108 protein-coding genes and 1 tRNA gene (1 of these 109 running past the window's edge) are annotated in these 113,828 nt (G+C 65.8%); 62 read left to right on the top strand and 47 right to left on the bottom strand.

The genetic code is table 11. The annotated features are described in order from the left end of the window. Both D8Z78_RS11055 and D8Z78_RS11050 read left to right on the top strand, forming a co-directional pair. A protein-coding gene (locus D8Z78_RS11055; protein WP_121630193.1) for an L-threonylcarbamoyladenylate synthase crosses the window boundary here: on the top strand, positions 1-903 show its 3' portion. Its footprint begins 45 nt before the window's first position; only the last 903 of its 948 coding nucleotides appear in the window; its start codon lies beyond the left edge, outside the window; its stop codon occupies positions 901-903. A gap of 146 nt (positions 904-1,049) precedes the next feature. Further along, positions 1,050-1,391 (top strand): hypothetical protein, encoded by a 342-nt coding sequence (locus tag D8Z78_RS11050; RefSeq protein WP_121630192.1) that lies wholly within the window; start codon positions 1,050-1,052, stop codon positions 1,389-1,391. A 48-nt stretch (positions 1,392-1,439) separates the two neighbouring features. On the opposite strand, the gene D8Z78_RS11045 is transcribed toward D8Z78_RS11050, so the two are convergent. Next, positions 1,440-2,045, bottom strand: coding sequence for a YqgE/AlgH family protein (locus tag D8Z78_RS11045; RefSeq protein WP_240672090.1), 606 nt, complete (start codon positions 2,043-2,045; stop codon positions 1,440-1,442). Positions 2,046-2,192: 147 nt separating this feature from the next. On the opposite strand from D8Z78_RS11045, the gene D8Z78_RS11040 reads away from it, so the two are divergent. Beyond that, the gene (locus D8Z78_RS11040; RefSeq protein ID WP_121630190.1) at positions 2,193-2,990 is read left to right on the top strand and encodes a protein-disulfide reductase DsbD domain-containing protein; all 798 of its coding nucleotides are present in this window, start codon (positions 2,193-2,195) and stop codon (positions 2,988-2,990) included. Positions 2,991-3,013: 23 nt separating this feature from the next. On the opposite strand, the gene D8Z78_RS11035 is transcribed toward D8Z78_RS11040, so the two are convergent. From D8Z78_RS11035 to D8Z78_RS11015, 5 genes are all read right to left on the bottom strand, one after another. Next, entirely contained in the window at positions 3,014-6,418 is a 3,405-nt protein-coding gene (locus D8Z78_RS11035) for an efflux RND transporter permease subunit (protein ID WP_121630189.1), read from the bottom strand. Between the two features lie 236 nt (positions 6,419-6,654). Next, entirely contained in the window at positions 6,655-8,112 is a 1,458-nt protein-coding gene (locus D8Z78_RS11030; protein WP_121630188.1) for an efflux RND transporter periplasmic adaptor subunit, read from the bottom strand. A 172-nt stretch (positions 8,113-8,284) separates the two neighbouring features. Beyond that, complete coding sequence (gene moaB, locus D8Z78_RS11025; protein ID WP_121630187.1) at positions 8,285-8,827, bottom strand: molybdenum cofactor biosynthesis protein B; 543 nt, start codon at positions 8,825-8,827, stop codon at positions 8,285-8,287. A gap of 9 nt (positions 8,828-8,836) precedes the next feature. Beyond that, positions 8,837-9,445: a LysE family translocator gene (locus tag D8Z78_RS11020; protein WP_121630186.1), complete on the bottom strand. Its 609-nt coding sequence runs from the start codon at positions 9,443-9,445 to the stop codon at positions 8,837-8,839. After that, the gene (locus tag D8Z78_RS11015; RefSeq protein ID WP_121630185.1) at positions 9,442-10,224 is read right to left on the bottom strand and encodes a uracil-DNA glycosylase; all 783 of its coding nucleotides are present in this window, start codon (positions 10,222-10,224) and stop codon (positions 9,442-9,444) included. Before D8Z78_RS11015 ends, D8Z78_RS11020 begins: the two co-directional genes overlap by 4 nt. 134 nt (positions 10,225-10,358) lie before the next feature. On the opposite strand from D8Z78_RS11015, the gene D8Z78_RS11010 reads away from it, so the two are divergent. From D8Z78_RS11010 to plsY, 5 genes are all read left to right on the top strand, one after another. After that, entirely contained in the window at positions 10,359-11,309 is a 951-nt protein-coding gene (locus tag D8Z78_RS11010; protein WP_121630184.1) for an aspartate carbamoyltransferase catalytic subunit, read from the top strand. Continuing rightward, positions 11,306-11,845: an aspartate carbamoyltransferase catalytic subunit gene (locus D8Z78_RS11005; protein WP_121630183.1), complete on the top strand. Its 540-nt coding sequence runs from the start codon at positions 11,306-11,308 to the stop codon at positions 11,843-11,845. Before D8Z78_RS11010 ends, D8Z78_RS11005 begins: the two co-directional genes overlap by 4 nt. Positions 11,846-11,969: 124 nt before the next feature. Continuing rightward, positions 11,970-12,365, top strand: a complete 396-nt coding sequence (locus D8Z78_RS11000; RefSeq protein ID WP_121630182.1) for a hypothetical protein — start codon at positions 11,970-11,972, stop codon at positions 12,363-12,365. Between the two features lie 155 nt (positions 12,366-12,520). Continuing rightward, positions 12,521-13,828, top strand: a complete 1,308-nt coding sequence (pyrC, locus tag D8Z78_RS10995) for a dihydroorotase (RefSeq protein ID WP_121630181.1) — start codon at positions 12,521-12,523, stop codon at positions 13,826-13,828. A gap of 115 nt (positions 13,829-13,943) precedes the next feature. Next, on the top strand, positions 13,944-14,549 hold the full coding sequence (gene plsY / locus D8Z78_RS10990; RefSeq protein WP_121630180.1) for a glycerol-3-phosphate 1-O-acyltransferase PlsY: 606 nt from the start codon (positions 13,944-13,946) through the stop codon (positions 14,547-14,549). 145 nt (positions 14,550-14,694) lie between these two features. Here plsY and D8Z78_RS10985 read toward each other — a convergent pair whose 3' ends face one another. Together D8Z78_RS10985 and D8Z78_RS10980 are read right to left on the bottom strand one after the other, a co-directional pair. Continuing rightward, positions 14,695-15,474, bottom strand: coding sequence for an alpha/beta fold hydrolase (locus D8Z78_RS10985; protein ID WP_121630179.1), 780 nt, complete (start codon positions 15,472-15,474; stop codon positions 14,695-14,697). A gap of 14 nt (positions 15,475-15,488) precedes the next feature. Then, on the bottom strand, positions 15,489-16,085 hold the full coding sequence (locus tag D8Z78_RS10980; RefSeq protein ID WP_121630178.1) for a 2-hydroxychromene-2-carboxylate isomerase: 597 nt from the start codon (positions 16,083-16,085) through the stop codon (positions 15,489-15,491). A gap of 126 nt (positions 16,086-16,211) precedes the next feature. Here D8Z78_RS10980 and D8Z78_RS10975 point away from each other — a divergent pair, with 126 nt between their 5' ends. Next, entirely contained in the window at positions 16,212-17,219 is a 1,008-nt protein-coding gene (locus D8Z78_RS10975) for a ribose-phosphate pyrophosphokinase (protein WP_121630177.1), read from the top strand. A gap of 94 nt (positions 17,220-17,313) precedes the next feature. Here D8Z78_RS10975 and D8Z78_RS10970 read toward each other — a convergent pair whose 3' ends face one another. The 9 genes from D8Z78_RS10970 to D8Z78_RS10930 all read right to left on the bottom strand — a co-directional run bounded on the left by D8Z78_RS10970 (position 17,314) and on the right by D8Z78_RS10930 (position 25,082). Next, on the bottom strand, positions 17,314-17,775 hold the full coding sequence (locus D8Z78_RS10970) for an SMI1/KNR4 family protein (RefSeq protein ID WP_121630176.1): 462 nt from the start codon (positions 17,773-17,775) through the stop codon (positions 17,314-17,316). Continuing rightward, positions 17,775-18,125, bottom strand: a complete 351-nt coding sequence (locus D8Z78_RS10965) for an H-type lectin domain-containing protein (protein WP_121630175.1) — start codon at positions 18,123-18,125, stop codon at positions 17,775-17,777. The genes D8Z78_RS10970 and D8Z78_RS10965 overlap by 1 nt, the downstream gene beginning before the upstream one ends. Positions 18,126-18,217: 92 nt before the next feature. Continuing rightward, a complete protein-coding gene (locus D8Z78_RS10960) occupies positions 18,218-18,871 on the bottom strand; it encodes a MarC family protein (RefSeq protein WP_164932946.1) in 654 nt (217 codons plus the stop codon). Between the two features lie 124 nt (positions 18,872-18,995). Beyond that, positions 18,996-19,430, bottom strand: a complete 435-nt coding sequence (locus tag D8Z78_RS10955) for a F0F1 ATP synthase subunit epsilon (RefSeq protein WP_121630174.1) — start codon at positions 19,428-19,430, stop codon at positions 18,996-18,998. 78 nt (positions 19,431-19,508) lie between these two features. Then, entirely contained in the window at positions 19,509-20,933 is a 1,425-nt protein-coding gene (atpD, locus tag D8Z78_RS10950) for a F0F1 ATP synthase subunit beta (protein ID WP_121630173.1), read from the bottom strand. 18 nt (positions 20,934-20,951) lie between these two features. Then, positions 20,952-21,827, bottom strand: coding sequence for a F0F1 ATP synthase subunit gamma (locus D8Z78_RS10945; RefSeq protein WP_121630172.1), 876 nt, complete (start codon positions 21,825-21,827; stop codon positions 20,952-20,954). A gap of 13 nt (positions 21,828-21,840) precedes the next feature. Beyond that, positions 21,841-23,376, bottom strand: a complete 1,536-nt coding sequence (gene atpA, locus D8Z78_RS10940; protein ID WP_121630171.1) for a F0F1 ATP synthase subunit alpha — start codon at positions 23,374-23,376, stop codon at positions 21,841-21,843. After that, positions 23,377-23,943 (bottom strand): F0F1 ATP synthase subunit delta, encoded by a 567-nt coding sequence (locus tag D8Z78_RS10935; protein ID WP_121630170.1) that lies wholly within the window; start codon positions 23,941-23,943, stop codon positions 23,377-23,379. It lies immediately after the preceding gene. Between the two features lie 368 nt (positions 23,944-24,311). Next, on the bottom strand, positions 24,312-25,082 hold the full coding sequence (locus D8Z78_RS10930; protein WP_121630169.1) for a class I SAM-dependent methyltransferase: 771 nt from the start codon (positions 25,080-25,082) through the stop codon (positions 24,312-24,314). A gap of 62 nt (positions 25,083-25,144) precedes the next feature. On the opposite strand from D8Z78_RS10930, the gene gloB reads away from it, so the two are divergent. The 3 genes from gloB to D8Z78_RS10915 all read left to right on the top strand — a co-directional run bounded on the left by gloB (position 25,145) and on the right by D8Z78_RS10915 (position 29,340). Then, positions 25,145-25,906 (top strand): hydroxyacylglutathione hydrolase, encoded by a 762-nt coding sequence (gene gloB / locus D8Z78_RS10925; protein WP_121630168.1) that lies wholly within the window; start codon positions 25,145-25,147, stop codon positions 25,904-25,906. A 147-nt stretch (positions 25,907-26,053) separates the two neighbouring features. Then, positions 26,054-28,387, top strand: a complete 2,334-nt coding sequence (gene clpA, locus D8Z78_RS10920) for an ATP-dependent Clp protease ATP-binding subunit ClpA (RefSeq protein WP_121630167.1) — start codon at positions 26,054-26,056, stop codon at positions 28,385-28,387. 62 nt (positions 28,388-28,449) lie between these two features. Beyond that, complete coding sequence (locus D8Z78_RS10915; RefSeq protein ID WP_240672089.1) at positions 28,450-29,340, top strand: M23 family metallopeptidase; 891 nt, start codon at positions 28,450-28,452, stop codon at positions 29,338-29,340. Between the two features lie 50 nt (positions 29,341-29,390). Here the strand turns inward: D8Z78_RS10915 and D8Z78_RS10910 are convergent, their stop codons facing one another. The 3 genes from D8Z78_RS10910 to D8Z78_RS10900 form a co-directional block, all read right to left on the bottom strand. Next, a complete protein-coding gene (locus tag D8Z78_RS10910) occupies positions 29,391-32,144 on the bottom strand; it encodes a peptidoglycan -binding protein (protein WP_121630165.1) in 2,754 nt (917 codons plus the stop codon). A gap of 3 nt (positions 32,145-32,147) precedes the next feature. After that, positions 32,148-33,305, bottom strand: coding sequence for a biopolymer transporter ExbB (locus D8Z78_RS10905; protein ID WP_121630164.1), 1,158 nt, complete (start codon positions 33,303-33,305; stop codon positions 32,148-32,150). 112 nt (positions 33,306-33,417) lie between these two features. Next, positions 33,418-33,948 carry a gamma-glutamylcyclotransferase gene (locus D8Z78_RS10900; protein ID WP_121630163.1) on the bottom strand — a complete coding sequence of 177 codons (531 nt, stop codon included), beginning with the start codon at positions 33,946-33,948 and terminating at the stop codon, positions 33,418-33,420. A 66-nt stretch (positions 33,949-34,014) separates the two neighbouring features. Between D8Z78_RS10900 and D8Z78_RS10895 the strand changes: the two genes are divergently transcribed. Both D8Z78_RS10895 and D8Z78_RS10890 read left to right on the top strand, forming a co-directional pair. Further along, positions 34,015-34,956, top strand: coding sequence for a DUF2125 domain-containing protein (locus tag D8Z78_RS10895; protein ID WP_121630162.1), 942 nt, complete (start codon positions 34,015-34,017; stop codon positions 34,954-34,956). Between the two features lie 113 nt (positions 34,957-35,069). After that, positions 35,070-36,347 (top strand): acetylornithine deacetylase/succinyl-diaminopimelate desuccinylase family protein, encoded by a 1,278-nt coding sequence (locus D8Z78_RS10890; RefSeq protein WP_121630161.1) that lies wholly within the window; start codon positions 35,070-35,072, stop codon positions 36,345-36,347. Between the two features lie 136 nt (positions 36,348-36,483). On the opposite strand, the gene panC is transcribed toward D8Z78_RS10890, so the two are convergent. Together panC and panB are read right to left on the bottom strand one after the other, a co-directional pair. Continuing rightward, positions 36,484-37,326, bottom strand: coding sequence for a pantoate--beta-alanine ligase (gene panC / locus D8Z78_RS10885; protein ID WP_121630160.1), 843 nt, complete (start codon positions 37,324-37,326; stop codon positions 36,484-36,486). Then, on the bottom strand, positions 37,323-38,147 hold the full coding sequence (panB, locus tag D8Z78_RS10880; RefSeq protein ID WP_121630327.1) for a 3-methyl-2-oxobutanoate hydroxymethyltransferase: 825 nt from the start codon (positions 38,145-38,147) through the stop codon (positions 37,323-37,325). Before panB ends, panC begins: the two co-directional genes overlap by 4 nt. 176 nt (positions 38,148-38,323) lie before the next feature. Between panB and D8Z78_RS10875 the strand changes: the two genes are divergently transcribed. Next, positions 38,324-39,790, top strand: a complete 1,467-nt coding sequence (locus D8Z78_RS10875; RefSeq protein WP_121630159.1) for an ABC transporter substrate-binding protein — start codon at positions 38,324-38,326, stop codon at positions 39,788-39,790. Positions 39,791-40,042: 252 nt separating this feature from the next. On the opposite strand, the gene D8Z78_RS10870 is transcribed toward D8Z78_RS10875, so the two are convergent. Next, a complete protein-coding gene (locus tag D8Z78_RS10870; RefSeq protein ID WP_121630326.1) occupies positions 40,043-41,050 on the bottom strand; it encodes a methyltransferase in 1,008 nt (335 codons plus the stop codon). A 147-nt stretch (positions 41,051-41,197) separates the two neighbouring features. On the opposite strand from D8Z78_RS10870, the gene D8Z78_RS10865 reads away from it, so the two are divergent. The 9 genes from D8Z78_RS10865 to D8Z78_RS10825 all read left to right on the top strand — a co-directional run bounded on the left by D8Z78_RS10865 (position 41,198) and on the right by D8Z78_RS10825 (position 50,764). Beyond that, positions 41,198-42,538, top strand: a complete 1,341-nt coding sequence (locus D8Z78_RS10865; protein WP_121630158.1) for a hypothetical protein — start codon at positions 41,198-41,200, stop codon at positions 42,536-42,538. Then, a complete protein-coding gene (locus D8Z78_RS10860; protein ID WP_121630157.1) occupies positions 42,535-43,416 on the top strand; it encodes an alpha/beta fold hydrolase in 882 nt (293 codons plus the stop codon). The genes D8Z78_RS10865 and D8Z78_RS10860 overlap by 4 nt, the downstream gene beginning before the upstream one ends. 59 nt (positions 43,417-43,475) lie before the next feature. Next, positions 43,476-44,414: an ABC transporter permease gene (locus D8Z78_RS10855; RefSeq protein WP_121630156.1), complete on the top strand. Its 939-nt coding sequence runs from the start codon at positions 43,476-43,478 to the stop codon at positions 44,412-44,414. After that, positions 44,411-45,226 carry an ABC transporter permease gene (locus D8Z78_RS10850; protein WP_121630155.1) on the top strand — a complete coding sequence of 272 codons (816 nt, stop codon included), beginning with the start codon at positions 44,411-44,413 and terminating at the stop codon, positions 45,224-45,226. The genes D8Z78_RS10855 and D8Z78_RS10850 overlap by 4 nt, the downstream gene beginning before the upstream one ends. Continuing rightward, a complete protein-coding gene (locus D8Z78_RS10845) occupies positions 45,223-46,875 on the top strand; it encodes an ABC transporter ATP-binding protein (RefSeq protein WP_121630154.1) in 1,653 nt (550 codons plus the stop codon). Before D8Z78_RS10850 ends, D8Z78_RS10845 begins: the two co-directional genes overlap by 4 nt. Next, positions 46,865-48,301: an aldehyde dehydrogenase family protein gene (locus D8Z78_RS10840; RefSeq protein WP_121630153.1), complete on the top strand. Its 1,437-nt coding sequence runs from the start codon at positions 46,865-46,867 to the stop codon at positions 48,299-48,301. The genes D8Z78_RS10845 and D8Z78_RS10840 overlap by 11 nt, the downstream gene beginning before the upstream one ends. Before the next feature lie 18 nt (positions 48,302-48,319). After that, positions 48,320-49,063, top strand: coding sequence for an SDR family oxidoreductase (locus D8Z78_RS10835; RefSeq protein WP_121630152.1), 744 nt, complete (start codon positions 48,320-48,322; stop codon positions 49,061-49,063). Between the two features lie 69 nt (positions 49,064-49,132). Next, a complete protein-coding gene (locus D8Z78_RS10830) occupies positions 49,133-50,134 on the top strand; it encodes a P1 family peptidase (protein ID WP_121630151.1) in 1,002 nt (333 codons plus the stop codon). Between the two features lie 51 nt (positions 50,135-50,185). Then, complete coding sequence (locus D8Z78_RS10825; RefSeq protein ID WP_121630150.1) at positions 50,186-50,764, top strand: Isoquinoline 1-oxidoreductase subunit; 579 nt, start codon at positions 50,186-50,188, stop codon at positions 50,762-50,764. Here the strand turns inward: D8Z78_RS10825 and D8Z78_RS10820 are convergent. Continuing rightward, positions 50,761-51,546: an SseB family protein gene (locus D8Z78_RS10820; RefSeq protein ID WP_121630149.1), complete on the bottom strand. Its 786-nt coding sequence runs from the start codon at positions 51,544-51,546 to the stop codon at positions 50,761-50,763. The two genes, D8Z78_RS10825 and D8Z78_RS10820, sit on opposite strands and share 4 nt — an antisense overlap. Then, positions 51,543-52,118, bottom strand: a complete 576-nt coding sequence (locus D8Z78_RS10815) for a uracil-DNA glycosylase family protein (protein ID WP_121630148.1) — start codon at positions 52,116-52,118, stop codon at positions 51,543-51,545. The genes D8Z78_RS10820 and D8Z78_RS10815 overlap by 4 nt, the downstream gene beginning before the upstream one ends. A gap of 245 nt (positions 52,119-52,363) precedes the next feature. Here D8Z78_RS10815 and D8Z78_RS10810 point away from each other — a divergent pair, with 245 nt between their 5' ends. The 9 genes from D8Z78_RS10810 (at position 52,364) to D8Z78_RS10775 (ending at position 61,284) form a co-directional block, all read left to right on the top strand. After that, complete coding sequence (locus D8Z78_RS10810) at positions 52,364-53,023, top strand: ABC transporter ATP-binding protein (protein WP_121630147.1); 660 nt, start codon at positions 52,364-52,366, stop codon at positions 53,021-53,023. Then, positions 53,001-54,761 (top strand): KpsE/RkpR family capsule polysaccharide export protein, encoded by a 1,761-nt coding sequence (locus D8Z78_RS10805; protein ID WP_121630146.1) that lies wholly within the window; start codon positions 53,001-53,003, stop codon positions 54,759-54,761. The genes D8Z78_RS10810 and D8Z78_RS10805 overlap by 23 nt, the downstream gene beginning before the upstream one ends. Positions 54,762-54,823: 62 nt before the next feature. After that, a complete protein-coding gene (locus tag D8Z78_RS10800; protein WP_121630145.1) occupies positions 54,824-55,240 on the top strand; it encodes a hypothetical protein in 417 nt (138 codons plus the stop codon). Positions 55,241-55,326: 86 nt separating this feature from the next. Continuing rightward, positions 55,327-55,416: transfer RNA gene (locus tag D8Z78_RS10795), tRNA-Ser, on the top strand. A gap of 611 nt (positions 55,417-56,027) precedes the next feature. Further along, entirely contained in the window at positions 56,028-56,432 is a 405-nt protein-coding gene (locus D8Z78_RS10790) for a hypothetical protein (protein ID WP_128910767.1), read from the top strand. Between the two features lie 319 nt (positions 56,433-56,751). Next, positions 56,752-58,584, top strand: coding sequence for a hypothetical protein (locus D8Z78_RS24595; RefSeq protein ID WP_164932945.1), 1,833 nt, complete (start codon positions 56,752-56,754; stop codon positions 58,582-58,584). Between the two features lie 2 nt (positions 58,585-58,586). After that, the gene (locus tag D8Z78_RS10785) at positions 58,587-59,150 is read left to right on the top strand and encodes an RNA polymerase sigma factor (RefSeq protein ID WP_206169673.1); all 564 of its coding nucleotides are present in this window, start codon (positions 58,587-58,589) and stop codon (positions 59,148-59,150) included. Beyond that, complete coding sequence (locus D8Z78_RS10780) at positions 59,147-59,731, top strand: anti-sigma factor (RefSeq protein ID WP_121630142.1); 585 nt, start codon at positions 59,147-59,149, stop codon at positions 59,729-59,731. Before D8Z78_RS10785 ends, D8Z78_RS10780 begins: the two co-directional genes overlap by 4 nt. After that, positions 59,728-61,284, top strand: a complete 1,557-nt coding sequence (locus tag D8Z78_RS10775; RefSeq protein ID WP_121630141.1) for a S8 family serine peptidase — start codon at positions 59,728-59,730, stop codon at positions 61,282-61,284. Before D8Z78_RS10780 ends, D8Z78_RS10775 begins: the two co-directional genes overlap by 4 nt. 13 nt (positions 61,285-61,297) lie before the next feature. Here the strand turns inward: D8Z78_RS10775 and D8Z78_RS10770 are convergent, their stop codons facing one another. Then, complete coding sequence (locus D8Z78_RS10770) at positions 61,298-62,233, bottom strand: LysR family transcriptional regulator (protein WP_240672088.1); 936 nt, start codon at positions 62,231-62,233, stop codon at positions 61,298-61,300. Between the two features lie 105 nt (positions 62,234-62,338). On the opposite strand from D8Z78_RS10770, the gene D8Z78_RS10765 reads away from it, so the two are divergent. The 8 genes from D8Z78_RS10765 to D8Z78_RS10730 all read left to right on the top strand — a co-directional run bounded on the left by D8Z78_RS10765 (position 62,339) and on the right by D8Z78_RS10730 (position 68,874). After that, entirely contained in the window at positions 62,339-62,809 is a 471-nt protein-coding gene (locus D8Z78_RS10765; protein WP_121630139.1) for a TRAP transporter small permease, read from the top strand. Next, complete coding sequence (locus D8Z78_RS10760; RefSeq protein WP_121630138.1) at positions 62,806-64,116, top strand: TRAP transporter large permease; 1,311 nt, start codon at positions 62,806-62,808, stop codon at positions 64,114-64,116. Before D8Z78_RS10765 ends, D8Z78_RS10760 begins: the two co-directional genes overlap by 4 nt. A gap of 45 nt (positions 64,117-64,161) precedes the next feature. Continuing rightward, positions 64,162-65,160: a TRAP transporter substrate-binding protein DctP gene (gene dctP / locus D8Z78_RS10755; protein WP_121630137.1), complete on the top strand. Its 999-nt coding sequence runs from the start codon at positions 64,162-64,164 to the stop codon at positions 65,158-65,160. Between the two features lie 59 nt (positions 65,161-65,219). Beyond that, positions 65,220-66,320: an NAD(P)/FAD-dependent oxidoreductase gene (locus D8Z78_RS10750; RefSeq protein ID WP_121630136.1), complete on the top strand. Its 1,101-nt coding sequence runs from the start codon at positions 65,220-65,222 to the stop codon at positions 66,318-66,320. Next, complete coding sequence (locus tag D8Z78_RS10745) at positions 66,295-66,597, top strand: 2Fe-2S iron-sulfur cluster-binding protein (protein ID WP_206169672.1); 303 nt, start codon at positions 66,295-66,297, stop codon at positions 66,595-66,597. The genes D8Z78_RS10750 and D8Z78_RS10745 overlap by 26 nt, the downstream gene beginning before the upstream one ends. Further along, a complete protein-coding gene (locus D8Z78_RS10740) occupies positions 66,584-67,978 on the top strand; it encodes an FAD/NAD(P)-dependent oxidoreductase (RefSeq protein ID WP_121630134.1) in 1,395 nt (464 codons plus the stop codon). The genes D8Z78_RS10745 and D8Z78_RS10740 overlap by 14 nt, the downstream gene beginning before the upstream one ends. A 10-nt stretch (positions 67,979-67,988) precedes the next feature. After that, a complete protein-coding gene (locus D8Z78_RS10735) occupies positions 67,989-68,327 on the top strand; it encodes a RidA family protein (protein WP_121630133.1) in 339 nt (112 codons plus the stop codon). A gap of 190 nt (positions 68,328-68,517) precedes the next feature. Beyond that, a complete protein-coding gene (locus D8Z78_RS10730) occupies positions 68,518-68,874 on the top strand; it encodes a hypothetical protein (protein WP_121630132.1) in 357 nt (118 codons plus the stop codon). Positions 68,875-68,890: 16 nt separating this feature from the next. Here D8Z78_RS10730 and D8Z78_RS10725 read toward each other — a convergent pair whose 3' ends face one another. From D8Z78_RS10725 to D8Z78_RS10705, 5 genes are all read right to left on the bottom strand, one after another. After that, a complete protein-coding gene (locus D8Z78_RS10725; RefSeq protein ID WP_121630131.1) occupies positions 68,891-70,075 on the bottom strand; it encodes a geranylgeranyl diphosphate reductase in 1,185 nt (394 codons plus the stop codon). Positions 70,076-70,078: 3 nt separating this feature from the next. Next, the gene (locus D8Z78_RS10720) at positions 70,079-71,371 is read right to left on the bottom strand and encodes a BCD family MFS transporter (RefSeq protein ID WP_121630130.1); all 1,293 of its coding nucleotides are present in this window, start codon (positions 71,369-71,371) and stop codon (positions 70,079-70,081) included. After that, positions 71,368-72,279: a chlorophyll synthase ChlG gene (gene chlG, locus D8Z78_RS10715; RefSeq protein WP_121630129.1), complete on the bottom strand. Its 912-nt coding sequence runs from the start codon at positions 72,277-72,279 to the stop codon at positions 71,368-71,370. The genes D8Z78_RS10720 and chlG overlap by 4 nt, the downstream gene beginning before the upstream one ends. Positions 72,280-72,337: 58 nt before the next feature. Continuing rightward, the gene (ppsR, locus tag D8Z78_RS10710) at positions 72,338-73,687 is read right to left on the bottom strand and encodes a transcriptional regulator PpsR (protein WP_240672087.1); all 1,350 of its coding nucleotides are present in this window, start codon (positions 73,685-73,687) and stop codon (positions 72,338-72,340) included. 109 nt (positions 73,688-73,796) lie between these two features. After that, positions 73,797-74,594, bottom strand: a complete 798-nt coding sequence (locus tag D8Z78_RS10705) for a cobalamin B12-binding domain-containing protein (RefSeq protein WP_121630325.1) — start codon at positions 74,592-74,594, stop codon at positions 73,797-73,799. Positions 74,595-74,938: 344 nt separating this feature from the next. On the opposite strand from D8Z78_RS10705, the gene bchF reads away from it, so the two are divergent. The 15 genes from bchF (at position 74,939) to D8Z78_RS10630 (ending at position 90,833) form a co-directional block, all read left to right on the top strand. Further along, entirely contained in the window at positions 74,939-75,427 is a 489-nt protein-coding gene (gene bchF, locus D8Z78_RS10700) for a 2-vinyl bacteriochlorophyllide hydratase (RefSeq protein WP_121630127.1), read from the top strand. Then, complete coding sequence (locus tag D8Z78_RS10695) at positions 75,424-76,701, top strand: ferredoxin:protochlorophyllide reductase (ATP-dependent) subunit N (protein ID WP_121630126.1); 1,278 nt, start codon at positions 75,424-75,426, stop codon at positions 76,699-76,701. The genes bchF and D8Z78_RS10695 overlap by 4 nt, the downstream gene beginning before the upstream one ends. Next, positions 76,698-78,218 (top strand): ferredoxin:protochlorophyllide reductase (ATP-dependent) subunit B, encoded by a 1,521-nt coding sequence (bchB, locus tag D8Z78_RS10690; RefSeq protein WP_121630125.1) that lies wholly within the window; start codon positions 76,698-76,700, stop codon positions 78,216-78,218. The genes D8Z78_RS10695 and bchB overlap by 4 nt, the downstream gene beginning before the upstream one ends. Beyond that, a complete protein-coding gene (locus tag D8Z78_RS10685; RefSeq protein WP_121630124.1) occupies positions 78,208-81,762 on the top strand; it encodes a magnesium chelatase subunit H in 3,555 nt (1,184 codons plus the stop codon). Before bchB ends, D8Z78_RS10685 begins: the two co-directional genes overlap by 11 nt. Before the next feature lie 28 nt (positions 81,763-81,790). Then, entirely contained in the window at positions 81,791-82,687 is an 897-nt protein-coding gene (gene bchL / locus D8Z78_RS10680) for a ferredoxin:protochlorophyllide reductase (ATP-dependent) iron-sulfur ATP-binding protein (protein ID WP_121630123.1), read from the top strand. Positions 82,688-82,793: 106 nt separating this feature from the next. Further along, positions 82,794-83,474 (top strand): magnesium protoporphyrin IX methyltransferase, encoded by a 681-nt coding sequence (gene bchM / locus D8Z78_RS10675; RefSeq protein ID WP_121634000.1) that lies wholly within the window; start codon positions 82,794-82,796, stop codon positions 83,472-83,474. Then, the gene (locus D8Z78_RS10670; protein WP_121633942.1) at positions 83,471-84,892 is read left to right on the top strand and encodes a PucC family protein; all 1,422 of its coding nucleotides are present in this window, start codon (positions 83,471-83,473) and stop codon (positions 84,890-84,892) included. Before bchM ends, D8Z78_RS10670 begins: the two co-directional genes overlap by 4 nt. Before the next feature lie 19 nt (positions 84,893-84,911). Further along, positions 84,912-85,685 carry a photosynthetic reaction center subunit H gene (gene puhA / locus D8Z78_RS10665; RefSeq protein ID WP_121633950.1) on the top strand — a complete coding sequence of 258 codons (774 nt, stop codon included), beginning with the start codon at positions 84,912-84,914 and terminating at the stop codon, positions 85,683-85,685. 10 nt (positions 85,686-85,695) lie between these two features. Then, positions 85,696-86,322 carry a photosynthetic complex putative assembly protein PuhB gene (gene puhB / locus D8Z78_RS10660; RefSeq protein WP_121633951.1) on the top strand — a complete coding sequence of 209 codons (627 nt, stop codon included), beginning with the start codon at positions 85,696-85,698 and terminating at the stop codon, positions 86,320-86,322. A gap of 12 nt (positions 86,323-86,334) precedes the next feature. Further along, on the top strand, positions 86,335-86,787 hold the full coding sequence (puhC, locus tag D8Z78_RS10655) for a photosynthetic complex assembly protein PuhC (RefSeq protein ID WP_121633953.1): 453 nt from the start codon (positions 86,335-86,337) through the stop codon (positions 86,785-86,787). A 12-nt stretch (positions 86,788-86,799) separates the two neighbouring features. Next, positions 86,800-87,096 carry a hypothetical protein gene (locus D8Z78_RS10650; protein WP_121633955.1) on the top strand — a complete coding sequence of 99 codons (297 nt, stop codon included), beginning with the start codon at positions 86,800-86,802 and terminating at the stop codon, positions 87,094-87,096. Next, positions 87,093-88,217, top strand: coding sequence for a magnesium-protoporphyrin IX monomethyl ester (oxidative) cyclase (gene acsF / locus D8Z78_RS10645; RefSeq protein WP_121633957.1), 1,125 nt, complete (start codon positions 87,093-87,095; stop codon positions 88,215-88,217). Before D8Z78_RS10650 ends, acsF begins: the two co-directional genes overlap by 4 nt. A 106-nt stretch (positions 88,218-88,323) precedes the next feature. Further along, complete coding sequence (puhE, locus tag D8Z78_RS10640; protein ID WP_121633959.1) at positions 88,324-89,121, top strand: putative photosynthetic complex assembly protein PuhE; 798 nt, start codon at positions 88,324-88,326, stop codon at positions 89,119-89,121. Continuing rightward, the gene (gene hemA / locus D8Z78_RS10635) at positions 89,111-90,325 is read left to right on the top strand and encodes a 5-aminolevulinate synthase (protein ID WP_121633962.1); all 1,215 of its coding nucleotides are present in this window, start codon (positions 89,111-89,113) and stop codon (positions 90,323-90,325) included. Before puhE ends, hemA begins: the two co-directional genes overlap by 11 nt. A gap of 40 nt (positions 90,326-90,365) precedes the next feature. Further along, on the top strand, positions 90,366-90,833 hold the full coding sequence (locus D8Z78_RS10630) for a c-type cytochrome (protein WP_121633964.1): 468 nt from the start codon (positions 90,366-90,368) through the stop codon (positions 90,831-90,833). Between the two features lie 68 nt (positions 90,834-90,901). Here D8Z78_RS10630 and dxs read toward each other — a convergent pair whose 3' ends face one another. From dxs to D8Z78_RS10565, 13 genes are all read right to left on the bottom strand, one after another. Continuing rightward, positions 90,902-92,818, bottom strand: a complete 1,917-nt coding sequence (gene dxs / locus D8Z78_RS10625) for a 1-deoxy-D-xylulose-5-phosphate synthase (RefSeq protein ID WP_121633965.1) — start codon at positions 92,816-92,818, stop codon at positions 90,902-90,904. A 93-nt stretch (positions 92,819-92,911) separates the two neighbouring features. Beyond that, on the bottom strand, positions 92,912-93,994 hold the full coding sequence (gene pufC, locus D8Z78_RS10620; protein ID WP_121633967.1) for a photosynthetic reaction center cytochrome PufC: 1,083 nt from the start codon (positions 93,992-93,994) through the stop codon (positions 92,912-92,914). Positions 93,995-93,997: 3 nt separating this feature from the next. Further along, a complete protein-coding gene (gene pufM / locus D8Z78_RS10615) occupies positions 93,998-94,966 on the bottom strand; it encodes a photosynthetic reaction center subunit M (protein WP_206169671.1) in 969 nt (322 codons plus the stop codon). 2 nt (positions 94,967-94,968) lie between these two features. Then, on the bottom strand, positions 94,969-95,823 hold the full coding sequence (pufL, locus tag D8Z78_RS10610) for a photosynthetic reaction center subunit L (protein WP_121633971.1): 855 nt from the start codon (positions 95,821-95,823) through the stop codon (positions 94,969-94,971). A 122-nt stretch (positions 95,824-95,945) separates the two neighbouring features. Then, the gene (pufA, locus tag D8Z78_RS10605; protein ID WP_121633972.1) at positions 95,946-96,110 is read right to left on the bottom strand and encodes a light-harvesting antenna LH1, alpha subunit; all 165 of its coding nucleotides are present in this window, start codon (positions 96,108-96,110) and stop codon (positions 95,946-95,948) included. Positions 96,111-96,123: 13 nt separating this feature from the next. Next, a complete protein-coding gene (gene pufB, locus D8Z78_RS10600) occupies positions 96,124-96,273 on the bottom strand; it encodes a light-harvesting antenna LH1, beta subunit (RefSeq protein WP_020042494.1) in 150 nt (49 codons plus the stop codon). Positions 96,274-96,382: 109 nt separating this feature from the next. Further along, the gene (gene pufQ, locus D8Z78_RS10595) at positions 96,383-96,607 is read right to left on the bottom strand and encodes a cytochrome PufQ (protein WP_121633974.1); all 225 of its coding nucleotides are present in this window, start codon (positions 96,605-96,607) and stop codon (positions 96,383-96,385) included. A 23-nt stretch (positions 96,608-96,630) separates the two neighbouring features. Next, positions 96,631-98,076 (bottom strand): chlorophyllide a reductase subunit Z, encoded by a 1,446-nt coding sequence (gene bchZ / locus D8Z78_RS10590; RefSeq protein WP_121633976.1) that lies wholly within the window; start codon positions 98,074-98,076, stop codon positions 96,631-96,633. Then, the gene (gene bchY / locus D8Z78_RS10585; RefSeq protein ID WP_121633978.1) at positions 98,076-99,644 is read right to left on the bottom strand and encodes a chlorophyllide a reductase subunit Y; all 1,569 of its coding nucleotides are present in this window, start codon (positions 99,642-99,644) and stop codon (positions 98,076-98,078) included. Before bchY ends, bchZ begins: the two co-directional genes overlap by 1 nt. A 6-nt stretch (positions 99,645-99,650) precedes the next feature. Continuing rightward, positions 99,651-100,670, bottom strand: coding sequence for a chlorophyllide a reductase iron protein subunit X (locus D8Z78_RS10580; RefSeq protein ID WP_121633979.1), 1,020 nt, complete (start codon positions 100,668-100,670; stop codon positions 99,651-99,653). Further along, positions 100,667-101,605, bottom strand: a complete 939-nt coding sequence (gene bchC / locus D8Z78_RS10575) for a chlorophyll synthesis pathway protein BchC (protein ID WP_121633981.1) — start codon at positions 101,603-101,605, stop codon at positions 100,667-100,669. Before bchC ends, D8Z78_RS10580 begins: the two co-directional genes overlap by 4 nt. Before the next feature lie 122 nt (positions 101,606-101,727). After that, the gene (locus D8Z78_RS10570; protein ID WP_121633983.1) at positions 101,728-102,840 is read right to left on the bottom strand and encodes a methyltransferase; all 1,113 of its coding nucleotides are present in this window, start codon (positions 102,838-102,840) and stop codon (positions 101,728-101,730) included. A 14-nt stretch (positions 102,841-102,854) separates the two neighbouring features. Beyond that, positions 102,855-103,724 carry a polyprenyl synthetase family protein gene (locus tag D8Z78_RS10565; RefSeq protein WP_121633985.1) on the bottom strand — a complete coding sequence of 290 codons (870 nt, stop codon included), beginning with the start codon at positions 103,722-103,724 and terminating at the stop codon, positions 102,855-102,857. A gap of 96 nt (positions 103,725-103,820) precedes the next feature. Here D8Z78_RS10565 and crtD point away from each other — a divergent pair, with 96 nt between their 5' ends. Both crtD and crtC read left to right on the top strand, forming a co-directional pair. Continuing rightward, the gene (gene crtD / locus D8Z78_RS10560) at positions 103,821-105,359 is read left to right on the top strand and encodes a 1-hydroxycarotenoid 3,4-desaturase CrtD (RefSeq protein WP_121633987.1); all 1,539 of its coding nucleotides are present in this window, start codon (positions 103,821-103,823) and stop codon (positions 105,357-105,359) included. Next, positions 105,356-106,219 (top strand): carotenoid 1,2-hydratase, encoded by an 864-nt coding sequence (crtC, locus tag D8Z78_RS10555; protein ID WP_121634002.1) that lies wholly within the window; start codon positions 105,356-105,358, stop codon positions 106,217-106,219. The genes crtD and crtC overlap by 4 nt, the downstream gene beginning before the upstream one ends. On the opposite strand, the gene tspO is transcribed toward crtC, so the two are convergent. Genes tspO through D8Z78_RS10540 form a run of 3 tightly spaced genes read right to left on the bottom strand, consistent with a single transcriptional unit; the run spans position 106,216 to position 109,277 of the window. Then, a complete protein-coding gene (gene tspO / locus D8Z78_RS10550) occupies positions 106,216-106,680 on the bottom strand; it encodes a tryptophan-rich sensory protein TspO (protein WP_121633989.1) in 465 nt (154 codons plus the stop codon). The genes crtC and tspO overlap by 4 nt on opposite strands. 6 nt (positions 106,681-106,686) lie before the next feature. Further along, positions 106,687-107,727, bottom strand: coding sequence for a 15-cis-phytoene synthase (gene crtB / locus D8Z78_RS10545; protein WP_121633991.1), 1,041 nt, complete (start codon positions 107,725-107,727; stop codon positions 106,687-106,689). Continuing rightward, positions 107,724-109,277, bottom strand: a complete 1,554-nt coding sequence (locus D8Z78_RS10540; protein WP_121633993.1) for a phytoene desaturase — start codon at positions 109,275-109,277, stop codon at positions 107,724-107,726. Before D8Z78_RS10540 ends, crtB begins: the two co-directional genes overlap by 4 nt. Positions 109,278-109,382: 105 nt before the next feature. Here D8Z78_RS10540 and crtA point away from each other — a divergent pair, with 105 nt between their 5' ends. From crtA to bchO, 4 genes are read left to right on the top strand one after another with little or no spacing between them, the layout of a single operon-like run. Further along, a complete protein-coding gene (gene crtA, locus D8Z78_RS10535; RefSeq protein WP_121634004.1) occupies positions 109,383-110,090 on the top strand; it encodes a spheroidene monooxygenase in 708 nt (235 codons plus the stop codon). Then, positions 110,087-111,091, top strand: coding sequence for a magnesium chelatase ATPase subunit I (gene bchI / locus D8Z78_RS10530; protein WP_121633995.1), 1,005 nt, complete (start codon positions 110,087-110,089; stop codon positions 111,089-111,091). Before crtA ends, bchI begins: the two co-directional genes overlap by 4 nt. Next, positions 111,088-112,752, top strand: coding sequence for a magnesium chelatase subunit D (locus D8Z78_RS10525; RefSeq protein WP_121633997.1), 1,665 nt, complete (start codon positions 111,088-111,090; stop codon positions 112,750-112,752). Before bchI ends, D8Z78_RS10525 begins: the two co-directional genes overlap by 4 nt. Before the next feature lie 3 nt (positions 112,753-112,755). Then, entirely contained in the window at positions 112,756-113,658 is a 903-nt protein-coding gene (bchO, locus tag D8Z78_RS10520; RefSeq protein WP_121633999.1) for an alpha/beta fold hydrolase BchO, read from the top strand. Positions 113,659-113,828 lie beyond the last annotated feature (170 nt).

The raw sequence follows: 113,828 nt of genomic DNA, 5'->3' as shown, positions 1-113,828 counted from the left end.
CTTGCCCGCGCCGCCCGGATTCTGAACGAGGGCGGCCTCGTCGCGTTTCCGACAGAGACGGTCTACGGGCTTGGGGCCGATGCCACCAACGACAACGCCGTGGCCCGTATCTACGCGGCCAAGGGGCGACCCACCTTCAACCCGTTGATCGTGCATTGCGCCGATCTGGACGCGGTGCGCGAGCTTGTGCAGTGGAATCACCTTGCGCAACTGGCCGCCGATGCGTTCTGGCCCGGTCCGCTGACACTGGTCCTGCCCATGCGCATCGACACGATGATCTCGCGGCTGGTGACGGCGGGGCTGGACACGATCGCCGTGCGCATGCCCGCAGGCGAGACGGCGCGCGCCCTGCTGCGCGAAACGGGGCGCCCGATTGCCGCGCCCTCGGCCAACAGTTCGGGCCGGATCAGCCCGACCCGGGCGGGCCACGTTCTGGACGACCTGTCGGGCCGGATCGATGCCGTTCTGGATGGTGGCCCCTGCCCCGTCGGCCTCGAAAGCACCATTCTGGGGCTTTCGGGCACACCAACCCTGCTGCGCCCCGGTGGCGTCACCCGGGACGCGCTGCAAGAGGCGCTTGGCACCCGCGTGGCGGAGCGCCACGCCACCGACAGGATCAGTGCGCCGGGCCAGACCCGCTTGCACTACGCGCCGCGCGCGCGGGTCCGGCTGAACGCGACCGAGTTCCACGACGGCGAGGCGCGTCTGGGCTTTGGCGACACCGAATGCGATCTCAACCTGTCGCCGTCCGAGGATTTGGTCGAGGCCGCCGCGAACCTGTTCGAGTACCTGCACCGTCTGGATGCGACCGGGGTCGAGGTGATCGCGATCTCGCCGATCCCGCATATCGATCTGGGCATCGCCATCAATGATCGCCTCAGCCGCGCCGCAGCGGATCGGTAGGGCGCTCTCACGCGGCCCGGCAAGGCGCTGAATTGGGTCGGGTTCTCCTGACTTTGGCGGGCTGACACAGGCCCCAAGCTTGACGCACGGGTATTGACGCCGCATCCTGACGCTTGATTGTTCGACACTTTCAGCAGGATCTACACATGAAGACCCTTTCCAGACCGCTTCTCGCCCTTGCTACCACACTGGGCCTTGCCGCCGGGGGCGCGAGCGCCGACCAGGCGTCTTTCACCGTGGACGGACCATATTACGGCAGCAATTGGGATTGCCTTCAAGCGGGCCACCGCGCGATCCGCAGCTATACCAGCGATCTCGACTTTACCTGGGACGATGGTGAAAGCGCGCTTTGGTACCAGATCGACAACCAGTTCTACGTGACGATCAAGTGCTATAACAGCCAGATGGCGTTCATCCACGTCCACCGCGTGGGCAGCGGCACCGATGCGGGCGCCGTGCGCGAGGCGATCTACAACCGCATGCGGTGATCCGCGACACAAGGCCGGGCGGGGATGCACCCGCCCCCCCTTGCGGGGTCAGGCGCGTCCGCCCTCGGCGGACAGCATCAGTGCCGAGATGCCCAGCCGATCCAGCGCCGCTTCCCACTTGTCGATATCCGCCACATCAAAGACCAGCGCCGCATCCGCGTCGCAGACCAGCCAGCCGTTCTGGCTGATCTCGGCTTCCAGTTGGCCCGGCCCCCAGCCAGCATAGCCCAAGGCCATCAGCCATTTGCCGGGCCCCGCCCCGCGCCCAAGATCCTCTAGCACGTCCAGCGTCGCCGTCATGTGGATGTCGTCGCGCACCTCCAGCGTCGTCACCGCGCTGGCGTAATCGGGCGAGTGCAGAACGAAGCCGCGCCCCACCTCGACCGGACCGCCGAAATGTGCGCGGTGGCCCGAAAGGTCCGCCTCCATCTCGATCGAGAGCTGCGACAGCAGGGTCGGCATGTCGATCTCGTCGGACAGCTTGTTGATGATCAAGCCCATGGCGCCATCGTCGGAATGGTCACACATGAAGACCACCGCCCGGTCAAAGCGAGGATCCCCCATGCCCGGCATCGCGATCAGCAAATGCCCGGTCAGGTTCGTGGTCTTCATCTGCTCGCCCATGCCGATCCCCATGCCGTGTCTGTCCAACATGGCCCTCGCCCCGCCCGGTGACAAGTGCGCTGCGTGCAGAACTGCCGCGACCGTTCGTGACAATGCCCGTGCCAATGCATCACAGGTGACATTCCATCGCCGGAACGTGACTTTTCATTTCAGTCAAATCACGGCACATCCGACACCATGAAACGCCTCATCGCCCTGCTTTCGCTTCTGCTTCTTCCGCTCTCCGCCACGGCGGAGTCCTATGACAATGTCGTCCGTGCCGAACTGCGCCCCGGCTGGCGCATGGCCAATGGCGACCACATGGCCGCCCTGCACCTGACCCTTGCGGATGGTTGGAAGACCTACTGGCGCAGCCCCGGCGATGCTGGCATCCCGCCGCTCTTCGACTGGCGCGGGGCGCGCAACGTGCAAAGCATTCAGGTCGAATGGCCCGCTCCGCAGGTGTTTCACCAGTCCGGCATGCGCTCGGTCGGCTACAAGCACGAGGTCGTGCTGCCGCTGCGCATCAAGCTCAAGAATGACAGCCGCGACAGCCGCCTGAAGGGTGTGATCGATATCGGCATCTGCAAGGATGTCTGCCTGCCGCACCGGGTGCGCGTGGAAACCATGCTCTCGCCCGAAATGCGCAAGCCCGATCCGGTGATCGCGGCGGCCTTGGCCACGCTGCCCTTCGGCCCGGCAGATGCGGGCGTGCGCTCGGTCACCTGCCACCTGACCCCTGCCGCCTCTGGCATGGGGCTGCGGGTCGAGATCACCATGCCCAAGGGCACCGGCCGCGAGGAAACCGTCATCGAGTCGCGCGACCCCGACCTGTATATCGGCGAGCCGGACACCTCTTGGCAGGGGAATACGTTGATTGCCGAAACCCGCGTCAATCACGTCTCGTCACAGGTATTCGCGCTGGATCGCTCCGGCTTGCGGATCACGGTGCTTGGTGGCGAGTTGCCTTTGGACATTCACGGCTGCACAGGCTAGGCGCCACACATGCGCGCGCGGGCTTAGGCCCTGCGCCGCCGTGCCGGCCTTAGCAGGCGCGCAACCCCCAAAGACAGCCCCGCCAAGACATAGGCCCCCAGCGACACCGCCGCCGCGCCCAGCACGAACAGCGCGAATCCGGCGCTCAGCGGTGCCCAGCCTTCCCATACCGGGCGTTGCAGCACGTCGGGCAGCACACCGCGCCACGCCACATGCCCCATGGTGGCAGCCAACCAGCCCAACACCGCCAGCACCGCAAGGCCCATACCAAGGCGCATCGACAGCACCCGGTGGCGCAGTCCCCGCTTGAGCGCGCGCACCTGCACCGCCACGTCCTGCTGCACCGCCACCAATGCCGGCACCACCAGCAGCACCAGACCCATGCCGAAGCCCAGACCATAGACCAGCGTGATCACCGTCGGCTTGAGGAACTGCGCATCGGCAGAGCGTTCATAGAGCAGCGGCGCCAAGCCCAGCACCGTCGTGGCGGTCGTCAGGAAGACGGCTCGAAGGCGGTCCGCCGCGCCGTCGATGATCGACGGGATCAGCCCCCTCTCCGCTGCATATTCATCGATCTGCGTCACCAACACGATGGAATCGTTGATGATGATCCCCGTCATCCCCAACAGGCCAACCACGGTGAACATGCTCATCGGCACGTCCCAATGCGCATGGCCATAGATAGTGCCGACCAGTCCAAAGGGAATGATCGCCATCACCACCATTGGCCGGGTCCAACTGGCAAAGACCCATGCAAGCACAAGGTAGATGCCCAGCAGCACCATGATCAGCCCGTTGCGGGCGTCGTTGAGGAAGTCATCTTCCTGTTCGCTCAGCCCGCTCAGCCGGTAGTCCACCTGCTGCGTCTCTGCGATGCCCGGCAGGATGTCCTGCTCCAGCGCCTGCATGATCTCGGTCGCGCGCGCGGGGTCGTCTTCGGAGATGTCGCCCGTCACCGAAATCACCCGGATGCCGTTTTCGCGCCGCACCGTGCTGAAGCCCGTGCGCCGCTCGACGCTGACGATATCGGCCAGCTGAACGTAGGCCCCCGCGGGCGTGCGCATCTGCGTGCGTTCAAGGAAATCCGCCGTCAATTCGCCCTCGGGCAGGTCCACCCGGATCGCCGCCGAGCGCGGTCCCACCGGATAGGTCGCCGCCTCGATCCCGCCCAGACGGTTGCGCAGCACCGATCCCAGCCCGTCGATGTCAAACCCCAGCGCCTGCCCCTGCGGTGTCAGTTCAAGGATCAACTCTTCCTTGTCGTAGGCGAGGTTGTCCTCGACCGCCGAAACCTCCGGAAAGCGCGCCACGGCGGTCTTCAGCGCCTCTGACGCCTGTTTCAGCACCTCGGCGCTGGCGCCGTAGAACTGCACGTCCAGCGCGTCGCCACCGGGGCCGGAGCGCCAAGAGCGGAAGGAGATCGTCTCGACCATCGGGTGGTTGGGCACCCGGTCCTGCAACTCCCCGACGAAGGCATAAGACGAATAGGGCCGCAGGTCGGCCTCGATCAGTTCGATCGAGATGCCGCCCAGCTGGTCGGCATCCTTGGTATCCGTACCAGCCAGCCCCCGGCCCGCATTGCCGCCGATCTCGGCCATGACATAGGCCAGCGGGTTCAGGCCGTGGCGTTCCTCGTATTCGCGGCCCAGATCCTCGACCGCCTGCTGGAACATGCGCATCTGCGCCAGCGTATCGGCGCGCGTGGCGCCCGGTGCCATGGCGAAGTTACCCGTCACGGACGATTGTTCCGGCGAGTTGAAGAAGCGCCATTGCACGTCGCCCTTGATCAGCAGCGCCACTTGGGAGGCCAGCAGCACGACCGCCCCGGCCAGCACCGCGTAGCGCATCGCGATGACCAGACGTATCAGCGGACGGAACAGCGTGTCGCGGATCCAGCGAAAGCCCCGGTTCACCATGCGCGAGGGCATGTCATACCAATGCCGCTCGCCCGAATGTTTCAGCGCCTGTGCCATGTGATGCGGCAGGATCAGGAAGCATTCCACCAGTGAGGCCAGCAGGACCACGATCACGGTAAAGGGAATGTCGGCGATCAGATCGCCGAACCGCCCGGAGATCGCCGTCAGGCCAAAGAAGGCGATGACCGTGGTCAGCGTCGCGGAAAACACCGGCAGCGCCATCCGCTGCGCGGCGCTTTCGGCCGCCTCGTACGGGCCAAGCCCAGACCGTGCGCGGTGGTCCGAATGCTCGCCCACGACGATGGCATCGTCGACGACGATGCCCAACGTGATGATCAGCGCGAACAGCGAGATCATGTTCAGCGTCAGCCCGGCCACGTACATCAGGGCAATCGCCGACAGCATCGCCGTCGGGATGCCCGCCGCCACCCAGAAGGCCGTCCGGGTGTTGAGGAACAAGAACAGCAGGATGATGACCAGCCCCAGCCCGCTCAGCGCGTTGTCGAGCAGGATGTTGAGGCGCCCGGTGATCGCCTCGGCCCGGGTGCGGATCAGGTCGACGCTGACCCCGTCGGGCAACGAGGCCTGAAACTCAGCCGCGATGCGCTCGACATCCTGCTGGATGCCGATGGCGTCCCCCCGGTCGGACCGGTCGACCCGAATCGAGATCGCTGGATTGGGACCGACGAAATAGCTGCGCTCGCGGTCGATGCCCTCGACCCGGATGGTCGCGACATCGCCAATGGTCAGGTTGGAGCCATCGGGATTCGAGCGCAGGACGATGCCCGAGATATCCTCGGCGCTGCGTTTCTCGACCCCCGTGCGCACGCGCGCGCCAGCACCGCCCACATCTCCGGCCGGGTCGGCATCGACCTCCGCCGCGATGGCACTGGCGATTTCGCGCATGGTGATGTCATGGGCGATGAGATTCGCGGACGGCACTTCGACGATCGTCTCCGGCGCCGCGAGGCCCTGAATGGTGGTGCGCGTGACGCCTTCGGCAAAGAGCCGAACGACGAATTCATCGGCAAAGCGTCCCAGCTGGTCGACTCCCACCGGCCCGGTGACGACCACGTCCGTGACGCGGTCGCGCCAAGCGCCGCGCGTCACCTCCGGGTCCTCGGCCTCTTCGGGGAGGTTGCCGACCGCGTCGACCGCGGTCTGCACATCGTCGGCGGCGCGGGACATGTCCCAGCCCGGCTCGAATTCGAGCCGGATCGAGGCGCGCCCCTCGCGCGAGGTCGCCTCGGAGCTTTCGACGCCTTCCACGGACAGCAGGGCCGGTTCGAGCACTTGGACGATGGCGGCGTCCACGTCCTCGGACCCGGCACCGTCCCAACGGACAGAGACGCTGACATTGTCGATGATTACATCGGGAAAGAACTGCGCGCGCATGTTCGGCGCCGCCAGCAGGCCAGAGGCCAGCAAGATGACGAGCAGAAGGTTGGCGATGGTCGGGTGACGCGTGAAATAGGACAAGATGCCCCCGGCGCTGCGCGGCATGTTACGCATGGGAGGACCTCCCGGCGCGAGGGGGGAAGCCCGTTCGAACGGGCTTGCAAATTCCTTCGAAGGAATTTGTGGGGCGCTGCGCGGCGATCGTCAGGCTCTGTTGGCGAGGCCGCGCGCCCCTTTGAGACTGGGGGCCAAATCCATTCGAATGGATTTGCAACTGCCTTCGAAGGCAGTTGTCCCGCGATCCGGTCCAAAGGATGCGCCGGGATGTGCGTCCGTTGTCTTCTGCCATCTCAGCCCCCCATCCGCGACTCGATCCGTTCGACGGTCTGAGCGGGGACCTTGGGCTGCGCGAGTTGCGCCAAGATCCGGGTCTTGGCCTCGGCAGGCATCCGCGTGTTGCCCTCGATGAAGGCGACCAGCCGCGCCCGCCGTTCCTCGGTCAGTTCCAGCATCTCCGGTTCCGCAGGGGCCTCGTCCCCACCGGCGCGCAAGGGCTTGACCTTGATTCCGGCCCCCAGCAGGGGCGTGCGTTCGGCCACCACCTCGCGTCCCGCAAGGTCACGCGCACGGATCAGCACGTCATCCCCCTGACGGCGCATGACGCGCACGTCGACGACTTCCAGCCGGTCTTCCTCCCCTACCATCAGGACCTGATCGCCCGCATCCACCGCCGTAGCCGGCAGGCGCGCGACGAAGTCGAGCGCCGGCTCCGCCAGCGTCACCGTCACGAAATCGCCCGGCTTGAAGCCCCGCGCCGCGTCCAGAGACGCGAACAGCAACCGCCCGGTCTGTCCCTCGCCCACCGCCGCGCCATCGCGCGACAGGGTGCCTTGGGCGGTGATGTTCGTGCCGAACACATCCAGCGTCACCGTCACCCCCGCCGGGCGCAAGCGCCCGTCATCGTCCAAAAGGCGCGCGTATTGCTGGGTCGAGACGCGGAAGGCCACTTCGAGCGCGCCGAGGTCGATCAGCGATCCCAACCGTTCATTCGCGGATACCAGCCGTCCGGCCACAACGTTCACATCGGTCAATGTCCCGGCGAACTGGGCGCGTATCTCGGTATCGTCGAGGCGCCTTTGCGCCTCTTCACGGGCAAGCTGCGCGCGTTTCCCGGCGCTGGCGGCCTGATCGATCCGCGCCTCGGCGCTGGCCAGCGCCTGCCTGCGGGTCAGGACCGCCTGCCGGGCCGAGGACACGGCCAGTTCGGCGGTCTCGACCGCCGCGGCCGTGCCGACATTGCGCTCCAGCAGGTCGCGTTGCCGTTGCAGCGCCTGCTCGCGCAGCGCCACCTGATCCTCGGCGGCGGCCAGTTCGTCGCGCGCCAGTTCAAGGGCGCGCGCGGCCTCGCGGGTTTCCAGTTCGGCATCCAGAACGTCGCTCTCGGCGCGCGACAGCGCCGCCTCTGCATCCGCCGGATTGACCCGCGCCAGCAATTGCCCCGCCTCGACGCGACCGCCCTCGACGAAGTCCTCGGCGAGGTCCATCAAGGTTCCCCCCGTGGCGGCGCGCAATTCCAGCGTGCGGCGGCTTTGCACCTCGCCAAAAGCGGCCAGTTCGGGGACCACCGTGCCGAACTCCACCGGCACCACGTTGACCGCGAACACCCGCTCGCGGGCACGCGGCACGCGCGGTTCCTCGTTCAGCCGCACCTGTACGGCGTCACGGACCAAGACCCCCGCATAGGCCAGCAGCCCGAGGGTCAAGGACAGGAGAAAGAGCCCCAGAAGGCTCTTGCGGAGAAAGCGCATGGGCGGTGCTCGCGTGGTGATCGTTGTCAACGTTTGCATATAAGCCGAGAATTTCGACCTACCACGACATTATACGGTCACACGGCGCTTTCCCGTCGCACAATTGCGCGAATTTTCCGGCTTTTGATCCAAGCGCGGCGAATGACCGCCCCCGGTCGCACGCTGCCGAGGGTCACTTGCGGCGCTGATGTTCGTCCAGCCGGGGGAAGATCTCGACGAAGTTGCAGGGGCGGTGGCGGTAATCCAACTGCCAGCGCAAGATTTCGTCCCACGCATCCTTGCACGCGCCGGTCGAGCCGGGCAGCGCGAACAGATAGGTGCCGCCCGCAACGCCGCCCGTCGCGCGGCTTTGCACCGCGCTGGTGCCGATCTTCTGGAACGACACCATGGTAAAGACCGTGCCGAAGGCGTCGATCTCCTTCTCGTAGACTTCGCGATGCGCCTCGACGGTGACATCCCGCCCCGTCAGGCCCGTGCCGCCGGTTGAAATCACCACGTCGACCTCCGGATCGGCGATCCATGCGCGCAACTGGTCGGCGATCTCGGCCCGTTCATCGCGGATGATCTTGCGGTCGGCCAGCACATGCCCCGCCTCTGTCAGACGCGCGACCAGCGTATCGCCCGACCGATCCTCGGCCAGACCGCGCGTGTCGCTGACGGTCAGGATGGCGATGCGCACGGGGATGAAGTCCTTGGACTGGTCGATTCGGCTCATGGTCTTTCCTTATATCGCCAGCCGCAGGGCGAGGCCGCCAAACAGCGTGGCACAGAGATAGCGCAAGGTGCGTTCGGTCCGCGTGCCGCCCTGCAGCCGCTTGCGCAGCAGGCCCGCGAACTGCCCCACCAGCCCGTTCACCACCAGCCCGCCAAGGATCATCAGCGATCCGAAGACAAGGAATTGCGGCAGCACGGCGCGGGCCGGGTCCACGAATTGCGGCACGAAGGCCAGCACGAAGAGGATGTATTTCGGGTTGGTCAGGTTGACGACAAAGCCCTGCCGCAGCGCCTTGGCCGGGGTCATCGCGGGGGCATCGCCCCCGGCGAGCGGCGTCCTGAGGGTCTTCCATGCGATCCACGCCAGATAGGCCGCGCCGACCCAACGGATCACGTCGAAGGCACCGGGCAGCGCCGCAACCAACGCGCCAAGCCCCAGACCCGCCAGCGTCACATGCACCACACCGCCCAATCCGACCCCGGTCGAGGCCGCCCAACCGGCGCGCGGGCCGCCTTTCAACCCTTGGGCAAGGCAGAACAGCATGTCCGGGCCGGGCGTGATGTTCAGCGCCAGCCCCGCCGGAATGAAAGCCAGCAGCATCACCGGATCGACGATCATTGTCCTGACTCCAATTTGGCGCGCAGCGCCAGCATATCCGCCCACGCCTCGCGCTTGGCGGCCGGGTTGCGCAGAAGGTAGGCCGGGTGAAAGATCGGCAAGGCCGGTTTACCGGCGGCGCTGGTCCAGATGCCGCGCAGCCGCGTGATACCACGTTTCCCCAGCAGCGCCTGACAGGAGATGTTGCCGACGATGACAAGCAGGTCGGGCTTGGCCAGCGCGATATGGCGCAGCAGGAAAGGCAGCATCATCGCGATTTCCTCGGGCTTGGGATCGCGGTTTTGCGGCGGACGCCACGGCAGCACATTGGTGATGTAGACCGACTCGGCGCGCGACAGGCCGATCGGCGCGAGCATCCGGTCGAGCAGTTGACCCGCCTTGCCGACGAAGGGTTTGCCTTGCAGGTCTTCGTCGCGCCCCGGTGCCTCGCCCACGAGCATCACCTTGGCACCGGGCACGCCGTCCGAGAAGACGAGATTGCGCGCGCCGCGTTTGAGGTGGCAATGCTCGAACCCGTCCATGGCAGCCCGCAGCGCATCGAGCGACGTGGCGGCCCTTGCGGCGGCCTCGGCTTCGCCCACCGGGTCGATTTCGACCCGCTGGACGCGGGTGGGACCGGCGGCGGGCAGGGTCGACTTCCGCGCTTCGGCGGCTTCCCGCGCAGCCTGTTCCACGGCGAAGCGGTCCATGGGCTGGTCGAGGATCGCCTCGTCCACCCCCATCTCGAATTGCCATTCGAGCAGCGCGCGCGCCGTATGCCAGTCCAATGCCGATTCCATGCGGGCCACCTTATCCCTGCCTTACGGAAAGGAAAACGCAGTAGGATGGGTTTAGACCCATCCTACCCAAGCCCCGCCCTTGCCCGAGCCCGGCGCAGACCATACAAGACCGGCAGGCTTGCCAAGAGGACCCGATGCGCTTCGACCAACGTCACCTTCTGGGAATAGACCCCCTGCGCCCCGACGAGATCACCACCTTGCTGGACCTCGCCGACGATTACGTCGCCTTGGGCCGTCGCCGCGACAAGCACGCACAGGCGCTGTCGGGTCTGACTCAGATCAACATGTTCTTTGAAAATTCCACCCGCACGCAGGCCAGTTTCGAACTGGCGGGCAAGCGTCTGGGCGCGGATGTGATGAACATGTCGATGCAGGCCTCGTCGATCAAGAAAGGCGAGACCCTGATCGACACCGCTATGACTCTGAACGCCATGCATCCCGACCTGCTGGTCGTGCGTCACCCGCATTCCGGCGCGGTCGATCTGCTGGCGCAAAAGGTCAACTGTGCGGTGCTGAACGCGGGTGACGGGCGGCACGAGCACCCCACGCAGGCCCTGCTGGACGCGCTGACCATCCGCCGCGCCAAGGGCCGTCTGCACCGCCTGAACATCGCCATTTGCGGCGACATCGCCCATTCCCGCGTGGCGCGGTCCAACATCCTGCTGCTGCACAAGATGGAAAACCGCATCCGCCTTGTCGGGCCATCGACGCTGGTGCCCTCGGGGATCGAGCATTTCGGCGTCGAGGTTTATGACGATATGCGCGAAGGGCTGCGCGACGTGGATGTCGTGATGATGCTGCGCCTGCAAAAGGAACGCATGGACGGCGGCTTCATCCCCTCGACCCGCGAATATTACCACCGCTACGGGCTGGACGCGGAAAAGCTGTCTTACGCCAAGGAAGACGCCATCGTCATGCATCCCGGCCCCATGAACCGGGGTGTCGAGATCGACGGCACCATCGCCGATGACATCAACCGTTCGGTCATTCAGGATCAGGTGGAAATGGGTGTCGCCGTGCGCATGGCCGCGATGGACCTGCTGGCGCGCAACCTGCGCGCAAACCCCAAGGAGGTCATGGCATGACCACCCTTCAGATCAACGGATCGGAAACCGATACGCTGCGCCTGTTCCTGCTGGACCTGCCCCCCGAGGCGGTCGAGCGCTACACCACCATGGCGGGCACCGGCGAATACCCTTTGAAATACGGGCTGGGTGCCACGAAGCTGCGCCCCGGCTTTGTCGATGTGATCGACATTCGCGACCTCGAAGGGATGCCGCTGTCGACCTACCTTCAACAGGCGCATGGCGTTTCGAGCGCGGCGCTGGCCGGGGATCGCGCGCGGTTGGATGCACTCAAGGGCACGGTGATCGCCCTGCCCGCGCAGGCCTTCGAGAACACGACCCAGACCCTGACCGTGCAAACGCCGCTGCGCCACCTCGGCACATATGCCGAAACGAAACCCGCCGGACGCAGCGCCCCGATCAAGACGACATCCGCGCGGGGCCTGTCGTCGGCCAACCCCGCCGGACCGGGCAAAGGCAGTTCGACCACGCTGAAACTCATCGTTGCCATCCTCGCGGTGATCGTGGTCGCCGTCATGGTCATGGTCCTGCGATGAGCGGCACCCGCGACGGTTCAGGCATCCACGCGGCGCGGCGCGTGGCCGGCTCGGCGATCAGGGGCACCTCGAGGCCGGGCTGGCTTGTCCCGCGCTGCCCGTCCAAGGCCAGCAGGCGCGCGACATGACGTCTTTCCGCGCCGATCGCGCCACGTATCTGCGCACACACGCCACCATGGCCGCGCTCGCCATGGGAGCGGGCATGCTGATCCTGTGGATCATCGACAGCCCCCATGTCTGGACCGGTGCGATTGGCGGACTGGCCGCCGTCGCGGTGCGCGGCTGGTACTTGATGGACGAGGAACTGGCACATGAATGGGACATTGTCGGCGACGCGTTGCACGGCCCCGCCGGTCGCGTCGTGCCGCTGGACCAGATCGCGAAACTGCGCGCCATCGGCTCGGCGGTGCAGATCATCACCAAGGCCGGGGACAAGTACCTGATCAAGTTCCAGCCCGACCCGCAAGCCACGATCGCCACGATCGAAGCTGCGCGGGCAAGGCGCTTCGAAGCGCCTTGAGGGACGCGTCTTCGAAGACGCGTGACAAGCGCTTTGCAAAGCGCTTGATCCAAGGCCCTTCGAAGGGCCTTGCCCCCAGACCTCACCGAACAGCGGTTCCCCCGTTCCTTGAATTGCCCTAAGAGGGGAAAAACCCCGTACCTGACCGGACCACCATGACCGATACCCTGCTTTCCAACGCCCGCCTGATCGATCCCGAAACCGGCTCTGACGACCTTGGGGCCGTGCTGATCTCGGGCGGCGTGATCAAGGAAATCTTTACCCAAGGCACTGATCCGAAGGGCGAAAAGTTGGCAAAGGTCAACGCCGGGCAGGTCGAGGTGGTCGATTGCAAAGGCAAATGCCTTGCGCCCGGCATCGTCGATATCGGTGTCAAGGTCGGCGAACCCGGCGAACGGCACAAGGAATCCTATGCCACCGCCGGGCGTGCGGCGGCTGCGGGGGGGGTGACCACCATCGTCACCCGGCCCGACACCACCACCGCCATCGACACCCCCGAGGGGCTCGACTTCATCCGCCGCCGCGCCGCAGAGGATGCGACCGTGAACGTCCTGCACATGGCCGCCCTGACCAAGGGCCGCGAGGGGCGCGAGATGACCGAGATCGGCTTTCTGCTGGATGCGGGGGCCGTCGCCTTCACCGATTGCGACCACGTGGTCCGCGATACCAAGGTGCTGTCCCGCGCCATGACCTATGCCCGCAGCCTTGGCGCGCTGGTCATCGGCCACCCGCAAGACCCCGGCCTGTCGCGCGGCGCGGCGGCGACCAGCGGCAAATTCGCAAGCCTGCGTGGCCTGCCCGCCGTCTCGGCGATGGCCGAGCGCATGGGGCTGGACCGCGACATCGCGCTCGTCGAGATGACCGGCGTCCGCTACCACGCCGACCAGATCACCACCGCCCGCGCCCTGCCCGCGCTGGTGCGCGCCAAGAAGAACGGGTTCGACGTCACCGCGGGCACCTCGATGCATCACCTGACGCTGAACGAGATGGACGTGGCCGACTACCGCACCTTCTTCAAGGTCAAACCGCCCCTGCGCGCCGAGGAGGACCGTCTTGAAATCGTCGAGGCCGTGCGCAGTGGGCTGATCGACATCATTGGCAGCTTCCACACGCCGCAGGATGAGGAAAGCAAACGCCTGCCCTTCGAGGAGGCGGCGTCCGGCGCTGTCGGGCTGGAGACGATGCTGCCGGTGCTGCTGCGCCTGTATCATTCGGGCGAGTTGGATCTGCCGACCCTGTTCCGCGCGCTGTCCCTGAACCCTGCAAAGCGTCTGGGCCTGCCCTGCGGTCGTCTGGCGGCGGGCGCGCCTGCCGATCTGGTGCTGTTCGACGCGGACAAGCCGATCATCCTCGACCGCTTCAAGCTGCGCTCGAAATCCAAGAACACGCCCTTCGACAATGCCCGTTTGCAGGGCAAGGTGCTGGGCACATGGGTCGCGGGCACCCGCGTCTACGCCGCGTGACACCGTCCCGGGCTTGACCCGGGACCTCTCCCTCGGGCACCTCTGACACGAGGCCTCGGGGCTCAAGCCCGGGGCGGGTGTGCACCTCAGCCCAAACAGATGAAAAGGACCCCAGATGCTGGACACCGCACCGACCGTCGCGATCCTGTGGGCCGTGATCGGCTACCTGTTGGGATCGATCCCCTTTGGCATCCTCATCACCCGTGCGCTGAAGCTGGGCGATCTGCGGCAGATCGGGTCGGGCAATATCGGGGCGACCAACGTGCTGCGCACCGGCAACAAGGGCGCGGCGGCGGCGACGCTGCTGCTGGACGGGGTCAAGGGCGCGGCGGCGGTGCTGCTGGCGCGCTATGTGACCCAAGACGCGGGCGCGGTGCAGATTGCGGGGCTGGCGGCCTTTGTCGGCCATTGCTATCCGGTCTGGTTGAAGTTCCGGGGCGGCAAGGGGGTTGCGACCTTCCTTGGCGTGGTTCTGGCCTGGGCCTGGCCCGTGGGTCTGCTGTGCTGTGCAACCTGGCTGTTCGCCGCCGTGGTCTCGCGCATCTCATCCGTGGGGGCGCTGATGGCCGCGATGTCCAGCACGGTCTGGTTCTTCTTCATGGGATACAGCGCCTTTCTCATTCCGGCCACGATCCTGACGGCGCTGATCTATTGGCGCCACCGGGCGAACCTGGCCCGGTTGAAGGCCGGGACGGAGCCGAAGATCGGTCAGAAATCCTGAGGCTCGGCGCAGCGGTTTTCACAGGGGTTTTCGCCGCCTGACCGCGTCGACCCGCGCGGGCTGCGCCCGCGTGGCGGGCCTGCGGCCCGTTGGGGCGCTGCCCCAAACCCCGCGGTATTTCAGGCCAGAAGAAGCAGGGGATGGTTCAGGCGGGTTGGGCCGCGACAGTGGTCGTGAGGGCCTCGGCGAGGGCGCTGGCATGGGTCAGCGTGACCATGTGGCCCGCACACGGCACCACGACCTCGCGCGCCTGTGGCAGGCGGGCCATCAGGCCCTTATGCACATCCGTGATGATCGGCACCGTGTCTTCGCCGCGCAGGAAGGTGATCGGGCAGGTCAGCGCCTCCAGCTTGCCGGGGGCGAGCAGCCCGTGGCAATCGCCCCAAAGGCTGGCCTCTGTCCCCGCGATGAAGCCCATGCCCTGCGCCATGCCCTGTTGCACCTCGGGCGGGAAGCTGTCCCACGGCACGCCGCCGCCCCACAACCCATTGAACGCCCGCGCGGCAGCCAGCATGTCGCCGGTCTGATAGGCTGCGAACACGCGCTCTTCGGCGGCGCGATGCCGCGCCTTGGGCTCTGCGTTGGCCGCGGCGGCAAAGAACACCGGCTCGACCAGCGTCAGCGAGGCGACCTGTTCCGGGACCTCCAGCGCCAGCCGCAACGCCACCGTCGCGCCAAAGCTGTGCCCGGCCAGATGCACCCAGTCGCGCATCAGAGGGCGCACCGCCTCGGTCGTCGCGTCATGCACGTCGACACCGTCGGGAAAGGCCGGGCTGCGGCCATGCCCCGGCAGATCGGGGGCGGTGATCGTCAGGTCGGGCGCGTGTTTCGACACGCCCTTCCACATGGAGCCGCGCCCAAGGCCGCAATGCAGGGCAAGGACCGGGATCGGGCCGCTGCCCAGCGTCGTGATGTGCAAATCCATGGGGCTCCTCCTGTTCAGAGGGTCCCTGCCAGATGCGCGTCCAGATCGTCAAGCCGATCCTGCCCCCAGAACAGCTGATCGCCCACCGCATAGGTCGGCACGCCGAATGCGCCGCGGTCGATGGCTTCTTCGAGGTTGCGGGGATAGATTTCGGCCCCGGTGAGCATCCCGGTGAAGGACAGGCCGCGGTCAAAGCCCGCTTCCTCCAGACAATCGCCGATCACGGCATCATCGGCCACGTCCTTGTCATCAGCCCAGCAGGACCGCAGGATCGCGTGCACCAGCTTGCCCAGATCACCGCCGCCAGCCTCTTGGGCGGCGATTACCGCGTAGGATGACGGGGCCATGTTGGTGGGCCAATGCGTCGGGCGCAGGTTGAAGGGCATGCCGGTCTTTTTCGCGTTCCGCGTCAATTCCTGCGCGCGATAGGCAATGCGGTTGGGGTGACGGTCGCCCGGCGGCGTGCCCCCGGTGCGGGCAAACAGCGCAAGGATATCGAGCGGTTTGTAGGCGATGGTCGCGTCGTGCTTGGCCGCGATCTCCTCCAGCCGTGTTCCGGCGAAATAGGTGAACGGCGAGAGCGTGGCGAAGTAGTAGTCGATATGGGCCATGGTGCGTCCTATAGGGGCAGACCGGTCACGGATTGTCGCGTCCGGATTGTGATGCTGGCCCGGAGGTTAGCCGCGTGCTAAGCGAGCCGCAACGTCACGAATCCGTCATCCTCCCGGAGCTGCCCCATGCCCACTCTCGTCGAACCCAAATTGATCGCCGGCAATGCCAACCGCCCGCTGGCCGAGGCCATCGGCCGCCGCATGTCGCTGTATCGTGGCAAGTCCGTGGGGCTGGTGGATGCCCGCGTCGAACGGTTCAACGATCAGGAGATCTTTGTCGAGGTTTACGAAAACGTGCGCGGCGAGGATATGTTCATCATCCAGCCGACCTCGAACCCGGCGAATGACAACCTGATGGAGCTGCTCATCATGGCCGACGCTTTGCGCCGGTCGTCGGCGGCGCGCATCACTGCCGTGATCCCCTATTTCGGCTATGCCCGGCAGGATCGCCGCACCAAGGCGCGCACCCCGATTTCCGCCAAGCTGGTGGCCAATATGATGGTCACCGCTGGCATCGAGCGGGTGCTGACGCTGGACCTGCACGCCGCGCAGATCCAGGGCTTCTTCGATATCCCGGTGGACAACCTCTATGCCTCGCCGATCTTCGCGCTGGACATCCAGAACCAGTTCGAGGACCTCAGCGATGTGCTGGTGATCTCGCCCGACGTGGGCGGCGTGGCGCGGGCGCGTGAATTGGCCAAGCGCATCGGTGCTCCGCTCGCCATCGTCGACAAGCGCCGGGAAAAGGCGGGCGAAGTGGCCGAGATGACGGTGATCGGGGACGTGACCGGCAAGCGCTGCATCATCGTCGACGACATGTGTGACACCGCCGGGACGCTGTGCAAGGCCGCCGAGGTCATCATGGAACACGGCGCGACCGAAGTGCACGCCTATATCTCGCACGGGGTCATGTCCGGTCCGGCCGTCGAGCGGATCACCAAATCGGTGCTCAAGACCTTGGTGCTGACGGATTCGATCCAGCCGACCGGGCCTGTTTCGGCGGCGCCGAACATCCGGGTCCTGCCGACCGCGCCGATGTTCGCGCAGTCGATCCTGAACATCTGGAACGGCACCTCCGTGTCGTCGCTGTTTGAGACCGATACTTTGGGGCCGATCTACGAAGGCATTCTCTGAAGGGAGGCCGGGTGCCTGCCGACAGTCCGCAGGCACCCGGTCAGTCCGGGCAGAACAGATCCTAGGGCGGGGTTATGCCCCGCCTTTCCTTTGGCTAGAGGATGAGATAGCGCTCGAGCCACGCAGAAAAGCTATTGGCGACGAAGCTCGTGTCATCGAATTCGTGGTCCCAGAAATAGATCGGGGCGGTCGGCTGTGCGTGCTGCATGTCCCCCGTTGAGAAGCAGAACAGGTTCCCCATCGAGTCAGATGCAATCGCAACCAAGGTGTCAGGCAGGCCGATGTTGCGCCAGTCCTCGGTCGTCTCGATGATTTCGTCAGGCTTGAGGAACTGGCTCAGATCTGGCGGCGCGAACATGCCCGCATCACTGACAGCCTCCAGCAATTCCAGCCCCATGGACGGCAGGCCGACCTCGATCACCTGCTGGCGGTAGTCCAGCGGCAGCCGGATTGACAATTCCGCCTCGACCATGTCGAGGGACTCCGGTCGGATGCGTTCGATGTCATGATACCCGCCATGCCACCGTTCGGAAAAGCGCAGCAGCGCGTCGGACATCAATACAGTTCCCAATCGTCCTCGGACGCGACCTCGCCAATGGCCATCCAGTTCATGCGCACACGGGCAACCCGGGTGTCAGACCATGTGCGAAAGACCAATTCAAAGCCGGTTTCGGTGATCTTGTCTGCGGTGATGTCGGCGCGGACATTGGCGCCCTGATCCATGTCCCACAGGGATAGGGCCACTTGCACCGTGGGGATCGAGCGGAACGGTTCGGAGAATTTCACCTTCTTGCGACGCTCGCGCGAGCCGTGGCCTGTCCACATCTCACCGCCCGATGCGAAATCGGAGAACACCTCGTCATTGCCCTGATCGATGCCGATCAGCGAACCCACATACTTTTTCATGCACGGCCTCTATGGTCTGCTCTCCCGCATAATCCCGCATTACGGCACGAATTTGAACGGGAAAGGTAGATTTCCGGGCAATTTGCCTGCGATCACCCGTCCGGCTGGACGGACAGGTTCAAGGCACCCACCGCGTCAAGGCCTCCCAGCACGGCATCGACCGCAACCGTGGCGAGGATGATCCCCATCACCCGACTGATCACACCCGCACCGGTGTTGCCCAGCACGCGCTTCAGCTTGCCCGCCAGCAACAGCAGCACCAAGGTCAGCAACAGGACGACGGTCAGAAGCCCGGCCGTCATGACCTGCTCGGGAATGGAATGGCGGTGGTTGTCGGTCAAGACAACGATAGCCAGCATCGCGCCCGGCGAGGCGATCGACGGCATGGCCAGCGGAAACACCGCCCCGGCCAGATGGTCGCGCCCGGCGCTTTCGATTTCCTGTTCGGCCTTGCTGTCGCCAAAGATCATGCTGAGCGCGAACAGGAACAGGATCACGCCGCCCGCGATCTGGAACGAGCCAAAGCGCAGGCCCAGCCCTTCGAGCAGAAGCTGCCCCGCCACGAGAAAGAACATCAGGACGACCCAGGCGACAAGCACGGCACGCAATGCGAATTTCCAGTGAAGCGCGGCGGGCACCGTGGCTGTCGCGAAATAGAACACCGGCAACGATCCGATGGGATCGATCACCACGATCAGCGTGATCAGTTCGCGCAGCATACCCGCCCAGTTCAAAGTCAATTCCATTCGCGTCTCCAGTCATCCCCCCCTGATGTAGCATGGCGGCGGACCAATGCAGATTGCGCCAACCGCCAAAAACGCAAAAACCCCACCGAAGCGGCGGGGTTTTCGGCATTTTTGGACGCAAACCTCAGAGAGAGGGCTGCATCGGATCCAGACCGATATGGCTGCCGACGGCGACCATGTCCTGAAGCAGCTTGGCCGCGTCGTCGACGGGGCCCGGCTCGTTCTGGAAGGCTTCCTTGGTCTGGTGGTAGAAGTCCTGAGCCTCCTTCACCAGCGCCTCGTAGGTCGCCTGTGTCATGTCCGCGCGCGGCAGGGCCTTTTCGGCCAGAACCGAAACGCTTTCACCGATCTCGGCAAAGCCACCGGTGACCACGAATTGCTCGGTGCCCTTATCGGTTTCCACCGTCAGGATGCCGGGGCGCAGCGTGGTGATGGTCGGCGCGTGGCTCGGCATGGCGGTCATGTCGCCATCCGCACCGGGGATCTGCACCGAAGAAACCTGCGCCGAGAGCAGCTTGCGCTCGGGCGAGACCAGGTCGAATTGCATCATGTCTGCCATGTGAAACTCCTTTCAGGCGCTTGGTCCAAGTAGGATGGGTGATCACCCATCCTACCTGAAATCGGCGCCCGGTTACGATCAGGCAGCGTCAGCGGCCAGCTTTTCGGCCTTCGCGATCACCTCGTCGATGCCGCCCACCATGTAGAAGGCGCCCTCGGGCAGGTGGTCGTATTCGCCCGCCACAACGGCCTTGAACGACTTGATGGTGTCTTCCAGCGGAACCTGAACGCCGTCAGAGCCGGTGAAGACCTTCGCCACGTCGAACGGCTGCGACAGGAAGCGCTGGATCTTACGGGCGCGCGCCACGGTCAGCTTGTCCTCTTCGGACAGTTCGTCCATCCCGAGGATGGCGATGATGTCCTGAAGCGACTTGTAGCGCTGCAGGATACCCTGCACGTCGCGGGCCACCTTGTAGTGCTCTTCGCCGACGATCTGCGGGTCCATCAGACGCGAGTTGGAGTCGAGCGGGTCCACAGCGGGGTAGATGCCCAATTCCGAGATCGCACGGTTGAGAACCGTGGTCGCGTCAAGGTGCGCAAAGGTCGTTGCCGGTGCGGGGTCGGTCAAGTCGTCCGCAGGCACGTACACGGCCTGAATCGAGGTGATCGAGCCGTTCTTGGTCGAGGTGATGCGTTCCTGCATCGCGCCCATGTCGGTGGCCAGCGTCGGCTGGTAGCCCACAGCGGAGGGGATACGACCCAGAAGTGCGGACACCTCGGAACCGGCCTGCGTGAAGCGGAAGATGTTGTCGACGAAGAACAGAACGTCGGTGCCGGACTGGTCGCGGAACTGCTCGGCCAGGGTCAGGCCGGTCAGCGCAACACGGGCACGCGCACCCGGAGGCTCGTTCATCTGGCCGTACACAAGCGCCACCTGCGATTCTTCGAGGTTGTCGGGCTTGATGACGTTGGATTCGATCATCTCGTGATACAGGTCGTTGCCTTCACGGGTCCGCTCGCCAACACCGGCGAACACGGAGTAGCCCGAGTGCACCTTTGCGATGTTGTTGATCAGTTCCATGATGAGAACGGTCTTGCCCACGCCGGCGCCGCCGAACAGGCCGATCTTGCCGCCTTTGGCGTAGGGGGCCAGCAGGTCGATGACCTTGATGCCTGTCACGAGGATTTCCGATTCCGTCGACTGCTCCTGGAAGGCCGGGGCTTCGGCGTGGATCGGACGATACTCGGACGCGTTGATCGGCGCGCCTTCGTCCACCGGCTCGCCGATGACGTTCAGGATGCGGCCCAGCGTTGCGTTGCCAACCGGCACCGAGATCGGTGCGCCGGTGTCCTCGACGCGCTGACCGCGCACCAGACCTTCGGTCGCGTCCATCGCGATGCAGCGAACGGTGTTTTCGCCGAGGTGCTGCGACACTTCCAACACCAGCTTCTTGCCGTTGTTGTCGGTGTTCAGCGCGTTCAGAATTTCAGGCAGGTGGTCGTCGAACTGCACGTCGACCACGGCGCCAATCACCTGGGTGATCTTGCCTTGTGCGTTTGCCATGTTTCGTCTCCGGGTTCTTTAGAGCGCCTCGGCGCCCGAGATGATTTCGATCAGTTCGTTCGTGATGACGGCCTGACGCGAGCGGTTGTATTCGATGGTGAGCTTGTCGATCATCTCACCGGCGTTGCGCGTCGCGTTGTCCATTGCCGACATCCGGGCGCCCTGTTCCGAGGCACCGTTTTCCAGCAGAGCCGCAAAGATCTGCGTGGCCACCCCACGGGGCAGCAGGTCGGCGAGGATGGCTTCTTCATCCGGCTCGTAGTCGTACAGCGTCGACGCCTCGGCCCCCTCTTCCGCCTCGTAAGAGGCCGGAATGATCTGGGTGGCGGTCGGGTCCTGGCTGATGACCGAGTTGAACTTGGCGTAGAAAATCGTCGCCACGTCGAACTCGCCATTGTCGAACCGCGCCAGCACATCGCGCGCGATGTCCTGAGCGTTGCCGTAACCGATGCGCTTGACCTCGGACAGATCGACGTGACCGACGGACAGCGAAGCATAGTCGCGCTTCAGCTGTTCGCGGCCCTTCTTGCCGACGGTCAGGACCTTGACGGTCTTGCCCTTGGCTTGAAGTTCGGCGATCCGCGCCTTGGCCAGCTTGACGATGTTGGTGTTGAAGCCACCGCAGAGGCCGCGCTCTGCGGTCATCACGACCAGCAGATGCACGTCATCCTTGCCCGTCCCGGCCAGAAGCCGGGGCGCGCTGTCACTGTCTCCGACCGACGCGGCCAACGACGCCATCACCGCATTGAAGCGTTCCGTGTAAGGACGGGACGCCTCGGCCGCTTCCTGGGCGCGACGCAGTTTTGCGGCCGCGACCATCTGCATGGCCTTGGTGATCTTGCGGGTCGATTTGACGCTCGCGATCCGGTTTTTAAGATCCTTCAGGTTGGGCATCTATCCGATCCCCTTAGCTGAAGTCTGCGGAAAATTCGTTCAGAACCGCCTTGATCTTGTCTTCTGCATCACCCTTGATCTTGGGATCTTCGTTGGTGATCCAGTCCAGCAGGTCCTGATGCTTGCCACGGACGTGGGACAGCAGGCCAGCCTCGAAGCGACCGATATCGGACACGGCGACCTTGTCGAGGTAGCCCATGGTGCCCGCGCAGATCACGATGACGATCTCGGCGTTGGTCAGCGGCGAATACTGCGGCTGCTTCATCAGCTCGGTCAGACGCGCACCGCGGTTCAGCAGCTGCTGGGTCGCGGCGTCGAGGTCGGAACCGAACTGGGCGAAGGCCGCCATTTCGCGGTACTGGGCCAGCGACAGTTTGATCGGGCCTGCAACCGACTTCATCGCGTTGGTTTGGGCCGAGGAGCCCACGCGCGAAACCGACAGACCGGTGTTCACGGCGGGGCGGATGCCCTGATAGAACAGTTCGGTCTCAAGGAAGATCTGGCCGTCGGTGATCGAGATCACGTTGGTCGGGATAAATGCCGACACGTCGCCGCCTTGGGTTTCGATGATCGGCAGTGCGGTCAGCGAACCGGAGCCGTTGTCCTCGTTCAGCTTTGCCGAGCGCTCCAGCAGGCGCGAGTGAAGGTAGAAAACGTCGCCAGGGTAAGCTTCGCGGCCCGGCGGGCGGCGCAGCAGCAGGGACATCTGGCGATAGGACACGGCCTGCTTGGACAGGTCATCGTAGATGATCAGCGCGTGCTTGCCGTTGTCGCGGAAGTATTCCGCCATCGCGGTGGCCGAGTACGGGGCCAAGAACTGCATCGGCGCCGGGTCGGACGCGGTCGCAGCGACGACGATGGTGTATTCGATGGCGCCGGTCTCTTCGAGCTTCTTCACCAGCTGTGCCACGGTCGAGCGCTTCTGGCCGACGGCGACGTAGATGCAATACAGCTTCTCGTTGTCCGACTTGGCCGCGTCGTTGTAGGTCTTCTGGTTGAGGATCGCGTCGAGCGCCACGGCGGTCTTGCCGGTCTGACGGTCGCCAATGATCAGCTCGCGCTGGCCACGGCCGATCGGGATCATGGCGTCCACGGCTTTCAGGCCGGTTGCCATCGGCTCGTGCACGGATTTACGGGGGATGATGCCCGGTGCCTTGACGTCGGCCACGCGGCGCTCGGTGGCCTCGATGGGGCCCTTGCCGTCCAGCGGGTTGCCCAGACCGTCGACAACGCGGCCCAGCATGGCTTCACCGGCGGGCACGTCCACGATGGAGTTGGTGCGCTTGACGGTGTCGCCTTCCTTGATGTCCCGGTCGGAACCAAAGATCACGATACCGACGTTGTCGGTTTCCAGGTTCAGGGCCATGCCCATGATGCCACCCGGGAACTCGACCATTTCACCGGCCTGAATGTTGTCGAGGCCATAGACACGGGCGATACCGTCACCGACGGAAAGCACGCGACCGACCTCGGCAACTTCGGCTTCCTGCCCGAAGTTCTTGATCTGGTCCTTCAGGATCGCAGAAATCTCTGCTGCTTGGATACCCATTTATCCGACCTCTTTCATTGCATTCTGGAGGGAGTTGAGCTTGGAGCGGATCGACGTGTCGATCATCTTCGAGCCCACCTTGACGACGAGACCGCCGATGAGTTTTTCATCGACGGTGGCATTGATCTTGACGTCCTTGCCGACCTGCTTCTTCAGCGTCTCGGCGAGGGATTTGGTCTGAGCGTCGGTCAGCGCGGTGGCAGACGTCACCTCGGCGGTCACTTCGCCCTTCTCGGTGGCGATCATCTCGCGCAGGCGCGTGACCATGTGCGGCACCACGAACAGGCGGCGTTTCGACGCCATCAGCGCCAGCGCGTTCTGCAGGGCGGGGATCAGGCCCATCTTCTTGGCAATGGCCGAGATCGCTGCACCCTGTGCTTCGCGGGTGTAGACCGGGCTGGCCAACAGGTCGCGAAGATCGGCGCTGTCTTTGAGGGCTGCGGACAGATCGTCCAGATTGGCTTCGAGCTTGGGAAGGTTTTTGTTTTCCTTCACGATCTCGAAGACGGCGGTGGCATAGCGCTCGGCGATGCCGGAGGAAACTGAGGCTGATTCAGACACGTCCACCCTTCCGATATTATACCCCCGCACCGCGCGGCCCGACGGGCCGGCGATCGGAGGCGTTTGCACCTTGATTTGCCTCAAGGCATGTAAATCGCGGCGGATGTAGCAGAGCCTCACCGTTGGGGCAACATGTTAGGGAGTTTTTAACGGTTGCGCTAAACCCATGTTTTACAGGGGTTTGAGCCACCTGCGACCATAAGTGCCTAAACAAGTTGCGGGAAAAGGGCGATTTTTCACCTCAAAGCGACGATTCCCGCCCCCGATCGGCGCGCCTGACGGGTGCCCGACCGTGCCGTCTGGGGGTCTGGGGGGCACCCCCCAGGGCCTGCGTGGCCCGAACGCAAACCCACCTGTGCGGCGCAGCCGCACCGTCAGGTCATGCCCTGCCGGGTCTGCCCCGCGACCTTGCCCGGTTTCGGCGCCAGCACATCGAGCGGGTTCAGCACCCGCGCCGTCTCTCCGACCCCGCGCCGCGACGGCGGATGCCGCTTCGTCGCCACCACCATCATCACGCCCCCGGCCATCACCGCCGGGATCGCCCGCCCCATCCGTTCCCAGAACGGGCCGGTCTTCATCCAGAACCGCCGCGACGAGGGCGGCTGATACAGCACCGAGACATGCGCCTCCGGCACGAAGTCGTGCCGCTTCAACTGCGCCTCCAGCTGCCCCATCGAATAGGGCCGCCCATAGCCGAACGGTGTCCATTCCGCCCGCGCCCACAACCCCGTCCGGTTGGGCACGATGAACAGCGCCTGCCCGCCCGGCCCCAGCACCCGGTAGGCCTCGTCCAGTACCTCGGAGGGCCGTTCCGACACTTCCAGCCCGTGCATCATGATCAGCCGGTCCACATGCCCGGTCTCCAACGGCCAGAGCGTCTCGTCACACAGCACGCTCACATTCGGCATTCCCGGCGGCCAGGGCATCACCCCCTGCGGGCCGGGCATGAGCCCGATCACCCGCCGCGCATCCGCGAGGTACGGCCGCAGCAGAGGCTGGGCAAAGCCGAACCCCGCCATGCTTTGCCGCGCCACGTCCGCGACCGGCCAGAACCGCGTGACCTGCGTCCGCACGATCTTCTGGGCCGCCCGCCCCAATGCGCTGCGATAATAGAAATCGCGCAGGTCCTTGACGTCCAGATGCATTGCGGCCCCGTCTGTGATGCGTCACTCTGACCCGAACATGTCAAAGCGCGCAAGGAAAGACCATGGCCCTGGAAATCGTCACCATCCCCTGCCTCTCGGACAACTACGCCTACCTAGTGAACGGCCCCGACGGTGTCGCCCTGATCGACGCCCCCGAGGCCGCGCCCATCATCGACGCGTTGGAAGCCCGCGGCTGGGGGCTGGATGTCATCATGATCACGCATCACCATCACGATCACGTGGGCGGTGTGGCCGAGTTGAAGGCGAAATATGGCTGCATGGTCATGGGTCCGGAGGCGGAAAAGGACAAGTTGCCACCGCTCGACGCCGCCCTGCCTGACGGCATGTCCGGCGGCACCGGCGACGGCTTCATGCAGATCATCAGCGTCCCCGGCCACACGCTGGGCCATGTCGCCTACCACTACCCGAACGCCAAGGCGGTCTTTACCGCCGACAGCCTGATGAGCCTGGGATGTGGCCGCCTGTTCGAGGGCAGCCCCGAAATGATGTGGGACAGCCTGTCGAAACTGGCCGCCCTGCCGCCCGACACCATGGTCTATTCGGGCCATGAATACACCGCGTCGAATGCCCGTTTCGCCTTGACTATTGAACCGGAGAATTCCACGCTTAAATCTCGTGCACAGGACATCGCAACCGCCAACGATCGGGGGGAGCCAACGGCACAGGTGCCGCTCTCGCTCGAACTGGCCACAAACCCCTTCCTTCGTGCTTCCGACCCCGGCGTGAAACAGGCGCTCGGGATGTCTGGTGCACCGGACGTCGAGGTCTTCACCGAGATCCGCGCCCGAAAGGATCGGTTCTGAGCAAGTTTGCGTCAAATTACAGGTCTGCCGTGGAATGTGATGATGTCCGCCACAGAAAAAACTTGAAGAGCGGACCTAATCGACCAAACTTTAACTCTAAGAGGCCATGCTGGGGGCAACCCGGCGCAAACAAGAGGAGCACCCCAAGTGCCTTCATTCTCGAACACCCTAGAGCAGGCAATCCACGCAGCGCTGGCGCTCGCCAATTCGCGCAGCCATGAATTCGCAACGCTGGAACATCTGCTTCTGGCGCTGATCGACGAGCCGGACGCCGTCCGCGTGATGAAGGCGTGCTCGGTCGACACCGAGGACCTTCGCACCACGCTGGTCGAGTTCATCGACGAGGACCTGTCCAACCTCGTGACCGATATCGAAGGGTCCGAAGCCGTCCCTACGGCGGCCTTCCAGCGCGTGATCCAGCGCGCCGCGATCCATGTGCAATCGTCGGGCCGCACCGAAGTCACCGGCGCCAACGTTCTCGTCGCGATCTTCGCCGAACGTGAATCGAATGCCGCCTATTTCCTGCAAGAGCAGGACATGACGCGCTATGACGCGGTGAATTTCATCGCCCATGGCGTGGCCAAGAACCCCGCCTATGGCGAGGCCCGCCCCGTGCAGGGCGCCACCGAGGCCGAGGAAGAGACCAGTCAGGCGGAAACCACGCAAGCGGCCGGATCCGACAAGGAATCCGCGCTTGGCAAGTATTGCGTCGACCTGAACGCCAAGGCGCAGGAGGGCGATATCGACCCGCTGATCGGCCGCGACCACGAGGTCGAGCGCTGCATTCAGGTGCTGTGCCGCCGCCGCAAGAACAACCCGCTGCTGGTGGGCGATCCGGGCGTCGGCAAGACCGCGATTGCCGAGGGTCTCGCGCGCAAGATCGTCTCGGGCGAGGTGCCCGAGGTGCTGTCCAAGGCGACGATCTATTCGCTCGACATGGGCGCGCTGCTGGCCGGCACCCGCTATCGCGGCGACTTCGAGGAACGCCTGAAGGCGGTGGTCAACGAGCTTGAGGACCACCCCGACGCGGTGCTCTTCATCGACGAAATCCACACCGTGATCGGTGCCGGTGCCACCTCGGGTGGCGCGATGGATGCGTCGAACCTGCTGAAGCCCGCGCTTCAGGGGGGTAAGCTGCGCACCATGGGCTCGACCACCTACAAGGAGTTCCGCCAGCACTTCGAAAAGGACCGCGCCCTGTCCCGTCGCTTCCAGAAGATCGACGTGAACGAGCCGTCCGTCGAGGACACCGTGAAGATCCTCAAGGGTCTCAAGCCCTATTTCGAGGAGCATCACAGCGTCAAATACACTGGCGATGCGATCAAATCGGCGGTGGAACTGTCGGCGCGCTACATCAACGACCGCAAACTGCCGGACAAGGCCATCGACGTCATCGACGAGGCGGGCGCGGCGCAGCATCTGGTGGCTGCCTCCAAGCGGCGCAAATCCATCGGCCAAAAGGAAATCGAGGCCGTCGTGGCCAAGATTGCCCGCATCCCGCCGAAGAGCGTCAGCAAGGACGATGCAGAGGTGCTGAAGGATCTGGAGGCAACGCTCAAGCGTGTGGTCTTTGGTCAGGACGCGGCGATCACGGCGCTGTCGAGCGCGATCAAGCTGGCCCGTGCCGGCCTGCGCGAGCCGGAAAAGCCCATCGGCAACTACCTGTTCGCGGGTCCGACCGGCGTCGGCAAGACCGAGGTGGCCAAGCAATTGGCCAGCACGCTGGGCGTGGAACTGCTGCGCTTCGACATGTCCGAATACATGGAGAAGCACGCGGTGAGCCGCCTGATCGGCGCACCTCCGGGCTATGTGGGCTTCGACCAAGGTGGCCAGTTGACCGATGGCGTGGACCAGCATCCGCACTGTGTGCTGCTGCTCGACGAGATCGAAAAGGCGCATCCGGATGTGTTCAACATCCTGCTGCAGGTCATGGATCACGGCACGCTGACCGACCATAACGGGCGCTCGGTGGACTTCCGCAACGTGATCCTGATCATGACCTCCAACGCGGGCGCTGCGGAACAGGCAAAGGCCGCGATCGGCTTTGGCCGCGACCGCCGCGAGGGCGAGGATACCGCCGCGATCGAACGCACGTTCACTCCGGAATTCCGCAACCGTCTGGACGCGGTGATTTCCTTCGCGCCGCTGCCCAAGGACACGATCCTTGCCGTGGTCGAGAAGTTCGTGCTGCAACTCGAGGCGCAGCTGATGGATCGCAACGTGACCATCGAGCTGACCAAGCCCGCCGCCGAATGGCTGGCCGACAAGGGCTATGACGACAAGATGGGCGCGCGCCCCTTGGGCCGCGTGATCCAGGAATACATCAAGAAGCCGCTGGCCGAGGAGTTGCTCTTTGGCAAGCTGGCGAAGGGTGGCGTCGTCAAGGTCTCGGTCAAGGATGGCGAACTGGTGCTGAAACTCGACGGGCCCGAAACCGCGCGCCTGTCCTCGAAGAAGCCGCCGCTGCTGACCGCCGAGTGATGCGCCTTTCGGCCTTACTGATATTGTCCTCCGCCCTGCCTGCCGGGGCGGAGGATTTTCGTTTGTCCCTGCCGCTGGATTGCGAGATCGGGCAGACCTGCTTCATCGAGGATTACGTCGATCAGGACCCGGCGCAGGGTGCGCAACGCGACTTTGCCTGCGGGATCAACAGCCGCGACGGCCACCGCGGCACCGATTTCGCGCTGCTCTCCTTCGACGCGATGGCGCGTGGCGTAGACGTTCTGGCCGCGGCGCCCGGCACCGTTCTGCGGACCCGCGACGGCATGCCGGATGACCGGTTGATGCGCGGTGTGACCTCGGAAAACGCCTGCGGCAACGCCGCCCTGATCGACCATGGTGATGGCTGGCAGGTGATGTATTGCCACATGAAACGGGACTCGGTGGTGGTCGAGCCCGGCGATCCGGTTGCGCGTGGCGACGTACTTGGCCAAGTCGGCCTGTCGGGCCAGACCAACCACCCGCATGTGCATATCACCGTCTACAAGGACGGCGCGCTGGTCGATCCGTTTCGGCCAGAGGCGCAGGACAGCTGTGGCGAACCGGGCGAAACCCTGTTCACCGACCCGCCCCCGTATACGAAAACCGGCCTGATCACCGCCGGTTTCGCCGACCATGTCCCCAGCTTCGACGATGTGCGCAGCGGGGCTGCGCGGCTGGACGAGGCCCGCAAGGATGCGCCGCTCGTGGTCTACGCCTATGCCGGACATGCCGAGCATGGCGACCTATTGACCCTTTCGGCGCAGGGGCCGCAAGGCGCGGTCTTCGAACACAAGATCGTCCTGAAGGCGCCGCAAGTGGCGACCATGCGGGCCTTCGGCAAGAAGGCCCCGCCCGAGGGCTGGCCGACCGGCACCTATCTGGGTGAGGCGCTGTTGACGCGGCAGGGCAAGGTCATTGCCCATCGCTTTGCCCATGTCACCGTATCACGATGACGGGGCGTCGGGGCTGCCCTGAAGCCTAACGACACAGGCCGCGCCCAAGATCACCGCTCGGTCAGTTTCAACTCGATCCGGCGATTCTGCGCGCGCGCTTCGGCCGAATTGCCCTCGGCCAGCGGTTGCCATTCGCCAAAGCCATTGGCCGAAAGACGGGTCGGCGGAATGCCGTAGCGGTCGATCATTTCCCGAACAACCGACAAAGCCCGCGCCTGACTCAGCTCCCAGTTGTCGGCAAACTGGGCCCCGGGACGGACCGGCACGTTATCCGTATGACCGTCGACACGGATGATCCAGTCGACACCCTCCGGGATCTGTTGCGAGATGTCCCGCAGGATGTTCGCAACCTTCGAGATTTCACGCTGCCCCAACGGCGACAATTCGGCCTCGCCCGCATCGAACAGCACCTCAGACGAGAAGACGAAGCGGTCGCCCTCGATGCGAATCCCCTCGCGGGCACCAACCACGTCACGCAACCGGCCAAAGAAATCGGACCTGTATTTTTCGAGGTCCAGCTTCTCCGCCTCCAGCCGCTTCTTCTCTTCTTCGAGACGCGCCGCGCGCTCTTCTTCCAGCTGGCGGCGGCGGCGTTCCTCTTGCGCAACCCGCGCAATCGCCTGATTCAACTCGGCGCCAAGGTTCTGCAACTGCACCTGCGCCGCCGCATCCCGCGCCTTTGCGTCGTCCAGAAGCGCCTGTAGGACCCCCAGTTGGTTGCGCAATTGCGCCACCTGCTGGTTCAGCAACTCGGCCTGTTTTTCCGCCGTGCTGGTGCGCTCTTGCGATTGCGCCAGCCGGTCCCGGGCCTCGGCCAGCAGGGCCTGCCGTTCCTCGGCCTCGGACAGACGGCTGTCCAGTTGCTGCTCTGCCGCCTTTTGCGCCGCCAGCGCGGCCGTCAGGCGTTCACGCGTTTCCTCGACCGTGGCCTCGACCGACATGCGCGCCGCGAGCGCCGCCGCCAGCCGTTCCTCAAGCGATTGCGTGCTTTCGACCTGCGCCGCCGCGCGTGCCTCGGCTTCGGCCAAGGCCTGCCGCAGGTCGGCGATGATGCGTTCGCTGCTGTCCAAGCGGGACCGGGCGATTTCCAGTTCGGACGACATGCGCACCGCGCGGCTGCGCAGCGCCTCCAACTCGGAGCGCGCCTCGGTATCCTCGGCCAGCCGCGCCAGTTCGGACGACAGCGCAGCGTTCTCGGTGACCAGCGCCTGAATGCGCGCGATGCGTTCTTCGGACCGGGCCTCGGCAGCGTCGATCTGCGATTGCAACTGCGCCGCCTGCCCTTCAAGCTCCTCGACGCGACCCTGCTGCGTGTCGCCTCGATTGCGGGCCGCATCCAGCCGCGCGGACAGGCCAGAGGCCTCGGCCCGCGCCTCGTCAAGGGCGGCTTGCGCGGTGCGGACCTCTTCGCGCGCGGTGGCGAGATCGGAATCGAGCCGGTCGCGTTCGGATCGCAGCGCGCTCAGCGCCGCGGCCCCGTCCTGTGCCGCGCCCCGCGCAGCCGACAGGTCCGAGACCAGCGCCGCGTTGCGTTCCTGCAAGACTTCGAGTTCGGTGCGCAGCGCCTCCGCCTCGGTGAGGCGGGCCAGTGCGTTGGCGAGTTTAGCCGACAAATCAGAGAGTTGCGTCGCTTGGGCATCGGCCCCGGCACGTGCCTCTGCCAAGGCCCGGACGCTTTCGTCGCGGGCGGTCTGCGCCGCGTCGCGCTCGGCTTCGGCGGCTTGGCGGGCCTGCCGTTCGGCGGCCAGATCGTCGCGCAGCGCCGAGAGCCGCTCATCGGTCTGCGCGCCCTCGGTCCGGGCATCGGCCAAGGTGGCCTCAAGCCGCGCCACATCCGCCTGAAGCCCATCGATGCGCGCCTGAAGGTCCTGCGCCTCGGCCTCTCCGGCAGCCATCGCCGACGCCGCGCGTTCATTGGCCTCGGCTTGGGCCAGAAGCGCCGCGGCCAGCTGCGCGTTCAGGTCATCCTCGGCGGTGCGCGCGGCGGCGAGCAGGGTCAGCGTTTCCTCGGCCTTTTTGCGCTCGGCCTCCAACGCCATAGTCATGGCGGTCAGTTCCGCGTCGGCATCCTCCAGCCGCGCGCGCAAGGCCTGCGCTGCGGCAGCCTCGGTCAGGCGCTGCTGTTCCTCTTCGCTCAACGCCTGTTGCAGGTCGGCGACCTGCCCCTGCAACGCACCCAACTGCGCCTCGCGATCCTCGGCGGAGGAGCGCAGGTCGGCCACCATCGCCTCCAGCGCCTCGCGGCGGGCGGCGGCGAGGCGGGCTTCCTCGGCGGCGGCGTCCATCTCGGTGCGGGCCTGCGCGAGGGCGGTGTTCAGCGCGTCGCGTTCGCTGGTCAACTCGTCCCGGATGCCTTCCAGCGTGGCGACATCGCCCAGCGCCGCGTCCCGTTCCGCCAGAAGCCCGGCCACCTGCTCCTCGAACGAAGCGATGCGCCCGGCGGCCTGTTCCAATTCGGCAGCCTGCCGATCCCGCTGCGTGGTCAGCGAGTCGATCAAGGATTGCTGTTCGGCCAATTGCGAGTCGCGGTCGTTCAGCGTGCTTTCCAGCGCCCCCAACTGGCCCGACAATTCGGTGTTGCGGCGTTCCTGCACGCCCAGCGCCTGCGCCAGCGCGGCGATCTCGCCCGACAGTTGGTCGAGTTCGGTTTCCTGCCCGGTGATCGTTTCGTTCAGCACGAACTGGATCACCATGAAGATCGACAGGACAAAGGTCAGCACCAGCAAAAGGCCGGTCATCGCATCGACGAAACCCGGCCAGATATTGGCCTGAAAGCGCGCGCCTGTGCGTCTGGACAGGGACATGGCCTAGCCCTGCCCGCGCTTGGCGCCCAAAGCGCGCCCCAGCGCGTGAAGATCGGTGCGCAACTCGGCCATGCTTTCCTGCCGCCCGGCGCTGAGTTCTTCGAGTATCCGCAGCATCTGCACGTCGATGGAGCGCAGGCGCATCCGGCTTTCGGCATCGAGGCCCTCCTGCGATTCCTTTTCGCGAATGGCCTGTGCCAGCTGTTCCTGACCTTCGGCGATGCGCGCCAGCGAGGTGGCCGAGGGCGAGGTCGCCTCGATCCGTTCGGTCAGCCGTTCGATGCTGTCGGCCAGTTGGCCGAGGCGGTTGTCGACCTCGGATCGGCCCTGCTCGCCCTCGGCGAACATAAATTGCAGGCGCTCCATCTGCTCGGCCATGCGGTCCAGCACCACGCCCGCCGCGCCCAGATCGGGCCCCTCGCCATCGGACGAAAAGCCGATCTTGGTGATCGAGGACAGCCATTCCTCAAGCTCGCGATAGAACCGGTTCTGCCCGTGGCCTGCGAAAAGTTCCAGCAGCCCCACGACCAACGAGCAGGCCAGCCCCAGCAGCGAGGAGGCAAAGGCCACGCCCATGCCACCCAGTTGCGCTTCCAGCCCGGTCATCAGGCGGCCAAAGACCTGAACGCCGCTTTCGCCATCCTGCGGGGCAAGGCTGCGGATCGTGTCGACCAGCGCGGGCACGGTTGTGGCCAGCCCGTAGAACGTGCCCAGCAGGCCAAGGAAAATCAGCAGCGAAACGATATAGCGCGTGATCTCGCGCGCCTCGTCGATGCGGGTCGCGACCGAGTCCAGAATCGACCGGGTCGAGGTGGTGTTGATCTGCATCCGCCGGTCATGGCGTTTCAGCAGCGCCGCCAAGGGCGCCAGCAATTGCGGTGCGGTGGCCCGCACCCCCTGATCGCCGCGCGCGGTGAACCGCTCGATCCAGCGGACCGAGGTGATCAGCTGCGCCACCTGCCAGAAACAGGCCAGCACGCCGATGACGAACACGACCCCGATGAAGCCGTTCAGATAGGGGTTACTTTCAAAGACCGGCAACACGCTGGGGGCCGCAAGGATCGCCCCCATGACCGACAAGGCGATGACCGCCAGCATCAGTATCACCTGACGGACGGGTTGGCTGAAATGCGGCTCTGCCTCGAAGTCGGCCTGTCTCATGGACACCTGACGTTTATGCATTCTTGCCCCATAGGTAAGGGTTTACGCCGGAAAACACCAAGGATTTATCCACAATCCCGCCAGAACGCACGGAAATGTTGCCCTCGCGCGCTCAATCGGCGGTCAGGGCGCGCACCTGTCGGCACAGCCAGTCCAAATCCGGGTCGGGAATGCCGATTTCGGCCAGATGTTCGGCGGTATTGTAAAGGTATTCCGTGTTCGGCCCCCGCCCGCCGTGCGCGCGCGCGATCAGGCGGGCCTGCTCTTCGAGCGGCAGGTGGCAATACTGCACGTGATGGGGGTCGATGATATAGGCCACGGCCTCGACCTTGCGGTTGTCGTCCAGATGCAATTCGACCATCGCCTCGTAATAGGCGCTGGAGATCAGCTCGCGCTCGCGCAGATAGGCCAGCGTCGCCTCCTCGGTCCCCGGCTCGGCGCGCAGCGCGACGCCCTCGCAACACGCGCCCTCCTGCGCGTCCAGCGCCAGCACGAGGCCCGGCTGCTCTTCGGTGCCACGATGGTGGATGGAATACATGCAGAAGGACCGCGCATAGCCTTCCAGCCGCGCATGCGCGCGCTCGACCACCGGAAAACCGGGGTTCCACAGCAGCGAGGCATATCCGAATACCCAAAGCGTCATCGTTCTGGTCCTTGTTCCCTGCCGCCTGTAAACACCAGTCTCGAGCCGGGTTAAAGGGGGCCGCATATGAAACGCCTGATCGCCATCATCCTCGCCGCCGCCCTCGGGTGGAGCGGCCTTTGGGCCTACGAGGCCTACAGCCTGCGCGGCGCCGTCGCCGACTGGCTCGATGCCCGCCGCGCCGAGGGCTGGGAGGCCAGCGCCCGGATCAAGGTGCGCGGCTTCCCCTCGCGGCTGGACCTGACGCTGAGCGACCTCTCCCTGACCGATCCCGAAGGGCGCAGCCTGTCAGCGCCGATCCTGCAAAGCCTCGGCCTGACCTACAAGCCCGGCCACCATATCCTTGCGCTGCCACGTGGCGCGGTGCTGACGGATGGCGCAGGCAGGCTCGAAATCAGCGGCGACGGCATCCGCGCCAGCCTGACCGAGACAGCCGACGGCCAGTGGTTGCGCCTGATCGCCGAGGCAGAGACACTGACCCTGTCGGGCCGTGAGGATATCTCGTTCGCCCGCCCGATCTTCGACCTGCGCCTGACCGAGGGCCTGACCTACCGCACCACCCTGACGGCGCAGGCTCTGGCCGCGACGGCCTCGCCCCTGCGTCCCGATCAGGCCCGCGCGGTCGAAATCCTTTCGGACATCACCTTCGACACCGACTGGCGGCTCGACAATCTGACCGACCAACGCCCGCAACCCACCCGGATCGACCTCGATCATGCCAGCTATACCGTGGACGAAATCGACATCTCGCTTGCGGGCCTGCTCGACATCAGCGCCAGCGGCACCCCCTCCGGCGCCCTCACCCTGCGCGCCGAGAACTGGCAGGCGGCGCTCGACCGGGCCGGTCTCCCCGACAGCCTGACCGACATGCTGTCCAGCACGCTCGGCATGGCCGCCAGCCTCTCGGGCCGCGCTGACACGCTCGACCTTCCCCTGACCTTCCGAAATGGCAAAACCCTGCTCGGCCCGCTCCCGCTGGGCCCCGCGCCGACCATCAAACTGCCATAAGGGCTTCTTCTGGCCCAAAATACCGCGGGGGAGTCGACCGCAGGGAGACGGGGGCAGAGCCCCCTCCCCGATCGCCGCTTGCACAAGCGGCGAAACGGATCGAAACTCCGGCCATGACCGACGCGCTCTTCTCCCGCATTGCCGACAAACGTGATGACCTGATCGCTCTGACCCAAGGGCTGATCCGCATCCCGACGCTCAACCCGCCGGGCCAGCATTATCGCGACATCTGCGAGTGGCTCGAACAGCGCCTCGGCCCGCGCGGCTTCGACTGCCAGCTGATCCGCGCGACCGGTGCACCCGGCGACAGCGACCGTTACCCGCGCTGGAACCTCGTCGCCCGCCGCGACGGCCAGCGCCCCGGCGAGTGCGTGCATTTCAACTCGCACCACGATATCGTCGAGATCGGCCACGGCTGGACCCGCGATCCCTTTGCCGCCGATCTCGACGGCGACCGCATCTATGGCCGTGGCGCCTGCGACATGAAAGGCGGGCTGGCCGCCAGCATCATCGCCGCCGAAGCCTTCCTCGAAGAGCACCCCGACTACGCTGGCGCGATCGAGATCTCGGCCACCGCGGACGAGGAATCCGGCGGCTATGGCGGCGTCGCCTACCTCGCCGAGCGCGGCTTCTTTGCGCCGGACCGCGTGCAGCATGTCATCATCCCCGAACCCTTGGGCAAGGACCGGATCTGCGTCGGTCACAGGGGCGGCTGGTGGGCGGAAATCGAAACGAAGGGCGAGATCGCCCATGGCTCCATGCCCTTTCTCGGGGATTGTGCCATTCGCCACATGGGCGCGGTGATCGACACGTTCGAACAGCGCCTGTTCCCGGCGCTCGCCGCGCGGGTCACCGACATGCCCGTGACCCCCGAAGGCGCGCGGCACGCCACGCTGAACATCAACTCGGTCCATGGCGGCGAAAGCGAAGAGACCGGCTATACCGGCCTGCCCGCGCCTTGCGTTCCCGACAGCTGCCGCATGGTGATCGACCGGCGCATCCTGATCGAGGAGCGTTATGACGATGTGCGCGCCGAGGTGATCGGCCTTCTGGACGAGTTGAAGCAGAGCCGCCCGAATTTCGATTATGAGATCCGCGACCTGAACCGGATCGACCCCAGCCAGACCCCGATGGATTCGCCGGTCGTGACCAATGTCCACGCCGCCATCGCCGAGGTCATGGGCACGGATGCCGCCTATATCGCGTCACCGGGCAGCTACGACCAGAAACATATCGACCGCATCGGCAAGCTGAAGAACTGCATCGCCTATGGTCCCGGTGTGCTGGAACTGGCGCATAAACCGGATGAATGGATCGGCGTCACCGACATGATCGACTCCGCTTGCGTGATGGGACGGGTTCTGGAACGCGTGTTGCTGCCGTCAGGGTGACCTCCGGCCCTTTCGCAGGTTGCAAGGACAGGAGCCTCCGGCGGGGGTATTTGGAAAGAGAAGAAACACGCGCGCCTCAAGGGACGGTGGGCGGGGCGCCTTCGAGCGCAGCGAGAACAGCGTCCGCCCCCGTCCCTCAGACCGCGATATTGTCGATCAGACGCACGCCCGCCAGCCACGCCGCCGCCAGAAGCCGCGCCGGAACGCCGTCCTCCAGACGCTCAAGCGCACGCAAGCCATCCGTCGCGCGCAGGTCGAGGTAGTCCACCTCGGTGAACCCGTTCGCCAACAGGCGGCGTTCGGCCTCGGCGCGCAGATCGGATGCGTCTCCTCCGGCCCGCAGCCCCTCGGCCATCGCCTCCATCGCAGTAAACAGGGCGGGTGCCTTCACCCGGGCCCTGTCCGAAAGCAGCAGGTTGCGCGAGGACATGGCCAACCCGTCCTCTTCGCGGATCGTCGGGCATCCCACCACCTCGACCCCCAGATCCAGATCAGCCGCCAGACGGCGCACCACCTGCAACTGCTGATAGTCCTTCTCGCCGAAGAACGCCCGATCAGCGCCGGTCTGGGTGAAGAGCTTGGTCACCACCGTCGCGACGCCGTCGAAATGGCCGGGCCTGTGCGCCCCGCACAACATGTCGGTCAGCCCCGAGACAGACACAGAGGTTGCAAACCCGTCGGGATAAATCTCTTCTGGCCCCGGCACGTACAGCACGTCCACGCGAAAGCGCGCCAGCTTGCGGGCGTCGTCTTCCTCTGTGCGGGGGTAATTCGCCAGATCGGACGGGTTGTTGAACTGCTTGGGATTGACAAAGATCGTCACGATCACGCGGTCACAGCCCTGCGCGGCTTCGACCAAGGACAGGTGCCCCTCGTGCAGGGCGCCCATGGTCGGCACGACGCCCACCACCTCGCCCGCGCGCTTCCACGCCAGAACCTTGTCCCGCAGGACAGCCTTCGACCGGACGATCTCGGTCATTTCGGGGCCTCATCGCTGAACACATGCTCCGGGCCGGGGAAGTCGCGCGCCCTGACCGCGCGGGCATACTCCGCAATCGCCACAGCCCCCTGTTCACCCAGATTGGCAAAGCGTTTGATGAATTTCGCCTTGAACGCCGTGAACAGGCCCAGCATGTCGTCGACCACCAATATCTGCCCATCGCAGCCCGCCGACGCGCCGATGCCGATGGTCGGGATCGGCACCTCGGACGTGATCCGGTTCGACAGGCCTTCGGGCACCTTTTCCAGCACCACGGCAAATGCCCCGGCCTCGGCCACCGCCTGCGCGTCGCGCATCAGCGCGTCCCCCGCAGCCCCGCGCCCCTGCACCTTGTAGCCGCCCAGCGTGTTGATCGATTGCGGCGTCAGGCCGATATGCGCCATCACCGGGATGCCGCGCTGCACCAGAAAGGCAATCGTCTCGGCCATGCCGACCCCGCCTTCCAGCTTGATCGCGCCCGCGCCGGTCTCCCGCATGATCCGGGCGGCATTGGCAAAGGCCTCCTGTGGGGCGGCCTCATACGACCCGAACGGCATGTCGACGACCATCATCGCTCGCGACAGCCCGCGCGCCACCGCCTGCCCGTGCAGGATCATCATCTCCATCGTCACGCTCAGCGTCGAGGGCAGCCCGTGCAGCACCATCCCGACCGAGTCGCCCACCAGCACGAAATCGCAATGATCGTCCATCATCTGCGCCATCGGCGTCGTGTAGGCGGTCAGGCTGACCAGCGGCACACCGCCCTTGCGGGCGCGGATATCGTCGGGCAGCGGCGCCCTCTTGCTGGCGGTTGCACTCATCGCGTGGCCTCCTCGCGCAATAAAGTTGCGCAGCGATAGCAGATGCTGCACCGCAGCACCAGCCCCGACCTTTTCCCCATGATCCGGCTTGTGCATCCGGGCTTGATCCTTGGCCCGCTTGTGCAAGACTACGCCCAAGCGGGCAGAACAGCCCGCACCTGACTGGGAGACCTTGCATGACCCGCCTCACCCTTGCCGCGCTGCTGCTGTCCTCGACCGCCGCCTTTGCGCAACAGACCGACCTGACCATCGCGCTGCAACTGGAACCGCCGCATCTGGACCCGACCAGCGCCGCCGCCGGGGCCATCGACAGCGTGCTGTATACCAACGTTTTCGAGGGCCTGACCAAGTTCACGGAAACCGGCGCGGTCGTGCCCGGTCTGGCCCGCGAATGGGAGATTTCCGAGGACGGGCTGACCTATACCTTCCATTTGGCCGAGGGTGTGACCTTCCATGACGGCACGACGATGGATGCCGAGGATGTGGTGTTTTCGCTGAACCGTGCCCGTGCCGAGGACAGCCAGAACGCGCAAAAGGCGCTGTTTGCCTCGATTGCCAGCGTCGAGGCCACCGACCCCCAGACCGTCACCGTTACGCTCAGCCAACCCGACGGGGCCTTCCTGTTCAACATGGCCTGGGGCGATGCGGTGATCGTCGCGCCCGAGAGCATCGAGAATATCAAGCAACAGCCCATCGGCACCGGCCCGTTCAAGTTCGATCAATGGACGCAGGGCGACAGCATCCATCTGGTCGCCAACGACGCCTATTGGGGTGACAAGCCCGCCCTGACCGAGGCGACGTTCAAGTTCATTTCCGACCCGACCGCCGCCTTTGCCGCGATGATGGCGCAGGATATCGACGCCTTCGCAGGCTTCCCCGCGCCGGAAAACCTGCCGCAATTCGAGGCCGATCCGCGCTTCACGGTGCTGGTGGGCTCGACCGAGGGCGAGACCATTCTGGCGATGAACAATCAGCAGCCGCCCTTTGACAACGTCAAGGTGCGCGAGGCGGTGGCCCATGCGATCAACCGTCAGGACATCATCGACGGGGCGATGTTCGGCCTTGGCACGCCCATCGGCACCCATTTCGCGCCGCACAACCCGGATTATGTCGACCTGACCGATATGTCCGATTTCGACCCCGAGAAGTCCAAGGCGCTGCTGGCCGAGGCGGGCTTTGCCGATGGCTTCACCACCACGCTGAAACTGCCACCGCCCTCCTATGCGCGCCGCGGGGGCGAGATCATCGCCGCGCAACTGCGCGCCGTGGGCATCCAGACCGAGATCACCAATCTGGAATGGGCGCAATGGCTGGAGGAAGTGTTTCGTGGCAAGGATTTCGGCCTGACCATCGTCAGCCATACCGAACCCGCCGACATCAACATCTATGCCCGGCCGGATTACTATTTCCAGTATGACAATGCCGAATTCCAGTCGCTGATCGACACGCTGGGCGCAACGGCAGAGCCTGCGGAACGGTCGAGCCTGCTGAAACAGGCACAAGAGATCATCGCCAAGGATTACGTCAACGGCTACCTGTTCCAGCTGGCCTTCCCGACGGTGGCCGATGCCCGGCTCGAAGGCCTGTGGGTCAACGCGCCGACACAGGCGACCGACCTGACTGGCGTGCGCTGGACAGACTGATCCACGGAATGGTCCTCTGACGCGCGCCCGTTGAGCGATAGACGGGCGCGCAAAGCCAATAGGCTGATCAGGACACGGCGCGACAAAGTCGCTCGGTCCCCCTGCTTCTTTGGTCTACAAATACCTTGGGGGTCTGGGGGCAAAGCCCCCAGCCGGTCGCCTGAGCGTTAGCGAGGGCGAAACCCGGACATGTCCGCAGAACCACCCGTCCGTCATTCGAAATCCCGGGTCTGGCACCGCGCCTTTGACGCACTACCGCACGCCCAACGCCAGCTTTGTCATGCCCGGGATCAGCGGCGTCACCTCGACATCCCCAAAGCCCGCGCCCCCCATCGCCCCCGCCAGCCACGCATCGTCCAAAGACCGCGCCTCGGGCGTGAAGGCCGTATGCTGCAATTGCCAAAGCGCCGTGTTCTTCGGCCCGGTCAGGTCCGCATCGACGATGAAATCGTGGATCAGCACCCGCCCGCCCGGGGTCAGCCGGTTATACGCCTTGGTCAGCAGGCCCTCATGCGTGTGATCCGGCACTCCGCTGAACAGGTAGCTCATCAGGATCGCATCCATGCCTTCGGGCCACTCGGCCTCCAACGCGTTGCCGTGTTGATAGGTGATCCGCCCCGACAGGCCCGCATCGGCGACATAGGCTTCGCCCAGACGCGCCACGTTGGGGAAGTCGATCACTGTGACATGCAGGTCAGGAAAGGCCTTGCACAGCGTGATCGCAAAGGCCCCCGTGCCGCCGCCCACATCCAGCAGGCTGCGCGCGCCGGACAAGTCGATCCGCTTGGCCAGCCCCCGCGCGGGCCCCAAGGACCCGGCATGCTGGCTTTCGGAATAAAGCCGCGCTTCGTCCGGATCGGAAAACCAGTCCGCGTAGGACGCGGTCTCGTCCTCGGTCAGCTCGCCCGGCAGCGCCTTTTCGATCTGGTCCATCAAGGGATACATCTGCCGCCCGACCTGCAAACGCAGATAGTCGCCGAAATCGTACTTGGCCCCCTTGACCAGAAACGCCTCGGCCGCCGGAGAATTGGCAAAGCCCTCCTCCACGGCCTCGGTCAGTCCCAAGGCGGTCAAGGCGCTCATCAAGGTGCGCAGACGTTCACGCGGGAGGCCTGTCCGCGCGGCCAGCGTGCCCAGCCGCAATGGCCCCTCGCCCAGCGCCGAGAACACGCCGAATTCCAACGCGGCGAACAGCGCCTTCGACCCCATATAGCCAAAAGCGATGTCCGAGATTTCTTCTGCTTCGGTCAAAACCGTCATCAGATCCTCCAAATGCGACATCCTTAAGCTAGCACCCGCCACCCCGTCTGCAATCCAGTAGCGGGGTTCGGGGCGAATCCCGCCCAATTGGCACAAGACCTTGTTCGAAATTCATGCATACTGCCCGCGAAACGAACCGGAGGTCCCATGCGCCTGCTTGCCGCTTTGCTTTGCCTTCTGGCGTCCCCGATGCAGGCCGCCAGCCTGTCGCCCGGCGGGGACGAGACGATGGGCTGCACCGTCACCCTGAGCGGGCAGATCGACCGGGGAGACAGCGACCGGCTGTACGATTACCTCACGGATAACGGTCTTGGCCAAGGCGAAACCCAAGCGAGGCTGTGCCTCGACAGTCCCGGCGGGTCCTATATCGACGGGGTGCGGATGGGCAGTCTGCTGACTCAATACGGCATCGGAACCGCCATCCCGGCTGGCGCGCGCTGCGAAAGCGCCTGTGCGATCGCCTTCATGGGCGGGGCTTGGACCGGCGAAGAGGGGGCCTTTGTCCCGGATCGCACCATGCATCCCCGCGCAAGGCTGGGGTTTCACGCGCCCAGCCTGACCGTGGCCGATCGCAGCTATACCAAGGCCGAGATCGACACCGCCTATGGCATCGCCCTGATCGCCGTCTCCGAACTGATGCAGTTGCGCATCGACACGCAATTCGACTTTGCCGACGCGCTGATGCTGGAGATGCTGGCCACCCCGCCGCAATCGCTGCGCCATATCGAAACGGCGGTGGATGCGGCACAATGGAACATCGCCGTCTGGCCTTTGGCCTTGCCGGACGCCGCGGCCAAGACGCTGACCGAGATCGCCTGCCACAATGGCGCGGCGCAGATCTGGGACAACGGCCAAGGTGCGCTTCAGACCTTGCCGCAGGATTTCGTCAACGAGATGCGCAGCGAATACGGGACGCTGTCGCTGACCACCGTCTACGCCTATGCCGACAATGCCGCGCGCTGCCGCGTGCGGCTGTCGCCGGGCTGGGCCGGGCTGCACCGGATCGGCGACGTGTCCTTTCCCGATTTCGAGGACGGGCAGCGCGCCGACCTGCACACGATCATGTTGTACCCGCCAGAAACGCTGATCGCCGATCTGGCCCCCGCCGAGGTGCCGTTCGAGGCGATCCCCGTCCTGTTCACCACCGAGGTCATGTCCGCGCTGTCCTGTACCTTTCCCGATGACCGCGCCTTTATCGGCAACGTCAATGAATTCGTGAACATGCGCGCGGCCCCTAGCTTTGGCGCCGAAGTCATCCGCGAGGTCGGCAAGGGTGAGGTGGTCGACATCCTCGCCCCCTCGACGCCCCGTATCGAGCCCCCGGATGCCAGCGCCCGCGCGCGCTGCGAACAGGCCTGTGCCGAGCCCACATCGCCCGAGGCGCAACTGGTGCTTCAGCAATGCATCGACGACAACGCACTCTGGCACGAGGTCCGCACCACCGGCGGCACCGGCTGGATCTCGCGCCGCTTCCTGACGCGCCCATGATTGCCGGTTTCACATCGGGCCGCGCCGCGCCGAACGGAGTTGGGATCGCCTATGAGACGGGCGGCAGCGGCCCGCCCGTGCTGCTGTTGCACGGCTTTCCGCAGACCCGCGCCATGTGGGCGGCGATTGCGCCCGCGCTGGCGCAGGACTTCACCATGGTGGCCGCCGACCTGCGTGGCTATGGCGACAGCGGAAAACCTTCGGGCGTGGAGAATTACAGCTTTCGGGAGATGGCCGCCGACATGGTCGCTTTGATGCGCGATCTGGGGCATGACCGGTTCCACCTTGTCGGGCATGACCGCGGCGGGCGCACCGCGCACCGGCTGGCTCTGGACCATCCTCAGGCAGTCCAAAGCCTGACCGTGATGGACATCGTCCCCACCCACCTCTTGCTGACTGAGCTGACCCACGAGGTCGCCAAGGCCTATTACCACTGGTTCTTCCTCGCCCAGCCCGCCCCCTTTCCCGAACGGCTGATCGGCTCCGACCCCGACATGTTCTACGAAAGCTGCCTGCTCGGCTGGGGCGCGGCCAAGCTGTCGGATTTCGACCCCGACCAGCTGGCCGCCTACAGGCGGGCTTGGCACGACAAGGACACGATTCGCGCCATGTGCGACGATTACCGCGCCGCGATCCTGATCGACATCCAACACGACGCGGCCTCTCTCGGGCAACAGGTCCAGTGCCCCGCTCTGGTGATGTACGGGGCAGACGGCGCCATGGCGCGAGCCTATGACGTGCCCGCCACATGGGCCGAGCGCCTCTCGGACATGACCCATGCGGCGATCCCGGGCGGGCATTTCTTCCCCGACCAGTCACCGCAGGACACCACCGCAGCACTACGGGGCTTCCTCGGCGCGCAAGCCCCCATCGGATAGACCGGGGCCGGGCCCCGGCCCCTCTGGACCCCGTCGAAAATCCCCCCTAGCGTCACCCCATGCTGGGCTATCTGACCAAACGCCTGATCTCCCTGACCCTCAGCTTGGCCGTCGCCTCGCTGGTGATCTTCGCCGTGGTCGAAATCGCCCCCGGCGATCCCGCCGCCTACATGCTGGGCATCAACGCGCAACCCGACACACTCGCCGCGCTGCGCAGCGAACTGGGCCTCGACCAGCCCAAGGCCCAACGCTACCTGTCGTGGGTCACTGGCATGCTGACCGGCGATTTTGGCACCTCCTACACCTATCGCGCGCCCGTCGCCCAAATGATCGCCGAGCGCCTGTGGATATCGCTGCCCCTCGCGCTCTACGCGCTCGCGCTGGCGGCGCTGATCGCCTTTCCCGCCGGGATACTCGCCGCAGCCCGGCGCGGGCGCCCGGCCGATCTCGCGGTCATGGCCGGCACCCAACTGGGCGTCGCGATCCCGAATTTCTGGTTCGCCATGCTGCTTGTCCTGCTCTTCGCCATCAAGCTGCGCGTCATGCCCTCGGGGGGCTTCCCCGGCTGGGACGAGCCGCTTGATGCCTTGAAATCCCTCACCCTTCCGGCGGTGGCCCTTGCCCTGCCCCAAGCCGCCATCCTCGCCCGCATCCTGCGCTCGTCGCTGATCGACGCGCTGGGTGAGGATTACATCCGCACCGCCCGCGCCAAGGGCCTGACCCGCTGGCAAGCCCTGCGCCGCCACGGGTTGCGCAACGCGCTGATCCCGGTGCTGACGATCCTCGGGCTGCAATTCTCCTTCCTGCTGGCGGGGGCGATCATCATCGAGCAGGTGTTTTACCTGCCCGGTCTCGGGCGGCTAATCTTTCAGGCCATCTCGCAACGCGACCTGATCGTCGTGGAATCGGTCGTCATGCTCTTGGTCTTCGCCGTGATCGTGGTGAACTTCCTTACCGATCTCGCCTATGCCGCCGTCGACCCGAGGCTGCGCCGATGAAGCCCACCCTGCTCCTCGGCGCGGCCCTGACCGCGCTGTTCCTCGCCGCCGCCGCGCTGTCCTTCCTCTGGACCCCGGGCGATGTGCAGGCGATGAACATCGCCGGACGGCTGCAACCGCCGGGCCTGGACACCCTGCTGGGCACCGACCATTTCGGGCGCGATATCCTCAGCATGCTCATGGTCGGCGCGCGCACCTCGATCGCCGTGGCGCTGGTCGCCGTTGGGATCGGCGCAGGGCTTGGCGTGCCCTTGGGCCTGACCGCTGCCGCAACGCGCGGCTCGCTGCTGGACGAGACGATTTCGCGCGCGAATGACCTCGTCTTCGCCTTCCCCAGCCTTGTCATCGCGATCCTGATCACCGCCATTTTCGGCCCCTCCGCGCTGAACGCGATCCTCGCCATCGGCATCTTCAACATTCCCGTCTTCGCCCGCCTGTCGCGCGGCGCAGCCCTAAGCCTCTGGAAACGCGACTTCATCCTCGCCGCCCGGGTCGCGGGCAAGTCCCGCACCCGCATCAGCGCCGAACACATATTGCCCAACATCCTCAACCTGTTGATCGTCCAAGGCACCATCCAGTTCTCGCTCGGGATCCTCGCCGAAGCAGGCCTGTCCTATGTCGGCCTCGGCGCCCAGCCGCCCACCCCTAGCTGGGGCCGCATGCTGGCGGATGCGCAAACCATGGTCGCCATCGCGCCGCATGTCGCCCTGATCCCGGGCGCGACCATCGTGCTCATGGTGCTCGGGCTCAACCTGCTTGGCGACGGCCTGCGCGACCATCTCGATCCCCGCCTGAAGGTGCTCAGAACATGACCCCTGCTTCTTCTGGCCTGAAATACCGCGGGGGGTCAGGGGGGCAGCGCCCCCCGGCGGGTCGTCCCGGCGCAGCCGGGGCGAAACCCATCCTCACCATCGAAGACCTCACGCTCCACATTTACGACACCGAGATTCTCAAACCGATCTCTCTGCACATCAACGCCGGCGAAATCCTTGCGCTGGTCGGCGAAAGCGGCTCGGGCAAGTCCATGACGGCGCTGGCCACGATGGGCCTGCTGCCTTCGGGCAGTCAGACCACAGGTCGTATACATCTTGTCGACAAGGACCTTCTGGCGCTGAACGAAGCACAACTCTGCCAAATCCGGGGCGGCCGGATCGGCATGATCTTTCAGGAACCGATGACGGCGCTAAACCCTTTGCATACAATTGGTGCACAGATTGCCGAGGTCATTCGCATTCACGATCCCCAAGCCGATGCGCAGGCGCAGACCGTCCAAGCGCTGCACAAGGTCGGGCTGGATGTGCCGCCCCACCGCTATCCGCATGAACTCTCGGGCGGCCAGCGCCAGCGCGTCGTGATCGCCATGGCCATCGCTTGCGGCCCAGAATTGCTGATCGCCGACGAACCGACGACCGCGCTGGACGTCACCACGCAGGCGCAGATTCTCGACCTGCTCAAGGACCTCGTGCGAGAAGAGGGCATGGCGCTGTTGATGATCACCCACGACCTCGCCGTGGTCAGCCAGATGGCCGACCGGATCGCGGTCATGAAACAGGGCGGAATCGTCGAAAGCGCGGACACCGAAACCTTGTTTGCGACGATGAAGCACCCCTATACCCGCGCCCTCTTCGACGCCACGCGGCATCGCGCCGACCTGCCCGAAACACCCGCCAGCCAACCCTTGCTGCGCGTCGAGGGTGTCACCCGCAGCTATCCTCTGCCCCGCCCTCATCCCTTCGCCAAACGTCCGCACTTCACCGCCGTGAACGATGTCTCGTTCACCCTGAACGAAGGCGAACGCCTTGGTTTGGTTGGAGAATCCGGCTGCGGCAAAAGCACCCTGACCCGCGCGATCCTTGGCCTCGACCCGATCCAGTCGGGCGAGATCACGCTGGACGGCGTGCCGGTCACCCACCCGGACTCGCGCCGCCACATGCAGGTCGTCTTTCAGGACCCTTACGGCAGCTTCAATCCGCGTCACCGCGTCAGCCGCCTGATCACCGAGCCGTTCCACCTGCTGCCCGACCCGCCCAAGGGGGCCGAGTGCGACCGCGCCATAGATCAGGCCCTGATCGATGTCGGCCTGAAGCCCGAAGACAAGCACCGCCACATCCACGCCTTTTCCGGTGGCCAGCGCCAGCGCCTTGCCATCGCGCGCGCCTTGATCATCCGCCCACGCTTGATCCTGTTCGACGAGGCGGTGAGCGCGCTGGATGTTCGGGTTCGGGCGCAAATCCTTGATCTCATGGCAGAATTGGCGCGTGAATACCGCCTGACCTGGCTGTTCATCAGCCACGACCTGTCCGTCGTGCGCGGCATCACCGACCGCGTCCTTGTCATGCAGAATGGCCGGATCGTCGAGGATGGCCCCACGGAACAGGTCTTTGACCACCCTCGACACCCCTACACGGCGCAGTTGATCGCAGCCGCGCCACACCTGCCGGAGACCACAGATGTTGCCTGACCTGCCTTTTGACCCCGCCCATATCCTGATCGGCGGCGCGTGGCGCGCGACCGCCGACACCCTGCCGCTGGGCAATCCCTCCACCGGAGAGACGCTGACCCGGATCGCGCGCGGCACCGCCGCCGATATCGATGCAGGTATACAAGCTGCACACAAAGCATTGAACGGCGACTGGGGGCGCATGACGGCGGTCGAGCGCGGGCGCATCCTGTCCCGCCTGTCCACGTTGGTCCTGCAGCATGTCGACACATTGTCGACACTTGAGGCGCTCGACGTTGGCAAGCCCCTGTCTCAAGCCCGTGCCGATGCCGTCGCGCTGGCACGCTACTGCGAATTCTATGGCGGCGCGGCGGACAAAATCCATGGCGAGACCATCCCCTATCTCGATGGATACACGGTGTATACCTTACGCGAGGCGCATGGCGTCACCGGCCATATCGTGCCGTGGAACTACCCGATGCAGATCATCGGGAGGTCTGTCGGGGCGGCGCTGACCATGGGCAATGCCTGTGTCCTCAAACCCGCCGAAGAGGCCTGTCTGACCGCGCTCTACTTTGCCCATCTCGCCCAAGAAGCCGGTCTACCCGATGGTGCCCTGAACGTCATACCCGGTCTGGGGGCCGAGGCGGGCGCGGCGCTGTCCGGGCATCCCGGCCTCCAGCATCTCAGCTTTACCGGCTCGGTCGCGACCGGTGCTGCCGTGCAGATCGCCGCCGGGGCGAATGTGGTGCCAGTCACGCTGGAACTGGGGGGGAAGTCGCCGCAACTGGTCTTTGACGATGCCGATCTGGACGCCGCCTTGCCGTTTCTGGTCAATGCGGGGCTTCAGAACGCGGGCCAGACCTGCTCTGCCTCCTCGCGTATCCTCGTGCAGCGCGGCGTCTATGACGAGGTCGCCCGCCGGATGGGCGCCGCCTATCGCGCCAAGCGCATGGGGGCGGCGCTAGGCGACCCGGATATCGGCCCGCTGATCAGCGCGACTCAGAAAGCGCGCGTCGTCGATTTCCTGAACCAAGGCAAGGACTTGGAGATCATCGCGCAGACCGACACCCCGCAAAGCCCCGGCCATTTCGTGCCCGCCACCCTGTTCGGCAATGTCCCGCCCGACCACCCTTTGGCGCAGCAGGAAATCTTTGGCCCGGTGCAATGCCTGATCCCCTTCGACACCGAGGACGAGGCGTTGCAAATCGCCAACGGCACCGAATACGGTCTTGTCGCCAGCGTCTGGACCCGCGACGGCGCGCGGCAGATGCGGCTGGCGCGCAAGCTGCGTTCGGGTCAGGTGTTCGTGAACAATTACGGCGCGGGCGGCGGGGTTGAGCTGCCCTTTGGCGGCACCGGCAAGTCCGGGCATGGGCGCGAAAAGGGCTTCGAGGCGCTGTACGGCTTTTCCACGCTGAAAACCGTCGCCGCCTATCACGGCTGACTGACAGGGAGGAAGACCATGAGATTGCAGGGAAAACGCGCGATTGTCACCGGCGCGGGCTCGGGCTTTGGCGCAGGCATCGCGCGGCGCTTCATGGCGGAGGGGGCGCAGGTCCTGCTGGCCGATCTGAACCATGACGCCGCGCTCAGCATCGTCGAGGCGACCGGCAACGGCGTGGCCTTTCGCGCCGATGTTTCGAAGGCAAGCGATATCGACATGATGATCGCCGAGGCGCAGGAGCAGTTCGGCGGCATCGACATTCTGGTGAACAATGCCGGCTGCACCCACCTGCCCGCCTATATGGAGGACGTGACCGAGGAGGATTTCGACCGGGTCTTTGCCGTCAATTGCAAGTCGATCTACCTTGCCGCGCGAACCTTGGTGCCGATCCTCAAGGATCAGGGCGCGGGCGCGATCCTGAACGTGTCGTCCACGGCGGGCCTGTCGCCGCGCCCCAAGCTGAACTGGTACAATTCCTCCAAGGGCTGGGTGAACACGGCGACCAAGGCGATGGCGGTCGAACTGGCCCCGTTTGGCATCCGCGTCAACGCGATCAACCCGGTGGCCGGGGAAACACCGCTGCTGAAAAGCTTTATGGGTGAAGACACACCCGAGATGCGGGCCAAATTCCTGTCGACCATCCCGCTGGGTCGCTTTTCCACGCCCGAGGACATGGCCAACGCGGCGCTTTATCTATGCTCGGACGAGGCCAGCATGGTGACCGGCGTCTGCATGGAAGTTGATGGCGGTCGCTGTATCTAGCGACGACGCCTGTAGCCATGCTTGAGCACTTGATGTGCACCGATTGTATCCGATACGAAAGGCCCCCCGATGCGCCCCGGACCGCTGAACCTCATCACCGATATTCCCGGCCTTTACGTGGGCCAGTCGCAGGACGACCAGATCAAGACCGGGGTGACGGTGCTGACCGCCGATCAACCCTTTGTCGCGTCGGTCGCGGTGCATGGCGGCGCGCCGGGCACGCGGGAAACCGACCTGCTGGCGCCGGACAAGTCCGCGCCGGGCGTCGATGCGCTTGTGCTGTCGGGCGGCAGCGCGTTTGGACTGGCGGCGGCGCAGGGGGTTATGGATGCGCTGCATGCGCAGGGCCGGGGCTTTCCGGTGTTCTCGGCACGGGTGCCGATCGTGCCTGCGGCAATCCTGTTCGACTTGTTGAACGGCGGGAACAAGGATTGGAAATCCAATCCCTACCCGGTGCTGGGCGCACGGGCGCTAGCGGCGGCAGGGCAAGCGTTTGCGCTTGGTTCGGCGGGCGCAGGCACCGGCGCGCAGACGGCGCAGCACAAGGGCGGGCTGGGCTCGGCCTCACTGGTCTTGCCCGATGGCAGCACGGTGGGCGCCTTGGTGGCGGCGAACCCGATGGGCTCCGTGACCACCGCCTCGGGGCGGCATTTCCACGCCGCGCCCTATGAGGTGGGGGGCGAGTTCGGCGCGTTGGGCGTCGATCCCGTCCCGTCGATCCAGATGCGCCCCAGCCGACGGGTGACCGCGATGGCGCAGCAGGGCAACACGACGATTGCCATCGTCGCCACCGATGCGGCGCTGGACAAGGCGCAGTGTCACCGGCTGGCGGTCGCCGCCCATGACGGCATCGCCCGCGCTATCCTGCCCGCGCACAGCCCGATGGATGGCGATCTGGTCTTTGCCGCGTCGACCGGCGCGCGTATGGTCGAGGACCCGAGCCAATTGGCGCTGCTGGGCCATGCGGCCAGCCTGTGCCTTTCGCGCGCTATCGCCCGCGCGATCTGGGAGGCGACCCCGGCGCAGGGCGACACGCTGCCGACCCTGCGGCAGGATCTTGGCGTGGCGTGAACCAATCCCGCTCCGGCGCGTTGACCCCGTGTCAACCGACCGGAGCCCGAAATGCGCATAGCCCTGATCCTTGCCCTGACTGCCGGGCCCCTCGCCGCCGAAACGCTGCGCGGCCCCGACGCCTTTGCCGATATCGCGGACGAGACGGAACGCTCTGCCGCGATATTCGAGGAGATGGCCAAGGTCCTGACCCATCCGCGCTGCCTGAATTGCCACCCCGTGGGGGACCGACCCACGCAGGGCGACGAGATGACCCCGCACATGCCGCCCATCACCCGCGGCCCCGAGAACGAAGGTCCGGCGGGCCTGCACTGCACCGCCTGCCACGGCGAGGCGAACCGCGATTTCGTAGGCTATCCGGGCAGTTTGCCCGGACATGACCCATGGCACCTCGCGCCGGTGTCGATGGGGTGGCAGGGGCTTGCGGTTGGCGAAATCTGCGCGCAGTTGAAGGATCCCGCCCGCAACGGGAACCGCGATCTGGAGGCCCTGCACGAGCACAACGCCACCGACGGGCTGGTCGGTTGGGGGTGGGAGCCGGGCACCGGGCGCACGCCCGCGCCTGGCAGCCAAGAGATCTTCGGCGCCCTGACCCGCGCCTGGATCGACAGCGGCGCGGCCTGCCCCTAGCGCAGTTTCGGCGGCGCGTCCGGGTCCATGCCGGGCGCGAGAGGCCGGTATTCGCGCGGCGCCTCCGGTTCCGGCAGGTCAAAGCGCAACGCCACGCGCGCCAGTTCCGCCGCCAGCGGGTCGTCGTCGCGGATGAACGTCACGTCGAGCGCCCCCGCCTCGAGACCGGAAAACACCAGCGCCTCGTTGATCGCCCCGGCCAGCGCCGCCTCGGCGCCGGGCAAGGCCCCGGTCACGCCCAGCAGATGCCCGCGCCCGCCGCCTTCGTAGACGACCTGCGCCAGATAGGCCTTGCGCGCCAGTCCGGCTGCGGTAGCCAGCTTTGCGTCCAACGCGGTCACCAATGCTTCGGGGATGCGGGGGGGCAAGACCTGCTCGGGGCGCGCCTCGGCCTGCTGGGGCGCATGTCCGAGGGTTTCGGCCAGCCATGCCATGGCCTCGGCCGGCAGCAATTGCGCCGACGGCGCGACCTCGATATTCAGCGCCAGCCCGATCCGCTGCCCGGCCAGCATCCCCGCCAGCGCGCGCCCCGACAGGGCGACATAGGGAACAGGACGACCGGCAAAGGCCGACAGCCGTTCCTCCAGATCGAAGGCAAGGACAAAGGACTGGTCCTCGACCTCGAACACCTCCGGGTCGATGCGGTCCTCTTCCGCCTCGCGGGTCAGCATGAGAAACAGCTCGGCCCCCGCCAATCGGTCATAGAACCGCAGCCGCGCCGCGTCGTCGCCAGGGGCGGCGTCCATCGCGGCAAAAGCCTTGTCCAAAGCGGTCTGGGTCATCTCATCACCTCGGCGACACGGGCGCGGAGCGCAGGCACCAGCTCGGCCTCGAACCACGGATTGCGTTTGAGCCAAGCCGTATTGCGCCAGGACGGATGCGGCAAGGGCAGGATGCCGGGCAGATAGTCGCGCCAGCGGGCGACGGTGTCGGTGACGTTGCGGGTCTTCAGGTGCCACGACTGCGCATGCCCCCCGACCAGCAGGGTCAAAGGCACGGGCCCGAGCGCGTCAAGCAGCGGCGCGCGCCATGTCCGCGCGCAGATCGGCGGCGGCGGCAGGTCCGACCCCTTGCGATAGCCCGGAAAGCAGAAGGCCATCGGCACGATGGCAACGCGGGTCACGTCATAAAAGGTCTCTCGGTCGATCCCCAGCCAGTCCCGCAGGCGGTCACCCGAGGGATCGTCAAAGGGTAGACCCGACTGGTGCACGCGCATCCCCGGCGCCTGCCCAGCGACCATCAGGCGCGCGCCGGGCTGCGCGCGCAGCACCGGACGGGGGGCGTGGCGCGTCTCGGTCGCGGCGAAGCGGTCGGCGCACAGGCGGCAGGCGCGGATATCCTCGGCGATCTTCATGCCCCTTACCTGCCCGGTGGCCCGGAATTTTCAAGACATGCCCCGCCATTTCGACAAATTGCGAGACGGTCTTGCCGGACCGGCGGCAGGCTCACACACGGTCACTGTTTCGCGAACGCGAAACGATGTTCTGTCAAGTTGTCTTTGTTGCCGTCAAAGGCCATAATATGAACAAATTCCACGCGTAGACAGGCACCATCCCCGCTGACGCGTGGGGTGGTGTGGGCAGTTTCGGGGCAACCCAGATGTTGGAATTCGACATGGTCAGCAAGTCCTTCTGGACGGGGACACAGCGCAAGGTCATCCTTGATCGCGTGTCCTTTCGCGTTGATCTGGGGGAATCTCTGGGCATCCTCGCGCCGAACGGCACCGGCAAGACGACCCTGATCCGCATGATGGCGGGGCTTGAGAAACCCGATGAGGGCGAGATTCGGCGCGGCTGCCGCATTTCCTTTCCCTTGGGGTTCATGGGCGGTGTCGTGTCCAAGATTTCGGCCAAGGAAAACGCCCGCTTCATCGCGCGGCTCTATGGCCTCGACCCCGATTACGTCGACAGTTTCTGCCGTTGGCTATGTGATCTGAAGGAATATTACGACCAGCCGCTTGGCACCTACTCGACCGGGATGCGCGCCCGGTTTACCTTTGCGCTGATGCTGGCCTTGGATTTCGACATGTACCTGATCGACGAGGGCATGCCGAACTCGACGGATGTCGAATTCAACAAGAAGGCGGGCGACCTGCTGGCCGAGCGCCTGCGCACCACCACCATCGTGATCGTGTCCCACCAGCCCAAGACGCTGGAAAAATTCGCGAAAAAGGCGGCCGTCCTGATGGATGGCAAGCTGCATATGTTTGAAACCTTGGAAGAAGCGAAACAGCTCTATGACTACGAAACCCAAGGCTAAGAAATTTCGCATACGCCGTCCGTCCGACGAGCAGCCCGCCGAAAGCCTGACGCCGCGGCTCGATCAGGCGCGCGCCCCCCAGTCTGCGCCCGCCCAAAAGCCGCGCCCGGTGCCGCCCCCGCCCACGAACGCCGCACGCGCGCCCGCGCCGGAACAGCCCCCGCGGCCCCGCCCTGCGCCGCCCCCCGAACATTCCGCGGCGGCCCGAACGGCCCCGCCGCAGCCGCAACAGCAGCAACAGCAGCCCCAGCCGCAACCGCAGGCGGCCCGGGCCGGACAGGTCGACAGCGCAAGGCAGGTCTCTGCCGAGACCGATATGGACGCGATCAAGCAAGAGGGCCTGACCGGGCGCCAATTGCGCATGGCGCGCCGCGTTGCCCAGAAACACGGGCTTGCGCCCACCTCGGATTTCGACGCGGTCCGCCTGCTGCGCGCCCGCGGCATCGACCCCTTCCAGCGCACCAACATGCTGGAACTGGTCCGCCCCGAGCAAAAGCAGCCCGCGACCACCGAACCCCGGATGCAGTTGCCGCAGACCGTCGAGGTCAAGAAGGAAACCCTGCCCTCGACGCAGATGGCCTCGCCCGCCGAACGGCGCGCCGCCGAAATCCTCAAGATTCAAAAGGAACTGGCCTCGCGCCGCCGCAAGAAGATGGCGCTGCTGATGGTGCGGCTGGCCTTCTTCGTGCTGCTGCCGACCATCGTCGCGGGCTATTACTACTACGCCGTCGCCACGCCGATGTATTCGACCAAGTCGGAATTCCTGATCCTGAAGGCCGAAAGCTCGGCCGGGTCCATGGGCTCGCTGTTTTCCGGCACGCAGTTCGCCACCAATCAGGATGCGATCGCGGTTCAGAACTACCTGATTTCCAAACCCGCCATGCTGCGGCTGGATCAGGATGTCGGCTTCAAGGAGCATTATACACAGGACTGGATCGACCCGATCCAACGCCTGACCGAGAACCCGACAAACGAAGAGGCCTACAAGACCTACAAGCGCAATATCGAGATCGGCTATGACCCGACCGAAGGCGTGATCCGCATGGAAATCATGGCCGCCGACCCGCAGGTCGCCGCGAATTTCGCCCAGGCGCTGATCGGCTATGCCGAGGAAATGGTCGACAACCTCTCGGCCCGCAAGCGCGCCACCGCCGTACGTGACGCCGAAGCCGATCTGGAGAATGCGACCCAAGCCCGCTATGACGCGCAGGAACGGCTGGTGCGCATGCAACAAGAGGGCAATATCGTCGACCCCGAAGGCAAGATCGCCGCCCTGCGCGCCCAAATCAACACCTACGAGTTGCAGCTTCAGGAAAAATCCCTGCAATTGCAGGCCCTTCTGGATAACCCGCGCCCCAATTCGGCCAAGGTCGACGGGGCCCGTGGCGACATCCGCCGCCTCGAAGCGCTGCTGGCCGACCTGAACGGTCAGATGACCCAGGCCACGGTGGGCGAGGATTCACTGGCCGAAAAGGCGGTGCAGATCAAACTCGCCGAGGCCGACCTCGCCACCCGCGACCTGATGCTGCAAACCGCGCTGGAGCGTGTCGAACAGGCCCGCCGCGACGCCGACACGCAGGCGCGCTACCTGACCACCTCGGTCGAGCCGGTCGCCTCCGAGGACGCCGCCTATCCGCGCAAGTTCGAAAACACGATCCTCGCCTTCCTAATCTTCGGTGGCATCTACCTGATGATTTCGCTCACCGCCTCGATCCTGCGCGAGCAGGTCGCAAGCTGACCCGGTGCGCATCCGAAGCCCCAATCGGCCTCGGATGCGCGCCCAACCGTGACGGCCCGCGCATGCCCCTGACCTACCGTATCCTGCCAGCCAAGGGCTTGGTCTACGTGAAATATACCGGCCTCGTGACACCGACCGAGACCGCGCGGGTCTTTGCCGAATACGCCTCGCATCCCGACCGACGCCCCGGCCAGAAGCAACTGGTGGACCTGTCAGCCGTCACAGGTGTCGCGGCGGATTACCCCGACATCATGGCGATGCAGGCCCGCAAGGCCCAAACCTTCCTCGAAGGACCGGTCCCCGTGCTGATTGCCTATCACGCGCCCACGCAACCGGGCTGGCGCATGTCGGCGATGATCCTGAAATCCTGGGAAGGCCTGCCGGGTCTCGTCGCCCGCGTCTTTCACGACGAAGAGGCGGCGCTGGATTTTCTTGGTTTGCGCGAACGGAGTTTCGCGGCCTTATTGCAGACGGCATAGGGCCGCAGTCCGCCCCGCACTTTCTGTTCATCGTCGCGCGAAAAGCTGCTTGCATCCCGGTATGACAGTTTGCTAAACGCGGCCTCGGAGAGGTGGCCGAGTGGTCGAAGGCGCACGCCTGGAAAGTGTGTAGGCGGGGAACCGTCTCGAGGGTTCGAATCCCTTCCTCTCCGCCATTACCCTTTGATTTCACGATGCAATTGGCGGGTTTCGGTTCAACGCCCACCATAGCCCTGCCTGTCAGGTCTGTCGCTCGGCTCATGGCCGCAACATTGGCGTCTCCCTCCCCGTTTCGTCATAATCTCCGGACCGGCCCAAAAGCGGAAGCTGTCCATGCCGGTTTGAAGGATGTGGCGGCGGTCGAGGCGCATCGTGACGACCACTGCCCCGCAGCGTTGAAAATTTTCTGAAAGTTTTGAACCGGCAGCCCACTGCGCGCGACATACACCTGAAGCCATGTTCCAAATATGTACATCCCCATGTGCGAGTAACCGTGTTTTGGCTTCATGTAGTTGAGTGACGAGTTTCCTTGCAAAAGGAACTGTTTGGTCGGCCAGGGCCCTGCATATCCCATGATCGGGGTTCTGGCCGATGGCTTGGAAGTCATGGTCAAACCGGAGGCATGGTCCGTCATAAATCGCTTTTCGAAAAGGTGCCGTGACATTTCCACGGCTTTGCAAGGCCGACGCGCGGCAGACCAATGGCGGCGGCCTTCTGAAATGGCGCTTCCGGTCGTTGATAACGGAGTGAGTACGACAAGATGAGGGGTATCGCGCCATGTTGGCGCTTGCAGGAAAGGAACGATGCCGTGGGCGGCCTGTCGATCCGGCGGGACGATGCCTCCATTCAGGTCGTGTCGCGCCGTTTCCCGGAGCTTTGCATCCGGATTTCGACGCGCGGACAACGGGACACGATGCGGTTTCTGGAACTGTCCGTGGCCCATGGCAAGGTGCCCTTGGCGTTCGAGGCGCTCCATCTGGTCGACCGCCACGGGTACAAGCCCATCCGCGACGGCAAGATCGTCGTCGAAGGGACCAAACGCATCAGCGATCCGCAGGAGGACGTCCAACGCCATGATCGCATCACCGACATGCTGAAGGCGTTTCTCAAGCAAAAGGGATTGCATGCGCGGGACGCCTTTCTGCACCCCAATCGGGGGACGCTGGACACGGTCATCCTGATCGGACGCTAGGTCGATGTCCCAAGCCAGAGCCACGGTCGATTCGTTCCAACACACTCACGGAACACCGGTTCGGATCAAAACGCGACGCGGCACAATCATGGGTAAGGGATGAGGCAGACCTGCAATCGTGACGTGACAGCGAACCGGCAATTTCAGTCATTCCGCTGTCGTTTGGACCGGTGGGGCGCTCCCAAACGACAGCGGAACCTGATAACAGGTCCCGGTTCGGGGACCGGGGGCACCAGACCCGTGCAGTTCGGTGGCAAAATCCAGTCGGCAGGCAGTTGGCGTTATGAATAGGTACGGGGTCGGTGTCGTCATTTTGTCGGTGAGCCACTGGGCCGCCCTGTGCCTTCCCACCGTGGCCGTCGCGCAGGGCGCCGATCGCTACCAATTGGGCGTTCTCGATACCGGGGAGATCGTCGATCTTCCCCTGGACGCTGTGATCGCGCCCACCCGCCTGCTGGTGCTGGTGGATGGGGTGGCGACGACGGCGCCGTTCGCGGTGGCCGGCAGGACCTTGTCGCTTCGACTGCCCGATGAGTTGCCCGGGGCCATACACCGGATCGTCGTCTACGAACTTGTGCCCGAAGGCCGGCGCTACATCGGCAACTGGGAGTTCGAGACAACCACGGGCGGCTGGAGCGTGATCGGCACGGTGATGACCGAAGCCGGCATCCGCGGCACGAAAGACCGCAGCGAGACCTACGCCTCCGGCGGCGGTCGACTGGATTTCGACCTGAACGAGGGGCGGCTGCGCGGCGGCTTGAGCTTTGCCATGGACGAGCGTCTGAACCCGGTGACCGGCGGGCGCATTTCGGTCGGCGACTGGTTCATCGAGGCGCGCTCGGCCTTGGTCGGCGAGACGATGAAGCTGCGGTTCGGGACGCATTATTTCGACAATGACAGCCAGTCTTTCGATCAGGGATCGCGGCGGGGCGTTTCGGCCCGGATCGGCGACCCCTCGGGCAACCACGAGACGACCGTCTTCGCGATACAGGCGACACAGGCCAGCGGGGCGGAAAACCTGCTTGGCCTCGCGGACGCGGACGACCGGCTGGGCGGCTTCATCTCGACCTTTCGCCCGGTCGAGGGCGCGTCGCTGCGCGTGACGCTGGCGGGGTATGGCGGCCGCGATACCGATCTGCCGAATGGCCGCGCGGGGGCGGTCAATGGGCGGGGCCTTGCCGTGTCGGGCGCGCTTGGCAGCCGGGGTGACTTCTTGTTCGCGGTGGATGGCAGCCGGTGGCACGATGGGCAGAACTGGCGGCAGGGCCATTCGTACAGCCTCGACACCAGTTTCGACATTGCGCCAGCCGGGCTGCCGGGCGGGTTGGTCTTTGACCTTGCCTATGCGCGCACCGATGCCGATTTCCACGCGCCCCTGAACCGCGACCTCTTTACCGGCGAGGAAACCCTGACATTGGGCCTGACCCGCCACGGTTGGGATTGGGAATGGTCCGGCGATGTCACGGTCGGACGGACGAATATCGGCGGCGCCCCTGCCCTGCCGGTGGATCGCCTGATGCGGCTGGGCATGGACGTGACCTATTCCCCCGACGTCTTCACCGGCGGCTTCCTCAACGGCACCAGCTTTTTCGCCGGGGTCGACATGTCCATGCAGGACCGGATCGAAACGCCCGCCGGGGCCGTGGCGCCCACCGACAACACCACCTACGGCCTGTATCTTGGCCTCAGCCGGTTGCAGCGCGACCAAAGCCTTGCGCTGCTTTATACCCATGACAGGTTCGAGGATCGCACCGGCGCGCGGCAACACCACCGCATCCATGGTCTGGAGACCGTCCTGACCTATTCCCCCAGGGATTGGCTGGAAACGTCTTTCGCCTCGAAGATCGAACTGACCGACGGCCCTGCGGGTCGCGTGTGGACGGCGCGGGGCACGGGCGCCACGCGAATTGACCTGATCGCGGACCGGCTCGCCTTCGATTTCGAATTCGGCGTCGAGACGTCGACCGACCCGGCCGCCGCCGAGGGTGGCTATCTCGGCAACGCCTTGTCATGGTCCCTGTCAGACAGCCACAGGCTGGTGCTGAGCGCGGATTACGGCAGCGGCAGCAAGCAGCATGGCCTAATTGGCGAGGATGGCTGGATTTTCGGCCTCGCGCTGCGGTCCGATTTCGACATCGCGAGGTATCGGTGAGCATGCCCCGCCCGGACAAGGACCTGCGCGCGCTGCTGGCCGCCATCGGACAGCAGGACAAATCGGCCTACACGGCGCTGTATTCCGAACTGGAACGGCCCTTGTTCAGATTCATCAACCTGAAACTGAACGATCCCTTCCAGTCCGCCGACATACTTCACGATGTATTTCTGCACATCTGGCGAAATGCAGCTCAGTTCGAGGGTCGTTCGACCGTCAAGTCCTGGGTTTTCGGGATCGCCTATCGAAAGGTCATGGACGTGTTTCGGCGACAAGCGCGCACAGATTTGGTCGGGGACGTGCCCGAACAGCGGGACGATGCCCCCAATGCCGAAGCCTGTCTTGCCGCCGTGGAAGAGGCCGAACATGTGCGGCTGTGCCTCGAAGGCTTGAAGCCGCAGCAGCGCATGGCGGTCGAACTCGCCTTCTACGAGGACATGGCCTATCGCGAGATCGCGAAGGTGATGGACATCCCCGAAGGAACGGTCAAGACGCGGGTCTTTCACGCGAAACAGCTTCTCATGCATTGCCTCGAAGGGCGGCTGAGGATGGGAGTGAAGCGATGACACAGCCAATCGATGCCAAGGATATCGAGGCGCTCTTGCCGTTCTACGTGAACGGCACGCTCGATGATGACGAGCGTGAAACGGTTCGGCTGGCGCTGGAGCACGATCCCGCGCTGGACCGCGAGCGCGCGGCGCTGGCCGCCCTGCGGGACCGGATGCAGTCCGAGGCACCCGCCTTTTCGCCCGGTGCGTTCGGGCTGGCGCGGCTGATGCGCGACATCGAAACGCCGCCCCGACCGGCGCGGGCCAGAGCCCATGCCTATTGGATCGGGTCCGGTCTGGCGGCGGTCGTCGTGGCGGCGGCGATCCTCGTTGCGCAGATGGACCGCCCGCAGACGGAACTGTACGAACAGGCCTCCGGCGGCAATGGCGCGGGTGCGCTGATCGTGGCCTTCCGCCCGGATGCGCGGCAGGGGGCGATCGATGACCTCCTGTTGCAGCACGGCCTGTCGATCGTCGAAGGGCCGTCGGCGCTGGGGCTCTATCGCCTGACCTCTGGCGCGGGGGACGATCTGGACCAACTGATCGACCGCCTCGGATCGGCAAGCGACTTGGTCGAAAGCGTCGAAAGGGTGCAATGAAACAGATCGCCACGGTCCTCATGGCCGCCCTCGTCGCACTGTGCCTCGCCCAGATGGCGCAGGCACAGGGGCGCAACTGCCTTCTGCCCGGCGACACCGTCGAGGTGCCGACGCCGGGATACCTGCGCAATGCCACGCCGAACATCAAGGTCCGCACCGAAGGCGGCCTTGTTTCGGTGACGCTGCTTTCCTTTACCGTCAGCCGGATGCAAATCAGGCTGCCGTCTGTCGGGCTGCCCTACAACGAGCCGATCAAGTTCGTGCACGTGGAATCGAACGGACGGGAAAAGGTCGTGGCCAATGCCCGGATGTGCGCCGATCCGGCTGCCGGTACGGGCGACGGCGGAGGGGGCGGTGGCGGCACGCCGGGGACGGCCCCCGGCCAACAAGGCGACCAGACGGCGCCGGGGGCAAACGCCGCGCCGGGCGCACAGCTTCGCCAAGGGCTTTTGTCCCGCCGTGGGCCGGTAACGATCGACCAGGCCACCCGAAACGACGTCGCCGCGCCCAGCGGCGCGCCCGAATACCTGCTCGTCGGTTCGGCCCGTGACATATCGGCTGCGCAGGTCGTGCTGGCCCAGCGCGGCGTGGTGATCTTGCGCACTGTCAGCCTCGGGTCCCTGAACCTAGGCATGGTCGCGGTCGATCTGAACGGGCAGATCACACTCGCCCAAGTCCGCTCGCTTCTGGCGCAGCGCGGGATTTCCGCCACCGTCGACCGGCACGCGGTCTATGCCATGGCCGCAGGGCGGGTCTATGCCAACACGCTGGTCGGCCTGCCCGCGACCCAAGGCTGCAGCCTGACCCGACCGGTGCGGATCGGGTTGATCGACGGGCCGATCGAAAAGTCCAGTGACGCTCTGCGCAACGTTCCGATCTTCTCCAACTCCGTGCTTGGCACAGCCGAGCGCATAGGATCGGCGGATCATGCGACCGGAATCGCCGCGCTGATCGCCAGCCCGGGCGGGCCGGACACGCCGCCGGGCTTTGCCCCCGGCGCGCATCTGTATTCGGTCATCGCCTTTGCCCGGAACGGCGGTCGCGACGTCGCCCGGCTGGAAAACATCGCCAAGGCGCTGGACTGGCTGGTGTCCGAGCGGGTGGCGCTGGTGAACATGTCGCTGGCCGGGCGGTATAACGCCGCGCTGGAACATGTGATCGGCATGGCCGATGCCAAGGGCATCATCCTCGTCGCGGCGGCGGGAAACGACAGGCGGGCGGTGGCCTACCCGGCCTCCGATCCCCGGGTGATCGCCATCACCGCCGTCGACGCGGCACGGCGGCTGTATCGCAGTTCGAATTCCGGACCCGAGGTGGATTTCGCCGCGCCCGGCGTCGATGTGCTGGTGCCGTCACTGCGCGGCCCGGCGTATCGGTCGGGCACATCCTACGCGGCGGCGATCGCGGCGGGCGTGCTGGCCCGCGAACTGGCGCGCGGCCCGACAAGCCGCTCCGGCCTGATCGAGCGCCTGCGCGGCGGGGCCATCGACCTTGGGACGGCGGGCAAGGACGCGCTGTACGGCTGGGGGTTGATTCAGGCCACGGGCTGCTAGACCGGGCCAGCCGTCACGACAGGGCCTGCCCCATGACCTCCTGCATCTGTCCGACGGCCTGCTTGAGATCGGCGATGAAGGCGCGCGCGACCACCGACTGCGTGGCATAACCGGGCGTCAGGATCGAGACGCTGTTCGAGATCCGGGGGCGAAAGCGCCGGATCGCCAGACGCTGTTGCCCCTGCGCCAGATGCAACTGGCTGTAGGCCGTGATCATATCGCAGACCATCACGCACAAACCCGCCTCGACAAAGTGCAGACCGGGCAGAAAGGTCCGCAATTCCAGCCGCTTGTTGAAATGCCGCCCGGCCTCGCGAAAGGCGGCCTCGGTCTGGATCGCCGTTGGGTGATCGTCGAACAGCACCGCCATGGGTCGCCCGTCGAGATCCGCTGGCGTGACCAGATCGGCGCGGGCCAGCGGGTCGTCCTTCGGCAGGATGCAGACACATTCCAGATCATAATCCGCCTGCGTGATCGACGTCCGGGGCTGCGGCGTCTCCGAGAAGCCCACATCGAATTGCTGCGAGGCGATAAGGTCTTCGATGACGTCGGAGGACCGCATGATCAATGACGCCTCCAGCGCGTCGCGCCCCTCCAGAAACCGTGTCATCAGGCGGGGCAGAAAGACACTCGACGCTGCGGGATGGCAGGCGACCTGCAACTTTCCCGATTGCAGGGCGCTGATCCGGTCCAGCGCGCGTTCGGTCCGTTCCACCCGGTCGAGGATGTCCTCGCATTCCTCCAGAAAGAAACGCGCCTCGGGGGTCGGGGTCAGCTTGCCCTGCGTGCGCACGAACAGCGCAAGGCCAAGCTGCGCTTCGAGGGTTTGCACCATGGTCGACACCGCAGGCTGCGTGCGCCCGAGGGTCCGCGCAGCTTGGCTGATCGAACCGGATCGCATGACTTCGCGAAAGGTGGACAACTGCCGCAGGGAGAGATGCATAGTCATAACCTTGGTTTATGAAGTCACAGATATTATGAAATTGATTTTATGATGCTTGTCCAGTGTCATGCCCCACATCGCAACATCACGGCGCGACCGGGCGGGGGACAGATGGACAGATTCGCACAATACCTGTTGACGGCGCTGATCTGCATCGTGGCCCTTGGCCAGTTCGTGCAGGTGATCACGCGCTACGTCCTGCAAGTGCCCGTGATGGGGCTGGAAGAGACGATGCTCTATCCGACCCTGTGGCTGTATATCCTCGGTTCGGTCAACGCCTCGCGCGAGAACACGCATATCCGCGCCAACGTGCTGGAAATCTTCATCAAGACGGATCGCGGCCATACGATCCTTGCCATCGTGGGCGAGATCATCAGCCTGATCGTCGGGCTGTGGCTGCTGAGCTGGGCGTGGGATTACACCCGCTACGCGTGGCGGGTCTGGCGCGAAAGCCCGACGCTGTACATCCCGACCTTCTATTCCGACATCGCGCTGCTGACGGGGCTGGGCCTGATGATGGTCTACACCGCGTGGCACCTGACGCGCCACATCCGCGCCCTGCGCACGGGAGAGCAAGCATGATCGAGATCGCGCTGATCGCCATCGCCATTCTGGTCATCACCCTGACGCTGGGCGTGCCGCTGCCCTACTGCTTTGGCGCGGCGCTGATGGTGATGTATTTCGTCGGCGACGTGACGATGAAGGGCATGATGCTGTGGGGGTTCCAGCAGATGGGCAACCCGGTGCTGCTGGCCATCCCGCTGTTTGTCCTCGCCGGAACGATCATGTCCGAAAGCGGGATTGCCGCGTCCTTGCTGCGCTTCGTCAATGCGTTCATCGGCCATGTGCGCGGGGGCTTGGGCGTCGTGGCGGCGGTCAGCTGCGCGGTGATCGGGGCGATCTCCGGCTCTGGCCTGACCGGCATCGCCGCCATCGGGCCGCTGCTCATCCCCGAGATGGAAAAGCGCGGCTACCCGCGCGAATACGCCACCGCGCTGATCGCCAATTCCTCGATCCTTGGCCTGCTGATCCCGCCATCGGTGACGATGATCGTCTATGGCTGGGTGACCGATACCTCGATCCTCGCCTGCTTTCTGGCGACGCTCGGCCCCGGCCTTCTGATCATGGTGGCGTTTTCGATCATCAACCTTGTGATGTCGCGCAAGTTCAACCTGATCCTTGACGACAAGCCCAGCTTTTCCGAACTGTCGGGCGAGGTGGCCAAGCGCGGCATCCACGCCTTTCCGGCGCTGCTGATGCCGGTCATCATCCTTGGCGGCATCTATGGCGGGGTCATGACACCCACCGAGGCCGCCGCCGTGTCGGTGATCTACGCCATTCCCGTGGGCTTCCTGATCTACAAGGGCCTGCGGTGGGAGAACTTTCTCTTCGCTGGCAAAGAGGCGGCCACGGCGGTCGGCGCGATCATGATGATGATCCTGTTCTCGATGATCCTGAGCCAGATGTTCGTCTATGAAAGCATCCCGCAGCAGTTGGTGCAGGGCATCTTTGCCATCACCGAGAACAAGGTCCTGCTGCTGATCCTGATCAACATCCTGCTGTTTCTTGTGGGGATGGTGGTGAACGACGTGACCGCTATCATCCTGATTGCGCCCTTGCTGCTGCCGCTGATGCAGGCGATCGGGGTCAGCCCGGTGCAATTCGCCGCGATCATGGGTGTGAACACCGCCATGGGGGGCGTCACGCCGCCTTATGCCTCGATCCTGTATCTCGGCGCGCGGATCGGCAAGGTGAAGGTGACCAAGGTCATCCCCCCCGCGATGAAGCTGATCCTGTTCGGCTATGTGCCGGTGGTCTTCCTGACCTCGCTCTGGCCGGACCTGTCGCTCTTCCTGCCGCGCTTCTTTGGCTACGACGTGGCCCCCTGAACCCCTGCCCAACTGAAACCCCTGACAATACGGAGGAAAGACCCAATGAAACATGCATTCCTGACCACGGCTGCCGCCGCCCTGATAGCCCTTGGCAGCTACGCCGAGGCGCAAAACCTGAAAATGAGCCATGTGCGTCCGCAGGACGCCACCATCGACGTGGAATTGCGCGCCTTCGCCGAAAAGGTCGCCGAGGCCACCGGCGGTGACGTGTCGATCAACCTCTTCCCGGCCTCGGCCTTGGGCGACTATACCACGGTGCAGGAACGCATCAGCGTCGGCGCCATCGACATGGCCACCCAGCCTGCCGCCACCGCCGCCGACCGTCGCATGCAGATCAGCTCCTTCCCCTATCTGGCGGGCAACTGGGGTCAGGCCCGCGCGGTCTATGGCCCGGGCGGTGTCGTGCGCGAGGTCATGGCGGACCTGTATTCCGAGCAGGACATCACCATGCTGGCCGCCTACCCGGTCTATTTCGGCGGCATCGCGCTGAACGTCGAAAACAAGATGGCCGGCTCGGTCGAGCCCAACGGCATCAAGGTCCGCGTGCCGGGCATCAAGTCCTTCCAGCTGACCGGCGAGGCGCTGGGGTACATCCCGTCGCCGATCCCCTTCTCCGAGGCGTTCACCGCCGTGCAGACCGGGGTGGTCGACGGTGTCATCGGCTCGGGGGCCGAGGGCTATTACGCCTCGTTCCGCGACGTGACCAAGACCTACATCCCCGCCAACACCCATTTCGAGGTGTGGTACATGATCATCTCGAACGAAAGCCTCGCCGGGCTGTCGGACGAGGACCAAGCGGCGCTGCGCGAACAGGCCGCCGCGTTCGAGGCCACCCGCTGGGAGGTCGCCGAGGCCGATCAGGCGCGCAACGAACAGCGTCTGGTGGACGAGTTGGGCGCAACCGTCGTCAAGCTGAGCGACGAGGACCTCGCCGCGATGGCGGCCAAGGCGCGCGCCGATGTCTGGCCCGCCGTTCTGGAAGACGTGGGCGCCGATTGGGGGCAGGCGATCCTCGACAAAGTTGCGGCAAGCGCCAACTGATCCCCATAAAGGGGCCGGGCGGTGCGTATCGCCCGGCCAACCCGACCGGAGCAGGACCAATGGAAACCGATTATACCCTCATCGGCGGCGGCGTCGTTGGCCTTTCGGTCGCGTGGGGCCTGCTGAAGCGCGGGCGCACCGTGACCGTTCTGGATGGCGATGACGGGTCGTTCCGCGCCAGCCGGGGCAATTTCGGGCTGGTCTGGGTGCAGTCCAAGGGCATGAACCAGCCGCGCTATGCGCAGTGGTCACAAGGCTCCGCCGCGCTCTGGGCCGATTTCGCCGCCGAACTGGGTGACGCCACCGGGCAGTCGGTGCCATTGGAACAAAACGGCGGCTACGACCTGCACTTCTCCGAGGAGAGCCTGCAAGAGACCGTCGACAAGTATAACGTGCTCAAGGAAAAACTGGGCGGCGACTACCCGTTCGAGGTTCTCGGCCACAACGCCCTGCGCAAGGAAGAGCCGCATATCGGGCCAAAGGTCGTCGGCGCGATCCTGCACCATCAGGACGGCCACGCGAACCCGCTTCAGCTGCTGCGCGCGCTAGCTGCCGATGTGCGCCGTCTGGGCGGGCGGGTGTTGACCGGCAAGACGGTGAGCCGCGTGAGCAAACCCGACAGTTTCCGCGTCACCTGCGAGGATGGCACCACCGTCACCTCGGCCAAGGTCGTGCTGGCCGCCGGTCTGGGGGCTGCGACGCTGGGGCCGTCGATGGGCTTCAAGGCACCGATCCGTCCGCAGCGCGGGCAGGTGCTGATCACCGAAAAGCTGCCCAAACTCATCAACCGCCCCTCGTTGATCGCCCGGCAGGTCGACGAGGGCGGCATCCAGATCGGCGCCACCAACGAAGAGGTCGGCCTTGACGACCGCGTCACGCAACCCGGCCTGTCCGGTCTCGCCGCTGATGCCATCGCGGCCTACCCGGCGCTGGCCAAGGCGCAGCTGGTGCGGTCTTGGGGCGCGCTGCGCGTGTTGTCGCCCGATGGTCTGCCGATCTACCAACACAGCGCGACGATGCCCGGCGCCTATCTGGTGACCTGTCACAGCGGCATCACCCTTGCCGCGGCCCATGCCCGCCTGCTGCCCGACTGGCTCGAAGGCACCGAGGCCGCGCCCGATCTGGAGGTGTTCAGTGAACAACGCTTCGCCGTTTCTTGAAACCGAGACCGCATCCCGGGTCACGGTCACCTTCGCCGGTGCGCCGCTGGACCTGCCCTTGGGCGCGAACCTTGCCGCCGCGTTGCTGACCGCCGGGGTGGGCGCTTTTCGGCAGACGCCGGTTTCCGGCGCGCCGCGTGGGCCGTTCTGCATGATGGGGGCCTGTTTCGACTGTCTCGTCGAGATCGACGGGGTCGCACGGCAGGCCTGCATGACCGAGGTCACCGCAGGCTTGCAGATCGACCGACCGCACGAGGGTGACCATGACGCGGGTTGATCTGGCCATCATCGGCGCAGGCCCTGCGGGCATGGCCGCCGCCGCCTTGGCCGCGCGGCAGGGGTTGCGCGTCACGCTGCTGGATGAACAACCGCGCGCGGGCGGCCAGATCTATCGCGACGTGGATCGCGCAGCGGCGTTGCGTGGCGATCTCCTCGGGCCAGACTACACCCATGGCGCAACCCTGACGGCGGCCCTGAAACACAGCGGCGTCGACCATGTCAGCGGCGCGGTGGTCTGGGCCATCGAAGAGGGCTTTGCCCTGTCCTACACCAAAGACGGGCGCGGCGCGCAGGTCATGGCGGATCGCGTGCTGTTGGCCACCGGTGCCATCGAGCGCCCGATGCCCCTGCCCGGCTGGACCCTGCCGGGGGTGATGACCGCCGGAGCCGGGCAGATCCTGCTCAAGCAATCGGGCGTGCTGGCCCGGCGCGCGGTGCTGGTGGGCACGGGTCCCCTTCTTTACCTGACGGCCGCGCAGATGCTGCGCGCCGGAACGCCGCCGCTGGCGCTGGTGGAAACCGCAACACGCAGCGATCTGCTGGGGGCGATGCGCCACCTCGGCGGGGCCTTGCGCGGATGGCGCTATCTGCTCAAGGGGCTGGGCCTGCTGGCCGAACTCAAGCGTGGCGGGGTGAAACGCCATGTCGGCGCCACCGGCCTCGCGATCGAGGGGCTTGCCCGCGCCGAGGCCCTGTCCTTTTCCGCGGGCGGCAAATCGCACCGGATCGCCTGCGACACGGTCTACCTGCATCACGGCGTCGTGCCAAACGTGCAGGCGGCGCGGTCGCTTGGGATCGCCCATGACTGGAACGCGGCGCAGGCCTGTTTCCTGCCACGGCTCGACATTTGGGGCCAAAGCGACGTGCCCGGCATCTACGTTGCCGGCGACAGCGCCGGGATCGGCGGGGCGAAAGTGGCCGAAGAGGCCGGTCGCCTTGCGGCCCTGCATGTCGCGCAGGCTGCGGGACGCATCACACAGACCGAGCTTGACCGGCAGGCCGCGCCCTTGCGCGCGACCCTTGCCCGCGAACGCGCCGTGCGCCCATTTCTCGACCGCGCCTATCCGCCCTGCCCCGAGGCACTGGCGCCTGCGGATGCGACGCTGATCTGCCGCTGCGAAGAGGTGACCGCGGGGGATATCCGAAACTACGCCAGCTTGGGCTGTGTTGGACCGAACCAGGCCAAGGCCTTTGGCCGCGCCGGGATGGGCCCGTGCCAAGGGCGCTATTGCGGCTTGACCGTGACCGCCCTATTGGCCGAGGCCAACGGGCAAACGCCCGATGCGACAGGATATTATCGCGTGCGCGCGCCGCTCAAACCGGTGACGCTGGGCGAATTGGCACAGATGGACCAGACCGCGCAGGACGCGGCGGAATAGGAGACTTCACATGATCGAACGCATCGAGACCGGCCAGCGCATGAGCAAGATCGTCAAGCATAACGGCGTGGCCTACCTGTGCGGACAGGTCGGCGATGGCGACACGGTGACCGAGCAGACCCGCGATTGCCTTGGCCGGGTCGACGCCCTTCTGGCCAAGGCCGGATCGTCGCGCGACCGCATGTTGCAGGTGGTGATCTGGCTTGCCGATATGGCCGATTTCGCCGAGATGAACGCGGTCTGGGACGCCTGGGTGCCCGAGGGCCATGCCCCCGCCCGCGCCTGCGGCGAAGCACGGCTCGCACGGCCCGAGCTGAAGGTCGAAATCATCGTCACCGCCGCCTGTTGACCCGCTGCGCAACGGGGCAGGACGGCTTCGATTTGCAAGCAGCGCAATGCCTTGGCGATTTTCGCAACCCGGATGAGGACGGAATCGCCGAAAGCTGCTAGGCTCCCTCTCATTGCACCGAAATTGATGGGGGACGTAAGGCGTGTCGAAAAGTTCTGACAACAACAGCTGCCAGACCATTTGCTGGCTATTGAGTGGACTGGCCGGGCTATGTGTCGCCGCGATCGTCGGCATCGCGACCGGCGGCATCATCGCGGCCATTGCCGGGGTGCTTGTCCTGCTCGGATGTGGCGCTTTCCTGCAACGCCATGTCTGCGGGCTGGCGCTGGATGACTGGGGTCCGTTCGAAGGGCTGAAGGGCGTGCCCGGCTGGGACGAGGACGGGCCGCATGACCCACCCGCCGAGGCACCGAAGCAAACTGCCGCCCCGGACGCCCAGATCGCGCCGGAGCACCGCGCGGCCCGGTCTGAACAGCCGCCGTCGACGCTGCTTGCTGGCGAGGAAGCCTTGGCAGCGAAAAAGGGCGAATGGCGCTACCAGCCCTGAGACGGTCCGCCGGGCGTCAGGTGCGCTCGGCGGAGACCAGCCCGCTGAGATGGGCAAGGTTCTTGAGCCCGATGCGCAGATGCGCCATCGGACGCGCGCGCACCAGTTTCTTGTTCATATAGGCCTCGAAGGTCAGCCGCTGCACGTCGATGTCATGGCAGAGCGACACGAACCGTTCGCGCCGGTCGTCCGACCGGTAATAGGCGTTCTGCATCGAGGCCAGCACGCGGAACACCATCTTGTGTTCGCGCATGAACAGGCGCCGCGCCAGCCGCAGGTCGCGTGCGCGCCCGGTCGTCAGGCAAGCCGCTGCCGCCGTGGCGGCGACGCGGCCACCGACCATGGCGTAATAGATGCCCTCGCCCGAACTGGGGGCGACGACGCCCGCCGCGTCCCCCGCCAGCACCACGTCGCGGCCATTGTCCCAACGGTCCAGCGGTTTGAGCGGGATCGGCGCGCCTTCGCGGCGGATCGTCTTGCAATCCGTCATGCCGCTGGCTTCGCGCAAAGCGGCGGTGGCCTGTTTCAGATCGACATCGCGCAGCATCGACCCCATGCCGACGCTGGCATGTTGCCCATGCGGAAAGACCCAGCCGTAGAAATCCGGGGAAATGCGCCCGTCATAAACCACGTCACAGCGATCCGGGTCATAGGGGCCACCGGCCTGCGGCGCGGCGACGATCTCGTGATAGGCGATGACGTAGGGGATGCGGTCGCCGCCGGGCACTTCGGCCCGCGCCACGACCGAGCGCGCGCCATCCGCGCCGATCACAAGCCGCGTGCGCAGGCTGCGTTCCGCCCCGCTGGCCTTGTCGCGGTAGATGACGCTTGGCCCGTCCGGGTCGCGCTCGATCCGCAGGAAGGTGCCGGTCAGGCGCGTCGCCCCGGCATGTTCGGCACGGTCGCGCAGATAGGCGTCAAAGACCTCGCGGTCGACCATGCCGACAAAGCCATTCTCGATCGGGATATCGACCTTGCGCCCGCTGGGCGCGATCATGCGCGCGGTGGTGATGCGGGCAACCAGCAGGTCGTCGGGAATGTGGAAATCCGCGATCAGCCGGGGTGGGATAGCGCCGCCACAGGGCTTGATGCGCCCATCGCGATCCAGAAAGGCCACGCGATGGCCGGACCGGGCCAGATCCTCGGCCGCGGTGGCGCCTGCAGGCCCGCCTCCGACCACGATGACATCAAGATCGGGCATGGCTCATTCTCCTGCGACAACAGTGGGTTGGACGGGGGCGCGGCGGGCTTCGATCACCCGCGCGGCCATGCTGGCCGCCAGCACGAACAGCAGCGCCTCGGCGATGAAGACGGCACCAAAGGCGGTGGCATCACTGGTCGCGAGCCGCCGCGTCACATCGACAGAGGCCGCGCCGAGCAGGCCGCCAAAGCCTGCCGCCAGCGCCTGCGCCGCGCCCCACAAACCCATGCGGGTGCCCTCGCGCCGCTCCGTCCCCTGCCCCGCCAGCGCCATCATCGCGCCGATGGCGGCGACGGCGAACATGCCGTTGCAATAGCCCAGCAGGACGACGGCGGGCAGCAGGGCGCTGGCACTGTCCAGCGCCGGAAGGGCGGCGATCAGGCACAGGCTGGCCGCCGAGCCGAGGCACCCGGCCACGACCCAGGCCCGCAAGCTGCCGATCCGCAGGCCGGTCGCGGCGATGCCGACGGTCAGCATGCCGAGGAAGACGCCTCCGTTTTGCGCGCCGCTCAGAGAGGTGGACTGGCCCGGCGTCAGACCAAAGACGAGGCCTGCATAGGGTTCTAGGATCAGTTCCTGCATGAAATAGGCCGTCATGGACAGCAGCACGAAGATGGTGAAAAGCCGTGCATCCGTATCGGCCCAGACATCCTTCAGCCCATCGACAAAGCGTGTTGCCTGGGCGGGTCTCTCGGAAATCGTCAGCCCTTTTTCGATGCCGAACACCGCCAGCGCCGTCATGGCAAGCGCGCCGAGGCAGACCATGGCCACGATCCTCAGCAGCAGCGCGGGGCTGTACGGGTCGAGCATCGCGCCGACGCCGCCTGCGGTCAGGGCGATCCCGGCGATCATCATCAGCCAGGTGATCGTGGCCGCCGCCGCGCGCCGGTGCGGGGCCGTGGCGCTGGCCAAAAGCGCCAGCAGGGAGGTGCCTGACGCCCCCACGCCCAGCCCGATCAAGGCATAGGACAAGATCGACAGCGCCAGCGCCGCAGCGATATGCGTTTCGAACAGCACCACGCCCAGCGCCGCGCCCATGGCGCCAAGCCCCAGAACCGCCATGCCTCCGATGATCCAACGGGTGCGCCGCCCTCCGGTGTCGGACAGGAACCCCCATTTCGGGCGTGTGATCTGGATGCCGTAATGCAACGCCACCAGAAGGCCCGGCAGAACGGCGGGCAAAGCCAGTTCCACCACCATCAGCCGGTTCAGCGTCGAGGTGGTCAGCACCACGATCGCGCCCAAGGCCATCTGCACCAGCCCGAGCCGGGCAATCGATATCCATCCTAGGGTCATGACGCCCCTCCCATTGCGCGCAGGGCAAAGGCGGCGACCATCATGCCCGTGACATACATCGTGACCCCGGTGGCGTTGTACCAAGGCGCCCGCGCCTTTGGATCGCGCAGCAGCACCTGCATGGCCCAGACCTGCCCGGCCAGCAGCGCGGCGATGGCCGCAGCGTGAAACGGACGGTCCCACAGCGCCAGAAGGCCGATCACGAGCACCTGCGGCAGCGCCATGACGATGCAGGCAACCCGCGCGGCCCGATCCGGCCCTAGCGTCACCGGCAGGGAATTCACCCCGGTTTCCCGGTCCCCCTGCAAGGCTTTGAAATCGTTCAATGTCATGATGCCATGCGCGCCCAGCGCATATAGCAGACCAACCCCGATCACCGGCCAAGACGGCAGGCCGCCGGACAGCACCGCCGCGCCGGTGAACCAAGGCAGGCCCTCGTAGCACAGGCCCACAAGGCCCGGCCCCCAGATGCCGGACCGCTTCAACCGGACGGGTTCCGCCGAGTAGGCCCAAGCTGCCAGCACGCCGAACACCGTTGCGCCGAATCCCCAAGGCCCGAGGAAGGCACCAAACACCAAGGCCAGCGCGCTCATGGCGAGCGCGATCCACAGGCCCCAGAGGCCCGGCACCTGTCCCGAGGGGATCGGGCGGTGTGGCTCGTTGATGGCGTCCACATGCCGGTCGCACCAGTCATTGGCGGCCTGACTCATGGCGCAGACCACCGGCCCCGCCAGCACCATGCCCGCCACGACCAAGCCCGGCGCCTGCCCCAGCGCGACGCCCGAAGCGACCGCGCCACAGAGGTACGCCCAGATCGGCGGAAACCATGTGATTGGCTTCACCAAGGTGAGAACGGCGCGGGGGCTGGGTGTGCGCCTGGTAGACTGTATGCTTATCCCGACACTCATGGTGTCAAGTAAACTATACACTCCTGCATTTGGAAAGGTCTAATTTGCCTGACAGTCGTCAGTTGCTGTCGGAATCGTCGATGAACCCGTGCTTGCGCAGCTTCACGTAGAGGCTTTGACGGGACAGGCCCAGCATGTCCGCCGCCGCCACCCGGTTGTTCGAGGTCAGCTGCAAGGCGGTTTCGATGCACATCTTTTCGACCACGTCCGACGTCGCCGAAACCAGTTCCTTGAGCGAGGCGGTGCCCACCAAGTCCATCATGTGCTTCATCGCGTCCTCGCTGATCACCAGCGGGCCGGCCTCGGCATCCAGCGAGTCGCGCCGCGTCACGTCGCGGATGATCAAGCCATACCCATAGGCGCCATTGCCCTGCCGCAGCCGTGCGGCGGAAATGTCGACAGAGGTGCGCGAGCCGACGGGGCTGATGACCTGCGTGTTGTAGCTGCGCAGGCGCGTGTCCTGATCCGCCGCTTCGAAGATCAGCTTCTGATCGATTGCGCCGCGCGACAGGAAATCGGCCAAGGGCTGGTCCCTGACATTCCGCAACAAGGCGGCGTCGGCCATCATCAGGAACGCCTCGTTGGCTTCGCGGATCAGCCCCTTGGAATCGGTGAGGACGATGGCATCGGTGCTGCCGGAAAACAGTTCGCCCAGAAAGAAGGTCGCATCGCCGTCTTCGGCGGTCTCGCCCGATCCGGCGATCCGGCAGACCAGAACCAGTTCGCTGGCAGCGCGGAAGAAGCGGGGATACAGGGTCAGCGGGCGGCCGGTCCGGCGGCAGACAACCTCGATTCCGCGCCCCTCGTCGCCCGAAGCGGCGGCTTGCAGCGCCTCGCCCAATTCCTCGCGGCGGCGGCCTTCGAAGCATTGCGCCAGAACCGACCCGTTCAGGGAGGCGGCAATCGTGCCCAGCAGCCCAGCCGCGACCCCGTTCAGGTCCCGGATTCGGCCCTGCTTGGGGTCGATCAGGACGATGGCGGTTTCCGACGTGTCCAGAACGACTCGGAAACAGGCCTCTTCGGCGCGCAGTTTCTGGTAGTCGCGTTCACGGGCCAGTTGCTCGCTCACGAGGCTGCGTTGCAACTCCGCCAAAGGCTGCATGTCGCGGCCAAGCAACAGGACTCCGCCATCGGGAATGCGGTGGGCGGAATAGGCGACGGGGAAGTCCCATGTCGCGTTGTCGACATGGTTGAGTTCCATCCGCATCGGCAGGCCGCTGTCATCGTTGCGCGCGGCGCTGATCCGGTCGCGGAACTTGATCCGGCTTTCCTCGGCCAGAAAGTCTTCGAACGGGCGCCCGACCCAGTGATCCAGACAGCCCAGCGAGGCCGCGACGGGATTGACCGCAATCGCGTTGATGGTCAGATCGGCATCCAGCGATACAGAGATATCCGCAGCGTGTTCCAAAAGGCCCGGGACGAGAGACGCATCGGGAAAAATCCCGGTACTGAACCACGCGGATTTGTCTCCTTGCCGTGCCAATGCATTCCTCCGTCGGGGGGGGGCGTATGCCCGGTTAGCTCGATTGCACGGCGTTCAAGGGTGTCGCCAGCGTCGCCAGACCGCATGCAGACGTCGCTTCGCGGGCCGTATTAACGGCATAGTCCGCTCCGCACCGCTGCGCAACGTTAATCGCCACGTCCACGACACGCCCACCGACGACGATGGGCGGCAAATGCTCAAGATTTTCCCGTAGATAGCCAATCAGGCCCGCAGCCGCGTCGAGCGAGTCGGCGGTCGCCAGCGACATTCCGATCATCGAGAACTGCGAGGCGGCGATCACCTGTCGCAATTCCTGCGCGTTCAAGCCGATGGCCATGTGCACCCAGACACCGTGACGGCGCAACTGATCCGCCGCCGCGAAGGCGCCCAATGAATGCGTTTCGAAGATCGGCACCACCATCAGGGCGGACTGGCCGAGCGGGACGGTCCGCGTTGGCCACCCGTTCAGGTTGATCCCGCCATGGTCACGGTAGAGCCGCTGCAGCCGTGCCGCACCGACGGTAACCTTGACGAAACTGGCACTGTCATCCAGCCACATCTCGCCCAGACGGCGGGCCGCCTCGGGGACATAGGTCTGCAAGATGTCGTCCTGGCTGATGCCGTTCGACACCATGGACGACAGCACAGACTGGCAGGACGTCTCCGATTCCGAGACCAACGCGGCACATAGCCGGTCGATCCAGTCCTCACGCGTTCTGGGCTGCTGCTGGGTGCGCTCGGATGCGACCTTGCGCACGGCCGATTCCACCAAGAGCCGGAGGGACGTATCCCGCGCAGATGTGGAACGGTAGGTATTTGGTCTCGTGGACATCTCCATGCCCCCTCCCAAGGTGCGATGGATGCGGTCCCTGTGTGACCTTAGGATTAAGGACTGCTCACCTGACAGCCTGCGCGTGCGCAGCTCAATTGTCAATTTTTATTGACATTCAAATCTCGTGATGCTGCCAAAACCCATGAATACTTGGGGTCTGGAGAGGGATCGGAATCTGAGACTCAGCAAAACTGCCGCTCGCGCGGATCATTCAGGCAGCCGTCCCCAGCGAGAAACCGACCGATCCTTGCATCAGAGTTGACGGCAAAAGTGTAAATTTTAATTGACAGTTTACGAGCCCACCTCTTAGCATCGAGGGTGTTTCCAGCGAATGCGAGGGGCACATGACGCCCGCAGCGACCCACCACCAAATCGGCTTTCGGCTCTATACCGATGACCAGCGCGCACGCCGCGACGGCACGGTCTGGACGCTGGTTCAGGGCATTCTAGCACCCCTGCAATTCGCGGTTTTCCTCGTCTCTCTCGGGCTTGTCCTACGCTACCTTGCCAGCGGCGAGGGCTATCAGGCGGCGACGGTTTCGATCTTGGTCAAGACCGGGTTCCTGTATCTCATCATGGTCACCGGGGCCATCTGGGAAAAGGTCGTGTTTGGGCAATACCTGTTTGCGCCGGCCTTCTTCTGGGAGGACGTGTTCAGCTTTGCGGTGATCGGATTGCACACGGCATACGTGTGGGCGCTGTTCGCCGGAGCCTTGTCCCCGGATGCGCTGATGTGGCTCGCGCTGGCGGCCTATGCGACCTATGTGATCAATGCCGGGCAATTCCTGCGCAAGCTGCGCATGGCCCGCCTGCAAGCGGCGGAACTGGCATGACGGACCCTGTCCCCACCACCGGTTGCCGCACCGCCCCCGTCCTGAAGGAACGCGGCCAGCACGAGGTGTTCTGCGGTCTGACAAGCATCCTGTGGCTGCATCGCAAGATGCAGGACGCGTTCTTCCTTGTCGTAGGGTCACGCACCTGCGCGCATCTTCTGCAAAGCGCCGCCGGCGTGATGATTTTTGCCGAACCCCGCTTCGGCACGGCGATTCTCGAAGAATCAGACCTCGCCGGGATGGCCGACCTGCACGAGGAGCTCGACCGCGAGGTCGCCCGCCTGCTGGCGCGGCGCGCCGACATTCGGCAGATCTTTCTCGTCGGCAGTTGCCCCTCCGAGGTCATCAAGCTGGACCTGTCCCGCGCCGCCGAGCGGCTGTCGGCGATCCATGCGCCGCGCGTGCGGGTGCTGAACTATTCCGGGTCGGGGATCGAGACGACTTTTACCGAGGGCGAGGATGCCTGTCTGGCCGCCATGGTCCCGGTCCTGCCAGAGACGGATGCAAAACAGTTGATCGTCGCGGGCGCGCTGCCCGACGTGGCCGAGGACCAGATGCGCAGCCTGCTGGCCGATCTGGGCATCGACAATGTGGCGATCCTGCCGACGCGCCATGCGGATGACGTGCTTGCGGTCGGGCCGAACACCCGTTTCGCGCTGACCCAGCCTTTCCTTGGCGACACCCATGCGGCGCTGGAGCGGCGCGGCGCGCGGCACATCCCCGCCCCGCTGCCCTTTGGCGAGGAAGGTACAACGCTTTGGCTGCAAGCCATTGCCGAGGCCTTTGGCGTGGATCAGGCGCGCTTCGACGCGGTCACCGCCGCCCCCCGCGCCCGCGCCCGCCGGGCCATCGCGCAGGCGGCCGAAACCCTTGCCGGAAAGAGCGTCTTCTTCTTTCCCGACAGTCAGTTGGAAATCCCGCTCGCGCGGTTTCTGACCCGGGAATGCGGCATGACCGCGCTTGAGGTTGGCACACCCTATCTGCATCGCGGCATTCTTGGCCCCGATCTGGACATGCTGCCCGACGGCACGACCCTGTCCGAGGGGCAGGATGTCGAGCGTCAACTGGACCGTTGCCGGGCCGCGCAACCTGACCTGACGGTCTGCGGCCTTGGCCTTGCCAACCCGCTCGAGGCCGAGGGGCTGCGCACCAAATGGGCCATCGAGCTGGTCTTTACCCCGGTGCATTTCTACGAGCAGGCGGGCGATCTGGCCGGGCTCTTCGCCCGTCCCCTGCGCCGGGCCAATGCGCTCAGGCTGGAGGCGGCGGAATGAAGCTGTCGGTCTGGACATACGAAGGCCCGCCGCATGTCGGTGCCCTGCGCGTCGCCACCGCGATGAAGGGCCTGCATTACGTGCTGCATGCGCCGCAGGGCGACACCTATGCCGACTTGCTGTTCACGATGATCGAGCGGCGCAACCACCGCCCGCCCGTCACCTACACCACCTTTCAGGCGCGTGATCTGGGGTCCGACACGGCGAACCTGTTCAAGACCGCCTGCCGCGAGGCCTATGACCGCTTTCAGCCGCAGGCGATGATCGTCGGCGCGTCCTGCACCGCCGAACTGATCCAGGACGATCCGGGCGGCATCGCCGAGGCGATGGGCCTGCCGGTGCCTGTGATCGGGCTGGACCTGCCCAGCTACCAGCGCAAGGAAAATTTCGGTGCGGACGAGACGTTCTTCCAGATCGTGCGCAGGCTTGCCCGTCCGTGCGAAAAGACAGCGCGCCCGTCCTGCAACCTGATCGGCGCGACGGCGCTGGGGTTCCGTCACCGCGACGACATCACCGAACTGACCGCCTTGCTGGGCGATATGGGCATCGACGTGAACGTCTGCGCGCCTTATGGCGCGACGCCCGCGGACATCACCCGGCTGGGGGCTGCGTGGTTCAACGTGCTGATGTATCCCGAGACTGGCGAAAGCGCCTGCCGCTGGATGACCCGCGAACTGGACCTGCCCTGCACCAAGACCATCCCGATCGGCGTCGGCGCAACCCGCGACTTCGTGGCCGAAGTCGCCGCCCTCGCCAGTGTCGCCCCGCGTCTGGATGAAACCCGCCTGCGCCTGCCGTGGTATTCGGCCAGCGTCGACAGCACCTACCTGACCGGCAAACGCGTGTTCATTTTCGGCGACGGCACCCATGTCGCCACCGCCGCGCGAATTGCGCGGGACGAGATGGGCTTCGAGGTGGTGGGGCTTGGCTGCTACAACCGCGAGATGGCCCGCCCGATCCGCGCGCTGGCCAAGGAATACGGCGTCGAGGCACTGATCACCGACGATTACCTCGATGTCGAGGACCAGATCACCAAGCTCGCCCCCGAACTGATCCTTGGCACCCAGATGGAACGCCACACGGCCAAGCGTCTGGGCATCCCCTGTGCGGTCATCAGCGCGCCGGTGCATGTGCAGGACTTCCCCGCGCGCTACTCGCCCCAGATGGGGATCGAGGGCGCGAATGTCATCTTCGACACTTGGGTGCATCCGCTGGTCATGGGGCTGGAAGAACACCTGCTGACCATGTTCCGTGAGGATTTCGAGTTTCACGACGCCGCAGGCCCCAGCCATCACGGCGGGCAGGCGACACCGCGTCCCGGGCTTGACCCGGGACCTCCTGCCCAAGCCCCCGGAAACATCATCTGGCTGGACGACGCCGAAAAGGAACTGCGCAAGGTGCCGTTCTTCGTCCGGGGCAAGGCTCGGCGCAACACCGAAACCTTCGCCACCGAGCGCGGCCTGAGCGAGATCGGCGTTGACACGCTTTACGAAGCCAAGGCGCATTATGCGCGATGACGGGTTCATAACCGGGGGCCCCGCCCCCTACCGGATCGTCATCCTGACGCTGGATTCGCACGCTTGCGCGGCCTGCGCCCGCGTCGCCAGCAGGCTGGGCACCGATTTCCCCGGTCTGGACCTGACGGTTCTGGCCGCCGCCGAATGGGGCGAGGACCCGACTGCGCTGGATCACGCCAAGGCCTGCATCGCCGAGGCCGACATCGTCGTCACCAGCCTTCTGTTCCTTGAAGACCACATCCGCGCCATCCTGCCCAGCCTCGCCGCGCGCCGCGACCAGTGCGACGCCATGGCCGGGATCATCGCCGATACCCAGATCGTCCGGCTGACCCGCATGGGCACGCTCGACATGGCCGCGCCCGAAAGCAGCACGATGCGCTTTCTCAAGACCCTGCGCGGCTCGGGCAAGCCCTCGGTCGACAATGGCGCGCGCAAGATGCGGATGCTGCGCCGCCTGCCCAAGATCCTCAAGCTGATCCCCGGCAAGGCGCAGGATCTGCGCGCGTGGTTCCTGATCATGCAATATTGGCTGGGCTCGTCTGACGAGAATATCGAGGCGATGGTGCGCTTTTTGATCTCGCGCTATTGCCGCCGCCCGGAATGGCGCGGGATCGCCGCCGCCGCGCCTTTGGAATACCCCGAAACCGGCCTCTATCACCCCGACCTGCCCGCGCGGATCACCACCGATCCCAGCGCATTGCCGCAGAACGGCGACAAGGGCACCGTCGGCCTGTTGATGATGCGCAGCTACGTGCTGTCGGGCGATACCGCCCATTACGACGCCGCGATCCGCGCATTGGAGGCCAAGGGCCTGAACGTCCTGCCCGCCTTTGCCGGTGGCCTCGACGGGCGCCCCGCCATCGACGGTTTCTTTCGCGATGAGACCGGCGCGAAGATCGACGCGCTGGTGTCCTTGACCGGGTTCAGCCTCGTCGGTGGCCCCGCCTATAACGACAACCCCGCCGCCATCGAGGTGCTCCGGGCGCTCGACATCCCCTATCTGGCCGCGCATCCGCTGGAATTCCAGACACTGGAGCAATGGGCGACTTCGCGGCAGGGGCTTGGTCCGATCGAGACGACCATGCTGATCGCCCTGCCCGAACTGGATGGCGCGACCAATCCCACGGTCTTTGCCGGGCGTCATGGCGAGGACGGCTGCGCAGGCTGCGCGCACCGTTGCCAGCCAGAGCAGCCCAAGGCCATGGCCCCCTGCCCCGACCGCATCGCACGTCTGGCTGACCGCACCTTGCGCGCCGCGACCCTGCGCCGTCAGCAGGTGGCGGACCGCAAGGTTGGAATCGTCATCTTCGGCTTTCCGCCCAATGCGGGCGCGGCGGGGACGGCGGCCTATCTGGATGTCTTCCAGTCGCTCTTCAACACCCTGCACGCCATGGCCGCGCGCGGCTATGACCTGACGCCGCCCGACACGGTCGAGGCGCTGCGCGACACCGTCCTGAAGGGCAATGCCGAGACCTACGGGCAAGAGGCCAATGTCGCCGCCCGCGTGGACGCCGATGCGATCGTTGCCGGGACACCGTGGCTGGACGAGATCGAAGGCCAATGGGGCCCCGCCCCCGGCAAGGTGCAATCGGACGGGCGCGGCGTGTTCGTGCTGGGGGCGCAATTCGGCAATGTCTTTGTCGGGTTGCAACCGGCCTTCGGCTATGAGGGCGACCCGATGCGCCTGCTGTTCGAGGGCAGCTTTGCCCCGACGCACGCCTTCACCCAGTTCTACCTGTACCTGCGCCGCACCTTTGGCGCGGATGTGTTGCTGCATTTCGGGATGCATGGCGCGCTGGAATTCATGCCCGGCAAGCAGACCGGCCCCGGCCCCGATTGCTGGCCCGACCGGCTGATCGGCGACGTGCCCAACGTCTATCTTTATGCCGCCAACAACCCCTCCGAGGCGACATTGGCCAAGCGTCGCTCGGGCGCGGTCACGGTCTCGCACCTGACGCCGCCGCTGGCCTCGGCTGGCCTGTATCGCGGGCTGCTGGAGTTGAAGGACAGCCTGACCCGCTGGCGCTCGATGGACGCCGCCGCGCCGGAGCGGCCCGAGTTGGAGACCCTGATTGCCGAGCAGGCCGAGGCGGTCGATCTGGGCGGACACGCACCCGGCGCGCTGTGGCTGCGCCTGCTGGAAACCGAGGATGCGCTGATCCCCGACGGGCTGCACATCGTCGGCCAGACGATGAGCGATGCCGCCCGCGCCGACTACATGGCGCATGTGGCCGAGGATCATCGCGCCCGCACCGACGCCCTGCTGCAAGAGGATCACGAAATGCCCGCGCTCCTGCGCGCGTTGGATGGCCGCTTTACCCCGCCGGTGCCGGGCGGCGACCTGATCCGCTCGCCCGACATCCTGCCGACGGGCCGCAACATCCATGCCTTCGACCCGTTCCGGATGCCCTCCGAATTCGCCTGCCGCGAGGGCGCGAAACAGGCGCAACTGCTGCTGGATACGCACAAGACCACGCCGCGCAGCATTGCTCTGGTGCTGTGGGGGTCCGACAATATCAAATCCGACGGCTGCGGCATCGCGCAGGCGCTGGCGCTGATCGGCGCGAAACCGCGCTTTGACAATTTCGGGCGGCTGAGCGGCGCCGACCTGATCCCGCTGGCCCAACTGGGCCGCCCCCGGATCGACGTCATCATGACGCTGTCGGGGATCTTCCGCGACCTGCTGCCCTTGCAGACCCGGCTTCTGGCCGATGCCGCCTTGCAAGCCGCCCATGCGGACGAGCCGCTGCATCTGAACCACATCCGCGCCCATGCGCTGGCCCATGCGCAGGCCATCGGCTGCGATCTGGACACCGCCGCCTTGCGGGTCTTCTCGAATGCAGAGGGGGCCTATGGCTCCAACGTCAACCAGATGGTCGATGCCTCGGTCTTTGGCGACGAGGACGAGCTGGCCGATGCCTATCAGGCGCGGAAAAGCTTTGCCTACGGGACGAACGGCAAGCCGGTTCAGCAGGCCGAGTTGCTGCAACAGGCGCTGACCACCGTGGACCTCGCCTATCAGAACCTCGAAAGTGTCGAGTTGGGCGTGACCACGGTCGACCATTACTTTGACACGCTGGGCGGGATTTCCCGCGCCGTGCGCCGCGCCCGCGGCGGGACAGAGGCCGCCATCTATATCTCGGACACCACGCGCGGCACGGGCAAGGTGCGAACGTTGGCCGATCAGGTGGCGCTGGAAACCCGGTCGCGGTCGCTGAACCCCAAGTTCCATGAGGCGCTCTTGCGCCACGGGGCCGAGGGCGTGCGCCAGATCGAAAGCCACGTCACAAACACGCTGGGCTGGTCGGCCACGACCGGTCAGGTGCAACCCTGGGTCTATCAGCGGCTGTCCGAGACGTTTGTTCTGGACGCGGCGATGCGCGAACGCATGTCGGCGCTGAACCCCGCCGCCTCCCTGCGCATGGCAAACCGCCTGATCGAGGCCTCGGACCGCGCCTATTGGGCCCCCGACGCCGACACGCTGGCCGCGCTGCGCAACGCCGCGATGGATATCGAAGACCGGCTCGAAGGAGTCGGAGAATGACACGCAACCCCGAAAGGACAGGCCCGAAATGAGCCCGAAAGACGACATCCCGCAGCTGCGTGGACAGGACGGCGAAGGCTCTGTTCAGGTCCATCAGGACGCCGGTCTGAAGATCGAGGGGGCCAAGGTCTTTTCCGTCTATGGCAAGGGCGGCATCGGCAAATCGACGACCTCGTCGAACCTGTCGGCGGCCTTTGCCCAGATGGGCAAGCGCGTGTTGCAGATTGGCTGCGACCCGAAACATGACAGCACCTTCACCCTGACGGGCCGCCTGCAACCCACGGTCATCGACATCCTGAAGGAGGTCGATTTCCACCCCGAGGAACTGCGCCCCGAGGATTTCGTGACCGAAGGCTGGGGCGGCGTGAAATGCGTCGAGGCTGGCGGTCCGCCCGCCGGGACGGGATGCGGCGGCTACGTGGTGGGCCAGACGGTGAAGCTGCTGAAACAGCACCATTTGCTGGAAGACACCGACGTGGTGATCTTCGACGTGCTGGGCGACGTGGTCTGCGGCGGCTTTGCCGCGCCCTTGCAACATGCAGACCGCGCGGTGATCGTCACCGCCAACGATTTCGACAGCATCTACGCGATGAACCGCATCATCGCTGCCGTGCAGGCCAAATCGGCGAACTACAAGGTCCGGCTGGCGGGCTGCATCGCCAACCGGTCCAAGGATACCGACGAGGTTGATCGCTACTGCGCCAAGGTCGGCTTCAACCGCATCGCGCATATGCCCGATATCGACGCCATCCGCCGCTCGCGCCTGAAGAAGAAGACGCTGTTCGAGATGGACGCCGATGACGACGTCCTCGCCTGCCGGGCCGAATACCTGCGGCTGGCGCAGACGCTATGGGCCGGGACCGATCCGCTGGCCCCCGCACCGATGGAAGACCGCGATATCTTTGAATTGCTGGGGTTCGATTGATGCGCCTGACCGCTGCACATATCCCCCCCGTCCCGGGCTTGACCCGGGACCTCCACGCTGATCTGGCCCAGAGGCCCCGGGTCAAGCCCGGGGCGCGGAGCGCGTCATGACCTACGCCCGCACCCTCGCCCGGGTCGAGACCTATTTCGACCAGACCGCCGCCCGCACATGGGAACGGTTGACCAGCGACGCGCCGGTCAGCCGCATCCGTGAAACCGTGCGGCGCGGGCGGGACGAGATGCGCACACAACTGTTGTCGCGCCTGCCGGACGACCTGCACGGGGTGCGCGTTCTGGATGCCGGCTGCGGCACGGGGCAGCTTTGCTGTGATCTGGCCGAGCGGGGTGCCGAGGTCGTGGGTATCGACATCTCGCCGCAACTGATCGCCATCGCCGAGGCCCGCCTGCCCGCGCATCTCGCCCCCCGCGTGCGGCTGCAAAGCGGCGACATGCTGGCGACGCGGCTGGGCCGTTTCGATTTCACCATCGCGATGGACAGCCTGATCTACTACACGCGCCCCGATCTGGCCGCCGCGCTGCACGCGTTGCAGGACCGCACGGAGAACGCCACGGTCTTTACCGTTGCGCCGCGCACGCCGCTGCTGATGGTCATGTGGCGCGCGGGCAAGCTGTTCCCGCGCTCGGATCGCTCGCCCGTGATGGTCCCGCACGCCCCCGCCCCGCTGGCCCGCGCGCTGACGCAGCGCGGCATGCCGGGCACGTTGTCGCCGCTAAAGCGCGTGACGTCGGGCTTCTATATCTCCCAAGCGTTGGAGTTGCGTGCATGATCCTGCGCCGGGCCCATATCCAGCAGCTTGCCACCCGCTACCTGCCCTTCGCCGATGCGGCGAGCGAGGGCCTGCCGATGGCGCAATTGCTGCGCCTGTCGCTGTTTCAGGTCTCGGTGGGCATGGCCATGGTGATGCTGCTCGGCACGCTCAACCGCGTGATGATCGTCGAGCTGTCGGTCCCCGCCACCATCGTCGCGCTGATGATCGCCCTGCCGGTGCTGATCGCGCCGTTCCGAGCGCTGCTGGGCTTTCGCTCGGACACCTATCGCAGCGCGCTGGGGTGGAAGCGTATCCCGTACCTCTGGTTCGGCTCGCTGTGGCAGATGGGCGGGCTTGCGGTGATGCCCTTTGCGCTGCTGGTCCTGTCGGGCGAGACCGTGCATGACGTGCCCTTCGCGGGCGAAGTCCTTGCGGCGCTGGCCTTCTTGATGACCGGGCTTGGCCTGCACATGACCCAGACGGCCGGTCTGGCGCTGGCCACCGACCGCGCGACCGAGGACACCCGCCCCCGCGTCGTTGCGCTGCTTTATGTCATGCTGCTGGTCGGCATGGGTCTGTCTTCGCTGATCCTTGGCTGGCTCCTGCGCGATTTCTCGGAAATCCGCCTGATCCGTGTGGTGCAAGGCGCCGCCGTGGTCGGCATCGTGCTGAACCTAATCGCCCTGTGGAAGCAGGAATCGCTCAAGCCCATGACGCGCGACGAACGCGCCGCACCACGCCCCCGCTTTGCCGAGGCCTGGGCCGACCTGATGGCCGGCGGGCAAGCCGGGCGGCTGCTGGCGGTGGCCTTCATCGGCACCATGGCCTTCAACATGCAGGACGTGCTCTTGGAGCCCTACGGGGGCGAGATCCTTGGCCTGACCGTGGGGGCGACGACCGCGCTGACCGCGCTGTGGTCGGTCGGTGCGCTGGCGGGCTTTGCGCTGGCCGGGCGGTTGCTGGCCAAGGGGCAAGACCCGATGCGGCTGGCCGCCTATGGCATCCTTGCCGGGGTCGCCGCGTTTTCCACCGTGATCTTTGCAGCCCCCGTGCAATCGGCGCTGATCTTCCGCGCCGGGGCCGTGCTGATCGGGTTCGGCGGCGGGCTGTTCGCCGTCTCGACCCTGATCGCCGCCATGACCCTGCCCACGCAAAACGCAGGCAACGGGCTGGCGCTCGGCGCTTGGGGCGCGGCACAGGCCACCGCTGCGGGGCTTGCCGTCGCACTTGGCGGCGCGCTGCGGGACGGGATCAACACCCTCGCCCTGAATGGCCAGTTGGGCGAGGCGCTTGCCACCCCCGCCACCGGCTATTCCTTTGTCTACCATTTCGAGATCGGCCTGCTGTTCCTTACGCTGGTCCTGCTTGGTCCGCTGGCCCGTCGCCGCGCGCCCGTGCAGCCCAGCCGCATGGGCCTTGCCGATTTCCCAACCTGACCCCCGAGAGGAGCCTACAATGACACAGACATTCTTTGCTCAGGTCGATCTGGCCAGCCTGTCGCTTTGGCTGTTCTGGATCTTCTTCGCGCTGCTGATCGTCTACATCCAGCGCGAGAACATGCGCGAGGGCTATCCCCTGACCGACGAAACCGGCAAGGCGATCCCCAATGCCAGCACCTTTCCGCTGCCCGATGACAAGACCTTTCGCCTGCCCTATGGGCGCGGCGAGGTGACGGTGCCCTCGGGTCAGAATCCCGAACGTCCCGGTCTGGCGCTTGCCAATGATCCGGCGGGCGGCGGCTTTCCGGTGACGCCGACCGGCGATCCGATGGTTGACGGTGTCGGCCCGGCCTCTTGGGCGGCGCGCCGCGACGTGCCCGAACTGGATGGCAAGGGCCACCCCAAGATCGTGCCGATGGCCGCCAATGCGCATTTCTCGGTCTCTGCCGGGCGCGACCCGCGCGGCATGCCGGTCGTGGCCGGTGACGGTGCCGTGGTCGGAACCGTCACCGACATGTGGATCGACGAGCCGGAACAACTGGTGCGCTACCTCGAATTCAAGCTCGACGGCGCGCTTGGCTCTGGCACGCGGCTGGTGCCGCTGCCCATGGCCCGGATCAAGTCGGACCGGGTCAAGGTCAAGTCGCTGTTCGGTGGCCAGTTCGGCGGCGTGCCGCGCCATGCCTCGGCGCATCAGGTGACGCTGCTCGAAGAGGACAAGATCAGCGGCTACTACGCGGGTGGTCTGCTTTATGCGAGCGACGCGCGCCAAGAGCCGCTGCTGGGCTGAGGAGACCGCCATGAGCCACGATGATTTCGCCGTCGAGCCCGTCAAGGGCCTGCCAGAAACCCCGCCCGAGGGCGAGCGCATCCTCTGGCAGGGCCGCCCCGATGCTTGGGCGCTGTCCTGGCAGGCGCTGAGCCTGCCTTGGGTCGCGGGATATTTCGCGGTTCTGGCGGCGTGGCGCTTTGGCGCGATCATCGACACGGTGCCCTCTGGCGCGGCGGTGGCCGCGTCCAGCCCCTTCCTGATCCTTGGCGCGGTGGTCTGCGCGCTGTTGTGGCTGGTGGGCTTCGTGCAGGCGCGCGCCACGGTCTACACGATCACCAACCGCCGCGTGGCGATGCGCATCGGCGCGGCGTTGACCGTGACGCTGAACCTGCCCTTCAGCCAGCTGCGCAATGCCGAACTGGACCTGCGCGGCAACGGCACGGGGACGATTGCGCTGGACCTGATGGGCGAGACGCGCCTGTCCTACCTTGTCTGCTGGCCGCATGTGCGCCCGTGGCACCTGCGCCGCACGCAACCCGCGCTGCGCTGCATTCCCGATGCCGCGAAGGTCGCGCAAATCCTGTCCGACGCCGCCGAGGCGCGCGTCAGCACCCCGCAAGTCACCCGCAGCGCCGCTGCTTTGGCCGCAGAATAAGGAGCGCCCGCAATGACCACCCAGACCCATTCGGTTGACCGCGAGATGATCCCCCGCGCGCTGCTGCGCGCCGTGGGTGTGCTGATCCTCGCGGTGCTGGCGCTGGTCACCTATGCGCGCGTCACCGACCGCCCGCTGATCGCCACGCCGCCCGACAGCCCCGTGGTGGCCGAGCGCATCGTCCACCTGTCCGGCGACCTGTCCGGCGCCGCCACCGTGCGCGCCGAGGATGGCAGCATCATTGCCGACCTGTCGCCGGAACAGGGCGGCTTTGTCTCGGGCGTCTGGCGGGTGATCCTGCGCGAGCGCAGCAATGCCCGGCTTGCCACCGACGGCCCCGTGATCCTGCGCCGCGATGCGGGCGGACGGGTTTCCATTCACGACCCCAGCACAGGCTGGCGCGCGGACCTCATGGGGTTCGGCGCGGACAACGCCAAGGCCTTTGCCCGGCTTTTGGCCCAATAGAGAGGATAGAACATGGGTTGGCTCACAAAGGATATCGAACGCGCCCCCTGCACGGTCGAGATCTCTCATAAATTCGAAAGCCTGCACGCGCATCTGCGCTTCAATAATGGGGCGGTCGTCTATCCCGGCGACGAGGTGCAGGTCAAAGGCCCCGAGATCATGGCCCCCTTCGGTGAGATCGTCATCGAGGACCGCGAGGCGATCATCGTGCGGGCCTCGAAGGTCGAACGGCTCTGGACCCGACTGACGGGGGATTTCGAGGTCATGGAGCTGTGCGAATTCTCGTTCTCCGAGGAGGTCACGCTATGAACGTCCAGAACCTGCACACCGCCGACGCCACCACCGCCGAGGAAGGTCTCGCCATTCAGGAGGAACAGGCGAAACTCGACTCGCGCTTCGCCACCGACGTGGCGATGCAGAACACCCTTCTGACGCCCCGCTTCTACACCACCGATTTCGACGAGCTCGACGCCATCGATGTCAGTTCCGTCCGGGGCGAATGGGACGGCTTGATCGCACAGATGGTCAGCGACCCGAACAAGGGCCACTTCAAGAAGAACGAAGATTGGGACCATGTCGATTGGGACGGGATGGACCCGCAGCTGCGCAAGGAGTTCATCGACTTCCTGATCTCGTCCTGCACGGCTGAGTTTTCCGGCTGCGTGCTGTACAAGGAAATGAAACGGCGCGGCTCGAACAAGGAAATCACCCAGCTGTTCCAGCTGATGGCCCGCGACGAGGCCCGCCATGCCGGGTTCATCAACGATGCCCTGCGCGAGGCGGGGGTGGCGGTGAACCTTGGCTTTCTGACGCAGAAGAAGAAATACACCTATTTCCGGCCGAAATTCATCTACTACGCCACCTACCTGTCCGAAAAGATCGGCTACGCGCGGTATATCACAATCTTCCGCCACTTGCAGGAGAACCCCGAGCATCGCTTCCACCCGATTTTCAAGTGGTTCGAGGAGTGGTGCAACGACGAGTTCAGCCATGGCGAGGCCTTTGCCCTGCTGATGAAGACCGACCCCAAGCTGACATCGGGCACCAATGTCTACTGGATCAAGTTCTTCCTGACCGCCGTTTTCGCCACGATGCACGTGCGCGATCATCAGCGCCCCGCGTTTCACGAGGCCTTGGGCGTCGATACCGACTGGTATGCGCAGGAGGTGTTCCGCAAGACGTCGGACCTGTCGAAGCAGATCTTTCCGATCACGCTCGACATCGACCACCCGCGCTGGATGCCCGGGCTGAAGCGGCTGCAAAAGGCCAATGCGGACCTTGCGGTGGCGATGACCCGAACCGGCCCTGCCGCCATGGCGGCGCGGCTGTCGGCGCGGACGCGGGCGGCAAGCGCCTTTGCCGGGCTGCTGACGATCCCGGCGGTGCGCCAAGACGTGCCCAAGCAAACACGGATGGAGCCGTGCTATTGAGACGGGTTTCGCCTCCTGCGGAGGCGACCCGCCGGGGGTTTCACCCCCGGACCCCCAAGGTATTTCGGGACCAAAGAAGGGTTTGGTGCCGGGAGGGTGAGACGTGATGACAAGCCCATGGATCGCTGCGCTTTTCGCGTTGTTTGCCTGGTGGTTTTCCACTGGGGCGATCCTGATGGCGGTGCGCTATGCGGACCGGGCGGGGGGGCGGGCGCGGACGGTCCTTACGCTTGCGGCGCTGCCGATGCTGGCGGTCGGCATCTGGGGATATGAGGCCAGCCTGCATCGGCCCGCGCCCTATGCCGCGTTCCTGTCGATCCTTGCGATCTGGGGCTGGATCGAGCTGTCGTTTCTGACCGGCGCGATCACGGGGCCGAACCGGCTGGATTGTCCGAGAGACGTGCCGGAATGGGAACGCTTCCTGCGGGCATGGGGCACCGTTGCCTATCACGAGATGCTGCTGACCGCCGTTCTGATCCTGATCTGGGCCTATGGCCAAGGGGCCGGAAACACCGTCGGTCTGTGGACCTTCACCGTGCTGTATTTCGCGCGCATCTCGGCCAAGCTGAACCTGTATTTCGGGGTGCCGCGCATCAATACCGAATTCCTGCCGCGCGTGCTGAGCCATCTGGCCAGCCATTTCCGCATCGCCAAGCTGAACTGGGTGTTCCCGATCTCGATCACCGCGCTGAGCTTTGCCACCGCCTGTTGGCTGGACCGGCTGGCGCTGGCCCCCGACGGGGTGGCGGCCACGGGCTTTGCCCTGCTGGCAGCGATCACCGCGCTGGCGCTTTTGGAACATTGGCTGATGGTGCTGCCTGTGCCTGACGCGAAACTCTGGCGCTGGATGCTGCCCGCGCCGAAACGACAAGACCCAAGACCGGAGGGACCAAATGGACTTTGACGCCGCTTTCACCGCACAGCTGGATACGCTTCGATCAGAGGGCAATTACCGCATCTTTGCAGAACTCGAACGGCAATGCGGCGCTTTTCCCCGTGCCCGCAGCCATGATGACGACGCGCCCGACGAGGTCACCGTCTGGTGTTCCAACGACTACCTTGGGATGGGGCAGAACGCGGTGGTCCGGCAGGCGATGAAGGACGCGATCGACGCCTGTGGCACCGGCGCGGGCGGCACCCGCAACATATCCGGCACGACGCGCCAGCACGTGGCGCTGGAGGCCGAACTGGCGGACCTGCACGGCAAGGAGGCGGCGCTGCTGTTCACCTCCGGCTATGTGTCGAACTGGGCGGCACTGTCGACGCTGGGCTCGCGCCTGCCCGACGCGGTGATCCTGTCAGATGCGGGCAACCATGCGTCGATGATCGAGGGCATCCGCCATTCCCGCGCCCGCAAGGTGATCTGGAAGCATAACGATCCCGAAGATCTCGACCGCAAGCTGAGCGCCCTGCCCGCCAATGCGCCGCGCATCGTCGCCTTTGAATCGGTCTACTCGATGGATGGCGACATCTGCCCGATGCAGGAGATCGTCGAAGTCGCCGAGAAGCATGGCGCGATGACCTATCTGGATGAGGTCCACGCCGTGGGCCTGTATGGCCCGCGCGGCGGCGGCATCAGCGAACGCGAGGGGCTGGCCGATCGCATCACCTTGATCGAGGGCACTTTGGGCAAGGCCTATGGCTGCATGGGCGGCTATATCGCCGGGTCCGTGCCGCTGTGTGACTTCATCCGGTCCTTTGCCAGCGGGTTCATTTTCACCACCGCCCTGCCCCCGGCGATTGCCGCAGGGGCGCAGACGGCGATTGCACATCTGAAGACCTCGGAGATCGAGCGGATGCAGCAGCGTCGTCAGGTCGCCCGCCTGCGCGCCGGGCTGAACGCACGCGGCATCCCGCATCTGGAAAACCCCAGCCACATCGTTCCGGTGATGATCAAGGACCCGGTCAAATGCCGGATGCTGGCCGATATCCTGATGCGCGATTACGGAATTTACGTACAACCTATCAATTATCCGACAGTCCCCAAGGGCACGGAAAGATTGCGTTTTACCCCCGGCCCGTTGCATTCGGACGCCGATATCGACCGGTTGATCGACGCGCTGACCGTGCTTTGGAAGCAATGCGCACTATCTCACGCGGTAGCGTGAAGAAGAATTGATCGAAAACAGACCCATTGGGAGGATCAGAATGAAACTTCAGACATTGACTGCGACCCTTGCAGCCGCCTTGCTCAGCGCCGCGCCGCTTGTTGCGCAGGACGAAGGCCCCACCGGCGATGCCGAGGCTGGCGAGCGTGAATTCAACAAGTGCAAGGCCTGCCACATGATCGAAGGCCCCGACGACATCATACAGCGCGGTGGCAAGGTCGGACCGAACCTGTACGGCGTCGCGGGGCGTCAGGCGGGCAGCTACGAGGACTTCCGCTATTCCGACCTGATGGTTGCGGCGGGCGAAAAGGGGCTGATGTGGAACGAGGCGGATTTCGTGGCCTATGTCGCCGATCCGACCGCCTTTTTGCGCGAGTATACCGAGGAAAGCTCGGGTCGGGGCAAGATGACCTTCAAGCTGAACAACGAAGAGGCGGCCGCCGATGTCTGGGCCTATCTCGTCTCGGTCGGGCCGGCGATGGAAGACGGCGCCGAAGCGACCAACTGATCCGCTGATCCACACGTGAAAAGGCCCGGCAGGTTGTCCGCCTGCCGGGCCTTTTTCGTTGTATCAGTTCAGACGGCGAAGGGGACGACCCGCCCTTGGCGCTGACCCAGTGCCGCCTTGGCGGTGGCGGCGATATCGGCAGCGCTCATGCCCGCATCGGCATACATGTCCTCGGGGCTGGCCTGCTGGATGTAGCGGTCGGGCAGGCAGACGGTGCGGATCGCAAGCCCCCGGTCAAAGACGCCCTGCCCGGCAAGCAAATGCAGCACCGCCGCGCCAAATCCCCCGGCGCAGCCCTGTTCGACCGTTATCAGCGCCGCGTGGCCGCGCGCCAGCCGCAAGATCAGGTCACTGTCCAGCGGCTTGGCAAAGCGCGCATCCGCCAGCGTGACGCTGTGCCCCTCGGCCTCCAGCATCCGCGCGGCTGCCCGGCATTCCGCCATATGCGCGCCGAAGCACAGCAGCGCGATTTCCTCGCCCTCCTGGACGATACGGCCCTTGCCGATGTCCAGCACCTCGCCCCGTTCGGGCAGGTCCACCCCCGTCCCCGCCCCGCGCGGATAGCGAAAGGCGATGGGCCCGGCGTCATGCGCGGCGGCGGTGGCGACCATGTGGACCAGCTCGGCCTCGTCGCCGGCGGCCATGACCACCATGCCCGGAAGCGCGCCCAGATAGGCGATGTCGAAGGCCCCCGCATGGGTCGGCCCATCCGCGCCCACCAGCCCCGCCCGGTCGATGGCAAAGCGCACCGGCAGCCCTTGTAGGGCGACGTCATGCACCACCTGATCATAGCCGCGTTGCAGGAAGGTCGAGTAGATCGCGCAGAACGGCTTCAGCCCCGCCGCGGCCATCCCGGCGGCAAAGGTCACGCCGTGCTGTTCGGCAATGCCGACGTCAAAGACGCGGCTTGGAAACCGGTCGGCCATGATGTTGACCCCGGTCCCCGAGGGCATGGCGGCGGTGATCGCCACGATATCGGGATCGCGGGCGGCCTCGGCCGTCAGAGCCTTGCCAAAAACCGAGGTATAGCTGGGGGCGCTGGCGGCCTTTTTGGCCTGCGCGCCGGTGGGGACGTCGAATTTGGTCACGCCGTGGCCCCGGTCGGCGCTGGTTTCGGCGGGGGCATAGCCCTTGCCCTTGACCGTGCAGCAATGGATCAGGATCGGGCGCGTCGCCCGCGCCCGCGCCGCGCGCAGCACTGGCAACAGCTGCGTCAGGTCGTGCCCGTCGATCGGGCCGACATAGTCGAATCCCAGATGCTCGAAGACCGTGCCTTGGGGGGACATGCCCGTCACCAGTTGCCGCGCGCGCCGCGCGCCTTCGCGCATTGGGGGCGGCATCGTGGCCTCGAACCCCTCGGCCAGCGCCTGCATCCCGGCAAAGGGCTGACCGGCGTAGAGACCGCTCAGATAGCGCGACATGGCACCCACCGGGGGCGCGATGCTCATTTCATTGTCGTTGAGGATGACGAACAGCCGCCGCCCCTCGGCCCCGGCATTGTTCAGCGCCTCATAGGCCATGCCCGCACTGATGCTGCCATCGCCGATCACGGCGATGCTGTCACCCACCGGATGGCCCATGTCGCGCGCCACGGCAAAGCCGAGCGCGGCACTGATCGAGGTGGAGGAATGCGCAGCACCAAACGGGTCAAAGCGCGACTCCGAGCGTTTGGTAAAGCCAGACAGCCCGTCCTTTTGCCGCAAGGTGCGGATGCGGTCGCGCCGCCCGGTCAGGATCTTGTGGGGATAGCATTGGTGGCCCACATCCCAGATCAGCTTGTCATGCGGCGTGTTGAACACCGCGTGGATCGCCACGCTGAGTTCCACCACGCCAAGGCCGGAACCCAGATGCCCGCCGGTCTGCGACACGGCGTCGATGGTCTCGGCGCGCAGCTCATCGGCCAGACGGGCCAGATCCCGGTCGGTCATCTGGCGCAGGTCGGATGGGCCTGCGACCCGGTCGAGCAAAGGTGTATGGGTGTTCATCGCGCGCCTCCCTTCGGCGTCAGCGCCGACGGCTTTGGGGCGCGGTCGGCGCGTGTGGTCCCCCGGGCGAAGATACGCCCGGGGGTCATCGTGTCACTCGTATGCGACCTCGCCACTGGTCGCGAGTTCCGGCCAGTCGCCGATCACGTTGGTGCCTTGCAGGGGCTTTTGATAGCCCTTGTGGCAGGTCGCGCAGGCGGCCTTCGGGATATCGCCGGTCGGCCCAAGCCGTTCCGGCGGCAACAGCCCGTCGAGCGAGATCAGGTAGTCGTTGTTCAACTCCTGCACCATGGCGATCCCGAGCGAGGCGGTGCCCCATTGCGGTGTCACCTGCGCGCCGTCGTAGAAGGCCCGCGAGTTGTGGCAGAACGTGCAGTTCACGTTCAGCGAATTGGCGAAGTAGTTCATCAGCGAATAGGTGCGCTCGGCGTTCTGGATGGCGGGATAGCCATCCTGCCCCGGCACGCCCTCGGCGCGGCTTTCCAGATCGTGGACCGCGATGGTCTCATAATCCAAGAGATAGGCGCGCAAAGCGTCAGTTGGTAGCGACGTGTACGAGGTCAGCGGGGTCACGCGGTTCTGCACCGCCGACCAGCCCTCGGTCGCTTTCAAGGGCATGGCGTCGAACCAGACATTGCTGGGAACCGGTTGGCCTTGGTGGCAGGTGTAACAGGTCACACCGACCTCGCCATTGGCATTGACGTGGCCATCCCAGTTCTCGTTGAGGTTCCTTGTCATGCCGATCATGATATAGCCGACCGTGGTCTGGTAGCTGTCGGGATCCTCGAACAGGTTCGGGATGCCGGTCCAGGCCTGCATTGCCGTCAGCAGCCGGTCGTAATTGTCGACCGTCAGCCCCTCCAGCCCGGGGGGCACGTTTTCACGCGCATCACCGGCCAGTTCCTCGCCGCCGGTGGGGATCACCGGGGCCGAGGTCGTGGCCTGAAAGCCCGGCACGCCCAGCCCGAGACCATTGGCCTCGGAGGCGAACTTGGTGACCATCATGGCAGTGCCGCGCGGCCCGGTTTGCAGGCTTTCGGTCTTAAAGGGTTGCCCCAGCAAAACCAGCGCGATCCCGGCAAACACGGCCGTTCCGACGGCACCGACGAGGATGGCGGGACGCTCGACATCGGTCGGGTTGTCCCGGTTCCATTTGTTGAACCACTTGGGAAGCATGGCTTAGTCCCCCTGTCCGATATAGGCGTCATAGCCGTATGAGCCGTCATACATCGGCGCAAAGTTGTGCTCTTGCGCCCAGATGAACCAGTTGTCGACCACCGTGCCGGTCAGCAGGATGCCGATGCCGCCAGTGATCGGGGTCAGCACCGCAAACCACCACGCCCAGCGGTGGATACCCTCCATCGTGGCGTTGAAGCCCATGGTCCAGCGCCAGAACAGCGCCGCACGTTCGCTTGCGGTGCCGCGATCCACGATCTGTTCCAACTCGCGGTCGCCGCCGAAACGGGTCACGGCCAGGATCGTCGCGCCATGCATGGCGAACAGCAGGACCGAGCCATACAGAAAGACGATCGAGAGGCAGTGGAAGGGGTTGTAATAGAGGTTCCCGTAGCGGATCGAAAACGCCGTGGTCCAGTCGAGGTGCGGGAAGATGCCGTATGGCACGGCCTCGCTCCACGATCCCATCAGGATCGGGCGGAACAGCCCCAGCACGAGGAACAGCCAGATGGCAGAGGCAAAGGCCCAGGCGACGTGCTTGCCCATCTTGTGCTGCTCGGCCAGCATGTAGGTGCGTAGCCACCATGTGCAGACACTGACCAGCAGCAGGAAACTGGCGATGATGTACCAGCCGCCATCCTGCAAGGGCGGGATCTTCAGCCCGTATTCGGGGCTGGGCGGTTCCAGCGCCAGCCAGAAGCCCTGACGCAGGAATTCCGGGATCGACCAGTTGACCTGCGCCAGCATGTTGATGCCGATGATATTGAGACACAGGATGAAGGTCGCCGCCGAAACAAGCCCGGTCCAGCCCAGATAGATCGGGCCGATCTGCGCATTGCCGAACCAGCCGACCAGACGGCTGTAGAAGGGCGTGATGATGCGCTCGTCCATCATGTTGTTTTCGTTGTCCATGCCCCATTCGGGCGGGCCCTGGACCTGAACTTGCGTGAATATGTTCTGATAGCTCGGCATGATCACATCCCCCCCGCCGACGTCATGTGGGATTCGGGCCAGAAGGGAAGCTCCAGCCACCAGTTCCACCATTCCGGCCAGCCCTCGGTCCAGACCGGACCGGAGATGATGATGCAGACCGCCGAGAAGAAGACCGCGTTGATCGCCAGCAGAAAGCCCAGCCGGTGAATGCCCAGCGTGCCCACCGAATAGCCGATGAAGTCGCGAAAGAACGTGTCCTCGTGATCGGGCGATTTCATCTCTTCGCCCTTTTCAGGATTGGCCGCCGACAGGATCAACCCGCCATGCAGCGCCAGCGCAAAGGTGGTCGCAAAGAACAGCGAGACCGCCAGCATATGCGCCGGGTTGTAATGGAAATGCAGGTAGGCGTAGCCGGTGTTCGACACCCAGTCGAGATGGCTGAAGATGCCATAGGGAAAGCCATGCCCCCACGCGCCCATCAACAGCGGGCGAAAGATCGTCAGCGTCATGTAGGCCAGGATCGCGAAGGCGAAGGCAAACGGCACGTGATAGCCCATGCCCAGCTTGCGGCAAATCTCGACCTCGCGCAGCGCCCAACTGATGAAGGCACCGGTGGCGCACATCGTGATGATCTGCCACAGCCCGCCTTCCATCAGCGGGGCCATGCCCAGACCATAGCTCAGGTCAGGGGGCGCAATGTTGATGAGCCACGGGTTCCACGTGCCCTGATGGGCCGCGCCCCAAAAGATCAGGATCGTCCCGAGGACGGCAAAAAAGATCGTCGTGACGCCGAAGAAGCCCACGTAAAACGGCCCGACCCAAAAATCGAAGAGATCGCCTCCGATCAGAGTACCGCCGCGGACCCGGTATTTTCGTTCAAAACTGAGCATCGCCATGTGCTACCTCCCGCAAACAGGCGGCCGGATGCGAAGGGAAAGGCGATCCGTGCCGGAAATCGGTTGGTCGCGGGCGGCGCGAACCGCCCGCAACCGAGAGCTTAAGGATGAGCCGTCTGGGCTCACTCGCTCGCGGCACGCGACGCAGCAGCGTTTTCGAACCAGTTGACGCCATTGGACAAAACCACAAGGTGGATCATCACGGCCAAAAGGAACAGGAAAACGCCTTGTGCCACGAACACACGGCGGGGATCGAAAATCAGCCAGATTTTGTAGAATTTGGACATTGTCGATCCTTCCTCAGAACCACGGGGCCCAGATATAGGTCGCCAGGTGGGCGACCACTGCAACAGCCACGAACAGCCAGAGGCCGCTCATATAGACTGAATGCAGCTCTTGGGCCTGCTCGTCGGTGAGACCTGTGAATGACAGGTCGGTGTTATCAGCCATGAACTTTCCTCCGGAACGCTAATGCTGACGCCGCATTCCCTGCGGCCGGGTCCCCGGTAGACCGGGGCATCTGTCCGCCCATGGCTGGACGGGCAGTTCTTGTGCTCGGTCAGACCGAGAAGATCAGGGGCGTGATGTTGTCCGCTTCGGACCAGGCACGCGCCAAGGGCCCGCGCAGGTTCAGCGTGCGATGGCGCCCCACGTCGCGCAGCCAGCCGATCAGGGCAAAGGGCAGCGCGAACAGGAAGATCAGGGTGAAATAGACGTTGAATTCCGCCGTGCGCCGACGGCCGGAGCGCGCCCTTGGTGGCGGGTTCGATGCGAAGTCGGTCATGGTCCTCACTCCTTTGTCAGGTATCACGGCGCAAGCGCGCGCACGGTTTCGATCACGACGCGCTCGGCGCCGTCGCGCAGGGCGGCCTCCTCGGCCGCGTCGCGCAGGGATTTGGCAGCGGAAATCCGGGTCAGCACCGGATGCGAGGCGACGATGCGGTCCAGTTCGGCGGTGGCATCGGCATCCCACGGGAAGTCACGGCGCAGCGGGGTGGGCGTGGCGGCGGTCTTGTCCATCTCCGAGCCCAGCGGCAGGATGTGGAACAGCGCGTCGAACAGCCCGTTGCAGACCTCTTGCAGCAGATAGGTCGCGCCCGCATAGCCCATGAAGGGCGTACCCGTGGCCCGCCGGATCGCGGCACCCGGGAAGCTGGCGGGGATGAAGGCCGGGCTTGGCCCGTGCCCGCCCTTTTGCTCGGCGAGGTAGATTTTCTCGTTGATCGACCCCATCAAGATCAGCGGGCGGTGCTGCGCGATCATCGCGCGCACCTGGTTGTTGTCGGTCTTTGTCCCGGCCGTGCGCGCCACGGCAAAGCCGCAGGGCAGGCCCAGATCGCCCTCTAGGTAGTTGCGCACACCGCGCGCATAGGTTTCGTTCGCGACGATGCCGAAACTGGCGGTGGCAAAGAAATCCTGCGTGACCGAACGCCACAGATCCCAGACCGGCTTGATGGTCGAATGCTTTTCCCGCTCGATGAAGGGTTCGGGGTCAAGGCCCGTCAATTCACCCAAGGTCCGCAGGAATTTCGTCGTGCTGTCCAGCCCGATGGGCGCTTGCAAATAGGGTTTGTCGAGCACTTCCGCCAGCCCGCGCCCAAATTCGCGATACATGCAGATGTTGACATCGGCATTCACCAGATCGCGCATCTCGGCCAGATGCGCGCCCAGCGGCATGACCATGTTGATCTCGGCGCCGATGCCTTCGACCAAGCGGCGGATCTCGGCCAGATCGGACGGCATGTTGAAGGTGCCGTACATCGGTCCAAGGATATTGACGCGCGGAGCGGCGCCCTCGTCGCGCTTGCGCTCCTTGGGCATCCGGCCCTTGGTCATGCCGAATTCGGTGAACAGCCACGTCATCGCACGGTCGGCGGCCTGCCACTGGTCCTCGTCGATGGTGCGCGGCAAAAAGCGCTGGATATTGGTGCCTTGCGGGGTGACGCCGCCGCCGATCATCTCGGCGATGGAGCCTGTCACCACCACGGCAGGCAGCGCCGGGTCGAGCGTTTTCCACGCGCGGCTCATCGCCTCTTCGGTGCCCGTGCGGCCCAGTTCCTCTTCGCCCAGACCTGTGACCACGATGGGCAATTCATGCGGTGGCAGCGCGTCGGTGTAGTGCAATACGGAAGTCACCGGCAGGTTCTCGCAGCCCACGGGGCCGTCGATCACCACTTGCAAGCCTTTGACCGCGCAGAACGCATAGACAGCGCCCCAATAGCCCCCGGCCCGGTCATGATCCTGAATCAGCATCAGATCATCTCCTGTGCCTTGGCGGCGCGGGCGCGCTTTTCCAGTTTCTTCAGGTTCATGGCGCGGAAATCCGGACGCAGGTTCGGATCGCCTTCCCAGACGCCCGCCGTGTCCGCCACGCCGACCCCGTCGAAGAAACCGCGCATCCGCTTCATCCGGTCCTTGCCGTCGATGGCCGCCTTCACGACCTCGGCCAGCGACCCTGCCCCGGCGACGCCCATCAAGGGCCGGGCCGAGATCAGGTTGGTGAAATAGAGCGCGGGAATGGCCAACTCCTTGGCCTTCTGAACAACCGGAGTCGTCCCGATGGAGAGGTCAGGACGGATCGCCTCCATCGCCGCGCAATCGTCTTCCAGAGACGCCCGGAAGACGACCTTGGTGCCCTTGGCCTCCAGCCACGCGGCATCGGCGGCGGACCACGGGGTTTTCGGGCAGGCGGTGCCGACATAGGGAATGTCCGCGCCGCTTTCGATCAGCAGGCGCGCAACCAGCAACTCGCTGCCCTCATAGCCCGACAGGGTGATGGTGCCGTCGATCCGCGCGCCAGCCAGCGCGCCGGTAATGGCGGGCAAAGTCGCGTTCTGCGCCTGCGCCACCTTGTCGGCGGCGATGCCGAAGGCGTCACCGACAGCGGCCAACCAAGCGGCGGTGCCGTCGCGCCCCACGGGCGCACTGCCAAGGATCGGGCGGCCCGCCGCCTGAAACTCGCGGATCGCAGAGGTATAGAACGGATGGATCGCCGCCACTGCGCCACAGTCGAGCGCCGCATACAGCTCGCGCCATTCGCGGCAAGGCACGACAGGCCCGGCAGCCAGTCCCATGGGGGCCAACATCTGCCCGATCATCACCGGATCGGCGGGGAACATCTCGCCCAGAAGGGTGACGGTGGGCCGATCCGACACGCCGCCCACCGGCGCGGGGACCGGCCCCGCCGCGACCTCGGTCCGGGCATAGGCGAGCATGGCGCCCGCCAGCACATCCTTGGCCTCGGCATGGGTCGGGATGCCAAAGCCCGGCACGTCGATGCCGATGATGCGCACCCCGTTGATATCCTTGGGCAACAGCCGCAGCGGCACGCCCGAGGCGGTCGGCACGCACAGGTTCGTCACCACCACCGCATCATAGCGGTCGGGATCGGCCAGTTCGTGCACTGCGTCGCGGATGTCCTCGAACAGCTTGCCCGTGACCAGCGATTCCGAGTTGAACGGCACATAGCCGACGGACCGCCGCGCGCCGTAGAAATGGCTGACGAAGGACAGCCCGTAGACGCAACAGGCAGAGCCCGACAGCACCGTCGCCACCCGCTTCATCCGCAGCCCCACGCGCAAGGACCCAAAGGCGGGGCACATGCTTTGCGGTTTGTCATGCGGCCCTTGCGGGTAATCGCGGGCGTATTGGTCGAGCAATTCGGACTGGCCCGCCTGTTCGGCGGCCTTCTTCAACTCCGCCTTCGATGTGCAGGCGCCCACCGCGTCCCGGGCTTGACCCGGGACCTCTTGGTCCGTTTCGGCCACAGGCTCCGTGACCTCGACCTGACCTGCGTCGTCATATGTGATTTCGCCGCTCATGTCAGATCACGCCTCGTCATAGATCACCTCCAGCGACGCCTTCGGCGCGGCGTTCTTGCCTCGCATGTCGGCATCGGTGGCGGGTTCCAGAACGATCCCCTCGCCGGTCTCGGACCCATCAAAGAGCCCCAGCAATTCATCCTGCGTCAGCGGCGTCGGGCGCACCGGCGGTGCCTCAGACACGTTCACGCCCAGTTCGGCGAACAGCTGCCCCCAGACCGAGGCATCGGTGCCGACGATCTGGTAATTGGCGGATTTCTTGCGCAGGTCGTCATCCTGCGGGATCGAGGCGAGCACCGGGATACCGGCGGCCTTGGCAAAGGCCTGCGCCTCGCCCGAATCGTCGTCCTTGTTCACCACAAGGCCCGCGACCCCGACATTGCCGCCGAGCTTGCGGAAATACTCCACCGCCGAGCAGACATTATTGGCCACGTATAGCGATTGCAGATCGTTCGAGCCGACCAAGATCACCTTCTGCGCCATGTCCCGCGCGATGGGCAGGCCAAAGCCGCCGCAGACCACGTCGCCGAGGAAATCCAGCAGGACAAAGTCGAAATCCCAATCGTGGAAGCCCAGCTTTTCCAGAAGTTCAAACCCGTGGATGATGCCGCGCCCACCACAGCCGCGCCCGACCTCGGGGCCGCCCAGCTCCATGGCAAAGACGCCGCCCCGCTTGAAGCATACGTCGCCAATGGCGACCTGTTCCCCGGCCAGGGACTTGGCGGTCGAGGTCTCGATGATCGTCGGGCAGGCCTTGCCGCCGAACAGCAGGCTGGTGGTGTCGGATTTCGGGTCGCAGCCGATCAGCAGGACACGCTTGCCCTGCTCGGCCATCATGTGGGACAGGTTCGCGAGGGTGAAGGACTTGCCGATGCCACCCTTGCCGTAGATCGCGATGATCTGGGTCTTCTTGGTGGGTTCCGCCGTAGCGATATCAGCCAGATCCTCTTGCGCCTCGTCGCGCAGTCGGGTTTGAAAATCGGACAGATTGGGCACGTCGCCGCGCTTTTCCAGCTCGTCTTTCATGCTGCGTCCTTCCAGTTGAGAATTGTCTTGAGGCAGGCGGGGTCCTCGAAAGCCTGTCGATAGGCGCGCGGCGCGTCAGAGGCCTGCGCGTGATGTGTGATCAGTCCCGACAGCGACAGCGCGTCCGCATCCAGCAGCGCACGGATGGCCGTCAGATCCGACGGGGTCCATTCGGCGGCGACGCGCAGGCGTGCCTCGCGCATGAAAGCCGGGGCAAAGGCCAGCCGCAGGTCCTCGGCGTAGAAGCCCGCCAGAACCAGTTCGCCACCCTTGGCCAGCCGTGCGATCAGGTCGTTCATGACCGAGGCGTTGCCCGATGCATCGAAGATGCAGCGATAGTCGCGGCGCGGGTCGTCCTCGGGGGCGATGACATCATAACCCTTGGCCCCGCCACGCCGGGTCGGATCGGTTTCCCAGACGGTCGGCTGACCGCCCGCGGCGATGGTCAGCCGCGCCAGCAGCCGTCCCAGCACGCCGTGACCGACGATCAATTCGGGCAGGTCCGCATGAACACCGGCCAGCGCATGGCGCGCGGTTGCAGCCAGCGCCAGCAACGCGCCTTCGGGGCCCATGCCCGCATCGATGCGGCACACCCGGCTGGCATCGGTCACCAGACGCCGCGCGGCCCCGCCAAAGAGGCCGAACGCCCCTTCGAAACAGTTGGCACCGGGCACAAAGACCGTCTCGCCCGTGCGAAACCCGCTTTCCGGGCGCGCCTCGACCACGGTCCCTGCGGCCTCGTAGCCCGGGACAAGCGGGTAGCCCATGCCCGGAAAGGGCGGCATCTGACCCGTCCAGAACAGCTTTTCCGTGCCGGTCGAGATACCAGACCAGTCGATGTCGACGATGATCTGACCAGCGGTCGGGGTCTTGAGCGTGAGGCAATCCACATGCAGATCACGCGGACCCTCAAGGAAGACAGCAGTGGCTTGCATGATCGGCTCTCCTTCCTGCGACAGCAGCGGTGCGCTTCTTTTCGTCGCAGTCAGTGCATGTTGTCAGTTTAAATTTACACTACTAATTGTCAATCAATATTTACATTTTGGAAGGTTTTGCGTCAGGCCAGACGGACAGCTTCGACCACGCGGGTGATGTAGGGACGCAGTGGCCGAGGGGTCTGGATGCGACCGAATCCCGCCTCTTCGCAGAGCGCCGCAATACGGTCTGCCGAGCGCACGCGCCCGGTGCCCATCGCCATGGTATAAAAGGCGAAATACACGTCGCAGACGGGGTCGGCGTGGCTCCCGCCCGACATCGGTTCAGAGACGATCAGCCGCCCCCCGACCGGCAGCGCAGCAAGGGCCTTGGCCAACAGCGCGCGCACCGTGTCGTCGTCGTGGTCGTAGAGCACCCGGATCAGGCAGATCGCATCGGCATCGCCCGGCAAGGGGTCGGTCCGGAAATCGCCGGGATGCAGCGTGACGCGCGGCATCAGGTCCGACTCGGCAAACCGGCGGGTGGCGTCCGGCATCACGGCGGGCAGATCGACCAACGTCCCGGTCAGACCCGGGCTGGACCGCAACGCCGCGCTCAGAAAGACGCCCGACCCGCCGCCGATATCCATGAGCCGCGAGACCCCCCGCAATGAGATCATGCGCAGCGTGTCACGCGCCACCAGCACTTGGCTTTGCGCCATCAGATCGGAATAGGTCGCGGCCTCTGGCGCTTCGACTGGCGCGTCGGCGCCGAACACATAGGGCCAGAATCGCTGCAAATGCGTTTCGCCCTCGCCGCGCAGCAAGGCGACCGGATCGGCCATATCGGCATAAAGCGCACGGTTGTGCCGGATCATCGGCAGCAGCCCCGGCACGCCGAGGATCGCCGCACCCTTGCGGGTCAGCCCGAATTGCCCGCGCCGTGTGCGTCGCAACAGTCCCAGCGCCACGCCGGCCTGCAAAAGCTGCTGCATGCGATCCGGGGCAATGCCGCTGTTGAGGGCCAGCGCCTCGGCCGATCCGTCCCGATCGAGCAGGCGTTGAAGGATGTCCAGTTCGACCAGCGCCGCCAAGACCTGCGAGGCGACGAAGCCTTGCAGCAGCCCAAAGATTTCAGCGCCGTCGCGGCGCGCCATGCCGGTTGCAAGGGGGACGCGTTCCACGAAGGCCTGCATCGAGGGGCGCGCGATCAGGCGGGTCAGCCATCTCGGCGGTCCGGGCAGAGCGATCCGCATGTCCCCGCCCCCGGTCAGACCGAGTAGCGCGCAGGCACGTCCGGCATGATGGCCTGCGCCTGCGCCCGCACCGCCTTGGCCAGCATGGCCTCGCCCGGGCAGGACGGGATCGAGGCAATCGCCCCCGCCAGAATGTCGGACAGCCGCGCCACCGCGCCCTCGACACCCCATTCCGCCACGGCGTTGGGGCGGCCATTCAGGCCGTCCTGACCAGCGGGTTTGCCCAGCGTGTCGCTGTCCATCAACTCATCGCGCAGATCATCGGCGACCTGAAACGCCTCGCCGATCAGCGCACCCAGATCGTGCCATGCCTCCGGGTCGTGCCCGGCGGCGATGGCGCCCATCTCGGTCGCGGCGATGAACAGGGCGGCGGTCTTGGACCGGTGATAGGCGACAAGGTCGATCTGCGGCTCGCTTTCCCAGCCTTGCCCGGCGCAGATGCCGCGCGGCATACCGGTGCGCTGCGCCAGCGACAGGATCAACTCGGCGGCCCGCCCCCGATCCGTCGCCGCGCTGCGGCCCAGAACCTCGAAGGCGAGAATGATCAGGCTGTCGCCGGTCAGCACCGCAAGCGGCTGCGAATAGGCGACATGGACCGACGGCTTGCCGCGCCGAAGGTCGGCATCGTCGAAACAGGGCAGGTCGTCATGGACAAGGCTGGCGCAATGGATCAGCTCCAGCGCGGTGGCTGCCGCATCGGTGATCTCGGGGTGGTCGTCGCCGCAGGCCGACGCCACCGACATCAGGATGGTGGGCCGGATGCGCGCGCCACCGGGAAAAGTGGCGTAGCGCAGGGCGCTGGCCAGTTGAGCCGGGGCGGGCTGCGCCTGCGCGCCCTCCAGCGCCCGTGTCAATGCAGCGTCAATTCTGGGCGCGAATGTCATGAGGGGCCTCCGAAACCGGGCAAGTGTCATCCATGGCGGACAACTTTACTGTAAATTACACTGGACACTTAACGGGCGCGAGTCAACACTGGACCCATGACAGCGCCGCTTGGAGCCCCCGGATCGCAATCCCCCGTCGCCATCATCGGCGCCGGGATCGGCGGGCTGGTGGCGGCAACGCTGCTGGCCAGGGCAGGCCGAAGCGTCCGCGTGTTCGAGCGTCACGACGGACCGGGCGGCAAGATGCGCACCGTGCCATCCGCCGCCGGGCCAATCGATGCCGGGCCGACGGTCCTGACCATGCGCGGCGTCTTCGACGAGGTCTTTGCGGCTCTTGGTGCCCGGCTGGACGATCACGTCACCCTTGTCCGCCAGCCACTTCTGGCGCGGCATTTCTGGCCCGATGGCAGCACGCTCGACCTGTTCGACGAAAGCGATCGCAGCGCCGAGGCCATCCATGCCTTTGCAGGATCGCGCGCGGCGCGGCAATTCAGGGCGTTCGACAGACGCGCCCGCGCGCTTTTTGCAGGATTCGACGGACCGGTGATGCGCGCCCCGCGCCCGTCCCTGCCCCGCTTGATCCGGCAGATCGCCCTGTCTCCGCGCCTGCTGAGCGACATGGCCCCCGGCAAAACATTGGCCGACCTGCTGACCCGCAGTTTCGATGATCCGAGGCTGGCGCAGCTCTTTGGACGCTACGCCACCTATGTCGGCGGCGCGCCACACCTGTCGCCGGGGCTTTTGTCGCTGATCTGGCAGGCCGAGGCGCGCGGTGTCTGGGTCGTGCGCGGCGGGATGCACCGTTTGGCCCGCGCGCTGGAAGAGCTTGCCAAAGCCCATGGCGCGCGCTTCGACTACGGCACCCATGTCGAGGCGATCAGCGTGCGGGATGGCCGGGTCACGGGCCTCGTCCTGGACGGAGGAGAGCAGTTCCGCGCCGAAACGGTGCTGTTCAACGGCGACCCGAGGGCCTTGGCGACCGGCTTGTTGGGGCCAGCCGTAACGGCGGCCGCGCCCGGCACGGACCGCGTGGCGCGCAGCCTGTCCGCCGATGTCTGGACCTTTGCCGCTAAACCGCACGGGCCGGACCTGGCCCATCACAACGTCTTTTTCCGCGCTGAAGCCCAGCCCGAATTCGACGCCCTGATGCGGGGCGAGCGCCTACCGGACCCGACCCTGTATATCTGCGCAATGGATCGCGGGACGGGCCCTGCCCCCGCGCTCGAACGGTTCGAAATCATCGCCAATGCCCCGCCGCTGACCCTGACACCCAAGGAGACCTCCCCATGCCCGGACCGCTGCTTTCCGACACTGGCGCGCTTCGGCCTGCGCTTCGATCCGCAACCGGGGCCGGAAACGGTGACGACCCCGCAGGGGTTCGAGACGCTGTTTCCGGGATCGGCAGGCGCACTTTACGGGCAGAGTCCGCACGGGATGCTGGCGGCCTTCCGCCGCCCGACGGCCCTGACACCGATCAAGGGGCTGGTGCTGGCGGGGGGCGGGACGCATCCGGGCGCGGGGGTGCCGATGGCGGCGCTCTCCGGTCGGCACGCGGCAGAGGCGATCTTGCAGCGCCGCATTTCGACCTTGCCGTCCCGCCGGACGGCTACGCGTGGTGGTATATCGACGGCCTGAGCGCCGATGGCACCCGCGCGGTCAGCATCATCGCCTTCATCGGCTCGGTGTTTTCGCCGTGGTATGCGTGGTCGGGGCGGCGCGATCCGGAAAACCATGTCTGCATCAATGTCGCGACCTACGGGCCGGGCGGGCGCTTTGCCATGACCGACCGGGGGCGCGCCGCCCTGCGCCAAAGCGCCGAGCGGTTTACCGTCGGGCCATCCTCGCTGCACTGGCGGGGCGATCGGCTGGTGATCGACGTGGATGAACGCGGTGCTGCGCCGCGCTTTGGCCATATCCGGGGGCGGATCACGCTGACACCCCACGCGGTCACCTCGGTCGAGCTGCCCCTGACGCAGGATGGCGCGCATGTCTGGCGGCCCTTTGCGCCATCAGCTGATATCGATGTCGATCTGGATGCGCCCGGCTGGCGCTGGCAGGGACATGGCTATTTCGATGCGAATTTCGGCACCCGCGCGCTGGAGGCGGATTTCGCCAGTTGGAGCTGGGGGCGCTTTCCACACCGCCACGGCACCACCTGTTTCTACGACGCCACACGGCTGGACGGCAGCCGGATCGGCGCGGCGGTCCGGGTCGAGGGGTCGGAGGCCCGGATGATCGACCCGCCGCCCGTGGCCCGCTTGCCCCGCACGCTTTGGGCGCTGCGCCGTGAAACCCGCGCCGATGCGGGCCACAGCCCGCGTCAGGTCCTGCCGATGCTCGATGCGCCGTTCTACTGCCGCTCGGCGGTGGAAACCCGCATCGACGGAGAGATGACGACCGGCGTACACGAGGCGCTGGACCTGCGCCGCTTTCGCCAGCCTTGGATGAAGCCGATGCTGGCGGTACGGGTGCCGCGTCGCGCCGGTTGGCCCTAGCCTTCGGCCGCGTCGGGATTGAGGCGCAGCACCGACCAGTTCAGCGCGCCCGCGATGCTGACCCATAGCAGGTAGGGCAGGAACAACAGACCCGCCAGCGGGTCCAACGCCCCCAGCGCAGCCGCCGACGCCGCCACGGACAGCCACAGCCCCCCCAGCACCACCAGCCCCAGCCGCATCTTGCGCAAGCCGAAAAACACCGGCGTCCACAGACCGTTGAGCGCGATCTGCAAGGACCACAGCGCCATGGCAATGCCATTGCCGGGGATCATCGCCACCCGCGCGCCCGCAAAGGCCATGCAGATGTAAAGCGTGGTCCAGACCACCGGAAAAGCCCAGTTCGGCGGGGTAAACCAAGGCTTGCGCAGGTTTTGGTACCACGGTCCGGGCGGAAACAGGCCACCCGTGGCTCCGGCGGCGAAGCAGGCGGCGAGGAAGAGGGCGAAGCAGATCCAGAACATGTCAGGTCAACTAGCGCGCGCGGGCGCAGCAATCAACGCCGCGCGGCGGTCGATGTCGCGGGCCTTGAGCCGCGCCAGCATATCCAGCATCTGGTCGCTCCAATCGGTGGCCTCGGCGGGGCGGTCGGCGGCGGCGTCGACGAGGAAGGCGGTTTCCGACAAAGCGGGCGCGTGGATCAGGGCGGAGCGTGGCAAGACCGTGCTGGCCCCGGCCCGAAGCGTCGACAGCGCCAGCCAGCCCAGCTTGCGCCCCTTGCCGGTGCGGGCGCGGGTGCTGATCGGGTCAAAACCGTTGCGCCGCACCGCCCCGCCGATCCCGGCATAGACATGGCGGGCGGCATAGATGCCCGGCCGACAGGGGAGCGGCAGCGCGGCGATGCCGGTTTCGGCGCGGGCATAAAGATGCCCCGCCTCGCGCAGCAGCCGCCGGACCAGCCCGGCCAAGGCAGGGGACATCTGCGGATCGGCCAGAAACGCCTTGGGGCACAAACCGGCCTCATCCATCCAGTCGGCGGGCAGGTACAGCCGCCCCTCGCGCGCATCCTCGCCCACGTCGCGGGCGATGTTCGTCAACTGCATCGCCACGCCCAGATCGCAGGCCCGCGCCAGCGCGTCGCGGTCGCGCACCCCCATCAGCACACACATCATCGCCCCCACGGCCGAGGCCACGCGGGCGGAATAGGCATGCAAGTCCGACAGCGTCTGAGGCCTGCGCCCCAGCGCATCCCATGCCAGACCTTCCAACAGCGCCTCCGGCAGGGCGCGCGGCATGTCGAAACTCTCGATCAGCGCGGCAAAGGCGCGGTCGGCGGGCGCATCCAAAGGCGTACCCGCATAGGCAAGGTCCAGCCGTTGCGACAGGCGCAACACGGCGTCCTCCTTGGCGTCCTGCAGATCGACCGCGTCATCGGCCAGACGGCAGAACGCATACAGCACCAGCGCCGGGTCGCGGACCCGTTGCGGCAACAGCCGCGAGGCCGCATGGAAGGACAGCGAGCCATGGCGGATCGCCTCGGCGCAGTGGCGCATATCGGCTTCGGCGATCATGGCGCGCACACCGGGACGGCGTCGGGGATCAGCTTGCCCAGCACCTCGGCGCTGGAAATCACGCCGGGCAGACCCGCGCCGGGATGGGTGCCCGCACCGACCAGATACAGGCCCTTGGCCTCTTCGCTGACGTTGTGGGGCCGGAAATAGGCGCTTTGCAGGATGCGCGGCTCGATGGAAAAGCCCGTGCCATAGGGGCTGAGATAGCGGTCGCGGAAGGTTTCGGGGGTAAAGACCATCTGCTCGGTCAGGTGCTGGCCAAGGCCCGGCAACAGCTCGCGTTCCAGGACGGCCTGCACCTTTTGCCGGTAGGGTTCCGCCATGGCTTGCCAATCGACCGGGTTGTCATGGCCCAGATGCGGCACCGGGCTGAGCGCGTAGAACGTATCGTCGCCCTCGGGGGCGACAGCCGGATCGGTGACCGAGGGGCGGTGGACATACAGGCTCATATCGTCGGCCAAGCGCCCGTTGACGAAGATATCGTCGATCAGCCCCTTGTAGCGCGGGCCGTTGAGGATCGTGTGATGCCCCACATCGCGCCACATGTCGCGGGTGCCGCGCGTGCCGAAATGCCAGACGAAGATGCCCATGGACCAGCGCGACCGCTTTAGCCGCGGCCCGGTCCAGCGCCGTTTGTGCGCATTGCGCAGAAGGTGGTCATAGGTATGCCCCGCATCGGCATTGGACACGACCACATCGGCGGATACCTCCTGACCGGAGACCAGCCGCACGCCGCGCGCGCGGCCACTGCGCAGGAGTACCTCATCGACCTCGGCGCCTTGCACCACGTGGCCGCCCTGCCCCTCGATGACCTGCCGCATCGCCTGTGCAATCGCGTCGACCCCGCCCATGGCGTAATGCACGCCGAACGCCTTTTCGAGATGGCTGACCAGCGCGTAGATCGAGGTCACGCGGAACGGATCGCCGCCGATGAACAGCGGGTGAAAAGACAGCGCCATGCGCAAACGCGGATCGCGCACGCGCCGTGCCGCATGGGCATGAATGGACCGATCCGCCCGGAACATGGCGAAGGTCGGCAGGACCTTGATCAGGTCCCACAGCCGATGCATCGGACGCCGCCCGAGGTTTTCAAAGCCAAAGCCGTAGCGCGCCTCGCTGTCCTTCAGGAACTGCTCATACCCCGCGACATCGCCCGGCGACAGCTGCGCCACCTTTTGGCGCATCGTCTCCGTATCGCCGTTGACCTGCAGCCGCGTGCCATCGGGCCAGCGCAGCTCGTAGAACGGGTCGAGCGCGCGCAGATCGACATCGCTGTCAAAGTCGCGCCCGCAGGCGGCCCAGAGCTCGCGGAAGGCTTGTGGCACGGTGACGATGGTCGGGCCAAGGTCGAAGCGGTGCCCGCCCTGCTCGATACTGGCGCCGCGCCCGCCGGGCCGGTCGAGCCGGTCCAGCACCGTGACGCGATAGCCCTTCGCCCCAAGCCGCATCGCCGAAGCCAGCCCACCCAGACCGGCACCGATGACCACCGCGTGCGGCACATTCGCCGGAACGGCGGCGGCCCATTGCTCGGGATCGAAATGTGTCAACATGATTGCAGGCTACATGTGTCCATAAAACTTTACAACACATCTGTAACCCTGTTTGATGAAGTCAAGACCCGCGCCTGTCCCGCCCTGCGGGGAAAGGAACCTGCCATTCAGACCGTCTCTCTCAGCTTTTATCGCTTTCCAAGGGTGCGCGACCGGATTTGGGCCTTTGCCATGATGGGGCTGGCCCGACCCGCCATCGCGCGCCTCGACGGGATCGGGTTCTGGAAGCTCTGCGGGGCCGGCACCGGCGAAGGGTTCACACCGGTGCCCGACACGGCGGTCTATGCCATCCTCGCGGTCTGGGACAGCGCCGCGCGTGCGCGCCAACAGACGCAGAGCGCCGCGATCTACCGACGCTACCAACGCCGCGCCAGCGAAAGCTGGACCGTCTACCTGACACCAACCTCGGCGCGCGGCGCGTGGTCGGGGCAAAGCCCGTTTCGCCCGGATGCCGCGTCTGACAGCGGCCCGATCGCCGCGCTGACCCGCGCCACCTTGCGCCCGCGCACGATGCTGCGCTTCTGGCGGCGCGTGCCCCGGATCAGCGCCGTGATCGGCGACAACCGCGACGTCGCCTTCAAGATCGGCATCGGCGAGGTGCCCTGGCTGCATCAGGTCACCTTTTCCATCTGGCCCGACGCCGGAACCATGGCCGAGTTCGCCCGCCGGGACGGGCCGCATGCGCAGGCCATCCGCGCCGTGCGCGAAGGCAACTGGTTCCGCGAAGAGCTTTATGCAAGGTTCAACGTGCAAGGCGCCGAAGGCACTTGGCAGGGCCGCCCTCCACTGGCCCGGATCGGAGAACAGACATGACCGCCCCCTTCCCCTTTTCCGCCATCGTCGGCCAGCACGAGATGAAGCTGGCGATGATTCTGACGGCCATCGATCCGGGAATCGGCGGCGTGCTGGTGTTTGGCGACCGGGGCACCGGCAAATCCACCGCCGTGCGGGCTCTGGCCGCGCTCTTGCCGCCGATCACCGTGGTCGAGGGCTGCCCGGTCAACGCCGCCACGCCGGAGGACTGCCCGGACTGGGCGCACGTCCAATCGCGCAGCCTTGTCAGCCGCCCGACCCCTGTCGTCGACCTGCCCTTGGGCGTGACAGAGGACCGCGTGACCGGCGCGCTGGACATCGAACGCGCGCTCAGCCTTGGCGAAAAGCATTTCGAACCCGGCCTGCTGGCCCGCGCCAATCGCGGCTATCTTTATATCGACGAGGTCAACCTGCTGGAGGATCACATCGTCGACCTGCTGCTGGACGTGGCGCAATCCGGCGTCAACGCGGTCGAGCGCGAGGGCCTGTCGATCCGCCATGCCGCACGTTTCGTGCTTGTCGGCTCGGGCAACCCCGAAGAGGGCGAATTGCGCCCGCAATTGCTGGATCGCTTTGGTCTGTCGGTCGAGGTCCGCTCGCCCACCGAGATCGCCGAGCGGGTCGAGGTGGTGCGCCGCCGCGATGCCTATGATACTGACCGCGCGGCCTTTCTGGCCAAATGGCAGGACGAGGACGCCACGATCCGCGCCGCGATCCTTGCCGCGCGCGACGCCTTGCCCAAGGTCGTGGCAGACGATGACATGCTGGAACTTTGCGCGCGGCTCAGCCTGACGCTGGGCACAGACGGGCTGCGGGGCGAGCTGACCTTGCTGCGCGCGGCCCGCGCGCTGGCCGCCTATGAGGGCGCGACCGCCGTCAGCGCCGATCACCTGCGCCGCGTCGCGCCGATGGCGCTGAGCCACCGTCTGCGCCGTGACCCGCTGGACGAGGCAGGATCGGGCGCGCGGGTCGCCCGCGCCGTGGACGAGGTGCTGGCGTGACAACCGCTTGGGCCAGCGCCTTGCGCGCGCTGAGCGCCGTGGCGGTGGACCCTGCGGGGCTTGGCGGCCTGACGCTGCGCGCCCGGGCCGGACCTGTGCGGCAAAGGTTCGAGGATGCCTGCGGTACGGTCCTGACCGCGCCGCTGCACCGGCTGCACCCGTCCGACCCGGATGAGAGGTTGTTCGGCGGACTGGATGCCGCTGGGTCGCTGGCCGCTCGCCGCGTGATCCGCACCAAAGGTCTGGCGGCGCAGCCCGCGACGCTGGTGCTCAGCATGGCCGAACGGGCAAGCGCGGGCTATGCCGCGCGGCTTGCGCGGCTGCTGGACGATGGGCGCGGACATGCCCTGATCCTGCTGGACGAAGGCGCAGAGCCGGACGAACAGCCCCCCGCCAGCCTGCGCGACCGTCTGGCCTTTGCCGTCGATCTGGGCGACGTGTCGTGGCGCGAGGCCGTCATCGACCTGCCGCCGTCCCAGACCCTTGCCCGCGCGCGCGCCACGTTGCCGCGCATCGTCATCGCCGACGACCACCGCGCCGCTCTGACCACCGCCGCCGCGCGGCTGGGGATCGACAGCCTGCGCGCGCCGATTCTGGCTTTGCGGGCGGCACGCGCGCTGGCGGTGCTGGACGGTCAGCCGGATATCACCCCCGCCCATCTGAACGAGGCCGCCGCGCTGGTCCTTGGACCCCGCGCGACCTGCCTGCCGGACGACGCGCAACCCGACCCGCCGCCCCAGACCGACGCGCCCGAGCCGGGCGAGAGCCCGGAGACCACGCCTTCGGACATGCCACCCGACGACATGATCATCGCCGCCGTCGCCGCCGCGCTGCCCGATGGCCTGCTGGAGCGTCTGACCCTGTCAAAGACCTCTGCCAGCAGCGGCAGCGGGGCCGGTGCGCAGCGCAAGGGCAACCGACGCGGGCGGTCCCTGCCCTCGCGCCCCGGTCGGCTGGACGGGCGTAGCCGGATCGACCTGATCGCGACGCTGCGCGCTGCCGCGCCGTTCCAGACCCTGCGCCGCAAGGCCCGCCCCGACAGCGCCGCCAAGGTCATTGTCACAGCACAGGACATCCGCCTGCGCCGCTTCGAGGACCGCTCCGACCGGCTGCTGATCTTTGCCGTCGATGCCTCCGGGTCCGCCGCGCTGGCGCGGATGGCCGAGGCCAAGGGCGCGGTCGAACTGTTCCTTGCCCGCGCCTATGCCAAGCGCGACCATGTTGCGCTGATCGCCTTTCGTGGCACATCCGCCGAAGTCCTGCTCAGCCCGACCCGGTCGCTGGTGCAGGCCAAGCGGCAGCTGGCCGCCCTGCCCGGTGGCGGCGGCACACCGCTGGCCTCCGGGCTTGAGGCGGCGCTGAAACTGGCGGACACGGCGCGGCACCATGGCCTGTCTCCGGCGCTGATCCTGCTGACCGACGGTCGCGGCAACGTTGCCCTGAATGGGCAACCGGGCCGGGCCGAGGCGCGCGCGGACGCTGAAACGCTGGCCACCGTGCTGGCGCGCGAGCAGATGCCCGGCGTGGTCATCGATACCGCGAACCGCCCGGCCGAGGATGGCCGCGCGCTGGCCGGATGGTTGAACGCACGCTATCTGGCCCTGCCGCGCGCGGACGCCCGGGCTCTGTGCCAGAGCGCCGAAGCGGCGCTTGGGACGTAGACCTTGGACTGGGCGCGCGATCTGAAAGACTGGCCCAACAGCCACCTGTCACGCCGCATCGACTGCGCGCGGCACCGGTGGCACGTCCAGGAGACAGGACAGGGACCGACCTTGCTTTTACTGCATGGTGCCGGGGCTTCGACCCATACTTGGCGCGCCGTGCTGCCCATCCTTGCCGAACACCATCACGTCGTAGCGCTGGACCTGCCCGGTCAGGGCTTTTCCCAGTCCGGCGCGCGCAACCGCCTGAGCCTGCGCGGGATGACCGAAGACATCGCGACCCTGTGCGATCAGGCCGGGTGGCACCCGACCGCGATCATCGGCCACTCTGCCGGGGCCTGCCTTGCGTTGACCCTGTGCCGGATCCTGACCACGCCACGGCAAACGCCGCCTGCGGTGATCGGTCTGAACGCCGCCCTCGGCCATTTCGAAGGCGTCGCGGGCTGGCTGTTTCCCCTGCTGGCCAAGGTCATGGCCCTGAACCCCTTGACAGCGCTGGCTTTCAGCGCCGGACCCGATCCCCTGCGCCGGGCCGAGCGGCTTCTGAAAGGCACCGGGTCCACCCTCGATCCCGAAGGCTTGCAGCTGTATGCACGGCTGATTTCGGATCGGCGCCATGTGGATGGCACGTTACAGATGATGGCCAACTGGGACATTGATCCGCTGCTGCGCGACTTGCCCCGGATCGACGCACGCTGTCTGTTGCTGGCGGCAAGCGGCGACCGCGCGGTGCCGCCCGATGTCTCGGAACGAGCCGCGCTTCGCCTGCCGCAAGCCACGCTTCGATGCGTCGAAGGCCTCGGCCACCTGATGCACGAAGAAGCCCCGGATCGGATCACCGGGCACATCCTCGACTGGCTGGCCGAAGTCGCGGACAAAGAGGGCGGGACGGTGGAGCCGGGTTAGCTAATGCGCACGTTCGGAGAAGAACCCGAGGTGTCTGGAGATTTTCTGGTTTTTTGTTTTGCGAACGACAAAAAGGCCGCTGCCCTGTTGGGTGCGGCCTGTTCTCTGTAAGTGGTTGCGGGAGTAGGATTTGAACCTACGACCTTCAGGTTATGAGCCTGACGAGCTAC

Source organism: Tropicibacter alexandrii (assembly GCF_003667315.2).
Lineage (GTDB): Bacteria > Pseudomonadota > Alphaproteobacteria > Rhodobacterales > Rhodobacteraceae > Tropicibacter > Tropicibacter alexandrii.
Note: the sequence above shows the minus strand (reverse complement) of the source record. Positions and strands in the feature narration are given on the sequence as shown.

Bases quoted from the DNA above. Each gene is read 5' to 3' on its own strand.
- D8Z78_RS10685 (WP_121630124.1), top strand. From the start codon at position 78,208: ATGCGCGATGACGGGTTCATAACCGGGGGCCCCGCCCCCTACCGGATC.
- D8Z78_RS10805 (WP_121630146.1), top strand. From the start codon at position 53,001: ATGACTACGAAACCCAAGGCTAAGAAATTTCGCATACGCCGTCCGTCC.
- plsY (WP_121630180.1), top strand. From the start codon at position 13,944: ATGCTGGACACCGCACCGACCGTCGCGATCCTGTGGGCCGTGATCGGC.
- D8Z78_RS10930 (WP_121630169.1), bottom strand. From the start codon at position 25,082: ATGCATCTGGACGTCAAGGACCTGCGCGATTTCTATTATCGCAGCGCA.
- puhE (WP_121633959.1), top strand. From the start codon at position 88,324: ATGACAAGCCCATGGATCGCTGCGCTTTTCGCGTTGTTTGCCTGGTGG.
- D8Z78_RS10750 (WP_121630136.1), top strand. From the start codon at position 65,220: ATGGAAACCGATTATACCCTCATCGGCGGCGGCGTCGTTGGCCTTTCG.
- D8Z78_RS10580 (WP_121633979.1), bottom strand. From the start codon at position 100,670: ATGAAAGACGAGCTGGAAAAGCGCGGCGACGTGCCCAATCTGTCCGAT.
- D8Z78_RS10875 (WP_121630159.1), top strand. From the start codon at position 38,324: ATGACCCGCCTCACCCTTGCCGCGCTGCTGCTGTCCTCGACCGCCGCC.
- D8Z78_RS10570 (WP_121633983.1), bottom strand. From the start codon at position 102,840: ATGCGGATCGCTCTGCCCGGACCGCCGAGATGGCTGACCCGCCTGATC.
- bchF (WP_121630127.1), top strand. From the start codon at position 74,939: ATGACGCCCGCAGCGACCCACCACCAAATCGGCTTTCGGCTCTATACC.
- D8Z78_RS11040 (WP_121630190.1), top strand. From the start codon at position 2,193: ATGAAACGCCTCATCGCCCTGCTTTCGCTTCTGCTTCTTCCGCTCTCC.
- hemA (WP_121633962.1), top strand. From the start codon at position 89,111: ATGGACTTTGACGCCGCTTTCACCGCACAGCTGGATACGCTTCGATCA.
- D8Z78_RS10965 (WP_121630175.1), bottom strand. From the start codon at position 18,125: ATGAAAAAGTATGTGGGTTCGCTGATCGGCATCGATCAGGGCAATGAC.
- pufM (WP_206169671.1), bottom strand. From the start codon at position 94,966: ATGCCGAGCTATCAGAACATATTCACGCAAGTTCAGGTCCAGGGCCCG.
- D8Z78_RS10890 (WP_121630161.1), top strand. From the start codon at position 35,070: ATGACCGACGCGCTCTTCTCCCGCATTGCCGACAAACGTGATGACCTG.
- bchL (WP_121630123.1), top strand. From the start codon at position 81,791: ATGAGCCCGAAAGACGACATCCCGCAGCTGCGTGGACAGGACGGCGAA.
- atpA (WP_121630171.1), bottom strand. From the start codon at position 23,376: ATGGGTATCCAAGCAGCAGAGATTTCTGCGATCCTGAAGGACCAGATC.
- D8Z78_RS10870 (WP_121630326.1), bottom strand. From the start codon at position 41,050: ATGACGGTTTTGACCGAAGCAGAAGAAATCTCGGACATCGCTTTTGGC.
- D8Z78_RS10980 (WP_121630178.1), bottom strand. From the start codon at position 16,085: ATGGCCCATATCGACTACTACTTCGCCACGCTCTCGCCGTTCACCTAT.
- pufC (WP_121633967.1), bottom strand. From the start codon at position 93,994: ATGCTTCCCAAGTGGTTCAACAAATGGAACCGGGACAACCCGACCGAT.
- D8Z78_RS11030 (WP_121630188.1), bottom strand. From the start codon at position 8,112: ATGCGCTTTCTCCGCAAGAGCCTTCTGGGGCTCTTTCTCCTGTCCTTG.
- chlG (WP_121630129.1), bottom strand. From the start codon at position 72,279: ATGAGTGTCGGGATAAGCATACAGTCTACCAGGCGCACACCCAGCCCC.
- D8Z78_RS10835 (WP_121630152.1), top strand. From the start codon at position 48,320: ATGAGATTGCAGGGAAAACGCGCGATTGTCACCGGCGCGGGCTCGGGC.
- D8Z78_RS10955 (WP_121630174.1), bottom strand. From the start codon at position 19,430: ATGGCAGACATGATGCAATTCGACCTGGTCTCGCCCGAGCGCAAGCTG.
- D8Z78_RS11020 (WP_121630186.1), bottom strand. From the start codon at position 9,445: ATGATCGTCGATCCGGTGATGCTGCTGGCTTTCATTCCGGCGGGGCTG.
- D8Z78_RS11045 (WP_240672090.1), bottom strand. From the start codon at position 2,045: ATGTTGGACAGACACGGCATGGGGATCGGCATGGGCGAGCAGATGAAG.
- puhA (WP_121633950.1), top strand. From the start codon at position 84,912: ATGACACAGACATTCTTTGCTCAGGTCGATCTGGCCAGCCTGTCGCTT.
- pufA (WP_121633972.1), bottom strand. From the start codon at position 96,110: ATGTCCAAATTCTACAAAATCTGGCTGATTTTCGATCCCCGCCGTGTG.
- D8Z78_RS10895 (WP_121630162.1), top strand. From the start codon at position 34,015: ATGAAACGCCTGATCGCCATCATCCTCGCCGCCGCCCTCGGGTGGAGC.
- panB (WP_121630327.1), bottom strand. From the start codon at position 38,147: ATGAGTGCAACCGCCAGCAAGAGGGCGCCGCTGCCCGACGATATCCGC.
- pufB (WP_020042494.1), bottom strand. From the start codon at position 96,273: ATGGCTGATAACACCGACCTGTCATTCACAGGTCTCACCGACGAGCAG.
- bchM (WP_121634000.1), top strand. From the start codon at position 82,794: ATGACCTACGCCCGCACCCTCGCCCGGGTCGAGACCTATTTCGACCAG.
- D8Z78_RS10765 (WP_121630139.1), top strand. From the start codon at position 62,339: ATGGACAGATTCGCACAATACCTGTTGACGGCGCTGATCTGCATCGTG.
- D8Z78_RS10760 (WP_121630138.1), top strand. From the start codon at position 62,806: ATGATCGAGATCGCGCTGATCGCCATCGCCATTCTGGTCATCACCCTG.
- D8Z78_RS11005 (WP_121630183.1), top strand. From the start codon at position 11,306: ATGACCACCCTTCAGATCAACGGATCGGAAACCGATACGCTGCGCCTG.
- D8Z78_RS10840 (WP_121630153.1), top strand. From the start codon at position 46,865: ATGTTGCCTGACCTGCCTTTTGACCCCGCCCATATCCTGATCGGCGGC.
- D8Z78_RS10705 (WP_121630325.1), bottom strand. From the start codon at position 74,594: ATGTCCACGAGACCAAATACCTACCGTTCCACATCTGCGCGGGATACG.
- D8Z78_RS10820 (WP_121630149.1), bottom strand. From the start codon at position 51,546: ATGACCCAGACCGCTTTGGACAAGGCTTTTGCCGCGATGGACGCCGCC.
- D8Z78_RS10945 (WP_121630172.1), bottom strand. From the start codon at position 21,827: ATGCCCAACCTGAAGGATCTTAAAAACCGGATCGCGAGCGTCAAATCG.
- pyrC (WP_121630181.1), top strand. From the start codon at position 12,521: ATGACCGATACCCTGCTTTCCAACGCCCGCCTGATCGATCCCGAAACC.
- D8Z78_RS10565 (WP_121633985.1), bottom strand. From the start codon at position 103,724: ATGACATTCGCGCCCAGAATTGACGCTGCATTGACACGGGCGCTGGAG.
- bchC (WP_121633981.1), bottom strand. From the start codon at position 101,605: ATGCAAGCCACTGCTGTCTTCCTTGAGGGTCCGCGTGATCTGCATGTG.
- crtB (WP_121633991.1), bottom strand. From the start codon at position 107,727: ATGATCGCCGAAGCCGATATGCGCCACTGCGCCGAGGCGATCCGCCAT.
- D8Z78_RS10735 (WP_121630133.1), top strand. From the start codon at position 67,989: ATGATCGAACGCATCGAGACCGGCCAGCGCATGAGCAAGATCGTCAAG.
- D8Z78_RS10810 (WP_121630147.1), top strand. From the start codon at position 52,364: ATGTTGGAATTCGACATGGTCAGCAAGTCCTTCTGGACGGGGACACAG.
- dctP (WP_121630137.1), top strand. From the start codon at position 64,162: ATGAAACATGCATTCCTGACCACGGCTGCCGCCGCCCTGATAGCCCTT.
- D8Z78_RS10815 (WP_121630148.1), bottom strand. From the start codon at position 52,118: ATGAAGATCGCCGAGGATATCCGCGCCTGCCGCCTGTGCGCCGACCGC.
- D8Z78_RS10985 (WP_121630179.1), bottom strand. From the start codon at position 15,474: ATGGATTTGCACATCACGACGCTGGGCAGCGGCCCGATCCCGGTCCTT.
- tspO (WP_121633989.1), bottom strand. From the start codon at position 106,680: ATGTTCTGGATCTGCTTCGCCCTCTTCCTCGCCGCCTGCTTCGCCGCC.
- D8Z78_RS10860 (WP_121630157.1), top strand. From the start codon at position 42,535: ATGATTGCCGGTTTCACATCGGGCCGCGCCGCGCCGAACGGAGTTGGG.
- D8Z78_RS11035 (WP_121630189.1), bottom strand. From the start codon at position 6,418: ATGCGTAACATGCCGCGCAGCGCCGGGGGCATCTTGTCCTATTTCACG.
- D8Z78_RS10670 (WP_121633942.1), top strand. From the start codon at position 83,471: ATGATCCTGCGCCGGGCCCATATCCAGCAGCTTGCCACCCGCTACCTG.
- panC (WP_121630160.1), bottom strand. From the start codon at position 37,326: ATGACCGAGATCGTCCGGTCGAAGGCTGTCCTGCGGGACAAGGTTCTG.
- D8Z78_RS10845 (WP_121630154.1), top strand. From the start codon at position 45,223: ATGACCCCTGCTTCTTCTGGCCTGAAATACCGCGGGGGGTCAGGGGGG.
- D8Z78_RS10650 (WP_121633955.1), top strand. From the start codon at position 86,800: ATGGGTTGGCTCACAAAGGATATCGAACGCGCCCCCTGCACGGTCGAG.
- pufL (WP_121633971.1), bottom strand. From the start codon at position 95,823: ATGGCGATGCTCAGTTTTGAACGAAAATACCGGGTCCGCGGCGGTACT.
- D8Z78_RS11010 (WP_121630184.1), top strand. From the start codon at position 10,359: ATGCGCTTCGACCAACGTCACCTTCTGGGAATAGACCCCCTGCGCCCC.
- D8Z78_RS10825 (WP_121630150.1), top strand. From the start codon at position 50,186: ATGCGCATAGCCCTGATCCTTGCCCTGACTGCCGGGCCCCTCGCCGCC.
- D8Z78_RS10775 (WP_121630141.1), top strand. From the start codon at position 59,728: ATGAAACAGATCGCCACGGTCCTCATGGCCGCCCTCGTCGCACTGTGC.
- moaB (WP_121630187.1), bottom strand. From the start codon at position 8,827: ATGAGCCGAATCGACCAGTCCAAGGACTTCATCCCCGTGCGCATCGCC.
- D8Z78_RS10800 (WP_121630145.1), top strand. From the start codon at position 54,824: ATGCCCCTGACCTACCGTATCCTGCCAGCCAAGGGCTTGGTCTACGTG.
- D8Z78_RS11050 (WP_121630192.1), top strand. From the start codon at position 1,050: ATGAAGACCCTTTCCAGACCGCTTCTCGCCCTTGCTACCACACTGGGC.
- bchI (WP_121633995.1), top strand. From the start codon at position 110,087: ATGACCGCCCCCTTCCCCTTTTCCGCCATCGTCGGCCAGCACGAGATG.
- crtD (WP_121633987.1), top strand. From the start codon at position 103,821: ATGACAGCGCCGCTTGGAGCCCCCGGATCGCAATCCCCCGTCGCCATC.
- dxs (WP_121633965.1), bottom strand. From the start codon at position 92,818: ATGAACACCCATACACCTTTGCTCGACCGGGTCGCAGGCCCATCCGAC.
- gloB (WP_121630168.1), top strand. From the start codon at position 25,145: ATGGCCCTGGAAATCGTCACCATCCCCTGCCTCTCGGACAACTACGCC.
- bchB (WP_121630125.1), top strand. From the start codon at position 76,698: ATGAAGCTGTCGGTCTGGACATACGAAGGCCCGCCGCATGTCGGTGCC.
- atpD (WP_121630173.1), bottom strand. From the start codon at position 20,933: ATGGCAAACGCACAAGGCAAGATCACCCAGGTGATTGGCGCCGTGGTC.
- D8Z78_RS10855 (WP_121630156.1), top strand. From the start codon at position 43,476: ATGCTGGGCTATCTGACCAAACGCCTGATCTCCCTGACCCTCAGCTTG.
- D8Z78_RS10695 (WP_121630126.1), top strand. From the start codon at position 75,424: ATGACGGACCCTGTCCCCACCACCGGTTGCCGCACCGCCCCCGTCCTG.
- D8Z78_RS10540 (WP_121633993.1), bottom strand. From the start codon at position 109,277: ATGTTGACACATTTCGATCCCGAGCAATGGGCCGCCGCCGTTCCGGCG.
- bchZ (WP_121633976.1), bottom strand. From the start codon at position 98,076: ATGCTGATTCAGGATCATGACCGGGCCGGGGGCTATTGGGGCGCTGTC.
- D8Z78_RS10785 (WP_206169673.1), top strand. From the start codon at position 58,587: ATGCCCCGCCCGGACAAGGACCTGCGCGCGCTGCTGGCCGCCATCGGA.
- D8Z78_RS10725 (WP_121630131.1), bottom strand. From the start codon at position 70,075: ATGCCCGATCTTGATGTCATCGTGGTCGGAGGCGGGCCTGCAGGCGCC.
- D8Z78_RS10780 (WP_121630142.1), top strand. From the start codon at position 59,147: ATGACACAGCCAATCGATGCCAAGGATATCGAGGCGCTCTTGCCGTTC.
- D8Z78_RS10850 (WP_121630155.1), top strand. From the start codon at position 44,411: ATGAAGCCCACCCTGCTCCTCGGCGCGGCCCTGACCGCGCTGTTCCTC.
- acsF (WP_121633957.1), top strand. From the start codon at position 87,093: ATGAACGTCCAGAACCTGCACACCGCCGACGCCACCACCGCCGAGGAA.
- D8Z78_RS10900 (WP_121630163.1), bottom strand. From the start codon at position 33,948: ATGACGCTTTGGGTATTCGGATATGCCTCGCTGCTGTGGAACCCCGGT.
- puhB (WP_121633951.1), top strand. From the start codon at position 85,696: ATGAGCCACGATGATTTCGCCGTCGAGCCCGTCAAGGGCCTGCCAGAA.
- D8Z78_RS10970 (WP_121630176.1), bottom strand. From the start codon at position 17,775: ATGTCCGACGCGCTGCTGCGCTTTTCCGAACGGTGGCATGGCGGGTAT.
- D8Z78_RS10740 (WP_121630134.1), top strand. From the start codon at position 66,584: ATGACGCGGGTTGATCTGGCCATCATCGGCGCAGGCCCTGCGGGCATG.
- D8Z78_RS10865 (WP_121630158.1), top strand. From the start codon at position 41,198: ATGCGCCTGCTTGCCGCTTTGCTTTGCCTTCTGGCGTCCCCGATGCAG.
- D8Z78_RS10910 (WP_121630165.1), bottom strand. From the start codon at position 32,144: ATGTCCCTGTCCAGACGCACAGGCGCGCGCTTTCAGGCCAATATCTGG.
- puhC (WP_121633953.1), top strand. From the start codon at position 86,335: ATGACCACCCAGACCCATTCGGTTGACCGCGAGATGATCCCCCGCGCG.
- D8Z78_RS11015 (WP_121630185.1), bottom strand. From the start codon at position 10,224: ATGGAATCGGCATTGGACTGGCATACGGCGCGCGCGCTGCTCGAATGG.
- D8Z78_RS10830 (WP_121630151.1), top strand. From the start codon at position 49,133: ATGCGCCCCGGACCGCTGAACCTCATCACCGATATTCCCGGCCTTTAC.
- pufQ (WP_121633974.1), bottom strand. From the start codon at position 96,607: ATGACCGACTTCGCATCGAACCCGCCACCAAGGGCGCGCTCCGGCCGT.
- D8Z78_RS10960 (WP_164932946.1), bottom strand. From the start codon at position 18,871: ATGGAATTGACTTTGAACTGGGCGGGTATGCTGCGCGAACTGATCACG.
- D8Z78_RS10630 (WP_121633964.1), top strand. From the start codon at position 90,366: ATGAAACTTCAGACATTGACTGCGACCCTTGCAGCCGCCTTGCTCAGC.
- bchY (WP_121633978.1), bottom strand. From the start codon at position 99,644: ATGAGCGGCGAAATCACATATGACGACGCAGGTCAGGTCGAGGTCACG.
- D8Z78_RS11000 (WP_121630182.1), top strand. From the start codon at position 11,970: ATGACGTCTTTCCGCGCCGATCGCGCCACGTATCTGCGCACACACGCC.
- D8Z78_RS10720 (WP_121630130.1), bottom strand. From the start codon at position 71,371: ATGACCCTAGGATGGATATCGATTGCCCGGCTCGGGCTGGTGCAGATG.
- D8Z78_RS10905 (WP_121630164.1), bottom strand. From the start codon at position 33,305: ATGAGACAGGCCGACTTCGAGGCAGAGCCGCATTTCAGCCAACCCGTC.
- D8Z78_RS10975 (WP_121630177.1), top strand. From the start codon at position 16,212: ATGCCCACTCTCGTCGAACCCAAATTGATCGCCGGCAATGCCAACCGC.
- D8Z78_RS10770 (WP_240672088.1), bottom strand. From the start codon at position 62,233: ATGACTATGCATCTCTCCCTGCGGCAGTTGTCCACCTTTCGCGAAGTC.